The organism is Micromonospora sp. U21 (assembly GCF_018070045.1).
In the GTDB taxonomy this organism is placed as follows: domain Bacteria; phylum Actinomycetota; class Actinomycetes; order Mycobacteriales; family Micromonosporaceae; genus Micromonospora.
In genome coordinates this window covers 112,585-225,377 of sequence record NZ_JAGPYK010000008.1, presented here as the reverse complement: position 1 = coordinate 225,377, position 112,793 = coordinate 112,585, and the positions used below count along the sequence as shown (strand labels likewise).

The following is a 112,793-nucleotide window of genomic DNA, read 5'->3' as shown; positions in this document are numbered from 1 at the left end:
GTGGTCATCAGCCGCAGCACCTCGGCCTCCCGCTCGGTGAGCCGGGCGGCGGTCAGCCGATCACCGCCCGTCGGCCCGTACGCGCCAGCCAGCCGGCGGATCGCGGCCGGGAAGAGCAGCGACTCACCCGCCGCGACCACCCGGACCGCCTCGACCACCTCGGCCGGCCGGGCCCGTTTGAGCAGGAAGCCGGCGGCGCCGGCGCGCAGCGCCTCATAGACGTACTCGTCAGTGGCGAAGGTGGTGACGACGAGCACCCGGGGCGGGTCGGCGGAGGTGGCCAGCAGGTGTCGGGTGGCCTGGATGCCGTCGATGCCGGGCATCCGCACGTCCATCAGCACCACGTCCGGCCGGTGCCGGGCGACCAGCGGCGGCACCTCGGCGCCGTCGGCGGCCTCGGCGAGCACCCGCAGGTCGGGTTGGGCGTCGATGATGGCCCGCAGCCCGACCCGGATCAGCTCGTCGTCGTCGACGATCAGCACACCGGTGGTCATCGCGTCCCCTCGTACGGCAGGCGGGCCCGGATCAGCCACAGGCCGCCGTCCGGGCCGACGCTGATCCGGCCGCCGAGCAGCAGCACGCGTTCCCGCATCCCGTCCAGGCCGCGGCCGCCCCGGCCCGGGTCGGCACGGCCGGCGCGGCCCAGCGCGTTGACCAGCTCCAGGTCCAGCGCGTCCGGGTGCAGGTCCAGCCGCAGCGTCACCGGCCCGTGGCCGTACCGTGCCGCATTGGTCAACCCTTCCTGGACGATTCGGTAGCCCTCCCGCGAGACCGCCGGCGGCACCCGCGCCGGGTCGCCGGAGCGGTGCGCGTGCACCGCCAGCCCGGTCGCGCGGGTGTCGGTGACCAGCCGGTCCAGGTCGGCGAGGGTACGCTGCGGCGCCACCGCGGTCCGGCCACCGCCGGTCTCCCGGAGCAGCCCGAGGACGTGGTCCAGCTCGTCCATCGCGGTCCGACCCGACTCCTCGATGGCACCGAGCGCTCGCCGGACGAATTCCGGGTCGGTGTCGAGCACCTCGCGGGCGGCGCCGGCCTGAAGGGTGGCCACCGTCAGCGCGTGGCCGACCGAGTCGTGCAGTTCCCGGGCCAGCCGGTTGCGTTCGGCGAGCCGGGTGGCCTGCGCCTCCAGTGCGGCGATCCGCTCCGCCGGGGTCGGACCGAGCAGCACTGGCGCCATCGACCCGGCGAGCGCGCCGAGCCCGGCGACGGCGTAGCCGAGACCGGCCAGCAGGACCACCCCGGTCAGCGTCAGCCAGCCGGTGTCCCGCCCGTCCAGTGGCCCGAACCGTTCCCGGCTGACCAGGTCGGCGCCGATGCCGAACTGCTGGGCGATGAAGGCCAACGCCATCGGCACGGCCGTGATCAGCGCAACCATCACCAGCGCGCCGATGGTGAGGTGGGTGGCGATCCAGAGCGCGCTGCGCAGCCGGGTGTCCCGGTCGCCGCGGTGCCCCGGCGCGGGGTCGGGCAGGTCGACGCCGAGCAGCGCCCGTACGGCGGCGATCTCCAGTGCCCGGCTGCCGTCGAGCAGCAGCGGCACCACGGCGATCACCAGCGCGATCACCAGCAGGGCGAACACCAGCGAACGGGGGATCTCCGAGCCGGTGAGCAGCTGGGCGAAGGTCACCGCGAGCAGCCCGTACGGCAGCGCCAGGACCCCGCCCAGCAGCAGGAACACGCCACGCCGCCAGGTGCTGCCGGCGACCAGCGGTGCCAGGGCTGCTCGGGGAGTCACCCCGTCATTCTGCTGCCGTCGCCAACCTCTGCGACTCCCCCGTGCCGGGGAGATCGAGCCGCGTTCAGCGGTGGTCGGCCACGTACGACTGTGGGTCCTTGTCCCGGAAGGGCAGGTCACGCCCGTTCTTGTGCTCGCCGTAGAAGGTGAGCCAGCGGTGGCCCAGCTCGGCGCGCAGCTCCGGGCTGGCATGCCGGCGGAAGTCGGGCAGGGCCTCGTCCTCCTCCTCGGCCAGGTGCTCGCTGTTCTCCCGACGGGCCGTGCCGACCGCCGCCCACCAGCGATCCGAGCCGACCGGGTGCAGCTTGGACTCGGCGATGGCGTCCCGGATCTTGTTGTGGTCGCCGATCGCGTCGGCGGTCTCGTCCTCGCCGTCGTCGCCGTGCTTGACCAGGTGCGGGTAGAGGATCGCCTCCTCGGCCTCGGCGTGGATGTCCAGGTGCAGGGCGAGTGCGTCCCAGATCGCCAACAGCTCCTGCTCGCCACGGGCATCGTCGAGGCGGGCGAAGCCGCGCCGGAAGGCGGCGTGGTCGTCCAGAATCATTGCGGTGATGTCGTCCACTGTGCTCACTTTTCCGTCGGGCCGGTGAACCGGGCGCGCAACATTCGGGGCATCGCGGCGAGGCCGGTGACCGGCCGGAACCGTTTGGCGGCCTCGGCCAGTGCGGCGTACTCGTCGTCGGTGAAGTCGATGTCGGCGGCGGCGGCGTTGCGTTCCATCTGCTCCACGCCGGACGCGCCGGGGATGGCCAGTACGTTCGGGTGGCGCAGCACGTAGGCCAGCGCGATCTGGCTGGGGGTGGCGTCGTGCGCGTCGGCGACCTGGCGCAACGTGTCGATCAGGGCGGCACCCCGCTCAAGGTTCTCCGGCAGGAAGTACGGGTTGGCCCGCCGGACGGCGCCGGTCGGCGGGTTCTTCGCGTCGTAGCGGCCGGAGAGGAAGCCCTGGGCGAGTGGGCTGTACGCAATGACCACCCGACCGGCCTCCCGCGCGTACGGCAGCAGGTCCTGCTCGGGCGCGCGGTCCAGCATGCTGTAGCGGACCTGGTTGCTGAGCACCCGCCGGCCGAGCGCCGCCTCGGCGACCTGCCATCGGCGCAGCCCGTAGTTGCTCACCCCAACCTCGCCGACCAGCCCGACGTCCTGCAACGCGCGCATCCCGCGCATGGTGCTGTGGTCGGCGACCAGCGGGTGCGGCTGGTGCACCTGGTAGAGGTCCAGGGAGGTCACGCCGAGCCGGGCCGCCGAGGCGACCGCCCGCTGCTGCACCACCGCGGCCACCGGCAGCACCGGGAAGATCTTGGACGCGATCACCACCTCGGGCCGGTCGTCGCCGAGCGCCGCGCCGAGGATCCGCTCGCTGCGCCCGAAGCCGTAGATCTCCGCGGTGTCGAAGACAGTCACACCCAACTCGAGCGCCCGCCGGACGATCTGCGCCGCCTGACGCTCGAAATCCGGGCCGTAGCCCCACTCCCGGGAGCCGAACTGCCACGTGCCCAACCCGATCCTGGACAGCGGCTTGGGCGTGTCGAGCGCGATGAGACGCATGGTCTCGAAGCTACCCCGTTGTCCGGGTTCACACGCCCGATCCCGCGTACCCCGAGCCGGAGCTACGCTCATGATCGTGACCTACCTCGCCGCGGATGACCGCTACGAAACGATGACCTACCGGCGCAGCGGACGCAGTGGCCTGCGGCTGCCCGCCGTCTCCCTCGGCCTGTGGCACAACTTCGGCCCGGACCGCCCGTTCGAGCGGCAACGCGACATCGTCCGACGCGCCTTCGACCTGGGTGTCACCCACTTCGACCTGGCCAACAACTACGGCCCCCCACCCGGCGCAGCCGAGGAGAACTTCGGCCGGATGCTCGCCACCGACCTGAAGCCATACCGGGACGAGCTGGTCATCTCCAGCAAGGCCGGCTACCTCATGTGGCCCGGCCCGTACGGCGAGTGGGGCTCACGCAAGTACCTGATCTCCTCGCTGGACCAGTCCCTGAGCCGGATGGGGCTGGACTACGTCGACATCTTCTACTCGCACCGGTTCGACCCGGACACCCCGCTGGAGGAGACGATGGGCGCGTTGGACGCCATCGTCCGCTCCGGCAAGGCGCTCTACGTCGGCATCTCCAACTACAACTCCGAGCAGACGGCCCGCGCCGCCGCGATCCTGCGCGAGCTGGGCACGCCGCTGCTGATCAACCAGCCGTCGTACTCGATGCTCAACCGGTGGACGGAGACCGACGGCCTGCTCGACACGCTCGAGCAGGTCGGCGCCGGCTGCATCGCCTACAGCCCGTTGGCCCAGGGCCTGCTGACCGACCGCTACCTGGGTGGCATCCCGGCCGACTCGCGGGTGCGCACCAGCGTCTTCCTCAACGAGAGCGACCTCAGCGACGAGAAGATGGCCACCATCCGGGGGTTGGGCGAGGTCGCCGAGCGACGCGGCCAGTCACTGGCCCAGCTCGCGCTGGCCTGGGCGCTGCGCGACCCGCGGATGACCAGCCTGATCATCGGGGCGAGCAGCGTCGCGCAGCTGGAGACGAACATCGCCGCGCTGGACAATCTCGACTTCAGCGCCGAGGAACTGGCCGAGATCGACCGGCACCTGGGCTGAGCGCCGCCGGGCCGGTGGCGGGCCGGATCACCAGATCCGGCGCCGCCCGGCCCGATGGTTGCGCACCTCGCACTGCCGCCCGACCGGCGCGCCGACGGTGCGGCGCATCCGACCCGCGCCGACCAGCAGCGCGATGACCAGCACGGCGGCGGCACCGGCAAGCACCGGCCACCGGCTGCTGAGGTCGGTCACCGACGCCACCGGCACGCCCGGGTCGGCCGCCGCCGCCACCGCCGGCTCGGTGGCGGCCGGCCGGCCCGCGGCGGTACGCGGCACCGCCGGCGCGCCCTTCGTCGCGACGGCCGGCCGCGGGGTACCCGTCGCCGCGCCGCCCCGCGCGGGGCGGAACACCACGTCGGAGCAGGAGTAGTAGGTGTCCGGAGTGTTGGAGTTCTGCCAGATCGTGTAGATCAGGTGCCGGCCGTCCCGGCTCGCCGGCAGCCGACCCGCCAGCTGGTACGCCCCGGCCCGCACCGGCGGGTCGGTCACCGTCAGGAACGGGCGCGACTCCAGGTCCCCCCAGGTCAGAGGCGCGCGGGGGTCGTAGCCGGGCCGGGTGACGTAGAGCCGGAAGGTGCCCCGGTGCTCGATGGTGGTCCGGTAACGGAAGGTGAACCGGGCGCCGGCGGTCAGCTCGGTGCTCGGCCAGTCGGTCCGGGGCAGATCGAGCCCCCGGTACGCGGAGAGCCCACCGCTGCACAGCTCACCGTCAGGGATCCGCTCCCGGTCCCGACCGTTGATCGCGGCGACCCGGACGTTGTCCCACTCGCGGACCGCCGCGCCCGCCTCGACCGCCGCCCGGCAGGCGCTGGTGGCCGCGTACCGGCCCTCGGGTCCGCAGGCCGCGGCCCGGCTGATCGGGCTGGTCGGCGCGCCGTGCGCGGCGGCGGGCGCGGCGCTGAACGGCACGGTCGCGACGGCGACCAGCATGGCGGCGAGCACTCGGCGCACGCGCATGGTGTGACCTCCCGCGCAGTGGTACGGGCGCGGGACGGCAAAGGTTCGACGCCGGGGCCGCCGGGAATCGCGGCACGGGCCACGGCGTTCCGACAGACGGTACGGATCGAGGCCGATCCCTCAGGCCGAGGAGGCAGACATGAAGGTACGCACCTCGTTGCGCGCGCTCAAGCAGAAGCCCGGTTCGGTGGTGGTCCGCCGGCACGGCCGGGTCATCGTGGTGAACCGCGCGAACCCGCAGTGGAAGAGCCGCCAGGGCTGATCACGGCCTGACCGGACATACAGTCGAAAACGCCCTGACCGGATGCCTCCGGTCAGGGCGTGTCGCGTCTACGGCTCCGTACCTACCAGGGCAGCGGTCCCTCGCGGTCGGAGAAGGTGCCGTTGGGGGCCGTCCGGGCCGGGCCGCAGCCAGCGGCGGCCACCTCGGTGGCAGGTAGTGGGAGGGCCAGCCACCGCCGGGGCAACCGACCTACCGTGGGTGACATGGATGGCGACAACCCGCTCGGCGAGTTCCTCCGGGCCCGGCGGGAACTGGTCCGACCCGAGGACGTCGGCATCGGCGCCGGTGCGGGCCTGCGCCGGGTCCCCGGCCTGCGCCGCCAAGAGGTCGCCCAGCTCGCCGGCATCAGCTCGGACTACTACCTCCGCCTGGAGCAGGGCCGGGACCGCAACCCCTCCCTGCAGGGGCTGGAGGCGCTCGCCCGAACAGATCTACGGTCTTGACATCCTCCACTGCCCTGAAGGGCGGGGATTCCCTCGGTCACCCGAGGGGGTTCCTGTTTCACCGGGCCGTGCCTTCACCGCTTGCGCGGGTCGGGTCTTATCGTCCCTTCACAGGCGTTTTACCTCTCCGCCAGCCCGGCGGCGAGGATGTTGCGGGCGGCGTTGGCGTCCCGGTCGTGCACGGCATCGCAGCCCGGACACGTCCAGGCGCGAACGCCGAGGGTCATGGCGGTGTTGATCCGCCCGCACGCCGAGCAGGTCTTCGTGCTCGGATGCCAGCGGTCGATGGCAATCACGGTCCGCCCGTACCAGGCGGCCTTGTACTCGATCATGCTGCGCAGGTGTGTCCACGCCGCGTCGGAGATGGCGCGGGCCAGACTGTGGTTGCGCAGCATGTTGCGCACGCTGAGGTCTTCGATCACGACCGTTTGGTTCTCACGGACGAGTCGAGTCGACAGCTTGTGCAGGTGATCCCGCCGCCGGTCGGCGATGCGGGCATGGATCCGGGCCACCGCGAGGCGGGCCTTGGCCCGGTTGGCGGAGTCCTTGGCCTTACGCGACAGGTTCCGCTGCGCCTTGGCCAGTTTGCGCCGGTCAGCGCGCTCGTGGCGCGGGTTGGTGATCTTCTCCCCGGTGGACAGGGTGAGCAGACTGGTGATGCCCGCGTCTATCCCCACCGCGGCGCCCACCGGCGGCACGGCTGCGATGGAGGGGTCTTCCACCAGCATGGACACGAACCACCGACCGGCCGGGTCGCGGGACACCGTGACCGTGGACGGCTCGACGCCGTCGGGCAGGGGCCGGGACCACACGATGTCCAGTGGGGTCTCCATCTTGGCCAGGGTGAGCTGCCCGTCGCGCCAGCGAAACGCCGAGCGGGTGTACTCCGCCGACGCCCGAGACTTGCGCTTGGACTTAAACCGCGGGTAGCGCGACCGCTTGCCCCAGAACGCCGCGAACCCGGCTTGCAGGTGCCGCAGCGCCTGCTGCAACGGCACGGAACTGACCTCATTGAGGAACACAAGCTCCTCGGTGCGCTTCCACTCGGTCAGCCACGCCGAGGACTGCACGTAGGTGCTGCGCTGCCGGTCGACCGCCCACGCACGGGTGCGCGCCTCCAACGCGAGGTTGTAGACCTTGCGCACGCACCCGAAGGTGCGGTTGAGCTGGTCGGCCTGCTCGGGGGTCGGATAGAAGCGGTACTTGTACGCCCGCTTCACCGCCTCACCCATGCCTCCCATTCTGCCAGTAGTTCATGTAAGCCCATCTCTGGAGGGAGCGGCGTTTCGCCTGAAGGCAGGGGTATCCACGCCGCGACACCGATGACAACGCCCTGGTGCGGGATCGGTCCCGTGCCAGGGCATTTCGTAAGGTGGGCCGGAGGTACCACCGTGCGAACCAGCCTGCGACTATCGCCGGTGAGCCGCTGTCACTTGGATTGACCAACTCAAAGGCCCGAGGGCGACGATCATTGGACAGCCGTCGTCAGGGAGCAGCGAGCAGTCGGATCTCGCAGCGGACGCCGCTGGCCTTGGCGAGCCGACCATCACCGGTCACGAGCGGACAGGCCATCAACTCCGCCGCCGCGACATACGCCGCGTCGTAGGCCGTGACATTGCCGCGCAACTGCCACATCCGGTCGAGCAGCATCGCGACGCCAACCTCGTCGATGACCAACGAAGGCAAAGTATTGATCGCCTCCTGAGCCCGGGCAAAACCGAGCTTCCCACCGAGGACCTTGCCCCTGATCACCGACATGACCTCGACCAGAAGATGGCCGGGCGCGACCCAGTGCGGATCTCCGGTCAGTTCCCGCCGCGCCGCGTCGCCTACCGGCCCGTCGTCGACCAGGGCATCGGCCAGGACCGACGCATCCACGACTATCACGCGGCACTTCCCCGTGGTCCGTGCTGCTCCCGTTGGTCGGTCAACTCGGTGGCACTCTCCCCCGGCAGGGAGCGAGCACCGTCCGATCGACCGGCGAAGCGATCAAGGGCCGCCGAGTTGCGCAGACGTCGAGCCTGCGTCTCGACCAACTCCAGCAGGTACGCCTGGAGTGACTGCCCGCGCGCCTTGGCCTGGGCCGCAAGGGCGTCTCGTACTTCTTCCGGCACGTCCCGAATCTGGAGAGCAACCATGCATTCATTATGCATGCATCTCTCGCCCGCTGCCCAGGAACGCTCTGTCCCTCGATCAGCGGGTTCGCATGGCGATTGCAGCACAGCGAAAAACCGCAGATCAAAGAGTTGTGGAGCCGAGGGGACTCGAACCCTGACCCCCACACTGCCAGCAGCGGGCGGGGCTTGGTCAACCTCGCCCGGCGCTGCCCAACCAGTCCGCCGAGGTACGGACACCGCCTTGGCTACTCGTTCACGAGCGGCAGCGTTACTCGGCGGACTGCCCGGTTCCGCTCTCGGTGAGAGACGTGCGCGCGGCCTGCAGCAGTTCTTCGGAGATCGGGTTGCCGCGGGTGGCGCGGGCGAGGGCGAGGGCACCGACCATGGTGCAGAGCTGGGCCATGCCGTCGTCGTCGCCGGTGTCCAGCCGGGCGGCGAGGTTCCGTACCCCGTTGATGTAGACGTGGTGGGCGCGGGCGGCCTGGTCGGTCTCGCGTCCCATGTCAGCGGCGAATCCGGAGACCGGGCAGCCGTCCCCGGCGTGATCGCGGTGCCAGAGCGAGAGGTACTGCTCGATCAGTGTCCGGCGGGCGGCCTCGTGCTCCCCGGCGTGCTCCTCGAGCGCCTCCGCCGAGTATGCCGCCGGCTTGTCGAAGGCGTGGGCGGTGGCCTCGTCGATCAGGTTCTCCTTCGAGGCGAACTGCTTGTAGAACCCGCCATGGGTGAGCGCGGCGGCTTTCATCACATCGGCGACGCTGACCGCGGTGCCCTTCTCGCGGAACATCCGGGAAGCGATGGCTACGACGCGCCGCCGGTTCTCCTGTGCTTGCGCCTGTGACACGCGGCTCACGGGATCACTCTCCTCAAATGGATGTCATTTGCAATCTATCCTAGCCTTCGTTTAGATTGTTGACGACATCTAACACCGACAGCAGTGGAGCCCCTATGACATCGCCGACCGCGCCCACCGGGTCCTCGACGCCCGCGGCGTCCACGCCACCTGTGTCGCCCGGACCGTCCGCCCGCCGGAAGGTGCCGGTGCGGGCCTGGCTGCAACCAGCGATCATCGGACTGATCGTGGTATCGGCCTTCGTCGGCCTATATGTGGGCCTCCAGCGCGACCCCGAGCCGCACGGCGTGCCGCTGGCCGTCACCGGGCAGCAGCTCGCCACCGAGGTCCAGCAGACGCTCGGCGACCGAGTCGACGTGCACCAGGCAGCCGACGCCGACACGGCGCGCCACGCGGTCCTCCACCGTGACGCCGTCGCAGCCCTCGGCCCCGACGGTGACGGCGGACTGCGGCTGGACGTGGCCGCAGCCAACGGCCTGTCCACCACCAACGCCGTCAGCGGCCTCGCCGCCACCTATGCGAACCACGCGGGGCAGCACCTGCAGACCCGGACATCGTCCCGCTGGACAAGTTCGACAGTCGTGGACTGTGCGGTTTCTATGTGGCGTTCGGTGTCACCCTCGCCGGGTTCGTCCTCGGCCAGACCACCCTGGGCCTCGGCCACGTGCTGGCCCTGCGCCACCGGTTCCGGCTGATCTGGGGCTTCGCGGCAGCCTGCGGCACCGTCGCGGCCGCCATCGCCGGACCGATCCTGGGAGCCCTACCGGCACCGTTCCTGCCCCTGGCGGGCACGCTCGCGCTGCTGGCAGCCGCGACGGCGTTCACCACCAAGTTGCTCGGCACCTGGCTCGGCCCGATCGGCGTCCCGGTGGCCACGCTGCTGCTACTCACCGTCGGCAACTCGACCAGCGGCGCCGCCATCGGCGCCGACCTGCTGCCCGCTCCGGCCCGCATCGTCTCGGGGCTGCTCCCGCCCGGCGCCGCCATACGGGCCGTCACCGACCTCAACTACTTCGACGGTGCTCACGTCGCCGGCCCGCTGATCACCCTCGCGCTGTGGGCCGTGCTCGGGGCGCTGCTGGTGGGCCTGCTGGCCCGACACGCGGCCAACCGGGCCCGACAGGTCGCCACCGGACGCTGAGGGCCCGCTGCCAGGAACACTCAGGTCAGGCCCCGTGTGACTCCTATGCTCGGGTGCGTGCGTGCCCATTCGGGCAATTCGCCGCGGCCAACGCCTTGCTGACAGCTCCGCTGACGCTCTGCTCACACCTCAACTCAGGTTTCTGAAGGAGATCGACTGATGGTTGCCAGCAACCTTGTTCTCATCCCCGGTGCCGGCGGCGTGGGCCGTACGGTCTTCGAGCAGTTGCGGGCGCAGGATGTGCCGGTGCGTTTCATGGTCCGTCGCGAGGACGAGCGTTCCGCCGAGGTGCGGGCGCCCGGCGCGGACGTCGTCATCGGGGACCTGACCCGGCCCGAGACGGTAGCGGCCGCACTGCAGGGCGTGGCACGGATGCTCTTCGCGATGACCGTGTCGCCGGACCACCTGTTGGCGGCGACCGTGGTGGCCTCCGTTGCCAAGGAGTACGGGAAGCTGGAGGCCCTGGTCGACCTGTCGCAGATGACGGTGTCGCAGATGACCGCTACCAGCAGCGGGGAGTCGCACCAGCAGCGGCTGCACTGGCTGGCGGAGCAGGTACTGAACTGGTCCGGCCTGCCCGTGGTGCACATCCGGCCGACGGCGTTCCTGGACACTCCGCTGTTCACCACGATGGCGGCGCGGTCGATCAAGGAGAACGGCACGATCGCGCTGCCGTTCGGCACCGGACGCACCTCGCCGGTCGCCGTGGACGACGTCGCCCGGGTCGTCGCCACCGTGCTCTGCGACCCGGCTCCGCACATCGGTCAGGTCTACGAGTTGACCGGCCACGCTCGGTCGACATGACGGAGCTGGCCGCGGCCTTCTCTCGGGCCCTGGATCGTCCGGTGTCCTATGTTGACCTACCGCTCGACCGGTGGCAGGCCCAGCTCCCGAAGCTGGGGATGCCGCCGCACATTGCACAGCACGTCGCCACCATGGCCCAGCTCCACCGGGACAACCGTTACGACCGCACGGCCGACGGCGTCGAGCGCGTGACGGGCGTCCACGCCCAGTCGATCGAGGCGTTCGTGGCCGCCCGCAGGGACTTCTACCTGGGCTGAGCTGGCCCCGGCCAAGGCCCCCGGGGCGACTGCTGTCGCGGGGCCGGGCTGGGCCCCTCTTGGCCGTACTGGAGGGGTATGGCGGCGGTGACATGCCAGCCCAGGGCGTGGCCGGCCCGAGTGCTCATGCGACTCCTGGGCCACTCGGAGACCGGCGTCACCATGAACATCTGCGGTCACGTCCTGCCCACGGAGCTCGTCCACCCCGTCGACGCCATGAAGAACGTGTTGTGGGACGACGGGCAACAGCTGTGGCTACTTCTGATGTCCGAAACGACGAAGGGCGTCCGTCATGTCTGACGAACGCCCTTGTCGCGAAGGGTGGAGCCGAGGGGACTCGAACCCCTGACCCCCACACTGCCAGTGTGGTGCGCTACCAGCTGCGCCACGGCCCCTTGCTGTGTCCCGGTCGCCCGGGCACTGGGAAACTATACACATCCCGGCCGGCATGGTCATCTCGCGGGGTCCCCGCCGAGCCACCCCCGGGGCTCCCACCGGACCGGGTCAGTTCAGCGCCACGTCCGGCGGGAAATGGGCGACGGCGGCCATCATCCCGCCCTGCCGGCGCAGCACCATCGGCCACAGGTCGTCCGGCCGGTCGACGAAGGCGTCACCGGGCAGCGCGTCCAGCAGGAACCAGGAACCGTCGGCGATCTCCTGCTCCAGCTGGCCGCTCCCCCAGCCGGAGTAGCCGGCGAAGACCCGGATGCCGCCGATGCTCTCCCGCAGCCGCTCCGGGTCGACCGAGAGGTCGATCGTGCCGACCGCCCCGGAGACCTGATGGAAGCCCTTGACCCGGCGCAGCGGCTGGCGCATCCGCGCCAGGCAGATGGCCGAGTCGGGCTGCACCGGGCCGCCCTCGAAGAGCACCGCCGGGTGGCGGGCCAGGTCGTTCCAGTCGCCGAGCACCTCGGCGACCGGCACCTCGGTGGCCCGGTTCAGCACCACACCGAGCGCGCCGCCCGGCTCGTGGGCGACCAGCAGCACCACCGTACGGTCGAAGTTCGGGTCCTTGAGGGCCGGAGTCGCGACCAGCAGCCGCCCGGTCATCGACTCCATCGCCCGTCCGCCGATCGCCTGGCCCTCTCCCTGCATCCCACACACCCGTCAACCGTGAACCCGCGCCGGGGATCCGTCACCCACCGGATCCGCACGGTGCACCGGGGTCATCCGTGCTGTCAACGCCATGCCTGGCACCATAGCCTGCGGCCCGGGTGCTGGCTAAGGTCTGACCGGCGGGTGATCGGACAGTTGAGACGGAGGGTCGATTGGCACCGACAGCGGACCTCGCGGTGATCGGCGGATCGGGCCTGTACGCCCTTCTCGACGGCACCGCCCACGAGTTGGACACCCCGTACGGCCCACCGTCGGACGCGGTGACCATCGCCGAGGTCGCCGGGCGGCGGGTCGCATTCCTGCCCCGGCACGGCCGGGACCACCGGTACCCGCCGCACCTGATCCCCTACCGGGCCAACCTCTGGGCGCTGCGCTCCCTCGGCGTACGCCAAGTGCTCGCCCCGTGCGCGGTCGGTGGGCTCCGCCCGGAGTTGGGCCCGGGCACGTTCGTGGTGCCGGACCAGCTGATCGACCGGACCAGCGGCCGGGCGCAGACCTACTACGACCGGGGCGCGGTGCACGTGCCGTTCGCCGATCCGTACTGCCCGCGTGGCCGGCGGGCGCTGCTCACCGCGGCCGCCGCCCGGGACGTCACCGCCGTGGACGGCGGGACGGTGGTGGTGGTCGAGGGCCCCCGGTTCTCCACCCGGGCCGAGTCGCACTGGTTCGCCTCGATCGGCGGCACGGTGGTCAACATGACCGGCCACCCGGAGGCGGTGCTCGCCCGGGAGCTCGCCCTCTGCTACTCGTCGATCGCGTTGATCACCGACCTGGACGCCGGGGTGCGGGCCGGCGAGTCGGTGACCCAGGACGAGGTGTTCCGGGTCTTCGCGGCGAACACCGATCGGCTGCGGGACGTGCTGCTGGACGCGCTGGCCGGGCTGCCCGCCACGCAGGACTGCGCGTGCGGCCGCGCGCTGGACGGCATCTCTCTGCCCTTCGCGTTGCCCTGAGCCGGCACGGGCGTGGCCCGCCATGGTGCGCCCGGTCACGACGCCCGGGAAACGCCCGAAAGGTCCGTCACATCCCGATAGATTCGGTTGATCGGGAGGGCGGCGCGGTCGTCCCTGCGCGCGAGACGGAGGCAGGTGGCGATGGCAACGGTCCGGGACGCGACGTACGACGTGCTCCGTGCCCTCGGCATGACCACCATCTTCGGCAACCCCGGCTCCACCGAGGAGCCGTTCCTGGGGGACTTCCCGGCCGACTTCCACTACGTCCACGCGCTGCACGAGGCGACGGCGGTCGCGATGGCCGACGGCTACGCCCAGGCCACCGGCGCACCCGCCCACGTCAACCTGCACACCGCCCCGGGCACCGGCAACGGCATGGGCAACATGGTCACCGCCTGGCACAACAAGACCCCGCTGATCGTCACCGCCGGCCAGCAGACCCGCGAGATGCTGCTGCTCGAACCCAGGCTGACCAGCCGCCGGGCCGCCGAACTGCCGCAGCCGTACGTGAAGTGGGGCTACGAGCCGGTCCGGGCGCAGGACATCCCGGCGGCGCTGCTGCGCGCGTACGCGACCGCGGTGCAACCTCCGGCCGGGCCGGTGTTCCTCTCCCTGCCGATGGACGACTGGGACCAGCCGGCTGACTCCCCGCCCGCGCCGCGCACGGTGGCCACCCGGTTCGCGCCGGACCCGGAGCGGCTGGGCGAGTTCGCCCGAGTCCTGGCCGGCAGCCGCGACCCCGTCCTGGTGTTCGGGCCCGGGGTGGACCGGTCCGGGAGTTGGTCGACCGCGGTCGCGCTGGCCGAGCGGCTGGCCGCGCCGGTCTGGTCGGCCCCCGCGCCGGAGCGGGCCGTGTTCCCGGAGAACCACACGCAGTTTCGCGGGGTGCTGCCGTTCGCCATCGGGCCGCTGGCCGAGGCGCTGCGTGGACACGACACCGTGCTGGTGGTCGGCGCTCCGGTGTTCCGCTACTACCCGTACGTGCCGGGCGCTCATCTGCCCGACGGCACCCGGCTGCTGCACGTCACGGACGACCCGGACGAGGCCGCCCGGGCCCCCGTCGGGGACAGCCTGCTCGGCGATCCCGGGCTGACCCTGGCCGCGCTGCTCGACCTGGTGCCGCCGGCCGACCGGCCGCCACCCGGGCCCCGGACCGCCCTGGCCCCGCCGGAGGTCACCGCGCCGCTGAGCGCCGACGCCCTGTTCGCCGCGTTGGCCGCACACTGGCCGGCGGACGGGGTGCTGGTCCAGGAGTCACCGTCCAACCTGTCCGCACTGCGCCGCCGGCTGCGGATCACCCGCCCGGCGTCGTACTTCACGATGGCCAGCGGCGGTCTCGGCTACGGCCTGCCGGCCGCGGTCGGGGTGGCGCTCGCCGAGCGGGACACCGGGCGTGGCCGGCCGGTGGTGGCGGTGGTCGGCGACGGCTCGTTCCACTACTCGGTGCAGGCGCTGTGGACCGCCGCGCGGCTGTCCCTGCCGGTGGTGGTGGTCGTTCCGGTCAACCAGCAGTACGCGATCCTCAAGGCGTTCGCCGAGCTGAAGAAGACGCCCGGGGTGCCCGGACTGGACCTGCCGGGTCTGGACATCACCGCGATCGCGGCCGGCTACGGCTGCGCCACCGAGGTGGTCGAGACACCCGACCAGCTCGGCTCGGCGCTCGCCGCGGGACTGCGCGCGGACCGTCCCACCGTGCTGCCGGTGCCGATCAGCACCGACGTGCCCAGCATCCTCTGACCGCCACTCCTTACGCCTCACCCGGTCAGCGCGGGGCGATCGACAGCGGGGCGCCGGTGGAGACGTCCAGCACCGGCCGGGCGCCCAGCGGCGCGGCCAGGGTGACGGTGACCGGCTCCAGCTTGAGCAGATCGGGGCAGACGCCGGTGGACCGGGTGACGCCGCCGCCGACCACCACCACGTCCGGCCGTTCCTGCACGAGCGGAGTGATCCCGGTGTCGCAGGCGCCGACACCGAGCCGGACGGTCAGCCGCGTGCCGTCGACGGCCGTCAGGTCCTGAGCGGACACGAGTCCGTCCGGCAGTGGCCGCGCGGGCGTGGTGGGCTCGGAAACCGGGGTGACCACCGTGGGCGCGACGGCGAGCCGCGCCACCGGAGTGGCCAGTTCCTCGATGGTGAACAGCCAGGCCGGGACCTGGGCCTCGCCTCGGCTGGTGCGGACCGGCACGGTGCCGAGCGTGACGCCGGTGACGGTCAGCGGAAGGCAGGCGGTCTCCGGGGCGCTGCTGACCCAGCCGTCCGGTCCGGGTTCGACGCTGGGGCCGGGGGTCGGCAGCCCGGGCCGCTTCGGCCGTCCGGGGCAGGGCAGCGGGTCACCCTGGTCGAGCTGCCGGTACGCCTCCGCCGCGCTGACCAACGGCACGGTCAGCGTGCCGTCCGGAAACCGGATCTCCCCGCCGACCCGGGTGGGCGGGATGGGCACCTGCTCCCGGTACCAGCCGGCCCGGAAGGCCGCCTCGGTGTCGGGGGTGAAGCGCGGGTCGCCGGTCAGCACGGTCGGCCCCTGCAACGGGACGTACCCGGTGCGCCACTCGGGGCCGGGACGCCACGCCTCGGCGACCTCGGTGGCCCGCTGGTCGAACGCCTCCCACCGGTGCGCAGGGGCGGTGGGTCCATCGGCCGGGCCGCCGCCCGCCGGGGCGCAGCCGGCCGCGAGCACCACCAGGGGCAGGCCGAGGAGCAGAAGCGATCGACGCATACGGGTTCGACGTGTCCGCCGACGCCCCGGTTCCCGCTCGCCGGCGGGCCCGCGCTCAGGTCTCTCCACCCAGATCCGTCTGGTACGCCTGCCAGAGCAGGTCCGCGCCGCGCCGCCGATGCCGTGCCAGCGTCCGCAGCAGGTACGCGGCCCGGTGGCGCAGCTCGTCGGGGCTGGCGTCGGACTGCTCGGCGACCCGCTGCACGGCCAGGAGCGCGGCGCCGATCGCGGCGTGCTCGCGGGTCAGCAGCCGGACCCCGTGGTGGAGCCGGGGCGCATGGGTGAGCAGTTCCCGGTAGAGCCCGGCGGGACCCTCGGTGACCTGGACGTGCTCGCTGAAGCCCTGCCCGACCGGGCGCAGCCGCAGCAGCACGCGTTCGCGCCAGCGCGGCTCGGTCGGCGCCGCGGCGATGGCCCGGGCGAGCGCGTGCAGGTCACCCGCGAGCCCAGCCGGGCGCGGGTCACCGGGCAGCCCGGTGCGTTGCCGCTCGATGGGGAGGCTGGCCGGATGCGGTGGCCCGGCGGACGGCCGGGCGACGACTGACGGCTGCTGAACCGGACCGGTGACCATGGGCACCTCCCGCGCTTGCGCTGCTACCGCATACCGCGATGGTGAACCCGCCCGTCCGCCCCTGTCCAGGGGCCCTGGCAGCCTCTTCTGCCCCACCTGTCGCACAGGTCCCGCCGGCCCCACCCGTACGCGGCTCAGCCGTCCAGCGGGTGCTCCGCGAGGCGACGCAGCGCGCCCGCGACGGCATGCGCGTCGCCGTCACGGCCGCCGCCGGTGGGACGCCCGGTGGTGATCGCGTCGGCCAACGCCCGCAGCTCGGACGGGGGCAGGGTGGGCAGCCCCATGCCGCGCAGCGGGATGGTGACCCGCCGCCCGCTGTCGTGGTCGGTGGCGACGATCGCCGGCGCCCGATGCCCCCGCGCCCGTGGGTCGTCGTCCCCCGCCTCGCGATACGGCACGACGGCGTCGATCCGGGCGGTGGCGAGGTCGACGGTCCGGCTGCCGAACGCACCGCGCACCCGCGCCCGACTGCCGTGCAGCCAGGCGGCCGTCCGCAGCACCCGCAGCACCAGATAGACGCCGAGCAGGGCGAACGGCAGCCCGCACAGCCCGACGAGCCGGCCGGACCCGGACTGGTCCCAGCCGCCACCGCCGCCGGAGTCCCGCAGGGCGGGTGGCAGCATCCCGGGCGGCAGGTCGCGAGCCTCCTCGTAGGAGGCGAACCCGTCGCCCGGGCCGGTCAGCTGGCGCAGCAGCCCGTCGGCGATCAGGGGCAGCACCACGAACGCGGCACCGACGGCCGCGACGAACACGCCGGCCAGCACCGAGACGGTGCGCTCGCCGGGTGACGCGCCGACCGACAGCCGTAGTTCCTCGATCCGCACAGTCGGCAGCGTAGGCGAGCCGGGCTGTCGGCAGCGTCCTGGCACCTGCCGGGGTGCGCACACCGGAGCCGTGGGACCCCGGATACGACGATGCGCCCCGGCCGGTGGGCCGGGGCGCATCGTTTGGTGGAGGTGCCGGGAATCGAACCCGGGTCCTTCGCCGGTTTGTCAGGGCTTCTCCGAGCGCAGCTCGCTGTGCCTCTACTCGGCCCCACCGCTCACGCGAGCAAGTTGGTGTGACGGGCCCAGTCGCTGATTGATCTCGCCGCACGGACCCCGCGACCGGGTCCGATTGGCCAGCCTCCTAGCTGATGCCGGCTACTGGGACGAAGGCGTTCCCAGGCCGACAGACTTAGCTACTCGCCTCAGGCGGCGAGAGCGAAGTCAGCGCGATTGTTCTTGGCGCTTATAAGTTTCCGACGACCGATTCTCGAGACGACGTCGGCTTCCTCGGCTCGCTTCCCCTGTCGCTGCGTACGAAGTCGAAACCAGTCACCCCCTCGACGGGCCGCCGATGTTGGCGACACTGACAAGACTAACGCCTGCCGCAACGGGTTTCATCCCGAGCCCCGGGCCGGCGTGCCGACCCGGACAAACGGGACGAACTAGTCGTCCATTCCCTTGCCGCGCCGGCCGCTGACCCGGGCGATCTCCCGGTCCGCGTCCCGCTTGGCGAGGTCCTGGCGCTTGTCGTACGACTTCTTGCCCTTGGCCAGGGCGATCTCCACCTTGGCCCAGCCGTCGGAGAAGTAGACCTGCAGCGGGACCATGGTCAGGCCCCCCTCGCGGGTCTTGCCGATCAGCCGGTCGATCTCCCCACGGTTGAGCAACAGCTTGCGGGTACGCCGGGGCTCGTGGTTGGTCCAGGTGCCCTGGGTGTACTCCGGGATGTGCATCGCGTGCAGGTACAACTCGCCGTTGCGCTCCTGGGCGAACGCGTCCACCAGCGACGCCCGCCCGGCCCGCAGCGACTTGACCTCGGTGCCGGTCAGCGCCATGCCCGCCTCGTACGTGTCGAGGATCGAGTAGTCGTGGCGCGCCTTCTTGTTGGAGGCGACCACCTTGCGCCCCTTTTCCCGTGGCATCGGCGCCACCCCCTCTCCTGATCATCCGCTGCCGGGGTCACCCCGGCCGGACAACCGATCATGCTACCTGAATGACAAGGACCCTCCCGCGCCGTTTATTTCCGGCGCGGGAGGGTCCCCGGGAGACGACGGGACGACCCGTACGGTCGCTACACCCGCAGGTAGAAGCGGAGGGTGGTCCAGGCGGTGGCGGCGCTGATCAGGCCACCGACGCCGGCCATCAGCGGGAAGACGAACAGGAGGTCGCCCCAACTGACCGGCGACAGCAGGCCCTCCAACGCCTTGAGCGACCCGTCGAAGAGCAGATACTTCGCCGCTATCAGGGCGACCAGTGCGAGCAACGAGCCGATCAGGCCGGCCACCACGGCCTCCAGCACGAACGGCGCCTGGATGAACCAGTTGGATGCGCCGACGAGCTTCATGACCGCCACCTCACGCCGCTTGCTGTACGCGGCCACCTGAATGGTGTTGGCGACCAGGAGCAGAGCGGCGACCGCCATCACGATGGCGGCGGCCAGCGCGATGTTCTGGATCGCGGTGAGGATGTTGAAGACCTTGTCCAGTAGTCGACTCTGGTCGATGATCTCGTCGACGCCTTCGGTGTCCTTGTACTGGTCGTAGATGATCTTGTACTGCTCCGGGTTGTTCAGCTTGATCCGGAACGACGGCGGAAGGCTGTCCTCCTTGACGGCGCTGATCAGGTCAGGCGCGTCCTGGAACATCTCCTGGAACCGCTTGTACGCCTCGGCCTTGTCGACGTAGATGACCTCGCTGACCAGCGGGTCGGCATTGAGCTTCGCGTTCATCTGCTCGCGCTGCTCTTCGGTCACGTCGGTCTTGAGGAAGATCGAGACTTGGATGTTCTTGTAGTAGAGGTCCTTCATGTCGTCGACCTGGCGGTACATGAGACCGCTGGCGCCGAGCATGGTCAGCGAGACCGCCATCGTGATGATCATCGCGATGGTCATGGTCACGTTGCGCCACAGTCCGACCAGTACCTCGGACAGGACGTATTTCACGCGCATCGGGGGTTCCTCCGGGTCTCCGGCATGAGGTGTTCGTCGTCAGGCTGCGCAGGGGTGGAGCGCCGGCTCACCCGTAAACGCCGCGGGCCTGGTCACGGACGATGCGACCGCTCTCAATCTCTACGACGCGGCGGCGCATCTGGTTCACGATGTTGGAGTCGTGGGTGACCATCACGACGGTCGTGCCGGTGCGGTTGATCCGGTCCAGCAGACGCATGATCTCGATCGAGGTGTCCGGGTCCAGGTTTCCCGTGGGCTCGTCCGCCAGGAGGATCAGCGGACGGTTCACGAACGCCCGGGCGACGGCGACCCGCTGCTGCTCACCACCGGAGAGCTCGTGCGGGTAGCGGTGCTCCTTGCCGCCGAGCCCGACCAGCTCCAGCACCTCCGGCACGACCCGACGGGCAACCGCCTTGGTCTTGCCGATCACCTCGAGGGCGAACGCCACGTTCTCGTACGCGGTGCGGTTCGGCAGCAGCCGGAAGTCCTGGAAGACGCAGCCGATCGAGCGCCGGAAGTGGGGTCGCTTCCAGGAGCGCATCGAGGTGACGTCCTTGCCGTTGACGACGACGCGCCCCTTGTTGGGGGCGACCTCGTGCAGCAGCATTTTGATGATCGTGGACTTGCCGGAGCCGGATGGACCGATGAAGAAGACGAACTCGCCCTTCTCGATCGAGACGGACACGTTGTCGAGCGAAGGCCGGGACGCCTTCGGGTACGTCTTCGTCACTTGCTCAAGCTGAATCACGGGTGGTGAGTCTACGCGGTGTGACGACAGAGCCAAGCCCCACGCCCCGCACAGGGGGTGCGCGTCCTGGAATTAGGGCTCTACCAGGAGATCGACGACGCGCTCCGCCTGCGTGTGATCACGCACCGTCGCCGGCGAGCTGACGCTGCTTGCGCCAGCGGATACCCGCTTCGATGAAGCCGTCCAACTCGCCGTCGAAGACCGCGCTCGGATTGCCGGTCTCCTGCTCGGTTCGGAGATCCTTCACCATCTGATACGGGTGCAGGACGTAGGAGCGCATCTGGTCGCCCCACGAGCCGGCGGCGTTCTCCTTGAGCCCCTCCAGCTTGGCCTGCTCCTCCTGGCGCTTGCGCTCCAGCAGCCGAGCCTGGAGCACCCGCAGCGCGGAGGCCTTGTTCTGGAGCTGGGACTTCTCGTTCTGGCAGGTCACCACGATGCCGGTCGGAATGTGGGTGAGCCGGACCGCCGAGTCGGTGGTGTTGACGCTCTGCCCGCCCGGGCCGGAGGAGCGGTAGACGTCGACCCGCACCTCGTTCTCCGGGATGTCGATGTGGTCGGTCTGCTCGGTGACCGGCAGGACCTCCACGCCCGCGAAGCTGGTCTGCCGGCGGCCCTGGTTGTCGAACGGGCTGATCCGCACCAGCCGGTGGGTCCCCGACTCGACGCTCAGCGTGCCGTACGCGTAGGGCACCTTGACCGCGAAGGTGGCCGACTTCAGGCCCGCCTCCTCGGCGTACGAGGTCTCGTAGACCTCGGTCGGGTAGCCGTGCCGCTCCGCCCAGCGCAGGTACATCCGCAGCAGCATCTCGGCGAAGTCCGCCGCGTCCACGCCGCCCGCGCCGGCCCGGATGGCGATCAGCGCCTCCCGGGAGTCGTACTCGCCGGAGAGCAGGGTGCGGACCTCCATCTCCTGGATGGCCTTGGTCAGCCCGGTGATCTCCGATTCGACCTCGATCAGCACGCCCGGGTCGGACTCGGCCTCGGCCAGCTCCAGCAGCACCTTGGCGTCGTCGAGCTGCGACCGCAGGCTGCCCAGCTTGCTGATCTCGCCGTTGACGTACGACAGCTGCGAGGTCACCTGCTGAGCCTTGGCCTGGTCGTCCCAGAGGTCGGGGGCGGAAGCCTCCTCCTCCAGCCGGGCCTTGTCCTCGTGCAGACGGTCAAGGTTGAGGACGGCCTCGATGTTTCGCAGGGTGGCGTCGAGTTCCTTGAGCTGTTCGGCGTAATCGGCAGCGGTCACGACAGATAAGCGTACTGCGCGGGCGAGGAGTGAGCTTGCGAGCCCCGCAGTCCCGCGCGAAAGTGACACTGCGCCTCGGCGGGTCGGGCAGCTCGTTCCCTATGCGCGAACCTGCCGACGATCACCCGACGGGGGCGGATTTCAGCCACGACAGGGCCGCGCGGTGGTAGGCGACGGCGAACTCCAGCGCGCTGGCGTCGTACGTCTCCCCGTCCCGTTTGGCGTTCTTGACCTGCTCCCGCACCTGGGCCAGGGCCTCGGTGTGGTATTCGTTGGCTGAGGCGTACAGGCCCTTGAGCTGGCTGGCGGAGTGCAACTCGCCAAAGGCCATCCGGAGCGCTATCGGGTTGCGGATGGTGTCCCGCCCCGGGTTCTCCGTCAGCCAACGGGAAAATGTCCGTTTTCCACTTGCGGTGAGCGAGTACGGCTGGCTCATCCGCGGCCCCGGCTTGCCGAGCCGCACCAAACCCCGCTCGGCCAGCACCGGCAACTCGCGGTAGACCTGGCTGCGGGTCATCGACCAGTACGGCGCCAGCCGGCGCTCAGCGGCGGCCATCAACTGACCGCCTGTCATGGGACCCTCATGGAGCAGCCCGAGCAGGGCCGCCGCCGTGGGGTTGACTCCGGAATCCGCCATGCCCACTACGCTGCCACTTTGCGCTCGCGGCGTCCAGGATTTGACGGTTTGCCACCCGACAGGACTTCCTATGTGCACTGTCGGCGACAGACTGTCCGTTGAGGACTATCGATGGGTTGGGCGGACCGGTCGCGGCGACCCGGTCAGAGCCGGCTGCGCAGCTCCCACAATTCCGGATAGAAGCGCGTCTCCACCCGGGACCGCAGGTAGGCCCCGCCGGCCGACCCGCCGGTGCCCGGTTTGGTGCCGATCTGCCGCTCGGCCATCAGCACGTGCCGAGCCCGCCACAGGGAAAAAGCCTGATCGTGGGCGACCAGGGCCTCCGCGAGGTCCCAGAGCGGCCCGAACCGCTCCCGGTCCGCGGCGATCCCGGCGTACGCCGCGAAGCGCGCCTCGGCGTCGCCGACCGGGAACCCGGCCCGGGCGAGCACGGCCAGGAAACCGTCCCAGAGGCTCGGCTCGGCCAGTCGCCCTTCCAGCCGGTCCCGTTCGGCCGGCGGCAACCGGCGGAACCGGTGCAGGAAGTCCGGGTCCTTGAGCCCGGAGAGGAACTCGATCTCGCGGAACTGCACCGACTGGAACCCGCTGGCCGGGGCGAGCTTGGTACGGAAGGCCAGGAAGTCCTGCGGCGTCATCGTGTCGATCACGTCGACCTGGCCGACCAGCACCCGCTCCACCACGTGGCAGCGTTCCAGCCGCACCCGAGGGAGGTAGGTCTCGCCGGCCAGCATCCGGTCCCGGGCGTCGGACAGCTCGGTGAGCAGCAGCTTGAACCACAGCTCGTACACCTGGTGGATGGTGATGAGGAGCAGTTCGTCGTGGGAGGCCGGGTCGGACTCCGGCACCTGCGCGGCGAGCAGGTCGGCCAACCGCAGGTAGTCGCTGTAGGTGAGCAGGCCGCCCTGTTCCCCGAAGCGGGGGTCGGGCGCGGGGGTGGGGTGCGTCACCCCGGCCAGGCTACCGCCGGCGGCTGCGCCTCGCGCGCCGCCGGCGGTCGTCGCCTTCCTAGCCCATGTGGGGGTACGTGTGGTCGGTCGGCGGCACGAAGGTCTCCTTGATCGTCCGCGGCGACACCCAGCGGACCAGGTTGAGCCAGGAACCCGCCTTGTCGTTGGTGCCGCTGGCCCGGGCGCCACCGAAGGGCTGCTGCCCGACCACCGCGCCGGTGGGCTTGTCGTTGATGTAGAAGTTGCCGGCCGCGTACCGCATCCGCTCACCGACCGCGTCGATCACCCGACGGTCGGTGGCGAACACCGACCCGGTCAGCGCGTACGGGGCGATCGACTCGGCCTGCGCGACCACCTCGTCGAAGCGTGCGTCGTCGAAGACGTGCACGCCCAGGATCGGCCCGAAGTACTCGGTGGTGAACGTCTCGTGGGCGGCGTCGCTGCACTCGAAGAGCGTCGGCCGGACGAAGTACCCGACCGAGTCGTCGGCGGTGCCGCCGGCCAGCACCCGGCAGGTGTCGTCGCCGGCGATCAGCTCCAGCGCGGCGGTGTGCCGGGAGAACGCCTTGTCGTCGATCACCGCGCCGCCGAAGTTGCTGAAGTCGGCCACGTCGCCGTACGTGAGCGAGTCGGTGGTGGCGGCCAGCCGGTCCCGCAGGCCGCCCTCCCAGAGCGAGCGCGGCACGTACGCCCGAGACGCCGCCGAGCACTTCTGGCCCTGGTACTCGTAGGCGCCGCGGATCAGCGCGGTGTGCAGGGCGTCCACGTCGGCGCTGGTGTGCGCAACCACGAAGTCCTTGCCGCCGGTCTCGCCGACCAGCCGGGGGTAGCCCCGGTAGCGGGCGATGTTGTCGCCGACGGTCCGCCACAGCTGCTGGAAGACCTTCGTCGAACCGGTGAAGTGGATGCCGGCCAGGTCCGGGTCGGCGAGCACGACGTCGGAGACCTCCTCGCCCCGGCCGGTGACCATGTTGATCACGCCGGGCGGCAGGCCGGCGGCCTCGAACAGCCGCATGGTGAAGTGCGCGGCGAACTGCTGGGTCGGGCCCGGCTTCCAGATCACCGTGTTGCCGAGCAGCGCCGGCGCCGAGGGCAGGTTGCCGGCGATGGCGGTGAAGTTGAACGGGGTGACCGCGTAGACGAAGCCCTCCAGCGGGCGGTGGTCGAAGCGGTTCCAGACCCCGGCCGAGGAACTGGGCTGCTCCTCGAGCAGGCGCCGGGCGAAGTGCACGTTGAACCGGAGGAAGTCGATGAACTCGCAGGCCGCGTCGATCTCCGCCTGGATCGCGGTCTTCGACTGACCGAGCATGGTCGCGGCGTTGAGCGTGTCCCGCCAGGGGCCGGCGAGCAGCTCGGCGGCGCGCAGGAAGATCGCGGCGCGCTCCTCGAACGGCAGCGCCCGCCACATCGGGGCGGCGTCCTTGGCGGCCTTGATCGCGGCGCGGGCGTCGTCGTGGGTGGCGTGCGCGGTCACACCGAGCACGTGCGCGTGCTTGTGCGGCTGCACCACGTTGATCGGGTCACCGGCGGCCATCCGCTGCTCGCCGCCGATGGTCATCGGCAGGTCGATGCGCTCGGCGGTGAGCTCGGTCAGCCGCCGCTGGAGCCGGTCCCGGTCCGGGCTGCCCGGCTCGTAGTTGCGAACCGGCTCGTTGCGCGGCTCGGGTACGGAGAACACGGCATCCATCAACGCTCCTGGCGATCTCGACTGCGGTGGCGAAACCGGACCCGCGGGCACCGACCGGACGGCCGGTCACCGGACGCGGCGCGGGATTGCCGAGCAGCGGCGGGACCTCCCGCGATTCTTCCATGCGGGGGTGCTCGCCTCACCTCCACCACCGCCTCCCGCCAAGGACCGCCCCACTCATCCTCTCCTTACCGGCGGGGCGCGGGCGGGCGACCCGGGCCGGACGGCGGGACCCGTCCGGCGTGAGCTGCTCCTGGCGGTACCGGTCACGGCCGTCCCGTGACGGCGGAAGGTCCACCGGACCCGCGTACCCTGAATGGTCGGTGACCTGCCGCCTCGAAGGGGAGACGATGACCAAGCAGCCCGGCCGCGTCCCAGCCGCGGAGTCGGACGAGCCGGCGGTCGACCCGGCCAGCCCCAGCGGCCGGCCCGTGCCGGCGCCCGCACCCGGCGCGGGCGTGCTCGCGCTGCTGGCGCTCGGTTGGCTGGCCGCCATGCTCTGGTCGACCCGGGAGGCGATCGCCTCGTCGGCGGCCGGGGTCACCGCCATCAGCCTCTCCGCGTTCGCCCTGCCCGGCGTGATCTCAGCCGCGCTGGTGGCCGGGGCCGCCGTGGCCCTGGCCTGCGGCAACCTGTTGTCCCGCCGGTACGGCGACTGGTCCACCCTGCGCTTCTTCGGGGCGATCGGGGCGGGGATGCTGGTCGGCCTGGCGGCCGCGCTCGCAATCAACCTCACCTACTTCGACACCTCGACCACCAACGTGATCGCCGGCACCACCGCCGCTGCGGCGATCATCGGTGGCGCGGTCGCCGGGGCGCGGACGGCACCGGCGGTCGGCGCGGTGACGGCCGCCGCGCTGGGCACGCTGGTCTTCGTGGTCGCGTTCAGCCGCGCCCGGGACCCGCTCTTCGACCTCTTCGGCGCGGGCGACAGCCAGGAGTCGCTGGTCAACGCGGCGAAGTGGGTGTCGCGCACCGAGTCGCTCGTCGCCGGCCTGCTGGCCGGGCTGCTCGCTTTCGGCTACCTGAGCTGGGCACGGCGGCGGGCCGTCCGGCGGGATCCCGACACCCCGGCGCTGCGCTGGCCGGCGTACCTGCTCGCCGGGGCCGGGCCGGGGCTGCTCCTGCTGCTCGCCGAGGTGATCATCCGAATCGGTGGCCGGTCGCTGCTGGACCTGGCCGGCGCGCTGAGCGAGGCGGACGCGGTGGCGCAGACCTCGCTGGGCACCTCGCGGGTGGACAACGGCATCTGGTTGCTCTTCGTGGGGGCGCTGACCGCGCTCATCGCGTTCGGCCGCACGCTCGGCCCGGCCCGTTCCGACGACGACGAACCCGTCGCGGCCGACGACTCCCCCGCCCTGGACGCGGACCAACCGGACCCGGCCGACGCGGATCCGGCCGAGGCGGACCGGGCCCGCTGACACCGCCCGGCGTCCCGTTCAGCCGGTGGCGCGCAGCAGCAGGTCCAGCTCGCTCACGTCGTACCACTCCAACTCGTGGTCCTCGGCGCCGTCGACGGTGAACTGGGCGTCCGGGTCACCGGCGGCGGCCTCGGCCACCACGTCGGCCGCCGCGGCGACCTCCTCGACCGCGTCCGTGCCGTCCACGTGGATCGCCGCGACGGCACCCACCGGCACCGCCTCGGCCAACGTCACCGTGCTGGAACCCAGCTCACCGTCGCCCCGGCCGAGCGCGGCGCGCGGCAGGTCGGCCGAGACGACGACCCGGCGGCGGGGCGCGGCCGGGTCGGCCCGGAGCAGGAGCAGCGCGTCCTGGGCGGCCCGGGTGAACGCGACGTACTCCAACTCCTCCTCATCGCCCTCGGCGTACCACTCGCGCAGCGCCGGGGTCACCGCGTGCGCCTGGTCGGCGGTCAGCCCCTGCTCACGCAGGCGGGCCAGCATGGGTACGGTCGCCGGCACGTACACCCGGACAAGCTCGTCGGTCACCGGTCGTCTCCCCGCTCAGTTCACCACCGGCGGCCGCCGGCACGGGCGCAGATCATGCCGCACGCCGTGACCGTCATACACCTCGCCTCCGGCCGGTGGAAGTTCCCCGCCGGTGTGTCCCGCCGCACCTGGTTCGCGGCCGGGCAGTGGAGTTGCTGGGCCATTCGAGCTGTCGATGGCAAACTGAGGCAAACGTCATCAACCCCGGGAGTTTCTGTGGAGCCGAGGTTCCTGCTGCTCTCCGACGTCGCCGCCGAGCTGAACGTGTCGGACTCGCAGGTCTACCACATGGTGCGCAGCGGGGAGTTGCCGGCGATCAAGATCGGTGGCCGCGGCCAGTGGCGGGTCGAGCGCGCCCGGCTGGAGGAGTACATCGCGCACAAGTACGCCGAAACCGCCGACTGGGTCCGTGGCAACCCACTCGTCGACCGCGACGCCGAGTAGCGTCCGCCAGCCCTGCGCCATTGACCGTGGCCGTTCCATCACTCAGAATTGAGCGTGTCGAAGGCAAACGTAAGCAAACGCAAGATCAAAGGGGGTAGCGATGAGTGAGTCGCGATCCGGTCCGTCCCGGCCACCCGTGCGGCTGCGCCCCGTCCCGCCGATCGACCCGCCGTACGTCGACGAGGCCGACGGGGCGTACTGGCCGGCGCCGACCCACGGCCAGCTCGCCCTCGACCTGTTCGCCTCGACGCGGCCGGATCCGGTCCGGCCGCCGGACCGCCGCGCCGCCCTCCGCCGGGTGCCCACCCGGCCGGCCACCCACCCGGGCGCGCCGCTACCGCCGTCGACCGCCCCGGAGGCGACCCGGGCCGCGCACCGCTTCGTGGGCACCTGCCTGGAGGTGGTCAACGGCTACCGGTCGCCAGCGCAGGTGCGGCCACTGCTCGACCCGGCCCGGGCCACCGAGCTGCTGACCGAGCTGGCCCGCGCGTCCGGCCGGGCCGGGTCGCCCCGCCGCCGCGCCGCACGGCCGGTGGTCCGGCTGCTCCGGCTGCGGGTCTGCGAGCCCCGCGAGGCCGCGGTGGAGGCGGCCGCAGTGGTCACCGGCGCGGGCGGCCGGAGCTGGGCGATGGCGGTCCGCCTGGAGCACCGACGAGGCCGCTGGCTCTGCGCCGCGCTGCACATCCTCTGAGCGGGGCCACGTCCACCCGAGACTCCCCCGCCGCCGGTCGGGGGTTGATCGACTCCACATCGCCGCCCACCTGCCCTGCCGGTCTTCGCCGGCGCTTCCGGCGACGGGCTGGAGACGCCGACAGGCCCCGGCCAGATCGGCCGGGGCCTGTCGCGCACTGCTGTCGGTCAGTTGCCGCCGTTGGGGGCACCGTGGCAGCGCTTGTACTTGCGGCCCGAGCCGCACGGGCACGGCGCGTTGCGGGACGGGCCGTTGCTGGCCTCCGCCTGGTTCGGCGCGGGCCGTCGGGCGGCCGCCGACGGGACCGCCGGGCCACGCAGCCCGGAGGCCGGCCGCTGCGGAGCCGACGGAGCGGTGCGTCCCGGCGCCGCCGGGGCACCCGGGGCCGGTCGACCCACACCGAGCGCCGGAGCCTGCTGCTCGGCCTGCTCGACGGCCACCGCACCGGGGCTCGACTCGCCGTCGATGGTGGGGGCGGAGTATTGCAGGCCCTGACGCTGCGGCGCGCGGTTGAGACCCTTCGCCCGGATCTCCACCGGCTTGTCGAGCAGCGTGACCTCCTCCGACTCCGCGGCCGGCTCCGGCTCGGTTACCTGGACGTCCACGTTGTAGAGGAAGCCGACCGTCTCCTCCTTGATGCCGTCCATCATGGTGGCGAACATGTCGAAGCCCTCGCGCTGGTACTCCACCACCGGGTCGCGCTGGGCGTACGCCCGGAGGTTGATGCCCTCCTGGAGGTAGTCCATCTCGTAGAGGTGCTCGCGCCACTTGCGGTCGATCACCTGGAGCAGCACCATCCGCTCGAGCTGGCGCACCCCCTCGGTGCCGAGCTGCTCCTCGCGCCGGTCGTACGCGGCGTGCGCGTCCTCCTTGAGCCGGGCGACCAGGAAGTCGGCGTCCATGCCGGCCCGGGAACCGCCGGCCTCCTCCTCCAGCTCCTCGATCGTCACGCCGACCGGGTAGAGCTGCTTGAGGTTGGACCAGAGCTGCTCAAGGTCCCAGTCCTCGCCGTAGCCCTCGGAGGTGGCACCCCGCACGTACGCCTCGACGGTTTCGTCGATCATGTTGCGGACCTGGTCGGAGAGGTCTTCACCGTTGAGCACCCGGAGCCGCTCGGCGTAGACGACCTGGCGCTGCTTGTTGAGCACCTCGTCGTACTTGAGCACGTTCTTGCGGATCTCGGCGTTCTGGCCCTCGATCTGGGCCTGGGCGCTCTTGATCTGCCGGGTGACCATCTTCGACTCGATGGGCACGTCCTCCGGGATGTTGAAGCGCTCCATCACCGCCTCGACCGCCCCGGCCCGGAAGCGCCGCATCAGCTCGTCCTGGAGGGACAGGTAGAAACGGGACTCGCCCGGGTCACCCTGCCGGCCGGCGCGACCGCGCAGCTGGTTGTCGATCCGCCGGGACTCGTGCCGCTCGGTGCCCAGCACGTAGAGGCCACCGGCGGCGGAGACCTCGTCCGCCTCGGCGTCGCAGGCCTGCTTCCAGGTGGGAAGGACCTCCTCCATCGCCTTGGCGTACTCCTCCTCGTTCTCCAGCGGGTCGAGGCCGCGCTGGCGCAGCTCGTTCGCGGCGAGGAACTCGGCGTTGCCGCCGAGCAGGATGTCGGTGCCGCGGCCGGCCATGTTGGTCGCCACGGTGACCGCGCCCTTACGCCCGGCCTGGGCGACGATCTCGGCCTCCCGCGCGTGGAACTTGGCGTTCAGCACGTTGTGCGGGATGCCACGGCGGCGCAGCAGCTGGGAGAGGATCTCGGAGTTTTCCACCGAGACGGTGCCCACCAGCACCGGCTGACCCATCTGGTGCCGCTCGGCGATGTCCTCGATGACGGCGTTGAACTTGGCCTTCTCCGTCTTGTAGATGACGTCCGGCCGGTCCTCGCGAACCATCGGGCGGTGGGTCGGGATGGTCACGACGCCGACCTTGTAGACCTTGTTGAACTCGCTCGCCTCGGTCTGCGCCGTACCGGTCATTCCGGACAGCTTCTCGTAGAGGCGGAAGTAGTTCTGGAGGGTGATGGTGGCCAGGGTCTGGTTCTCCTGCTTGATCTCCACCCCCTCCTTGGCTTCGATCGCCTGGTGCATGCCCTCGTTGTAGCGACGGCCGTGCAGGATGCGACCGGTGAACTCGTCGACGATCAGGACCTCACCGTCGCTGACGATGTAGTCCTTGTCGCGCTTGTAGAGCTCCTTGGCCTTGATGGCGTTGTTGAGGTAACCGACCAACGGGGTGTTCACCGACTCGTACAGGTTGTCGATGCCGAGCCGGTCCTCGACCTTGGCGACACCTCGCTCGGTCACCGCGATGGTGCGCTTGGAGTGGTCGACCTCGTAGTCGCCCTCGCCGTCGGTGCCGGGCTGGAGCCGGGCCACCACGCCGGCGAACTCGCCGTACCAGCGGGCGGAGTGCTCGGCCGGGCCGGAGATGATCAGCGGGGTGCGGGCCTCGTCGATCAGGATGGAGTCGACCTCGTCAACCACGGCGAAGTTGTGCCCGCGCTGCACCAGCTCGTCCTTCGACCAGGCCATGTTGTCGCGCAGGTAGTCGAAGCCGAACTCGTTGTTGGTGCCGTAGGTGATGTCGCACTCGTAGGCGGCCTTGTGCTCGCTGGCCGGCCGGTTGGGCAGCACCACGCCGACGGTCAGCCCGAGGAACTCGTGCACCCGGCCCATCCACGCCGCGTCACGCTGGGCGAGGTAGTCGTTGACCGTGATCACGTGGACGCCCTTGCCGGAGAGCGCGTTGAGGTAGACGGCCATGACCGAGGTCAGCGTCTTACCCTCACCGGTCTTCATCTCGGCGATGTTGCCGAAGTGCAGCGCCGCGCCGCCCATCACCTGGACGTCGTACGGGCGCTGGCCGAGCACCCGGGCGGCCGCCTCGCGGGCCACCGCGAACGCCTCCGGCAGCAGGTCATCGAGGGTCTCACCCTCGTCGAGCCGCTCCCGGAACTGTTCGGTCATGCCGGCCAGTTCCTCGTCGGTGAGGTTGACGTAGTCGTCCTCGATCGAGCTGACGGCGGCGGCGATGGCCTTGAGCCGGCGCACCATGCGGCCCTCGCCCGCGTTAAGGACCTTTTCCAGAATCGACACGGATCAACGCTCCCCTAGACAGTCTCGAACCATCGTAGGCGCTCCATCGGCGCGATGGTCACTGGTGGCGGCGGTCCACCCCGCCGAACCCGACATAACTCGCGCACCGGGTGCGTACCGCAGGTTATCCGGTTACGCCGTCGGCGAACGTTCCGGCACGATGCACGGGTGGAGCCTGTGGAGATCATCGAGGACGGCCTGCTGTTGCGGCCCTGGCGGGACGCCGACGCCGACGCGGTGCACCGCGCGTGCCAGGACCCGGACATCCAGCGCTGGACCACCGTACCGCGCCCATACCTGCCGGAACACGCCCACGGGTTTGTCACCGAACTGAGCGGCCGGGCCTGGGCGGAGGGCACCGGCGCGCCATTCGCGGTCTGCGACCCGGTCACCGGCGAGCTCCTCGGCTCGTGCGGGCTGATCTCCATCAGCGGCGCCGGCACCGGCGAGATCGGCTACTGGACGGCCCCGTGGGCGCGTGGCCGCGGGGTGACCGTCCGGGCCGCCCGGGCGGTGGCCCGCTGGTCCTTCGACACGCTCGGGCTGCGCCGGCTGGTCTGGCAGGCCGAGGTGGGCAACCACGCCTCCCGGCTGGTCGCGCTCCGCGCCGGGTTCCGGATCGACGGCCGGCTGCGGCTGGCCGACCCGGCACCCAACGGCAGCGCGGACGGCTGGATCGGGTCGCTGCTGCCCGGCGAGGTGACCGCCCCCGGGGCCACCGGGCCAGCCGGGCCGGGCACCCTGGCCGCCCGGCGGGCCGCCGTCTTCGGCCGCCCGCAACCCACCCTGTTCGCCACCGCCGGGGCCGGCGAGCTGCGGCTACGGCCGATGGAGGAGCAGGACCTGGACGACGTGGTGGAGACCTGCCACGACCCGGAGACCATTCGCTGGACCACCGTGCCGGACCCGTACGAGCGCGCCGACGCGCAGTGGTACCGGGGCTTCAGCCGGGAGGTCTGGGCCCGGGGAGACGCGGCCTGCTACGTGATCGCCGACCCGGACGACCGGTACGCCGGCTCCGTCGACCTGCGGCTCTCCCCCGCCGACCCGCTGCTGGCCGACGTGGGCTTCATGACCGCCCCGGCGGCCCGCGGCCGGGGTTACATGCCGGCCGCGCTGGCCGCGCTGAGCGCGTGGGGCTTCACCACGCTGGGCCTGGCCCGGATCGAGTGGAAGGCGAACGTGGGCAACACGGCCTCCCGGCGGGTGGCGGAGAAGGCGGGCTTCGCGTTCGAGGGGACCGCCCGGGGCGGGGTGCAGCACCGGGGTGAGCGGGTGGACACCTGGGTGGCCGCACTGCTCCCAGAGGACCTCACGTGACCATGCGGCACGTCGTCGAGGCACACGGGGTACGCCTGCGCCCGTTCCGCGCCGACGACGCCGCCGACGTGGTCGCCGCCTGCGCGGACCCGGTCAGCCAGCGGTTCCTGCCGAACCTGCCGGCGCCGTACACCGAAACCGACGCCCACTGGTGGATCGACTCGGGTGCCCCGGCGACCTGGACCGGGGGCGGCGCGGCGTACGCGGTCGCGGACCCGGCCACCGACCGGCTGCTCGGCGGGGTCGGGCTGAGCAACCCGGTGCCCGACCGGGGTCAGGCCGAGATCGGCTACTGGGTGCGGCCGGAGGCGCGCGGGCGAGGGGTGGCCACCGCCGCCACCCGCGCGCTGAGCGAGCACGCGTTCGCCACCGGGACGGTCCGGCTGGAGCTGCTCACCGACCCGGAGAACGGGCCCAGCCAACGGGTCGCGCTGGCCGCCGGCTTCCGCTACGAGGGGGTACGCCGATCGGCCGGCCCGAGCCGGGGCGGCGGGCGGCACGACCTGCTGGCCTGGGTACGCCTCGCCGGCGACCCGCCCGGCCCGACCGCCCGGCTGCTGCCGGACCTGCCCGGCGGGGTGCTCACCGATCAGGTGGTGGCGCTGCGCCGGCTCGCGCCGGACGACGCCGAGCTGATGTACCAGTTGCACAGCCGGCCCGAGGTGGTGGCCAACCAGGCGCCGCCGGTGCCGCCGGAACGGGCCGCGATCGAGCGGCGCTGCCGGCTCGCGGAGAGCGGGTGGCTGACCGGCGACATCGCCCGACTGTTGATCACCGACCTGGCCACCGGCGAGGCGGCAGGCAGCTGCGGGTTGTCGTACACGGATGTGGCCAGCGGCGAGGCGTCGCTGGGCTACGCGTTGCTGCCCGACTGGCGGGGCCGGGGGTACGCCACCCGGGCCGTCCGGCTGCTCGCCGGCTGGGCGTTCGGGCCGGCCGGTGTCGCCCGGCTGACCGCCGGAACCGTGCCCGAGAACACCGCCTCCCACCGCGTGCTGGAGCGGGTCGGCTTCCACCGGGAGGCCCTGCAACGTGGCCGGCTGCCCGGGCTGGCCGGCACCCGCCTCGACGACCTGACCTTCGCCCTGCTACCCGCCGACCTCCGCTGACAGATCATGGAGCCGTGGTGGGCGGTCGGCGCCGGTTCGCGGCGTCCGCACCCACCACAGCTCCATGATCAAGCCGGCTCAGGACCGGTCTCAGGTGGCGAGGGAGATGATGCCGTAGTCGTAGGCGTGACGGCGGTAGACGACGCTGGGACGGCCGGACTCCTTGTCCTGGAACAGGTAGAAGTCGTGGCCGACCAGTTCCATTTCGAACAGCGCGTCGTCGATCGTCATCGGTTCCGCCGGGTGGACCTTTTCCCGGGCGATGTGCCACGGCTGCTCGTCGTACTCGTCCTCCGCCCGCTCCGCGACGGCGGTGCCGGCGCGGGCGCCGTCACCCGGCGCGCTCAGCGGGGCGGCCACCAGGTCCGCGACCGGTAGGCCGGCGGTGGCGGCGGCGACGGAGATCGGCGCGTGCCGGCCCCGGTGTACGCGGCGACGGTCGGCGGCGCGGCGCAGCCGGGTGTCGAGTTTCGCGATGGCCGCGTCGAGCGCGCTGTAGAAGTCATTCGTGCACGCCTCGGCCCGGATCACCGGGCCCCGGGAAACGCAGGTGATCTCCACCCGCTGGCAGTGGTCGGCCTGGCGCGGATTGCGCTCGTGGAACAGCTCGACATCGACACGAATGAGTTTGTGGTCGTAGCGTTCGATCTTTGCGAGTTTCTCGGCTACGTGCACCCGGTAATGGTCCGGCACTTCGACGTTACGGCCCTTGACCACGATGTCCACGTGACCTCCCTTGTTCGGACGGTCTTCGATCCGGTTACCCGGTCGCGCGCCGTGGGGAGCCCCGCTGGCGTCGACCGGTCAGTGCGGCTACGCCTCCTCTCACCGCCGGGGGCGGGTGGGATGAACCTCCTACCCCCGACAGCGAAACGCTAACTCCTGTTCGCCCGGCAGTCACCCCAAGTTGCCGAGACCGCCCGGGATTTTTCGCAGCTCATACACCAACGGGTGAAACGGAAACACGAACGGTTACGAACGGCGTCTCTTCTCGGTCGCCGCGAGCACCGCGGCGACTCCCGGTGCGTGCCCGGTCGCGGCCAGCACGCGGGCCGATGCGGCCAGCGTGACCCCGGTGGTGACGATGTCGTCCAGCAACACCACGACGGGCGCCACGCGCGAGGTGCCGCCCCCGCCCCGGGCACCGGAGCGGGGCCGGAAGGCCGCCTCGGCCGCCGCCGCCCGGCCGGCGCTGTCCAGCGTCACCGAGTCGGGCCGGGGCAGCGCCCGCAGCGGCCGGTGCACCCGCACCGGCCAGCCGGCCCGGCTCAGTCGCGCCGCGCAGTGCCGGGCCAGCCGGTCCAGGTGGTCGCCGTAGCGGGCCCGGGCCGCCGCCGCGGTGTCCGGCACCGGCACCAACGCCAGCGGACGGGCCCCGCCGACCGCCGCCGCGACCACCTCGGCGAGCAGCGCGCCGAGCGGACGGGCCAACCCGTGCCGGCCGTGCTCCTTGTACGCCAGCAGGGTCTCGCGCAGCGGGCCGGCGTACGGGCCGAGGGCGACGCAGGGCGGCAGGCCCGGCGGGACGGGGGTCGGACGGACCGACCGAGGACGCAGCGCGCTCAGCGCCGCCACGCAGGCCGGGCAGATCCCGTGCCGCAGACCGGGCCGACGCTCCCGACAGCCCGCGCAGTCGGTGGGCAGGACCAGGTCGCCGAGGTCGGCCCAGAGCCCGCGCACGATGTCAGTAGAGGAAGAACGGGGCCGACGGATTGCTCGGGCGGACCCTGGTCGGCGGTGGGGTGATGTCCCGCACCTGTTCGACCTCGATCCGTTCGAACGGGCTGTTGCGGTAGGCCACCCCGTTCGCCTCGTACATGTAAGCCCCGCTGGGCAGCGGCACGGTGCGGTTGGTCGGGTACGCCGTCAGGTGGGTGACCCTGGCACCCACGTCGGTCTTCAGCGGCGTCTCCAGGGCACCGTCCACGCTGATCTCGTAGATCGCCGGCTGGCCGGCCGACCCAGCCACCACCAGGCGGTTCTCCCCACTCCAGTCCACGGCGCTGAGGCCCGTCAGCGAGGTGACCAGCGCCCGGGGCGGGCCGATGGAGACCCCGCCGCCGTCCAGGTTGACGGCCGCGACGTAGAGCCGGCCGCCGGCGATCAACGCGACCCGCTGGCCGTCCAGCGACGCGGCCACCGCGGTGACCTCGGCGGTGGGCAGGTTGAGCGGCACCTGGTGCATCCCGGCGGCCTCGTCGAAGCGGTAGAGCCGGCCTTCGGCCACCACCAGGCCCCGGCCCGGCCGCGAGTCGACCGTGCGCAGCCAGACCGGACGGCTGATCGAGGCATAGTCCGACCCGCTCCGGCTGAGCCCGGAGACCGGATCGGGGCCGGTGCCCACCGCAAGTCGCTGCCGGCTCCTGCCGCCGGTCACCACCATCGCGGCGAGAATCTTGTCATCGGCCCTGGCGAGGCCGGCGGACACGATGGTGCGGTTGACCTCGGCAACCAGCGGCACCACGCCGCTGGGCTCGCCGGCGAAGTCGAGCGGACGGATGGCGCCCTCGTACACGCCGAACCGCTGCGGGCCCGCATCGACCGGGTAGAGCGGGTCGGACCGTCGAAGCTCCTCCAGATCCTGCACGGGCTGCGAGTTGTTGCGGACCTTCAGCTCCAGCTCGCCCTGCCGGTCGCCCAACGACCAGGCGAGCTGGGTGATCAGCCGGTCGATCTGGGTCTGGTCGTCACCGGACATGTCCAGGTTGACCTCCCACCGGCCGTTCGCGCCGGTGGCGTTGTTGATCAGCTCGGTGCGGTCGGGCAGCCCGACGACGCCGGGGCGCAGCCAGTCGGACGGGCCACCGACCAGCCACTTCACCACCTCGTTGACCCGGCGTTCGTCCGGTACCGCTGCCGACAGATAGCGCTGATCGGGCACCAGGCGGCTGCCGTCGGAACTCCAGAAGTAGATCGACTCGCCCTGGTAGTACCGCTGGAGGGCGTTGTCGCTGAGCAGCAGCACGTTCGGCGGGTCGAGGACGTACAGGCCGGCGCGCTCGTCGTCACCGCCGAAGGCCGCGCTGCGCACCCGGAACTCGTATCCCGTCTCGGTCGCCACCGGCGGGGCCAGGGTGCCGTTGGCCCGCAGCAGGCCGAGCTGTTGCACCTTGATCTTCACGGTGGTGGTCGAGTCGCTGTTGCCGGTGAAGACCGCCTCCCGCAGCCGCACCACGTTCAGCGCGACCTCGCTGCCCTTCTTCTCCTGCAGTTTGGTCTGGTGCTCCGGAGCGACGAACAGCTTGACCCGCTCGTAGGCCCGCTCCGGCTCACCAGCGGCGGCGTCCAGGAAGTTGCGCACGAATGCGTCGATGTCGCTGCCGCTGGCCGTACGCGTCGGCGGCTCACTGCTACGGCCGCCGACCGAACCGGCCTCCGTCGCGGCCCCGCCCTTGCCGTCCACCCGCACGTCGGACGACGCCGGGATGCCGCACCCCCCGCCCAGCAGCAGCGCCGCGCCGAGTGCCCCGACCAGGACCTGCCGCCTCACGATCGCACCTCCGCACGCTGTCCGTCCTCGGCCGACGCCGGGCCGATCGCCACCGTGCCGCCGGTGCCGGGCCCGATGGCCAGGGGGCCGCCGTCCCGGGGGCCACCGAAGGGCAGCGCGGCGTCGGCGGGCACCAGCCGCAACGGCGAGGTGGTCAGCCGGTCACCCGCGCGGGCCGGCAGGGTGAGCCGGAACTGCGCGCCCTGCCCGGGCGCACCCCACGCCTCCAGCCACCCGCCGTGCAGCCGGGCGTCCTCGAGACTGATGGACAGGCCCAGACCGGTGCCACCGGTCTGCCGGGCCCGGGACGGGTCCGCCCGCCAGAATCGGTTGAACACCAACTTCTCCTCGCCCACCTTGAGCCCCACGCCACGATCCCGGACGGTGATCGCCACAGCGGTGTCGTCGATGCCGAGAGTGATCAGCACCGGCCGCGCCTCACCGTGTTCGACGGCGTTGCCCACCAGGTTGCGCAGCACCCGCTCGACCCGGCGCGGGTCGACCTCGGCGATCACCGGCGTGCCCGGCAGGTCCAGTTCGATCGGGACGCCCACCCGCTCGGCCAGGCCGGCGAGCCGGTCGACCACCCGGTGCACCACCGGCACCAGGTCGGTCGGCTCGGCGTCCAGCATGGCGAAGCCCGCGTCGAACCGGCTGATCTCCAACAGGTCGGTGAGCAACTCCTCGAACCGGTCCAGCTCGGCCTGGAGCAGCTCGGCGCTGCGGGCCACCGCCGGGTCGAACTCGTCGCGCTCGGCGAAGATCAGGTCGGCGGCCATCCGAACCGTGGTCAACGGGGTACGCAGCTCGTGCGAGACGTCGGACGTGAACCGGCGCTGCAACCGGGACATCTCCTCCAGACGGAGGATCTGCCGTTGCAGGTTGGTCGCCATCTGGTTGAACGACGCGGCGAGCAGAGCGAGGTCGTCCTCGCCGTTGACCACCATCCGCTGGTCGAGCAGGCCGGCGGAGAGCCGCTGGGCCGTCCGCGCGGCGACCCGGACCGGATTGACCACCAGCCGGGTGACCAGGGCCGCGAGCAGCCCGAGCAGGATCACCAGAGCGACCCCGGTGGCCACCACGGTGGCTCGGGCGTCGGCGGCGGTGCCGTCCTGCCGGGTCAAGGGCACGAGGTAGTAGAGCTCGATCTGGCCGAACCGGGTGGGCACCGGCGAGCCGTAGACCAGATATTTGGTGGATTTTCCGGTCAGTTGGCCGGTGCGGATCTGGCTGGCCACCTTGCCGCTGGCGACCGCGGCCCGCAGCTCCGGGCTGATCAACGGCTGGACGTTCGCCGCGGGTGCGGTGCGGGTCTGGATGACGTTCGGATAGCCGTCGGCGGTGATCGCCACCACCACACCACTGATCTGCTCGGGGTCGCCGCCGGCCAGGTAGTTGACCGTGCCCTCGATGGTCTCCTGGAGCTGCGCCTCCTGCGGCTGGCCGTACAGGGAGACCTGCTTGGCCGCGTAGCCGGCGCCGCTGTTCACGCGCTGCCGGACGTCGGTGCGGGCGCTGTCGAGCAGGATCGTGGTGATCTTGTCGGCGATCAGGTACGCGAAACCGCCGACCAGCAGGCTGGAGGCGACCAGCGTGATGGTCACCACCCGCACCTGGAGCGAGCGGCGCCAGGTCTGGTGCAACCGGGCCACCATCCGGGCGCCCCGCCCGCTCAGCGCACGCCAGAGCTCCCAGCCGGCGCTGGGCCGGCGGGCAGCCGTCGTCTGAGGGTGCGGGGGCGGGGAGGTTGACACAGTGTGACCAGGTTATCCGGTCCCCGCCTTGTAGCCCACGCCCCGCACGGTGAGGATGATTTCCGGCCGCTCCGGGTCCGGCTCGATCTTGGCGCGCAGCCGCTGCACGTGCACGTTGACCAGCCGGGTGTCGGCTGCGTGCCGGTAGCCCCAGACCTGCTCGAGCAGCACCTCGCGGGTGAAGACCTGACGCGGCTTGCGGGCCAGCGCGACCAGCAGATCGAACTCCAACGGAGTCAGCTTCACCTCCTCGCCGTTGCGGCTGACCGTGTGCGCGGGCACGTCGATGGTGATCTGGTTGCCGGGAGGCCCGATGGTGAGCATCTCCGGTGCCACGTCCTCGCCCCGGCGCAGCCGGGCCCGCATCCGGGCGACCAGCTCCTTGGGCTTGAACGGCTTGACCACGTAGTCGTCGGCGCCGGACTCCAGGCCGAGCACCACGTCGACGGTGTCGCTCTTGGCGGTCAGCATCACGATCGGCACGCCGGACTCGGCTCGGATCGACCGAGCCACATCGATGCCGCTCATCCCGGGCAGCATAAGGTCGAGCAGGACGATATCGGGACGACTGTCGCGGAACGCCGCCAACGCCCGCTCGCCGTCGGCCACGAACGAGGGCAGGAAGCCCTCGCTACGCAGCACGATGCCGAGCATCTCGGCGAGCGCGGGGTCGTCGTCGACCACCAGTACCCGGGCTCTCATGGGATTAATATTGCATCCCCGTTCAGTTCGGTGGGACCGGCGTCAGCCGGTAACGGATAGCGCCGCCGGCAAGCGTGTCACCGCGACCCGCGGCGGCGGCGCCACGTGGTGCGAGGCCAGGCACGGATGGATCCCGGCCCGGACCACCCATGATCCCCCTTCGGTGCCGCCCGGCGCCACCGCCGCTTCGGCCGGTCGGCCTGTCGCGATCCGGACGGCCGTCAGCCGAAGAGCGCCCGCCCCCGGTGGTCGCCGCCGTCGCGCACGCCGGGCGGGCAGGCGAACAGGCCGCTGGAGACGTGCCGAAGGTATTCGTTCATCACGTCGTGCCGGGCCAACCGGGTCTGGATCGGCACGAACTGCCGGCGCGGATCCCGCTGGTAGGCGATGAAGAACAGGCCCGCGTCGAGCCGGCCGAGGCCGTCCGAGCCGTCAACGAAGTTGTAGCCGCGGCGCAGCAGGAGCGCGCCGTTGTTCCGGCTGGGGTGGGCCAGCGTGACGTGGGCGTGCTCGGCGATCAACGGCTGACCGTCGTCACCGCGCGCGGCGAAATCCGGCTCGTCGAACTCGTCGGTGCGGCCCAGCGGCGCGCCGCTGCCTTTCGTCCGACCGACGATCTCCTCCTGCTCGGCCAGCGAGGTCCGGTCCCACGTCTCCACGAGCATCCGGATCTTGCGGGTGACCAGGTACGAGCCGCCGGTCATCCAGTCCGGCCCGTCGCCCGGCTGCACCACAGCTGGTCGCGCAGCAGGTCGGTCTCCTCGGCCTTCAGGTTGGCCGTGCCGTCCTTGAACCCGAACAGGTTGCGCGCCGTGGCCTGGTCGCGGGAGGTCGACGAGGTACAGCCGAAGCCGAGCTGCGACCAGCGGATACTCACCACACCCATGCCGAGCCGGGCCAGGTTGCGGATCGCGTGCACCGCCACCTGGGGATCGTTCGAGCACGCCTGCACGCAGAGGTCGCCGCCGGAGAGCTACGGCTGCAACGCGTCGCCGGGGAACTTCGGCAGCTCGGCCAGCGGGGCCGGGCGCCGGTCGGCGACACCGAACCGGTCCCGGCCGTCGGCGTCGCGGAACAGCGTCGGCCCGAAGCCGATGGTCAGGGTGAGCTGCGATGGGGGCAGGCCGAGCGCCTCGCCGGTGTCGTCCGGCGGGGCCTCCGGCATCCCACCCACCGCACCGAGCACCCCGGCGTCACGCCCGGCGGTCATCCGCGCGGCGGCAGCCGTCCACTCCTGGAGCAGCTCGACCAGCCGGGCGCGATCCTTGGTGATCACGTCGAAGGCGACGAAGTGCAGCCGGTCCTGGGCCGGGGTGACGATGCCGGCCTGGTGCTCGCCGTGGAACGGCACCGCACCCGCCGGGTGGTCGCTGGCCCGCGGCCGGGTCATGGGAGTCGCTGATCGGCACGCCCGCGCCGGCCGCCACCCCGGCGACTGAACATCGGGGCTCCGAGATCATTAGGGACGCCTCAGCTAACTCGGGGCAGCCATCCCCCTTCCTCCAGTTCAGAGGCCTCGTCAAGTCGCTCATGGCCTGCTCAACGGCCCTCCGCCGGCCGACGATCAGCCGCCCGCGATCGCGCTGTGAAAGGATCCCCGCTGTGAAGGGACTCCTGCCGTGGCTGACGGTGCTGGCCGTGGTGCTGCTGCTCAGCGCGCTGCGCCTGCGGCCACTGGCCACCGTCGTGTCGCTCGGCTGGCTGGCCTGGTGCATCTGGACCTGGTTCCGCCCCACCCGCCGCTGACCCCCGCACCCCCCGCACCCCCGCACCCCCTCCGCGTCGATCTAGGGCATATCGTCGTTGCAGGAGATCAACTCACAACGATATGCCCTAGATCGACGCGTGCGGGGCCGCGGCGCACGGGCCCGAGCGTGGCTGCGGGTGCGGAGACGACGAACCGGGCCGGCTGCGAACAGCCGACCCGGTGCGGAAGCGTCGATCAGTAGCGGTAGTGGTCCGGCTTGAACGGCCCCTCGGTGGAGATGCCCAGGTACGACGCCTGCTCCTTGGTGAGCGTGCTCAGCTTGGCGCCGAGCGCGCCCAGGTGCAGCCGGGCCACCTTCTCGTCCAGGTGCTTGGGCAGCACGTAGACGCCGATCGGGTACTCCTCGGTCTTGGTGTACAGCTCGATCTGGGCGATCGTCTGGTTGGCGAACGAGTTCGACATCACGAAGCTCGGGTGCCCGGTGGCGTTGCCCAGGTTCAGCAGGCGACCCTCGGAGAGCACGATGATGGCGTGCCCGTCGGCGAAGCGCCACAGGTCGACCTGCGGCTTGATGTTGACCCGCTCGACATCGGAGCGCTTGGCCAGGCCGGCCATGTCGATCTCGTTGTCGAAGTGGCCGATGTTGCCGACGATGGCCTGGTGCTTCATCCGGGCCATGTGCTCGTTGGTGATGACGTTGAAGCAGCCGGTGGCGGTGATGAAGATGTCCGCCTGCTCGACCACGTCGTCCAGGGTGGCCACCTGGTAGCCGTCCATCGCCGCCTGGAGCGCGCAGATGGGGTCGACCTCGGTCACCACGACCCGGGCGCCCTGGCCGCGCAGCGACTCGGCGCACCCCTTGCCCACGTCGCCGTAGCCCATCACGACGGCCATCTTGCCGCCGATCAGCACGTCGGTGGCCCGGTTGATGCCGTCGATCAGCGAGTGCCGGCAGCCGTACTTGTTGTCGAACTTGCTCTTGGTCACCGAGTCGTTGACGTTGATCGCCGGGAAGAGCAGCGTGCCGGCGCGGTGCATCTCGTAGAGCCGGTGCACGCCGGTGGTGGTCTCCTCGGTGACGCCCTTGATGCCGGAGGCGATCCGGGTCCAGTGCTGGCCGTCCTCGGCGATCGAGCGGTGCAGCAGCTCGAGGATGACCGCGTACTCCTCCGAGTCCGCGGACTCGACCGGCGGAACGGCCCCGGCCTTCTCGAACTCGGCGCCCTTGTGGACCAGCAGGGTGGCGTCACCGCCGTCGTCGAGGATCATGTTCGGGCCCTGCCCGTCCGGCCAGGCGAGCACCTGCTCGGTGCACCACCAGTATTCCGGGAGGGTCTCGCCCTTCCAGGCGTAGACCGGGACGCCGGCGGGGGCGTCGGGGGTGCCGTCCGGGCCGACGACGATCGCGGCGGCGGCGTGGTCCTGCGTGGAGAAGATGTTGCAGGACGCCCAGCGCACCTGCGCGCCGAGGGCGACCAGCGTCTCGATCAGGACGGCGGTCTGGATGGTCATGTGCAGCGAGCCGGTGATCCGCGCCCCGGCGAGCGGCTGTGCCTCGGCGAACTCCCGGCGGATCGACATCAGGCCGGGCATCTCGTGCTCGGCGAGCTGGATCTCCTTACGCCCGAACTCGGCGAGCGACAGATCCGCCACCTTGAAGTCGCCCTCGGCGAGCGTGCTCGGCCGGGCCTCGGACGGCGTACCGCTGGCGGACGCCGGGAGGGTGCTGGTCATGAAAGCTCCTGTCGAACGATGTCTGCGCCGACCCTCCACCTTACGCGCGCCGGTGACGGGCGCCCGGGGGACGGTCGGTGGACAGCGCACGGGGCGGTCGGTGATGGACAGAAACTCCGTCCACTCCCGCCGCCCCGTGCATCCCCCCGGTTTGGTTCCCCGCACGTTGTCGGACCGTCGTCGCGATAACGCTGCGTACTCATAGAGTCACACTCGGCATGGGCAGCGTCAAGCTATTCCGGGAAAGTCGGACTTGCGGCGTGGCGTCGAGCGCGTCAGCCCACTCCTGCGGTGGCCACGTACGCCTCACCGTCACCACTGATCCGCAGCGGCTCGCCGGCCGCGGTGCCGATCGCCGCCTGGCCGGACGCGAGCGTCAGCGCGCCGGCCCCGTCGTCCACGGTGACCGAGCCCGCGCCGCAGAGCACCACCCGGGGACCGGGGAGCGGCAGCGTGACCGAGGGCACGGCCGTCCCGACCCGCACCCGGTGCAGCGCGAAGTCGTCCACCGGCACCGACCAGCAGTCCACCCCCGGCCCGACCGACTCAGCGGCACGTACCGGATCCTCGAGCACCTCGAAGCGCAGCACCCGCAGCAGCTCATCGACGTCGATCCGCTTCGGGGTCAGCCCGCCGCGCAACACGTTGTCGCTGGCCGCCATGATCTCCACTCCGCAGCCGCTCAGGTAGGCGTGCAGGTTGCCGGCGGGCATCCAGATCGCTTCCCCCGGCGCCAGGCCCACGTGGTGCAGGAGCAGCGCGACCAGCACGCCCGGGTCCCCCGGGTAGGCCACGGCCAGCCGGCGGGCCAGGTCCGCGTCCGGACCGTCGGCCGACGCCGCCAGCACGGAGCCCAGCAACTCGTCGCGCTCCGCGACCGGCCAGGCGAGCAGCGTCTGCACAGCCGTGCGCAGCCCCACCGGCCCCGTCCGCAACGCGGCGACCACCGGCGCCAACGCCGGTACGCCGAACGCGGCGAGCGCCTCGGCCGACACCGTCGGGTCCCGGAACCCGCACAGCGCCTCGAACGGGGTGAGCGCCACCAGCAGCTCCGGCTTGTGGTGCGGGTCGGAGTAGTTGCGTTCCCCCGGCGGGCGCCCCGCGTCCGCCGCGTAGCCCACCCGGGCCTGTTCGGCGTCCGGGTGGGCCTGCAGGCTCAGCGGAGCGTCGGCAGCGAGCACCTTGAGCAGGAACGGCAGCCGCGTGCCGAAGCGCTCGGACACCCGCTGGCCGAGCCACTGCCCCGGCTCGTCGCGTACCAGGTCGCAGAGGCTGACCCGGAGACCGGCCCGATCCACGCTCGCCGGGGCGCCCGGGTGGGCGCCCAGCCACAGCTCCGCCTCCGGGCCGGCACTGGGCACCGGCCGCCCCTGCAGCAGGGCGATCGCGGAGCGGGACCCCCAGGCGTAGTCCCGGATCGGGCCGTACAGCAGCTCCACCCGTCAGCCCCCGGGCCGCCCGGTCGCCTCGCCCGACGCGTCCTGGGGACGCGGTACGGCGGTGTCGGCCGCGGCACCGGTGCCGGCCTCGGCGGCGGCGGCGCTGTAGACGTCCGGCTCCAGGTAGATCACCCGGGCGATCGGCACGCCGGCACGGATCCGCGCCTCCACGGCGTTGATGCCCCGGGCCAGATCCTGGGCGCTCTCGCAGGCCCGCACCCCGACCTTCGCGGCCACCAGCAGCTCCTCGGGCCCCAGGTAGAGCGTCTTCATGTGGATGATCCGCTCCACTTCGGGGCCGTCGGTGATCGCCCGCTCGATGGCGTCCAGGTCGTGCTGCTCGGCGCCCTCACCGAGCAGCAGGCTCTTGGTCTCGATGGCCAGCACGACGGCGATGGTCACCAGCAGGATGCCGATCATCGCGGTGCCGGCGGCGTCCCACTCGCCGTTGCCGGTGATCAGCGTCATGGTGACGCCGAACAACGCGAAGACCAGACCGACCAGCGCCCCCAGGTCCTCCAGCAGCACCACCGGCAGCTCCGGCGCCTTGGCCCGGCGGACGAAGTGCACCCAGGACTGGTTGCCCCGGACGAGGTTGGACTCCTTGATGGCGGTCCGGAAGGAGAAGGTCTCCATGATGATCGCCGACACCAGCACGACCACCGGCACCCAGTGCCATTCGGTGATCGCGTGCGGATCCGAGAATTTGTGATAGGCCTCGTACAGGGCGAACAGGCCACCGACGCTGAACAGCACGATGGACACGATGAACGCGTAGATGTAGCGCTCCCGGCCGTACCCGAACGGGTGCTGCGGGGTCGCCTCCCGCTTGGCGCGCTTGCCGCCGAGCAGCAACAGGCCCTGGTTGCCGGAGTCGGCGACCGAGTGGATCGCCTCGGCCAGCATCGACGACGAGCCGGTCAGGATGAACGCGATGAACTTGGTGACGGCGATGCCGACGTTGGCCAGTAGAGCCGCGACGATCGCCTTCGTACCGCCGTTGGCGCTCACGCCACCGCTCCGCTTCGCCGCGCGGCACCGCCCGGCTCGACGGTGATCCGCCGCCCACTGCGCTCGTTCACTGGTTCGACAGCTCCTTCATCTCGGTGATGGCCGGTACCGCCATCGGGTCCAGCCCGTGGGCCAGGGCAAGGTAGATCGAAGCGAAGTCCGGTACGGCGATCAGCGAGGCCAGCCGCTCCAGCGCGGATCCACCCTCGGCGGTCACCACGTCGCAGCGGACACCGCGGCGCTCGGCGAGGGTCTGCACCGCGTCCGCGCGGCGCTCCTCGACCGCCAGCGGCTCATCCGTGTCGTCCTCGGCATTGAGCCCGCCGTCGCGCAGCAGCACCAGCCGCAGCCGGGTCCCCTCGCCGTCGTCCTCCGCGCGATCGGCGAAGATGTCCCGCTCCCCCTCGGCCAGGCCACCGAAGACGCCGTCCAGCAGCCCGACCCGGCCCCGGCCGGCCTCGCCGAGCGCCCCGGTGACCACCGGGTAGCGGGCGTTCGCCGACAGGGTGTCACCGAACCGGCGGGCCGCCACGGTGGCCAGCGGGGACGAGCCCCAGACGATCGGTACCGAGCCGGCCAGGCCCAGGGCCAGTGACTTCGCCGGGTTGACGAAGGACTCCGCGGTGGACCGGCAGCGGTCGGCGTCCGCGTCGAGCCGGGCCGCGGTCTCCGCCAGGTCCGCCTCGTTGACCTTCACCAGCCCGAGGGAACGGGCGGCGAGCAGAACGGGCACGGTGAGCGCCCAGAGGCTGGCCCGGGCCGGGGCGCGCCGGGGCACCGGGATGAACGGCGCCCGGGCCCGCTCGGCGACCGACTGTAACTGCGAGTCGGGGGCACCGACCGCGACCAGCCGGGCGCCACGCCGGTGCGCCGCCTCGGCGGCGCCGAGCGCCTCCGGGCTACGACCGGACGCGCTGACCGCGATGACCACGTCGGCAGCGCCAACCCAACCGGGTACGCCGGCGCTGCGGTGCGCGATGACCGGGACCGGGCAGCGCGGCCCGGCGACCGTGGCCAGCACGTCCCCGGTACGCCCGGCGGTGCCGATGCCGGCGATCACCACGGCACGGGGCCGCCCGTCGTCGGCGAGCACCGCCAGGTTCGCCTCGGCGGCCAGCGCGGCCGACTCGCGGACCTGCGCGCCGGCCGAGGCGGTGTGCCGGAGCATGCCGCCCGGGTCGTGCTCGGCCAGCGCCTCCGGGCTGTCGAGCAGGCCTTCGTCGGCGTCGCGACGTCCGCTGACCCCGGCCGTACCGTCGATCATGACGGCTGTCCGGGGCCGCCGCGCGCCTCGTCGAGCAGCAGCACCGGCACGTCGTCGCGGACCTCGAAGATCCGGCCGCACTCCGTGCAGGTCAGCGTCTGCGCCTCGGCGTCGTAGGTGAGCGGGGCGTGATGCGTGTCCGGACAGGCGAGAATCTCGAGCAACTGCGGATCCAGGGCCATGGCACGGCTCCTTCCACGTGTGCGGCTTCACCGGCGGCGGTGCCGACCGGCGCAGGCGATCTTATCGGCGAACCCGGCCCAGCACCTCGTCCCGGAGCGAGACCATCCGCTCACGGGTGGGCGCCTCGACGTTGAGCCGCAGCAGCGGCTCCGTGTTGGAGGCTCGCAGGTTGAACCAGGCGCCGTCGAGAAAACGCAGGGTGAGCCCGTCCATCTCGTCGACCGCCGCCTCGGGGTACGCGGCCCGCACCTCGGCCACCGCCGCCGCCTGGTCGACGACCGTCGAGTTGATTTCACCGGAGGCGATGTAGCGCTCGTACTCGCCGGCCAGCACGGACAGCGGCAGCGACTGCTCGCCGAGCGCGGCCAACGTGTGCATCGCGGCGAGCATCCCGGTGTCGGCGAACCAGAAGTCCCGGAAGTAGTAGTGCGCGGAGTGTTCGCCGCCGAAGACGGCGTTGGTGCGGGCCATCTCCGCCTTGATGAAGGAGTGCCCGACCCGGGCGACCACCGGCTCCCCACCGTGCTCCCGGATGATCTCCGGCACCGCGCTGGACGTGATCAGGCCGTGGATCACGGTGGAACCCGGGTGCTTGGCCAGCTCGCGTGCGGCGACCAGGGCGGTGATCGCCGACGGCGAGACCGGCTCACCGCGCTCGTCCACCACGAAGCAGCGGTCCGCGTCGCCGTCGAAGGCCAGCCCGATCTCGGCGCCGTGCTCGACGACGGCCCGCTGGAGGTCGACCAGGTTCGCCGGGTCCAGTGGGTTGGCCTCGTGGTTGGGGAAGGTGCCGTCCAGCTCGAAGTAGAGCGGCACGATCTGCAGCGGCAGGGCCGACAGGGCGGCGTCGCCGAGCACGGTGGGGACGGTGAAGCCGCCCATCCCGTTACCGGCGTCGACCACCACCTTCAGTGGCCGGATGCCGGAGAGGTCGACCAGCTTGCGCAGGTAGGCGGCGTAGTCGGGCAGCAGGTCGCGCCGCTCGGCCGGCCGGACCGGGTCGCCGGCCGGCCGGGCCTCGCCCGAGTCCAGCAGGGCCTGGGCCCGCTCACGGATCTCCGCCAGACCGCTGGCCTGACCGATCGGCCGGGCACCGGAGCGGCACATCTTGATGCCGTTGTACTGCGCGGGGTTGTGGCTGGCGGTGAACATCGCGCCGGGCAGATCGAGCGAGCCGGACGCGAAGTAGAGCAGGTCGGTGGAGGCCAGCCCGATCTCGATCACCGAGCGTCCCTCGGCGCGGACGCCGGCGGCGAAGGCCGCGGCCAGCCCGGGCGAGCTGGCCCGCATGTCGTACCCGATGACGACCGCGTCGCCCGGCTCGTCGGTGCTGTTGAGCAGCTGGGTGAATGCGGCTCCGAGCGCTTCGGCGACCCGTTCGTCCCACTGGTCCGGCACCGTCCCTCGGACGTCGTACGCCTTCACGATCTGGGACAGATCAGACACAGGTACCGCTCCTTGGCCGCAGGTTTCACCGGACCTGAGCGTATCGGAGGGTCAGGGTCGAGCCCCGCTCAGCCGGGGAGCCGAGGCATGAACACGGTGTGGTCGCCGCCAGCGGCGGCGGGCGGGTCGTCGGGCCCCGACCGGCCACCCGGAGTGCCCGGCATGGCCTGCGTCGCGTCGGGCGGCGACGCGGGCCCGTCCGGCCGGGCGCCGTAGACGCCACCGGTTGCGGGCCGGGGAGCCGGCACCGCGCCGTAGCCACCGGGCGGCTGCTGCTGCCCGTACACCGGGCCGGGGGCACCGGGCGCGGCCGGCGACCCACCCCCGGAGCGGTAGGTGGTGCCGCCGGAGTTTCCCGGTAGCGGCCCGGACAGCTCGTCGGCCGGCTTCCGGTCCTGACGCGAGCGGCGGAACAGCAGCACGATGAGCAGCAGCCCGACCGCCACCATCGCGATGCCGAAGAACATCACCGGTGAGCCGCCGGACGATTCGGCCGCGGTCGCCGTGGTGTCGGGCGCGCCGGACACGCCACCCAGCGCGGCCTCGTTCACCGCGTCGGCGGGCGGGGCGGCCCCGGTGGTCACGCTCGGGGTGGGCGACGGCTTCTTCGACGGCGTCGGGGTGGGCGACGCGGAGGCCCGGCTGGTCACCTTCGACGAGTCGGAACCCCGACCCAACTCCTGGCCGGTCGCGTTGAGCGCCACGCCGGTCACCGCGAGCCGCCCAGCCGGCGCGCCGGCGGCGAACGCCACCCGGTACCGCACGGTGATGCCCTTGCCCTTGCACAGGGTCGGCTTCGCCGGCGAGGTCTGCCCGGTCACCGCGCTGCCGCCACCACCGGACACGGGCACCGGGAACCAGCGCCCGCCCGCGTTGACATGCACCGTCACCTGATCCGGCTGGAGACCCGAGAGACGCAGACCCAGGGCGGTACGCAGCAGGACGCACCCGTCGGAGCGCTTGCGCACCGCGACGTTCACCCCCTGCGGGGAGCCGCCGGCGGCGAAGCTGCTGGCCGCACCCACCCGGACCGAGTCGTCGTCGGCGAGCGCGGGCGACGCACCGAGCATCACCAGGCCGCCCACCAGGCCGCCCACCAGACCGCAGACCGTCGCGAGACGCGCCGCGCGCCGACGTACCGTCATGATCACCTCACCGTTCCTCCCCGGGTGGGGTCCGCGGGTCAGGCTACTACCGGGCCGCCCCCACCACCGGTCATAGAGCGGCCCGCATGTGTGCGGCGTTACGGTTTCCGACCCCGACCCGCCGACCTACTGCGGGTGCCTCCTGGCGTCGGCCTCCGGCTGGTCAGGCCGCACCGGCGAGGGCATCCCGGCAGAGCCGGTCGGCGGTCCGGGTGGTCTCCGGCAACCGGTGGCGCGGGGTCAGCGCGAGCACCTGAGCGGTCGCGTTCGCGAGGCTCATCCGGTGCCCGACGCTGACGAAGACGGGCTTCACCCCGGCCTGCGTCCGCAGCACCCGGCCGACGACGTCGCCCCCGTCCCGCAGTGGCGACCAGGCACCCCGCTCGACAGGCGGCGCAGCCCACTCGCCGACCAGCGGCGTCTTCCCGACCCCGATCGCTGGCAGCCCGGTGACCACCCCAAGATGACAGGCGAGCCCGAACCGGCGCGGATGGGCCAGCCCGTGCCCGTCGCAGACCAGCAGGGCCGGGAGGGTGGTCAGCCGGTCCAGCGCGGCGAGCAACGCGGGCAGCTCACGGAAGGCGAACAGCCCCGGGACGTAGCCGAACGCGGGCCGGCCCACGCTGACCGCGGAATCCACCACGGCCAGCGTCCGGGCGTCCAGCACCGTCACGGCCGCCGCGAGGAGGTCGCCGCTCTTCGCGTACGCGACGTCCAGGCCAGCCACCGTGGCGGGCGCGGCCGGCCCGGGCCCAACCAGGTCGACCAGCGGCCGCAACTCCTCCTGTACGGCCACCGCGGCCTCTTGCGCGGCCTCTTGCGATGATCCACTCGACATCGGCGACATCGAGCTGTCCCACCGCCCTCGATGCCGCGATATCCACGATCCGGAGTCGATCACCGCTGGCGCGAGCCGCCGGCGTCATCCCCAGTGGCGTTGCCTTGCGGCACGCCCCCAGTCGGGCCGCTCTCGGTGGCGCTGGCGTCGCCGCCCGGGTCACCGCCGCTGTGGCCCTCGGCAGGTTTCCTTGTCGCACCGAAGGCGATCGCGAAGGCGATGCCGATGGCGACTCCGAAGGCGACCCCGCCCTTCGAACCGAACGAGGGGATGCCGATCGCCAGACCGAGCAGGATGCCCACCGGCCAGGCCCAGGCATTGGACCTGCTCTTCTCCGTCCCCGGTTCTGCTGCCATCCCCCGATGCTATTCGGCCGCTCCCAGACGGCGCGCCGCGCGCACCAGCCGGCCCGCCGCCACACCCACGTCGAGCCGGGCTCCGCTACCGCTCACTGACCGACCCGGCCGTCGATCCGCTCGCGAAACAGGTCGGCGTGCCCGTTGTGCCGCGCGTACTCCTCGATCATGTGCACCAGCAGCTCACGCAGCACGATGGTGTCGCCCTTGCGTTGCCGCCCCTGCACCCCGAGGTCCGACGCCTCGACGAACCGCTCGGCGAACTCCACCTCCGCCCGCCAGGCACGCCACGCCTCCGCGACCATCTCCGGATCAGCCACCGCACCGTCGAAATCGCCGTCGGGATCGTCGTCCGAGCAGTAGAGCCTGGGTGCGTCCTGGCCGGCCATCGTTCGCCGGAACCAGCCGCGCTCCACCTCGGCCAGGTGCCGGATCAGACCGAGCAGCGACATCGTCGACGGCGGTACCGGCCGCCGGGCCATCTGGTCGACGTCCAGGCCGTCGCACTTGAGCTGAAAGGTCAGGCGCTGGTCGCGCAGGTACTCGACGAGGATGGTCCGCTCGTCGAGGAAGTTGCGGTGGGAACGGGGATCGTCGTCCGGGTGAACGAACAGGTCCGCCCAACCGAAGGTCCTGGTGGGCTCACCGTCGGAGGTCGTCGCGCCGGAGTCGGCGAGGGAGTCAGCCATACGACGACCCTCGTCGATCCCCGACCGGGTCCGCAACCTGGATCAGGCTCGCTGGCGGGGTTGAGCAAGGTGCCGCCTACCAGGAATCTGCCGTTATGCATCACCGAGCGTCGGATGGTGACCGTGGACTGCCCCCGCCGGCCGCCGTGAATATGGCACGGATGGCTTCCTCGTCAGGCAAGCTGCCGCCACTCGTGACGATCTCAGCCACGCCCTCGGCCGCTGAACGATCGACGGTTTCATAGCGATCGAAGTTTCGGTGGCCGTTTACGAAGCGCGCAACCAGATCCGGATCGTAGGCCCAGACTCTGCTGCGGTGGTCCCAGAGGATTGCCTGGCCCAGGCCGACATCCATGACGAACAGCCCGGCCGGGGCCAGCCTCTCGTCGAGTCGGTAGAGCACGTACTAGGAGAGCTCGCAGGCCACCTAACTCGCCGCCAGCTCGGGGTCCGCGCCCGGGTCACCGGCAGCGCGAAGCTGCTCCTCGAACATCACGAATGTCCGCTGTCGGATTCCTCGGATGAGAGCCTGTTCTCTAGGCGTCAGGTGACGCCCTTCGGCGTCTGCCAGGTCTTCGATGGAGCGCACCGTCTCGTAGAGGGCGAAGATCGGTCCCTCACCGCTGAGATAATGCGCCCGGAATGCTTCCACCTCCTGCACGAAATCTTCGGTCGTACGGCGGAACACCTCTCCTCCGACATCGAACACTATCTCTCCGAACAAGTCGTTCCTCTCCTGCCAGGCACCCGTGCCGATATATACCCGCCAGACCCTGGCACCACCGTCAGGTGTCTCCACGATCTTCACCGGCGATTGGTAATACATGTAGTAGGAGGGGAGCACCAGGCCCGGCATTTCGGTCATCACGCGTCTCCCTCGTACGTCGACTGCAATGCCTGCCAGAACAACAGTTGCTGGCGACGCAGGATCCCATCGGCGATCGATTCCTCACGCCTCGTCAAGGCTCGGCCCTCCGCTCGGGCAATGGCCTCCACGTCACGGCGCACCTCATACAGCGCATGCTCCCAGGTCGCTATCACGTCGAGCGCGGCCAGGTGCAGCCGGAGCTCGGCGAGATGGCCGTTCCGCATTCGCACCACGAGTTGCACGTCGCGGTAGCCACTGTCCTCGGGCGACACGAACCTGTCTTCACAGCTCACAACCAGGACATTGGGGTGATCGCGAATCCGGCTGAGAGCGGCGTAGAGATCATCCAGGCAGCGGAATTCGACCTTCGCGGCGGCAAGGTCGAGCAACCTGGACGCATCGCCCTGATACTTGTTCACCTTGTCCTCGGCCCGGCGTCGATCCTTGGGTTGAGAACGCCAGCCGGGCTCGCCGACACGACGACCATCGACTTCGGCCAGGGAGACCGCCAGTTGGTTCAGCTCGGTCTGCGCCACGACTGCCGCGGAGTAGAGATCATCTAGGTAGCGCGCCCGGTAGGCATCGTCAGCGCAGCGGTGGTTGTCGAATCCTGCCTGCGCCACCGGGCCCCGGCGCACCTGGATGCTGGTGCTGATCCTCAATTGCTCGCCGGTGAGCGGAGTCGGCTCTGGCTTGGGGACCCCCCTGTCGGCCGTAGCTTCCAGTCCCACTGACTCCTGCTGAGCGACATCGTCGAGCACCTCACCGAGGGCGTCAATCGCCTGCTGATGACTCGCCAGGTGATGCACGGTCAGCGGGCGAGCCGTCAGCGAGTTCGCGAGTTCCGGCGTGGTCAGGATCATCCGCGCCAGATCGGGTTGTTGTACCAACTGCCGGACCAGGATCTCGGCCAACTTGGGCGCGGTCGCCGGCGGCTCCCGTCCAGCGCTGTCCAGCATGTCGCGGACGCGGACATCGGCGAACAGCCGCGTCAGATCCCGGGCCGACGCCTCGTCCAACTCTGGCACCAGCCGTCGCAGTGTCGACGGGTCCACGGCCGTCGCGAACTGAGCGGGACTCACCCCGCCCACGAAAACCTCGTCCAGGCTGCCAGCCACCGACACAGCCCCAGCCGGGCCGCCGCTTGCCTTCGGCTCCCCGTGAGCAAGGCCCGACGGCTCGGCGTCATGCGATGGCGACGGCGCCTCCGCCGAACCCGGACCGTCCAGCAGCAGGTGCATCCGGTTGATGTACGGGTCGCCGTGGCCGCCGTCGTCGCGCGCCGGCGGGTGGTCCGGCAGGTCGGGACGCTCGCTGAACCGGCCCCGGGGCAGCCCGCCGAGCGGCATCGGCCGGCCGTCGCCGCTCAGCACCAGCGCGTCGATGCCGACCACGTCGGGGTACAACGGCCGGTCCCGGATGAGGCCGGTCTGCGGGTCGACGTAGAGCACCGTGCCGTTCTGGTTGAGCGCCACCCAGGCGTGCGAGCCACCGTGCGCCCACTCGGTGACCAGGAACGCGTAGCTGCCGTGGCCTCCCAGCAGCAGTTGGTCGTGCAGGTTGGCGTAGCCCCGCTCGGCGGTCCGCCTTGCCTGGGTCGAATTCGGCCGTTGACCGCCGGGCGGGGCGAGGAGCTGCTGGAAGCGTCCACCGGTCACGTCCTCGACCCGGCCCGGGCCGCCCGCCTCGCCCCGGATCGGGCGCCGGGTGTCACCGTCCAGGTAGCCGTCGAAGGTGCGCGGCGCCGACACCCGCGGTCGCCCGTGCATCCACGTCTCGAACAACGACAGCGTGCAGTCGAGGCAGTTGATGCCCCGGGTGGCGTCGGCCCGGGGACCGCCGTCGTTCAGGAGCCGGAACCAGCCGCCCCGGCGTGGGTCGGCGGTGCGGGTGACGGTGCCGTCCGGCTCGCGGGGCATCCGCCGTTCGACGTCGACCTGGTGCAGGGCCAGCGGCGGACGGAGCCCGCCGGGCCGCCCGTACGGCCGGGAGTCGTCGATCGGCGGTGGTACGCCGTCGCCGGTGAGCACCGACCGGTCGACGGTCTCCACCGCACCGAGGGCGAGTGCGCCCACGTCCTCGTTGGCCTGCCGGAAGTGGGCGTCGCCGATGTCCACGACCCGTGGCGCCGTGGCGCCGGCCAGCACCGCGTCGGCAAGGTCGTGGCATTCGGAGTACGCGCGCATCTCGTCGTACGAGGTCCGCTGCCAGCCGTCGGCCCAGCGCGGGTGACCGGCTTGGCGCAACTGCCGGGCGTAGCTGGCGTACTCGGCGGCCCGGCGGTCGTGCTCCGCTGCCCGGGCGCGCAACCGATCGGCCTCGGACTGCCGGCGGTTGTTCTCGAACGAGGTCCGCTGGAACTCGTAGTAGCCCTGGTAGCGCCGCCGCTCGACGGCGTCCGCCTCGGCGGCCCACCGGGCCGCGTACCAGTCGCGGTCTTCCAGGGTGGGCAGCGACGGATCGTCGACCGCCGCGACGTCGGTGGGGATCGGCGCCCGGCCGCGAGCCGGATGCGGGGGTACGCGGACCGGCGGGGGCGCGTCCCGCGTCGGAAAGGCGGATCGACCCACCAGCGAACGGGTAGCCGTTGCGCCCCAGGCGCCGGCCACCGGCGCGCCCGGCGTGCTGACGACGCTGGGTGGCGGGCCGACCGCCGGGCCGGTCGACGTGACCGGCGGCGGTGGACCGGTCACGGTCGGCGCGACCGCACCCGGTGTGGTGGCGTGCGGGCTGGCCGGGTTGCCGGGCACGACACCGGCGGCCGGCCCGCTGGTCGGGTCGAGGGTGCCCGGCACGGGAGCGGCGACCGAGGAGAGCATGGGATCGGCGGCCACGGCGGAGAGCGTCGGATCTGCCGCGACCGGAGGCGGTGCACCCGGTCGGTCGACCGGCTGCGGCACAGGAAGGTCGCCGGGCTCGTCCGACGAGGGCCCGGTCTCGGGTGGGAGCAGCGAACGGCCCGATCCGGCCTCGACCTCGGACAGCCCGACGACGCCCAGCGGCGACGACCCGTTCGTGGATTGCGGCAGGTCGACCGCGCCCGGGTACGTCGGATCCTCAGCGCGGGCCGGCGGCACGGGATCGGGCACCACCACCGGCGTCGGCGTGTGGTCGGGCGCCACCGGCACCGGCGATGCGACCACGTCCACCCCGGCGACCGACGCCGACGCCTGCGCCGGGACCACCGAAGACGGAACCAGACCAGTCGAAGCCACCGCAGGAGAGGCCGCAGCGGAGGAAGCCGCCTCAGGAGGGACCGCCGCAGCAGCGGCCACCGGAGCGACCGCTGTGAGGGAGGGTCCGGCGAGTGGGGCGCCGGCGAGGGCGGCGGTCTGCGCGTCGAGCCGGGCGTGCAACGCGCGGTCGGCCTGCCCGGTCGCCGAACCGGTGGCACCGGACGCGGCGGCCCGCACCGCGTCCTCCACCGAGGTCAGACCCTGGCCGGTGGCGAGGCTGGCGGCGCTCTCGGCGAGCACCTCGCCGGTCATCTCCCGCCCCAGGTGCTCACCGACCCGCGCCGCGCGCCCGGTCGCGTGCCGGCCCAGGCCGGCCAGCGGCGCGACCGCCCCGCCGGCGAGTCCGCCGACCGCCGACGCGCCGAGATCGGTCAGGTCAACGCCGTGCGCGCGCCCGGTCGAGGTCTGGTACGCCTGGGTGGCGAGGCTGATCCCGGCCTCCTCCCCCGCCTCCTCCAACCCCCCACGGGCGGCTCGCGTGGCGAGCCCGCGTACACCGCCCCGCGTGACCTCCTTGGCCGCCCGCTCGCCGGCCTCCTTGAGCCCGTGCTTGAGGGACTTGCTGGCCAGTTGGCCCATCAGCCGCTTGACGATCTGCTGGATCAGCAGCCGGGTCGCGGTGATCGCCGCGCCCGCCGCCGGGGATGCGGCACCGGCGGTGAGCAGCGCCGTCACCGCGACCGCGAGCAGCTCGACGACGAGGATGCCCAGCTCGATCCAGACTTCCAGCTTGGCGCCCTCGATGTCGCAGCCACACTCCTCGACCAGCCGGCCCAGGTCGGCGGTGACCGCGAGCAGCACCGGCAGCGGTGCGTCGTCGCCCTCGGCGATCGCCCGCCAGGTCGCCTCGAACGCGGCGTCGACCATTCCGACGCCGCCGTATCCGCTGCGTACCTCGGCGGCTGCCGCGGCGGCGTCGGTGTGCGGGCCGGCGAGCACGGCGGCGACGTCGTACCACCGGTCGGCGACGTCCCAGACGGCTCGCTCGTTCCCCTCCGGCCACTGCACGCCGACCGCCCAGTCGAGGGCCTCGTAGATCCAGCCGGGCACGTCCCAAGGTGCGTAGTCCAGTGGGTGCGGAATCGGGCTGGGCAGCACGCTCATCCGGATCGCCCCGCCGTCAGCGCTGGTCGGCGGCCCGGTCGAGCCGGGCGGCGCTGGTCCCGTCGGTCTGCACGCTCGCGTCGACGGTGCGGACCACGTCGGTGCCCAGCTCGGTGAGTCGGTGCCCGGCACCCGTCCAGGCCCGCAGGACGATCTGCTCGATGCCGCGGTAGCTCCGCTCGAACGCGGCGCCGATGTCGTCGCGGCCCCAGGGCCGGGCGCCGCTGGCGGCTTCGATCTCGCCGCCCTCCGCCGCGCGGCGGGCCGTCACCGCCTCGCCGGCGAGGGCCAGATCGGCACCGCCCCGACGGGCCCGGCCCGGATCGAGCCAGAGCTGCTCATCGGTCATGCCGGCTCCTCGCCCCGCCCGAGCACGGCATCGGCACGGCCGAGCAGCGCGCCGTAGTCCCCGGTACGCAGGAACTCCGCCGACCCTGAGCCGGTCGGCATGCTGCCGGCCACCAGCTCGTGGGTGGCTTCGGTGGCGGCGGCGGTGGCTGCGCGGACCGTCTCGGTGATCTTCCGGCTCAGCGCCTCGGCGTCGCGGTCCTGGTAGACGGCCGGGTCCAGCTCGACCGCGACCAGTTGGCCCCGGGCGCCGACGGTCGCGCTCACCTGCCCGTCGGCTGACCGCCGGGTCACCCGCAGCTCGGCGAGTCGCGTCCGCAGAGTGTCCAAGTTGGACCTGAGCTGCTGGTACTGGCCGTACACGTCGTCGAATCGGGCCCGTAGCTCGCGATTGGCGTCCCGGTCCACGCGTTCGCTCACCGCCGCTCCTCCCGTCACCGTCGGTAGGGCGCACCATACCGGCTGCCACCGATCCGCGTAGTCCGGTAGTTTCGGTACGTGATCGACCGTCAACAGGCCGAGCAGCTCGCGGCCGCCTGGGCGCACCGGGATTCGCTGCGGCTCGGCTACGAGTGCACGCCGACGGTCGACGAGTTCGACCTCGGCTACGTCATCCTGTCCACTGTGGCCACGCAGGAGCGGGCGCTCCCCGGCGACCTGCCGACCACGGTGGTCGACAAGGCGACCGGCGAGGTGACCACCTGGCCGCGGGTGCCGACCCAGGTGGTGGCGGAGATGTACCGGCGCAGCCGGCCCGACCGACCCGCCGCTCCCCGCACGGTCGAGCCGGAGAGCCGGCTACTGCGGGAGATCCACCGGCTGCCGACCCCGGACACCGTCGCGCACCTGACCGTGGGGGGCCGGATCTGGACGGCCCAGGGCGCGAAGGGCGACGGGCGACTGCGTCACCATCCGCTGGTCCGCGCATACCTCGACGAGCTGCCGGCCGGCGCGCTGGTGCGCGGCGGCGACCGGCACGCCGAGCTGATCGTCGTCTCCGACGTGCTGCACGAGTACGACCACCGGCGGGCCGCCGAGGGCATCGCCCCGATGGGCCCGGGCGAGGCGGCGACGCTGCTGGAGGACGCCCGGTTCGAGACCTTCCGGGTCCGTGAGCCGGGTGACCCGGCTGGCGGTCCGGCCGAACGCCCCTGCGATTCGTGCATCAACTTCCTGGTGCACGTCAACGTGTTGCCGATCTCGCAGCGGGCCTTCTCGGAGCCCTGGCACCCGGAGGCCGCACCCGACCCCGACCCGGGCCGCTTTCCACCGGAGGTGGCCAACCCGCTGGTGGCGGCCGGCTGGCGGCCGCACATCGGGGATCAACTCATGGCCGCCGCGGCGGTGCGGGACGTCACCGCCGTGTCGGGGCAGGCCCATCAGCACGCGGCCTTCCCCGCCGCCGTGGAGGCGCTGACGGCGTTCCCCAGCCTGGTCGGCGCGCGGCGTGGCCCGGGCGAGCGGGTGTGGATCTCGCGCTTCGACATCCGTCCGCACACCATTTCGCACACCGCCGACACACTCGCCGGCTTCGGGGCGGTGCTCGGCGTACGGCTCTTCCCGATCGGCACCGAGCAGCAGGACAGCATCCTGGCGGTGGACGAGCGTGGCCGGGTCTTCGCACTGGACCAGGCCGGCGAGTGGTTCCTCGGCGACACCATCGACGCCGCGCTGACCACCCTGTTGCTCGGCCGTGCCCCCGCCCGGGTCCGCGACGACGGCTCCTGGCGGGTTGGCTAGAGCGCGAGTCCGGTCAGCACCATGACCCGCGGCTCGGTGTAGTCGTCCATCGCGCTGCGCAACCCCTCGCGGCCAACGCCGCTGCCCTTGACCCCGCCGTACGGCATCTGGTCCGCCCGGTACGACGGCACGTCACCGACGATCACCCCGCCCACCTCCAGCGACCGCGCGGCGGAGAAGGCCACGTCCAGGCGCCGGGTGAACACGCCCGCCTGCAACCCGTACGCCGAATCGTTGACCGCGGTGAACGCGGCCTGGTCGTCGGCGACCGGGGCGACCACGAGCACCGGGCCGAACACCTCCTCGGCGACGACCTTGGCGCCCGCCGGCACGCCGGTGAGGACGGTCGGCGGGTACGTCGCGCCGTCGCGCTCGCCGCCCACCTCGACGGTGGCGCCGGCCGCCACCGCCTCGGCCACCCACGTCTCGACCCGGCGGGCCGCCTCCTCGGACACCATCGGGCCCACGTCCGTCAGCTCGGAGGCGGGGTCGCCGGTACGCAGCGCCCGCACCGCCGCCACCAGCCGGGGCAGGAAGTCGGCGAAGAGGGTGTGGTGCACGTACATCCGTTGGACGGCGATGCACGACTGGCCGGCCTGGTAGTTGGCGAAGGTGGCGATCCGCTTCGCGGCGAAGGTCAGGTCCTCGTCGGCCGTCCAGTCCGCGCAGATCACCGCGGCCGCGTTGCCGCCCAGTTCCAGCGTCACGTGCTTGTCGGGCGCCTGCCGACGGATGGCCGCGCCGACCGGCCCGGACCCGGTGAACGACACGACCGGCAGTCGGGGGTCGGTGACCAGCTCGGCGGCGCGGGAGTTCGGCAGTGGCAGGACCGAGAACATGCCGGCCGGCAGCTCGGTCTCGGCCAGCAGCTCGCCGAGCAGCAGCGCGGACAGCGGCGTCGCCGGGGCCGGCTTGACGATGATCGGCGCGCCGACCGCGATGGCCGGGGCCACCTTGTGCGCGACCAGGTTGAGCGGGAAGTTGAACGGCGCGATGCCCAGCACGGGCCCCTTCGGCACTCGCCGGACCAGGGCGATCCGTCCGCTGGCGGCCGGGTCGGTGTCGAGGCGTTGCAGTTCCCCGGAGAAGCGCCGGGCCTCCTCTGCCGCCCACCGGAAGGTGGACACGGCTCGCCCGACCTCGGCCCGGGCCCACTTCACCGGCTTGCCGTTCTCGGCGGTGATCAGCGCCGCGACCTCCTCGGCACGTTCGGCGAGCCGCCGGGAGACGTGGTCCAGGGCCGCCGCTCGGGCGTGCGCGGGCAGGGCCGCGGCCTGCGCGGCCACTCCGGTCGCCGCCGCGACGGCGGCCTCGACCTGGTCGGCCGTGGCGAGGGTGGTACGCCCCACCGGGCGACCGTCGTACGGGTGGTGGACGGTCAGCTCGCCCTCGCCGTGAGCGGGGCGGGAGGCGACGAAGAAGGCTGCGGGCTCCACGCCGAGCAGCGTAGACGAGAGACCAGCCGACGGAAACAGTCGCCGCGACCCTTGTCTGCCGCGAATTCAGTAGCCAAGATGGCAGACAGATTGCGATAACCGCCGCAGACCGCACCCCCGGCCCCCTCGGAGAGATCCAGCCATGAGTGACCAGCAGCAGCTGCGCAACTTCGTCAACGGCTCCTACGTCGAACCGGCCGACGGCGGCTACGCCGACCTGATCGACCCCTGCACCGGTGAGGTGTTCGCCCAGGCCCCGGTGTCCGGCGCGGCGGACGTGGACGCGGCGATGACCGCTGCCGCGACCGCCTTCGAGAGCTGGCGGGAGGTCACCCCGGCCGAGCGGCAGCGGGCCATGCTCAAGCTCGCCGACGCCGTGGAGGCCCGGGCGGCGGAACTGGTCGACGCCGAGGTCCGCAACACCGGCAAGCCGCGCCAGCTCACCGCCGAGGAGGAGCTGCCGCCGGCGGTGGACCAGTTCCGCTTCTTCGCCGGCGCCGCCCGACTGCTGGAGGGGCGGTCCGCCGGGGAGTACATGGCCGGCCACACCTCGTACGTGCGACGCGAGCCGATCGGCGTCTGCGCCCAGGTCACCCCGTGGAACTACCCCCTGATGATGGCGGTCTGGAAGATCGCCCCGGCACTCGCCGCCGGCAACACGGTGGTGCTCAAGCCGTCGGACACCACGCCGGTGTCGACGCTGCTGCTCGCCGAGATCGCCGCGGAGTTCTTCCCGCCGGGCGTGCTCAACGTGGTCTGCGGCGACCGGGACACCGGTCGTACCCTCGTCTCGCACCCGACCCCGCAGCTGGTGTCGATCACCGGCTCGACCCGCGCGGGCATGGAGGTCGCCGCTGCGGCGGCCCCCGACCTGAAGCGGACCCACCTGGAGCTGGGCGGCAAGGCCCCGGTGGTGCTCTTCGACGACGCGGACGTGGCGGCGGCTGCCGAGGCCATCGCGCTGGGCGGCTACTTCAACGCTGGGCAGGACTGCACGGCGGCCACGCGGGTGCTCGCCGGGCCGGGCATCCACGACGACTTCGTGGCAGCGCTCGCCGGGCAGGCCCGCACCACCAGGACCGGCGCACCGGACGACGCCGACGTGCTCTACGGCCCGCTGAACAACGCCAACCAGCTCGCCCGGGTCAGCGGCTTCGTCGACCGGCTGCCGGACCACGCGGCGATCCAGACCGGCGGCTCACGGCAGGGCGAACGCGGCTACTTCTACGCGCCGACCGTGGTCTCCGGGCTCCGCCAGGCCGACGAGATCATCCAGGACGAGGTGTTCGGGCCGGTCATCACCGTGCAGCGGTTCTCCGACGAGGACGAGGCGGTGCGCTGGGCCAATGGCGTCGACTACGGCCTCTCGGCGTCGGTCTGGACGAAGGACCACGGCCGGGCGATGCGGATGACCCGGCGGCTGGACTTCGGCTGCGTCTGGGTGAATACGCACATCCCGTTCGTCTCCGAGATGCCACACGGCGGCTTCAAGCACTCCGGGCACGGCAAGGACCTCTCGGTCTACAGCCTGGAGGACTACACCCGGATCAAGCACGTCATGCACAACATCGAAGGTTGATACCTGTGACCACATCCGAAGAGCTGCACAAGCGGCGCGGGGCGGCGGTCGCCCGGGGCGTCGGCAGCGTCATTCCGTCCTACGTGGACAACGCCGGCGGAGGGACCCTCACCGACGTCGACGGCCGGGAGTGGATCGACTTCGCGGCCGGCATCGCGGTGACCAGCGTCGGCAACTCCGCGCCGAAGGTGGTCGAGGCGGTACGGGCGCAGGTCGAGCGGTTCACCCACACCTGCTTCATGGTCGCGCCGTACGAGTCGTACGTGGCGGTGTGCGAGCAGCTCAACGCGCTGACGCCGGGCGGGTTCGAGAAGCGCTCGGCCCTGTTCAACTCCGGCGCCGAAGCGGTGGAGAACGCCGTGAAGATCGCCCGGCACGCCACCGGTCGTCCGGCGGTCGTGGTCTTCGACCACGCGTACCACGGCCGAACCAACCTGACCATGGCGTTGACCGCGAAGAACATGCCGTACAAGCACCGGTTCGGGCCGTTCGCCGGTGAGATCTACCGGGTGCCGATGTCGTACCCGCTGCGCGACGGCGGGCTGTCCGGCGCGGACGCGGCGGCGCGGGCGATCGAGATGATCGAGAAGCAGGTCGGCGCGGAGAACGTCGCCGCGCTGCTGATCGAGCCGATCCAGGGCGAGGGCGGCTTCGTGGTGCCCGCGCCGGGTTTCCTGCCGGCACTGCGCGACTGGGCGACGACGGCCGGGGTGGTCTTCGTCGCCGACGAGATCCAGACCGGCTTCTGCCGCACCGGCGACTGGTTCGCCTGCCAGCACGAGGGCGTCGAGCCCGACCTGGTCACCCTGGCCAAGGGCATCGCCGGCGGCCTACCACTGGCGGCGGTGACCGGCCGGGCCGAGCTGATGGACGCGGTGCACGTCGGCGGGCTCGGCGGCACGTACGGCGGCAACCCGCTCGCCTGCGCCGCCGCGCTGGCCACCATCGAGACCATGCACGATCTGGACCTGGCCGGCGCGGCCCGCCGGATCGAGGCCGTGCTGGCTCCCCGGCTGCGGGCCATCGCCGAGCGGGACCCCCGGATCGCCGAGGTACGCGGTCGGGGCGCGATGCTCGCCGTCGAGCTGGTGCAGCCGGGCACGCTCATCCCCGACCCGTCGGCCACGGCGGCAGTCTCGGCCGCCTGTCACTCCGCCGGCCTGCTCACCCTGACCTGCGGCACGTACGGCAACGTGCTGCGCTTCCTACCCCCGCTGGTGATCTCCGACGCCCATCTCACCCGCGGCGCCGACATCCTCGACGCCGCCTTCCGCTGACCGAAGGAAGGGCACCTTGTTAACGCCTGGTGCATAAGAAGGGGCCCTTCCTAACGGCAGGGTCAGCGGAGCACCTCGACGGTGTTGCGGCGGACCACGTTCTTGCCCGGCTCGCGGATCTGGTCCATCGCCGCGGTGTTGAGCAGCACGCAACTGCCCGACGGGCCGGTCACCGTCACCGTGGTCGCCCGATTGTTGTCCAGGTTGGTCACCCGCAGCCGCGTACCCACCGGGAACTGCCCGCTGGCCGCCGCCGGCACTCCGCCCTCGGCGAAGAACGTGATCGCGCCCGAGCAGGCCGAGCGGGGCGCCGGGCCCGGCGCGCCGGGAGACGCGGCACCGGGGCGGACCGTGCCGGCTGCCGGCGGCGCGGCGGGCGGCGCGGCCTCGCCGTCGAGACGTTCCACCACGTTGCGGCGGACCACGTTCTTCCCCGGCTCCCGGACCAGCTCCATCGCGGCGGCGTTGAGCAGCACACAACTGCCCGACGGGCCGGTCACCGTCACCGTGGCCGCCCGGTTGTTGTCCAGGTTGGTCACCCGCAGCCGCGTACCCACCGGGAACCGGTCGCTGGTCGCCGCCGGCGCGCCGCCCTCCGCCGAGAAGGTGACCGAGCCCGAGCAGACGGACCGACCCGCCGGTGCGGTTCCGGCGAACCCGAAACCGGTCCCCACCGCCACGCCCGCCGCGGCGAGCACCGCCACGGTCGCCGCCAGCACGTGCCTGCGCTGCACCCTCATCGCCGTCACTCCCGTCCTCGGTGGGTACTTCACCGCCTGGTACGGATGGGAGTGCCCTACCGTTCACCCCACACGGACACCGATCCGCGTGGCGGCCGGATCGACCGGCCCGTACCGGGTGCGCGGCGCCCCGGTGACCAGCGCCCAGTAGCGGTCCCCGTACGACCAGTGCCACCACTCGGTCGGGTAGTTCACCAGCCCGGCGCCGCCGAGCGCGTCCACCATGATCTGCCGGTGCCGCCGGGCGGCCGCGTCGATGGTGGGGGCGTCGGTGAAGCAGGCGTCCGCGCTGTCCTCCGGCGTGGCGTCGAGGGCCGTGCCCAGATCCAGCTCCACGCCGTCGTCGGTGCACAGGGTCAGATCCACCGCCCCGCCAGTGCTGTGCGGGGCCACCTCGACCGGCGAGACGAACTTGGCGGTTTCCCGGTGCAGCCGCTCCGGGGACCAGCCCGGGTGCCGTATGCGCAGCTCATCCCGGTAGCCGGTGAAGATGGCCAGCTGGGCCTGGTACGGCCGGTACCCCTCGATAACCAGCAGGCGCACCCCGGCAGGCAGCGCACGCTGCGCGGCCAGCAGCCGGTCCGCGACGCCGGCGCGCAGCCGGGCGTACGCGCCGGACGGGTCGGCCGCGCGCCCGTCCAGTCGCAGCTCCGGCAGCTCGCGCAGGTCCACCAGGGGGTCGCCGTCGTCGGCGCTGGGCACCGCGGCCACCCGAGGATCGGAGAGCAGGATCATCGGGCGCTCCGCCTGGCGGTCACGGGTCGGGCCGCGTGCCGGGTACGAGCCAGCTCGACCAGCCGGTCCACCACCTCGCGGTAGCCGACACCGACAGCCGCCCACACCTTCGGGTACATGGAGTGCGCGGTGAAGCCGGGCATCGTGTTCAGCTCGTTGACGTACAGCTCACCGGTCGTCTCGTCGTACAGGAAGTCGACCCGGGCCAGGCCCCAGCCGCCGATCGCGGCGAACGCGCGCAGCGACAGCTCGCGAACCCGCTCGGTCACCTCGTCCGGCAGCACAGCCGGGACGATCATGGGGTCGGCGTCGCCGAAGTACTTCTGCTGGTAGTCGAACCAGCCGCCGGCGACGCGCACCTCGCCCACGGCCGACGCCTCCGGGCGCCAGCCGCCGAGCACCGCGCACTCCAACTCGCGGCCGGTGACCCCCTGTTCGACCATGACGAGCTGGTCGTGCCGGAGCGCCTCCTCGATGGCGGCGGCCAGGTCGTCGCCCTCCGCGACCCGGGAGATCCCGATCGAGGAGCCCATGCTGGCGGGCTTGACGAACAGCGGCCGGCGCAGGCCGAGCACCAGCTTCTCCGGGTCGTCGGTCGCGCGGTAGGTGTGCGCGTCGAACGCGACGTGCGGGGTGATCGGGATGCCGTCGGCACGCAGCACCCGCTTCATCGCCACCTTGTTCATGCCCACGGCGGAGGCCAGGATGCCGCACCCGACGTACGGCACGTCCAACGACTCCAGCAGCCCCTGCACCACCCCGTCCTCACCGAACGGGCCGTGCAGCACGGGGAAGACCACGTCCAGTTCGGCGTGCACCGCGCCGGGGGCGTTCACCGCGGACACCTGAACGGTGCCCGGGCGCGGGCCGGAGCGCAGCTCGACCGCCGGCCCGGTCACCGCCAGCCGGTCGTCGATGGCCCGCTCCGCGGCGGGCCGGTCGCGCAACTCGGCCAGCACCGCGTCAGGCACCAGCCGGAACGCGCCGGTGCGGGTGACACCGATGGCGACCGTGCGGTACCCGCCCCCGGCCAGCGCCCGGGCCACGCCGAGTGCGGAGGCACAGGAGACCTCGTGCTCCGCCGACGGGCCGCCGAACAGGATTCCGATCCGAGTTGGCGCGCTCATGCCGCCGCTCCTTCCACAGTCGTCAGCTCGGCGAGCCGCTGGACCGTCAACCGGGCCACCAGCGCCGCTTCCACGTTTCCGCCGGTCAGCACCACGCCGACCGTTCGTTGCCGCCGCACACCGGACTCGGTGGCGCACCGGAGCGCACCGGCCAGACCGGCCGCCCCGGACGGCTCGACCAGCAGCTTCAGCTCCATCAGGAGCAGCCGGAAGGCCGCCGCGATCTCCTCGTCGTCGACCCGGACGACCCCGCGCAGGGCGGTCCGCAGGATGGCGAACGGCAGTTCACCCACGCAGGACGGCCGCAGCCCGTCGGCGATCGTGGGTGCCGGGGTGACCGGAACCCGCTCGCCGGCCGCGAGGCTGCGGGCCAACGAGTCGCAGCCCACCGGCTCCACGCCGTACACCTCGATGCCGGTGCCGGCGGCGGCCAGGCAGGCGCCCGCCACCCCGCCGCCGCCACCGACCGGGACCACCAGCGCGTCCAGGGGCGTTCCGAGACGCTCCGCCTCCTCAATCAGCTCCAGGCTGGCGCTGCCCTGCCCGGCGATCACGTCCGGGTGGTCGTACGCGTCGATGACGGGGTGACCGGTCTCGTCGCTGAGCGTCCGGGCCGCCGCGACCCGCTCCTCGACGCTGCTGCCGGCGAACATCACCCGCGCCCCCGCTGCCCGGGCCCGATCGACCTTGGTCGACGCCGCGTCGACCGGCAGCACCACGGTGGCCGTGAGCCCGTGCCGCCGGGCCGCCAACGCCACGGCCACCGCGTGGTTGCCGGTGCTCTGCGCGATCACCCCGGCGTGCCCGGCCGTGGCGAGGCGGCCGACCGCCCGCAGCGCGCCGCGCATCTTGTACGAGCCGCCGTCCTGGAGGTTCTCCGCCTTGAGCAGGACCCGGGCCCCGGCCAGCCCGTCGATCACCGGGGACCGCAGCACGGGCGTACGGACCACCCGGCCGGAGAGCCAGGAGGCGGCCTCCTCGACGTCGGCGCGGCGCAGACCGGCCGGGGCAGCGGTGCGAGACATGGTTCTCCTTCTGTCGCGCTGCGGCCGGGACCGGGTCCACGGCTGGCAGAGGGTTGTTTTCGGGCACGCCGAAGGCAGGGATGCCGCGACACGCGGAACCCGGGACGGCGTGGGAGTGCTAGGGCGGGGTGGGTAGCTGGACGTCCACCCGCAGGCCGCCGTCCTCGGCGGGTCGGGCCGCGATGATGCCGTCGTGCGCCTGGGTGATCGAGCGGGCGATGGCCAGGCCGAGACCGGCGCCGCCGCCGTGCGAGGTGCGATCCCGGGCGAGGCGGCGGAACGGCTCGAAGAGGCCGGCCACCGCCTCGGACGGCACGGGCTGCCCGGTGTTGACCACGGACAGGGCGGGCGTGCCGCCGACCGTGACGGTCAGCGCGCCGCCGCGCCGGTTGTACTTGATTCCGTTCTCCACCAGGTTCGTGACGAGGCGTTCCAGCAGCACCCGCTCGCCGATGACGACCCGGGGCGTGAAGTGCGTGTCGATGGTCACGGCGGCGTCCCGCGCGCGGTCCCGGTACCCGGTGAGCACCGCGCCGGCGATCTCGTCGAGCCGCTGCGGGGTACGCGAGCGCAGGCCCTGGTCGCTCTCGCTGAGCGCGAGCAGGCCCTCGATCAGCCGCTCGTTGCGCTCGTTGGTCTCCAGCAGCTGGCCGGTCAACAGCTCCAGTTGCTCGGCGGTGAGCGACCGGGCCATCCCGACCTCGATCAGCGTCCGCTGCACCGCCAGCGGAGTGCGCAGCTCGTGCGAGGCGTTCGCGGCGAACCGCCGCTGCCCCTCGTACCCGGCGGAGACGCGCTCCATCATCTCGTCGATCGCGCGGGACAGTCGGGCCAGCTCGTCGCGACCCCGGGGCCGGATCCGGTGGCCGAGGTTCTGCGGGCCGAGGTGCCCGATCGGCTCGGCCAGGTCGCGGACCGGGCGCAGGCACCACACCGCGCCGAACCAGAGCGCCACCAGGGTGGTCAGGACCACGACCAGCACGGCCAGCACCGGCAGCACGAACGCGACCTGGCGTACCGGCGCGCAGACCTCCATCAGGCCGGGCACGGGCAGGTCGCAGAGCCCCCGGCCGCGGGACCAGATCAGCCCGGTCAGCCACCCGCCGACCGCCGGCAGGAGCGGCCCGGCCAGCAGCGCCAGCAGACCCACCAGCAGCACCCGGCGACGGGGGGTCCAGCTCACGCCGCGCCGCCGAGCCGGTAGCCGGCCTTGGGCACGGTGTGGATGACCGCCGGGTCGCCGAGCTTCTTGCGCAGGGTCATCACGGTGACCCGTACGGCGTTGGTGAACGGGTCGGCGAACTCGTCCCAGGCCTGCTCCAGCAGCTCCTCGGCGCTGACCACCTGCCCGGCGGCGCGCAGCAGCACGCGCAGCACGGCGAACTCCTTCGGGCTCAGCGCCAGCGGGCGGCCGTCCCGGGTGGCCACGTGCCGGGCCACGTCCAGCACCACACCGTCCTGGATCAGCACCGGCGGGAGCGCCGGAGTGGACCGCCGGCCGAGGGCCTGCACCCGGGCGACCAGCTCGGCGAAGGCGAACGGCTTGGTCAGGTAGTCGTCCGCGCCGAGGTCCAGACCGGCCACCCGGTCCCGGATGCCGGCCGCCGCGGTGAGCAGCAGCACCCGGGTGCCCACCTGCGAACCGGCGATGCTGCGGCACACCTCGTCGCCGGTGTGCCCGGGCATGTCCCGGTCCAGGACCGCCACGTCGTACCGGTTCACGCCGATCCGCTCCAGCGCACCGTCGCCGTCGTAGCAGACGTCGACGGCCATCGCGAGGCGTCGCAGCCCTTCGGCCACCGTGTCCGCCAGCAACCGCTCGTCGTCCGCCACCAGCACCCGCACGTTTCCGCTCCCCGTGGTTCCGCTCGTCCGGCATACCGTGGCAGGCCGAGGTTAAGGGTTCTGTAAAGAACTCTGCGCCATCCGTCCCAGGGGCACCGGGCGGTTGGCGATCAGGGGTGAGCTGCGTCACGATGGGGGCCGAGGAGGTCGCCCGATGGCTGACCCGTGGCTCGCCCTGGAGTTCGGCGTCGATCCGGCGGAGCGGATCGCGCAGGTCGGCGCCGCCCACGAGGCGTTCCTCGCCGCCGGCGCCGCGCCGCACCGGGTGCGGGAGGTGGTACGCCGCTCGTGGGAACGCTCGGCGCGGCTCGACCCGGAGGCCACTCCGCCCGTCGACCTGACCGACGACGCGCTGGCGGGCTACCGGGCCGCTCACCCGCTGGCCCGGGTGCTGCCGCTGTTCCGGGACCTGCTGGGCGGCATCGCACAGGACGGCGCACACCTGATGGCGGTCTGCGACGCGTACGGGCGGCTGCTCTGGGTGGAGGGCCACCCGGGGGTGCGCCGGCACGCCGAACGGATGAACTTCGTGCCCGGCGCCCTGTGGGACGAGAGGCACGCCGGCACCAACGCCCCCGGCACCGCGCTGGCCGTCGACCACAGCGTGCAGATCTTCGCCACCGAGCACTTCAGCCGGCCGGTGCAGCGCTGGACCTGCGCCGCAGCGCCGATCCACGACCCGGCCACCGGGCGGCTGCTCGGCGCCGTCGACATCACCGGCGGCGACCACCTGGCCAACCCGCACAGCCTGGCGCTGGTCCGGGCCACCGCCCGGGCCGCCGAGGCGCAGCTCGCCACCGACCGACCGGTGGAGCCCGGCGTCGCCACGGTGACCGCGCTCGGCCGGGACGAGGCGGAGCTGCGGGTCGACGGCCGGCGGATCCGGCTCGGCCGCCGGCACAGCGAGCTGCTGGTGCTGCTGCTGCATCATCCCGAGGGGCGCACCGGCGAACAGCTCGGCCTCGACCTGTACGGGGACGACCGGCTGCACCCGGTCACCCTGCGCGCGGAGCTGTCCCGGCTGCGCCGGGTGCTCGGCCCCGAACTGCTCGACTCCCGCCCGTACCGGCTGCGCGGCACCGTCCGCGCCGACTTCACCATCGTCGCCGACCGGTTGGACCAGGGCGATCCGGCGGGCGCGCTCGACGCGTACTCCGGGTCGTTGCTGCCCGGCTCGGACGCGCCGGGAGTGACGCGACTGAGCCGCCTCATCGACGGGCAGCTCCGCGCGGCCGTGCTGGCCACCGCGGACCCGGCGCTGCTCGCGGCCTGGACCGCGACGCCCGCCGGGGCCGACGACCTGACCGCGTGGCAGGCCCTGGCGCGGGCGTTGCCGACGGGCGCGCCACGCCGGCCGCTCGCGCTCGCCCGCATCGACCAGCTCGCCGGGGAGTACGACCTGACGCGCGCAACGTGGCTGCAACGTTCCTGAAACTAACGTCGCCGTCGGCACACCCGCACAACGACGGCGGAGGTAACCATGACGGGCTACGACGCGCCCACCCACTGGCAGTCCCGTTACGACCACTTCATCGGCGGCGAGTACGTCAAGCCGCACGGTGGCGGCTACTTCGAGAACCCGACCCCGGTCACCGGGCAGACCTTCACCGAGGTGGCCCGAGGCACCGCCCCGGACGTCGAGAGGGCCCTGGACGCCGCGCACGGCGCCGCCGACGCCTGGGGGCGCACCTCGGTGGCCGAGCGGGCGCTGATCCTCAATCGCATCGCCGACCGGATGCAGGAGAACCTGGAGTCGCTGGCCATCGCCGAGACGTGGGAGAACGGCAAGCCGATCCGCGAGACGCTGGCCGCCGACATCCCGCTCGCCATCGACCACTTCCGGTACTTCGCCGGGGCGATCCGGGCCCAGGAAGGCTCGCTCGGCGAGCTCGACGACGACACCGTCGCGTACCACTTCCACGAGCCGCTCGGCGTTGTCGGGCAGATCATCCCGTGGAACTTCCCGATCCTGATGGCCACCTGGAAGCTGGCGCCCGCGCTGGCCGCCGGCAACGCCGTGGTGCTCAAGCCGGCCGAGCAGACCCCGGCGTCCATCCACTACTGGCTGTCGCTGGTGGCGGACCTGCTGCCGCCGGGCGTGCTCAACATCGTCAACGGTTTCGGCGTGGAAGCCGGCAAGCCCCTGGCGTCCTCGGCGCGGGTGGCGAAGGTGGCGTTCACCGGTGAGACCACCACCGGGCGGCTGATCATGCAGTACGCCAGTGAGAACATCAAGCCGGTCACGCTGGAGCTCGGCGGCAAGAGCCCGAACATCTTCTTCGACGACGTCAGCGCGTCCCGCGACGACTTCTTCGACAAGGCGCTCGAGGGCTTCACCATGTTCGCTCTCAACCAGGGCGAGGTCTGCACCTGCCCGTCGCGGGCGCTGATCCAGCAGGGCCACTACAGCGACTTCCTCGCCGCGGCGGTCGCGCGCACGGAGGCGATCGTCGCCGGGCATCCCCTCGACACCGACACGATGATCGGGGCGCAGGCCTCCAACGACCAGTTGGAGAAGATCCTGTCCTACCTGGACATCGGCCGGCAGGAGGGCGCCCGGGTGCTCACCGGCGGGTCCCGCGCGGACCTGGGCGGCGAGCTGTCCGGCGGGTACTACGTCGAGCCGACGATCTTCGAGGGCGACAACTCGATGCGGGTCTTCCAGGAGGAGATCTTCGGACCGGTGGTCTCGGTGACCTCCTTCGCCGACCTCGACGACGCCGTCAAGACCGCGAACGACACGCTGTACGGGCTGGGCGCGGGTGTCTGGACCCGGGACATGAACACCGCCTACCGGGCCGGGCGGGCCATTCAGGCGGGCCGGGTGTGGACCAACTGCTACCACGCGTACCCGGCGCACGCCGCCTTCGGCGGGTACAAGCAGTCCGGCATCGGCCGGGAGAACCACAAGATGATGCTGGAGCACTACCAGCAGACCAAGAACCTGCTGGTCAGCTACTCGACCCAGAAGCTCGGCTTCTTCTGATGTCCGTCGTCTCCGTCACCCCCGCCGCGGCCGACCTGATCCGGTCGCTGCGGGGGCGGCACGGGCCGCTGATGTTCCACCAGTCCGGCGGCTGCTGCGACGGCAGTGCCCCGATGTGCTACCCGGCGGGCGAGTTCCGCACCGGCTCCTCCGACGTCCTGCTCGCCTCGCTCGTCGTGGACGGGGTGCCGGAGCCGGTCGAGTTCTGGATGTCGACCGCCCAGTGGGAGCTGTGGAAGCACACGAGGCTCACCGTCGACGTGGTCCCGGGCCGAGGCAGTGGCTTCTCCCTGGAGGCCCCCGACGGCCTCCGCTTCCTCATCCGCTCCCACCTCGCCGCCTAGGTCACCCCGCACCGGTGGAGTGGGCGGCGGCGGAGGCATGCCGCGCTGGTGAGCGTTATACCTCTGAGGCATCAATATGACTCAGGGGTATAACGCTCAAACCCAGTCCTCTCCCGCGCGGGATAACGCCGCATGGCGTTGGGCGCGCCGCAGGATCAGTCGCAGGCGGTGCCGTCGCCGTCGCGGTCCAGGTCGTAGATGTCGTCGCCGATGACCTTGACGGGGCCGCTGACACCTCGCCGCTGATCGAGAGGCGCATGTCCTGCCACGATCAGACCACAGAAGACGACCGGTCTGACCGCTTACGCGGTCCGTTGTCCTCTATCCGCTGGTCAGCGGGCGTCCAGGAGGGGCTGGCGAGGGTTCCAGGGTGGGCCTCCGGCCGCGTCGCGGCGACGGCGGGCGATCGCCGAGAGCGCCTCCAGGACCACGCGGTTGCCGAGGTACGCGGTGATGTCGGCATGGTCGTACGGCGGGGCGACCTCGACCACGTCCACCCCGACCACGGGCAGCTCGTAGCAGACCCGGCGGACCGCGTCGAGCAGTTGCCGCGAGGTCAGACCGCCCGGTTCCGGCGTGCCCGTGCCGGGTGCCATCCCGGGATCCACCACGTCCACGTCGACGGAGAGGAACACCCCCTCGCACTCGTCGACCGCGATCGCGAACGCCTCGGTGAGGCACGGGTCGAGCCCACGGGCGACCAGCTCGGTCATCTCGTACGACCGCATCCGCTGCCCCGCCATCCAGGACAGGATGTCCGGGCCCGGCCAGTAGCCGCGCAGCCCGATCTGGAGGAACCGGTCGCCGCGTACCGCGCCGGACTCGATGAGCCGGCGCATCGGTTGGCCGTGCCCGTGCAGCGAGCCGAACTCGATCTCTCCGGTGTCGGCGTGCGCGTCGAAGTGCACGAGCGAGACGCGCCCGTGCCCGTGCTGCCGGGCCACGCCGGTGGCGTCGGGCAGCGCGATGGAGTGGTCCCCACCGAGCACCACCGGGATGGCGCCGGAGGACGACACGGCATAGACGGCGGCTTCCAGTGCGCCCAGCGAACGTTCGATGTCGCCGGAGAACATCTCCACGTCGCCGGCGTCGTACACCCGCAGGTCGCGCAGCGCGTCGACGCGCAGCGCGAGCGACGGGCGGGAGCCGTCGTGGGCCAGGTAGCACGCCTGGCGGATCGCCGACGGCCCGAACCGGGTGCCGGGCCGGTGCGAGGTGCCGCCGTCGAAGGGTGCCCCGACGATCACCACGTCGGCGTCGGCGTACGACCCTGGGTCGTCGAGCGTGCACCGGTCCACCCCGAGGAAGGTGATGTCCGGCCCGTACATGGCTCCGTAGCGGCTCATCGCTCCTCCATCCCCCACGGCGACCCGTAGCCGGCCAGCAGGTCGAGGAACGGCAGCGGGGGCAGCGCCTCCGGGCCGAGCACCCCGACGCCGAACCAGGCGCCGCTGGCTAGCAGCTCCAGCGCGACCACCGGGTTGACCGCCGTCTGCCAGACCACCGCCTGGTGGCCGTACTCCCGCATGGACCACTCGTTGTCGACCACGTGGTACAGGTAGACCTCCCTGGGCCGCCCGTCCGGGCCCAGGCCGCGCACCCAGGTGCCGGCGCAGGTCTTGCCGCGCATCCGCTCGCCGAGGGTGGCCGGGTCGGGCAGGCAGGCGGCCACCACGTCCCGCGGCGACACCCGGACGCCGCGCACGCTGACCGGCGCGGTCGAGTCTAGGCCGAGCTTGTGCAGCGTCCTGAGCACCTCGATGAACTCGTCGCCGAGGCCGTACTTGAAGGTGACCCGGCGGGCCTTGACCCAGCGCGGGATGAGCAGCACCTCCTCGTGCTCGACGTTGACGCACTCGACCGGCCCGATCCCCTCCGGGAAGTGGAAGACCTCCGGCTCGGAGAACGGCTCGGTGGTGTACCAGCCCCGGTCCTGCTCCCAGACCACCGGCGGGTTGAGGCACTCCTCGATCGTCGTCCAGATGGAGAACGAGGGCGCGAAATCGTATCCGTCGACGGTGAGGTTCGCGCCGTCCCGGACGCCGATCTCGTCGATCTCGCTGAACAGCTCGTCGGCGGCGTACCGGGCGAAGACGTCGGACAGGCCGGGTTCGACACCGACGCCGCACAGCGCCAGCCGACCGGCCGCGGACCAGGCGTCGGCCAGTGCGAACTGCGCGTCGCCGAGCATCACCCCGGTCTCGGCGTACGGGCGGGACGGGTGCGGCTGGGACAGCGACATTGCCATGTCCAGGTAGTCCGCGCCGGCCGCGAACGCCCCGTCGAAGATCGGCATGACGAAGCGCGGGTCGACGGCGTTGAGCACGTGGGTGATCCGGTGTTCCCGGCAGAGGGCGGCGACCGCGTCGGCCGAGGACGCGTCCACCTGGGCGGCGACGAAGCGGTCACCGTGCCCGGCGACCGCGCGCTCGGCGCGGCCCGGGTCGTGGTCGGCAACCACCATGGTCTCGAAGAAGGACCGTCGGGCGGCGATGGCTACGGCGGCGGAGCCGACGCCACCGGCGCCGACGAGCAGGACGCGCATCAGGAATCAAACCCCAAACCGAGACGATCGAGAGTACGGAGCCAGAGGTCGCGCCGGCCGTCGCGCGCGTCGGCGCGGGCCAGTGACCAGCGGGTGAGATTGATGCCGACCGAGCGGACGGGTTCCGGCGGGAACGGCAGTGGCCTGGTGCGGACCAGGTCGAGCCGGGTCAGCGGGGTGTCCCCGCCGGCCAGCAGGTCCAGCAGCACCCGGGCCCCGAAGCGGGTCGCGCCGACGCCGAGACCGGTGTAGCCGGCCGCGTACGCCAACCGACCGCCGTACGCGGTGCCGAAGAACGGGCAGAACCGGGTGCAGGTGTCGATGACGCCACCCCAGCGGTGGCTGAAGCGCACGTCGGCGAGCTGCGGGAAGGTGGTGAAGAAATGCTGGGCGAGGATGGTGAAGGTGGTCTGGCGCTGCTCCAGCTCCGGCGCGACCCGGTTGCCGTAGTGGTACACCGCGTCGTAGCCGCCGAAGAGGATCCGCCCGTCGGAGGTGATCCGGTAGTAGTGGAACTGGTTGCCGGTGTCGGCCAGCCCCTGCCGGTTGCGCCAGCCGATCGCGTCCCGTTGAGCCGGGGTGAGTGGCTCGGTCATCAGCACATGGTCGTAGACCGGCACCAGGTACGCGCGCAGCCGGCGCAGCAGCGGCGGGAAGGCGTTGGTGGCCAGCACCACCCGCCGTGCCCGCACCGACCCGGGCGCGCCGTCCGACCCGCCGGCCGTCCGCGCCAGCAGTGCGGGGCCGTCGGCGCGCAGCCCGGTGACCCGGGTGTGCTCGTGCACCCGCACGCCGAGGTCGAGGCAGGCGCGGCGCAGGCCCCACGCCAGCTTCGCCGGGTCCAGCATGGCCACCCGGCCGGCGTCGAACATCCCGCCCAGGTACGTCGGCGAGTTAACCTCGGCGCGCACCTCGTCGCGGTCCAGCAGCCGCACCTGGTGTCCGTACCGGCGGGCCAGTTCGGCGTCGGCGGCGAGCCCGGCCAACTGGTACGGCTCGACGGCGACCGCGAGTTCGCCGGTGCGCTCGAAGTCGCAGTCGATGCCGAACTCGGCGACGGTGGCGGCGATGGCGTCCAGGTTCTCCCGGCCGAGGCGTTCCAGCTCGCCGACCTCGTCGGGAAACCGCTCGACGCCGTTGGCCAGGCCGTGGGTGAGCGAGGCGGCGCAGAACCCGCCGTTGCGCCCGGACGCGGCCCAGCCGCAGGTGCCCGCGTCGACCAGCAGCACGTCCCGGTCGGGATCGGCCTGCTTGGCCAGCAGGGCGGCCCAGAGCCCGCTGTACCCGCCGCCGATCACCAGCAGGTCGGCGCGCTGCGGGCCGGCGAGCGGCGGCAGCGGGTCGGGGCGGTCCGGGCGGTCGAGCCAGTACGGCACGGGGGCCGCGTCGGCGAGCGCCCGGCCGGTGTGCGGGACGGTCATGACGGCCGGCGCGCCTGACGGCCCTGCGCCGGGCCGGCCAGCAGATTGGCGCGGCGGGACCGCCGCCCCCGCAGCGAGCTGAGCCCGACGAGCAGCAGCGCGATCGCGAACATCGCGGTGCCGATCACGTTGACCTGCGGCGGGATGCCCCGCTGGGCAGCGCCCCAGACGTACATCGGGAACGTGACGGTGGCGCCTGCGTTGAAGTTCGTGATGATGAAGTCGTCGAAGCTGAGCGAGAAGGCCAGCAGCGCGGCGGCCACGATGCCGGGCAGCACCAGCGGCAGGGTGATCCGCCGGAAGGTCTGCCACTCACTGGCGTAGAGGTCCATGGCGGCCTCCTCCAGCCGCCGGTCCATCCCGGCCAGCCGCGCCTTGACGGTCACCACCACGAACGAGACGCAGAACATCACGTGCGCGATGACGATCGTCCAGAAGCCCAGCGGCACCCCGGCGGAGACGAAGAGGGCCAGCAGCGAGGTGCCCATCACCAGCTCCGGGGTGGCCATCGGCAGGAAGATCAGCACGTTGATACCGGAACGACCGCGGAAGCGGTGCCGGACCAGCGCGAACGCCATCAGGGTGCCGAGCACGGTGGCCACCACGGTGGCGATGAAGCCGATCTGCACGCTGCGGACGACCGCGTCGCACATGTCCGACGTGGCGCACGGCTGACGCCAGTTGTCCAGGGTGAACTCGTTGAAGTCGTACGACAGCCGGCTGGACGGACGGTTGAACGACAGCCCGGCCACGACCAGGATCGGCAGCGCCAGGTAACCGAGCACCAGCAGCGCCACGATCATCACCCAGCGGTCGGCCAGCCAACGGGAAAGCCTCATTCAGAGCACCTCCTCCGTGCCGGCCCTGCGCAGGTAGCCGAAGACCACCGCGAGGATCGCCGCCATCAGCAGGAACGACAGCGCGGCGCCCTGCGGGTAGTCCAGCCGGACCAGGAACGCCGAGTCGATGACATTGCCGATCATGTATTCGTTCGGGGTGCCGAGCAGCTCGGCGTTGATGTAGTCGCCACTGGCCGGGATGAAGAACAGCAGCGTGCCGGCGACCAGGCCCGGCATGGACAGCGGCAGGGTCACCCGGCGGAACGCCTGCACCGGGCTGGCGTACAGGTCGCTGGCCGCCTCCAGCAGCCGGTGGTCCAGCCGCTCCAGGCTCGCGTACAGCGGCAGCACCAGGAACGGCAGGAAGTTGTACGTCAGGCCGAGCACCACCGCGAACGGGGTGGCCAGCAACCGGCCGTCCGGGGCGAGCAGGTGCACGTCGCGCAGCAGGCCGACCAGCGCGCCGTTGTCCGACAGGATGGTCTTCCAGGCCAGCGTGCGCACCAGGAAGCTGGTGAACATCGGCGCGATCACGCAGACCAGCAGCAGGTTCTTCCAGCGGCCGGCCTTCTGCGCGATGGCGTAGGCCAGTGGGTAGCCCAGCAGCAGCGCCAGCACCAGGGCGATCCCGGCGTAGCCGAAGGAACGCAGGAACTGCGGCCAGTACGCCTGCAACACGTCCGGGTAGTTGCCGAACGCCCAGGTCAGCGCGTACCCGGTGGAGAGCGAGCCGCTGGGGTCGTAGAGGCTGGCGGCGGCGAGCTGCACCAGCGGCACGCCGAAGAACACCAGCAGCCAGGCCGCCCCGGGCAGCAGCAACAGGTACGGCAGCAGGCGGTGTCGCCCGGACCGGGCAGCCGGCGGGGTGGGCGGCGGCTGCCCCGATCCCGTCGGCACCTGGGCCAGCACGGTCACGACGACGCACCCACCGGCTCGTCGACCACCGGCGCGGTCCGGTCGCTGTCGGCGGCGTCCCGGGACAGCAGGAACGCGTGCCGTGCATCCCAGTACGCCACGGCCTCGCTGCCGACCGGCACCTGGGTCGCCGCCCCGCTGTTGGCCGTGAAGACCGACAGCTCGGTGCCCCAGCCGGTACGCAGCAGGTACTGCGTGCTGACCCCGACGTAGGAGGCGTCGGTGACGACCCCGGTCACGTGCTGGTGGCCGGCGGGCACCTGGTCGGCGGAGCCGACCAGGTGCAGCTTCTCCGGGCGTACCCCCAGGTGGACCAGGCCACGGTCGGACCGGGCCCGGCCGGCGGGCACCGAGAAGCGCGCGCCGTGCGCCGTCACCGCCACCTCGCCGCCGGCGGTGCCGGCGGCCTCGCCGGCGAGCAGGTTGGACTGGCCGAGGAAGTTCGCCACGAACGCGGTGGCGGGGAACTCGTAGATGTCGGCCGGGGCGCCGAGTTGCTCGATCCGGCCGGCGTTCATCACCGCCACGGTGTCGGCCATGGTCATGGCCTCCTCCTGGTCGTGCGTGACGTGCACGAACGTGATGCCCACCTCGGTCTGGATCCGCTTCAGTTCGATCTGCATCTGCCGGCGCAGCTTCAGGTCGAGCGCGCCCAGCGGCTCGTCGAGCAGCAGCACCTGCGGCCGGTTGATCAACGCGCGGGCCAACGCGACCCGCTGCTGCTGGCCGCCGGAGAGCTGGGCCGGACGGCGGCTGCCATAGTCGTCGAGCTGCACCAGCGACAGCATCCGCATGACCTCGTCGTCCACCGAGCGGATGCCGCGCCGACGCAGTCCGAACGCCACGTTCTCGAAGATGTTCAGGTGCGGAAAGAGCGCGTAGCTCTGGAACACGGTGTTGACCGGCCGCTTGTACGGCCGCAGCCGCGCGATGTCGCGGTCGCCGAGCAGCACCTGACCGCCGGTCGGCTCCTCCAGGCCGGCGATCATCCGCAGCGTGGTGGTCTTGCCGCAGCCGGACGCGCCGAGCAGGGCGAAGAACGAGCCCTGCGGAACGGTCAGGCTGAGGTCGTCGACCGCGGTGAAGATGCCGAACCGCTTGGTGAGGTTGGCCAGGCGCAGGTCGCCGGCCGGTGTCTCGCGCGTCATCCCCTCACGCCCCGATGACCTGCTGGAACTTGCCCTCGTACTCCTTCTCCTGCTTCTCGTCCAGGGCCATGAACACCTTGGACTTCGACAGCAGCGCCTCGTCCGGGAAGATCAGCGGGTTGGCGGCCAGCTCGGGGTCGATCTTCTCCATCTCGGCCTGGGCGCCCTTGACCGGGCAGATGTAGTTGACGTACGCGGCGAGCGTCGCGGCGACGGCCGGCTCGTAGTAGTAGTTGATCAGCGCCTCGGCGTTGCCCTTGTGGGTGGCCTTGTTGGGGACCATCATGTTGTCGCTGAACAGCATCACGCCCGAGTCGGGCGCGACGAACTGCACCTTGGCGTTCTCGCTGGAGAGCTGGATCACGTCTCCGGACCAGCCGATGCACGCGGCGATGTCACCCTTGGCCAGGTCGGGTGCGTAGTCGTTGCCGGTGAACTTGCGGATCTGCCCGGAATCGACGGCCTTCTTGAGCTTGTTGAGCGCGTCATCGAACTGGGCAGTGGTGAAGTTGGCCGGGTCGTGCCCGTTGGAGCCGAGCAGCAGGCCCATCGTGTCGCGCATCTCGCTGAGCGCGGTCACCTTGCCCTTGAGGTCGGGACGGGTGAGCAGTTCGTCGACGGTGCGCAGCTCCTTGGTGACGTCGCCGTTGTACGCCAGACCGGCGAGACCGGACTGCCACGGGATGGAGATCCGGTTCTCGCTGTCGAAGGAGCGGTTGAGCAACGACGGGAGCAGGTTGGCCTGGACGTTCGGGATCTTCGCCGGATCGAGCTTCTGGATCCAGCCGAGCCGGATCATCCGGGCTGCCATCCAGTCGGTCAGCACGATGAGGTCCCGGTCGGTGCTCTGGCAGGCCGCGAGCTGGTTCTGCACCTTGCCGAAGAACTCGTTGTTGTCGTTGATGTCCTCGGTGTACGTGACCTGGATGCCGGTCTTGGCGATGAACCCGTCCAGGCTGGGCCGCTTGGACTCGTCGTTCTCGTCCACGTCCATGTACTGCGGCCAGTTGGAGAAGGCAAGCTTCTTCTCGGTGCCGGAAAGGTCTTCGCTGACGCAGCCGGCCTCGGTCTGCTGCGCGCCCTTGGTGCCGCAGCCGGCGAGGCTGCCGGACGCGGCGAGGAGTGCGGCCGAACCGAGAGTGCCGGTGAGCAGTCCACGCCGGGTGAGGGGCCGGAGGGGAGTACGCATGACGACTCCTAAGGGGTCATCGTCGGCGGGCGGGACGGGGGTGGCGCGCCGGCGGGAGGGTCAGGTGCCATGGACGACTGATCCTGACATGAGGTGACCTTCCTTACAAGGGATTCCGTTGCGGGAATAGCGATGCACGACGAAATACGCCAGACTGCGCGAGGACGCACGCGCGACATCACGATTCGGGGACATGGGGAGCGGACGATGACGAACCGGCAGCACGAGAACGGCAACGGCGGTCGACGCGTCGCTGTCCGTGAAGGTGCCAATCACGCTCTGCTGGATGACGTGGCCAAGCGGATCATCGAACAGCTCCAGGAGGACGGCCGGCGGCCGTACGCCACCATCGGCAAGGCGGTCGGGCTCTCCGAGGCGGCGGTTCGCCAACGGGTGCAGCGGCTGCTCGACGCCGGCGTGATGCAGATCGTCGCGGTGACCGATCCGCTCCAGCTCGGCTTCCCCCGCCAGGCGATGATCGGCCTGCGCACCGACGGCGATCTGGAGGCGGTGGCCGACCGGCTGGCCGAGCTGGTGGAGGTCGACTACGTGGTGATCACCGCCGGGTCGTTCGACCTGCTCACCGAGGTGGTCTGCCGCAACGACGACCACCTGCTGGAGATCCTGCAGCGACTGCGCACGGTGCCCGGGGTGCTCTCCACCGAGGCGTTCGTCTACCTGAAGCTGCGCAAGCAGACCTACACCTGGGGCACGGCCTGACGCTCAAGGCCCGTCCGGCGCCCCCTCCCCGGTTGATCCACTCGCCGTCACCGATATCGCGGTATCGACCAGGATCTGGCGGCGGGCCATGGGGGCGAAGGCCGAGCCAAACTCCCGGTCATGCTCCGCGCCACGAGGGATGCGCCACCACCGGCGGGCACTTTGGAGCTGATGACGCAAACGACTCGGCCGGCAGCCGGGCCCGGCGACGTCGCAGCCGCTTCGCCGTGACGTCGCAGCCGGCCCGGCCGTGACCTCGCAGCCGCCCCGGCCGTGACCTCGCAGCCGCCCCGGCCGTGATGTCGCAGCCGCCTGGCCGTGATGTCGCAAACGATTCAGCTCCATAGGCAGCAACCACACCTCCGCCTCCCGCGCGGACCGCCAGTCGGCGGCTACGGCAGTGCGGAATCCGTTGCATCTTCGATTCTCGTGCGCTAAATCCGTCGCACACGACCCGCAATGCCACTGATACCACTTGCCTCGGCGGCAGAGACTGTGCGATAACCGTGGGCAGAGCGGCCGGCCTCACCCCTTTGACCGGCCCGACGACCGATGGGGCTGACATGGCCAACGCCACCGACCACCTCTGGATGCACTTCACCCGGATGGCGAGCTACTCCGCCGGCGAGGTGCCGACCATCGTGCGCGGCGAGGGCGCGTACGTGTGGGACGCGCAGGGCCGCCGCTACCTGGACGGGCTCGCCGGGCTCTTCGTCGTCAACGCCGGTCACGGCCGCACCGAACTGGCCGAGGCGGCCGCCAAGCAGGCCGGCGAGCTGGCCTACTTCCCGCTCTGGTCGTACGCCCACCCCAAGGCCGTCGAACTGGCCGAGAAGATCGCCTCGCTCACCCCCGGTGACCTGAACCGGGTCTTCTTCACCACCGGCGGCTCCGAGGCCGTCGAGGCGGCGTGGAAGCTGGCCCGGGCCTACTTCAAGCGCACCGGCCAGCCCAACAAGTACAAGGTGGTCAGCCGCTACATCGCCTACCACGGCACCTCGATGGGCGCGTTGTCGATCACCGGGCTGCCCGGCATCAAGAGCGACTTCGAGCCGCTGGTCCCCGGCGCGATCAAGGTGCCGAACACCAACTTCTACCGGGCGCCCGAGCACGGCGACGACCCCGAGGCGTTCGGCCGCTGGGCCGCCGACGAGATCGGCCGGGCGATCGAACGGGAGGGGCCGGACACCGTCGCCGCGGTCTTCCTGGAGCCGGTGCAGAACTCCGGCGGCTGCTTCCCACCCCCACCCGGCTACTTCGAGCGGGTCCGGGAGATCTGCGACGCGTACGACGTGCTGCTCGTCTCCGACGAGGTGATCTGCTCGTGGGGGCGGCTCGGCGAATACTTCGGCGCCGTGCGCTACGGCTACCAGCCGGACATCATCACCACCGCCAAGGGCATCACCTCCGGGTACGCCCCGCTCGGCGCGATGATCGCGAGCGACCAGCTGATGGAGCCGTTCCTCACCGAGACCGGCATGTTCGCCCACGGGGTGACCTTCGGTGGCCACCCGGTCTCCTGCGCCGTTGCCCTGGCCAACCTGGAGGTCTTCGCGCGCGAGGACCTGGTCGGGCACGTACGGGCCAACGAGGACGCGTTCCGGTCCACTCTGGAGAAGCTCAACGACCTGCCGATCGTCGGCGACGTCCGCGGCGACGGCTACTTCTACGGCATCGAGCTGGTCAAGGACAAGACGACCCGGGAGACCTTCGACGAGGCCGAGTCGGAGCGGTTGCTGCGTGGATTCCTCTCCACGGCCCTGTTCCAGGCCGGGCTCTACTGCCGGGCGGACGACCGGGGCGACCCCGTCGTGCAGCTCGCCCCGCCGCTGATCGCCGAGCAGCAGCACTTCGACGAGATCGAGCAGATTCTGCGCACGGTGCTCACCGAGGCATGGGCACGACTCTGAGCGGCGACTCCGGCGGGCACTACCGGAAGCTGTCGCACTGGCTGTCCACCCTGGACGACCCGTTGACCCCGCGACCGGCGCTGCCCGGCGACGCCGACGCCGACGTGGCGATCGTGGGCTCCAGCAACCTCGCCGGCCGCACCCTGGCGGACCTGATCCGCGGCGAGCGCACCGAGCTGACCACCTCATGATCAACGCGAGGGTGCGTCCCGGAGGAGGGGCATGGGAGGGGGTTCGGGTTCAGTGGTTGGGGGGGATTACGCGGAGGTGGCCTCGGCGGCCGGTCGCGTGGTGGGGGTGGTCGGAGTGCTGGTCGGGCTCGGGTGGGCGGGGAGCCGGGCGAGCGGCCTCGCGGACCGCCTCGGCGAGCGCGACCAGGTCGTCCGTGGTCGGCGGCGGCGGCTCGAACTCGCCCTCGTGCCGGACCACGTCCCAGCCCCGCGGCGCGGTCAGGCTGCGGGCGTGCGGCTCACACAGGTCGTACGTGTGCGGCTCGGCGAACGCCGCCAGCGGACCCACCACCGCCGTCGACTCGTTGTAGACATAGGTCAATGTGGCGACCGCTTGCCGGGGGCAGCCGTTACGGGAGCAGCGCCGTGGTGACCTCACGGCGGCAGGGTATCCCCATTACCGGGTCCGGCGCATCGCTTCGCGTTGCGACACGCCCGTCGTGGTGATCACAATCCACCCGTCCGCCGCACGGCGCGCCACAGGAGCGGCGCTGCCGCTGACCAGCCCGACGCGGGGGCTACCCTTTGCCTCATGACGAGCCCGGAACACCGCCGCCCCGGTTCCGGCCGGCGCGCCCATCGCGACCGGCACGGGCGCGGGCTGCGTGGGCGGTTGGTACCGGCGACCGTGCCGCTGGCGCGGACCAAGGCGGAGGTCTTCGACGACCTGGTCCTGGACACCGTCGAGACGCTGGAGCGGCGGTTCGCCAAGGAGCTGGCCGGCGTCGAGTTCGCGGTCGAGGACGTCCCGCCGGACCTGAACGTCTACGACTCCGATGTGCTGGAGGACGGCGAGGTCCCGCTGGCCCGGCTCCTGCCGGGCCGTCCGGGCCGACAGGAGGTGCCACCGCGGATCGTGCTGTACCGGCGGCCCCTGGAGTTCCGGGCGATGGACCGCGAGGACCTCGCCGACCTGGTGCATGACGTGATCATCGAACAGGTGGCGAACCTGCTCGGGGTCGACCCCGACGAACTGGCCTGAGCCCTCCCCGCGCGGGCGAGCCGGGCGGCCCCCACCGCCCCGACTCCGCACCGCTCAGGCGGCCCGCCGCTTCAACTTGCGCCGCTCCCGCTCCGAGAGCCCACCCCAGATGCCGAACCGCTCGTCGTGACCGAGAGCGTATTCGAGGCATTCGGTCTTGACCTCGCAGCGCGAGCAGATTCGCTTCGCCTCACGGGTCGAGCCGCCCTTCTCGGGAAAAAACGCCTCGGGGTCGGTCTGCGAGCACAGCGCCCGCTCCTGCCACTCCGGCGCGTTTCCGAGCAGGTCGGCCACCTCAAGCTGGCCGTCCATCAAATGCCTCCTTGTCGCGCACCGGCGTCATCGCCGCTGCAACCCCCCACGCGAAAGGCGTGCTTGTCCGTCCGGTCCCTTTTGTTGCGTTCCGTGCGAACAACCCCATTCAAATTACACGCGTGTAATGCGTGCGCCGTCAAGCCAAACTTGATAATGGAGTCGCCCTCCCGACACCCCCGGCCGGCCACTCGGGCCGTCCAGCCTCGCAACCTGCCCTATCGATTCAGACCCCGGCCGAGTAACGCCCTCTCCGGCGAGTTGCCCGACTTTTCTGCCGTGGCGCTCCCTCGGCAGGCCACCCCCGCGACGACGCCTGGAGCACCGAACGACCCCTTTCCACAAAGCTGATCTTGGTGGGAGACAGGTTAACGCGGCGCGGGCCAGTCCGCCCGTCGAGCTGCGGGCACCGCACGCGCCCCGTCCACAATATGGACGGGGCGCGACAGAAAAAGAGGCATGCTGTGGTCAGCCGGCGGCCCCGAACCCGCTGCTCGGCCACATGAACTCGGCTATCGCTCCACCGTGGACAGAAACCGTCCCGACGGGCGTACTCTCGTCCCACCAGACGGTATAGATCCCGGCCGGGAGGTCCGGGTAGACCGCACTGTGGAACGAGCCGTCCCGCACCCGGCGCTCCCGCACCGCCGAGTGGGTCCGCCGATCCTCCTCCCGGCTGATCTCGATTTCCCGGCCGTGCAGATTCCGGCCGGTGTGGACGATCAGGGCGCCGGTCTCGCCGCCCAGATCGAGAACGACGCTCCCGGTCTCCGACGGCCCGTACGCGTGCTCGTGCATCCGCCGCTCCCCCGCGCCGGTCAGGACGCAGCCGGCGGGTTGTTGAACCCGTCGTACGGCGTACCCAGGTAGGGGAAGTTCCCGAGGAACGGCGCGGTCACGTCGGCGGCGCTCAACCCCGGGGTGACCGCGGCGGCCGCCGCGTCCGGGCGGAACGTCTTGTCCACCAGCGGTACGGTCACCCCGGCGATCGCCCGCAGCGCGATGCTGACCACGTCGTCGCCGACGCGCCGGCCGTTCGGGAAGCCGGCCAGGTCACCGCCGAGCACGCCGAACCGGTCCGGGCGCCGGCTGGGCGGGATGGCGGTGTTCAGCCGCAGCATGTCGGCCTGCACATCGCCGGTGGCGTTGGTGAAGCCGTCGATCAGCCCGGCTGGCACGCCGGTGAGCAGGATCGCCACCAGATCCGCCCGGGGCTTCTTCGCCTTGGTGAGCTTGTCCAGGTTGGGGAAGACGTCCGGGTAGAGCGCCGGCAGCAACGCGGCCAGCTCCGGCTGTTCGACGAACCGTGCGAACCGCTTGTCCTCCGACGGCGGCAGGGAGTTCCACAGGTCCTTCTTGGCCATCGGCACGATGACCTCGTTGAACAGCGGGTTGCCCAGCCGGGAGACCTGGGTGAACGGGCCGGTGGAGGTGTCCGCGGCGACCCGGTCACCGAGCACCCGGACCTGCCGGCGCGACGCCGACGTCCACACGCCGATCACCGACGCCCGGTCGGCCGCGCCGTACCGGTTGGCACGCCGGCGCACCCGGCTCAGCGGCACCTGCACGGCGATGCTGTGCACGTTCATCCGGTCGGTGGCGTTGACCGGCTCCCCCTCGGCCTTGAAGATCTTCTTGCCGGCCACGTGCAGCTGCTGGAACGGCCGGAGCGTACCGAGGTCGAAGACCGCCCCCAGGTCGACGAAGAAGCCGTCCGCCCGCTGCCCGGCGAAGACCCGCTCGCCGGTGGAGAGCGAGTAGGTGGCCTGCCGGACCAGCTCCGCGTACTTCGGGGTGGACAGCGGGCCGACGTTGCACGGCGGGCAGGGCAGTTTGTGCGCCAACCGGTGCTCCCGACCGTCGGCCACCCGCGTCAGGCTGTAGAACTGCCGCCGGTTCCAGTTCCTGCTGTCCAGCGAATCGATCGGGCCCGTGTTGTAGAGAAAACTGTTCGGATTGGTGATCTCGGTCGTGAATTCGAACCGGTAGGTGACATCCGGACGGCCGTCGCCGTCGTTGTCGATATGGAGCTCGTACCGCACGTCGTCGCCGAACTCGAAGAAGTTCGGGCCCCCGGAGGGGAGCTGCAACGACACGTAGTTGGCGATCAGCGTGACCGAGTCGGGCTTGTCGGGGCTGACGAACGCGTACAGGTCGGAGCTGTCGGCGACCGGATCCTTGGCTATTTCCGGGGCCTCGCGGTGGGAAGACATGGCGGACCAACCTCACTGGGCGGGGACAGGACGGCGAGCGGAACGTCGGGTCAGCGCCGGGCGGCGCGCCGCAGCCGATCCGCCAGGCCGCGGTCGCGTACCTCGATCCGCGAGTCACCGACGAAGACGTCCATCGTTCCGGAGGCGGCGTCACGCAGGTGCACGAGGATCGGCTCGTCGGCCCGGCCCGCCGCGCCCGGAGCGTTCTGCGCGGCCGACAGGCCCGGCACGGTGAGCGCGGCGGCGCCGAGGGTGGCGCTGGCCGCGGCGGTCAACGTCTGCCGGCGGGTCAGTCGCGGCCAGGGCCGCTTCCGCTGATCACTGGTCATGGGCAACCTTTCCGGCGGTGGCGCGAACGCGCCCGCGGAGACGGACGGGTCCGTTGCCGCCTACCGACGCCGCCGGGCCCGTGGGGGACACCGGCGGCGGTCCTCGCCGCGACCGCCGCCGGCACCGCGTGGTACGGCCGACGGCGGGAAAAGGTTCGAACTCAGGGCCGGACGTGACCGTACGCGGTCGTGCGCTTGCGGACCGGTCGACCGGCCGCCGTGGCGATCGCCCACAACTGCTCCTCGGTCCGCGCCGAGCCGTTGCCGGAGCCGGCCATCCGGGAGATGGTCTCCTCCATCAGCGTGCCGCCCAGGTCGTTGCAGCCGCCCTGGAGCATCTCCACCGTGCCCTCGTCGCCCAGCTTCACCCACGAGCACTGGATGTTGTCGATCCGGCCGTGCAACAGCAGCCGGGACATCGCGTGCACCACCCGGTTCTCGCGCCAGGTCGGCCCGGGTCGGGCTATGCCGGCCAGGTAGATCGGGGCGTTGGTGTGCACGAACGGCAGCGCGACGAACTCGGTGAAACCGCCGGTGCGGTCCTGCACACCCGCCAGCACCCGGAAGTGCGCCAGCCACTGCCCGGGATGGTCGACGTGGCCGTACATCATGGTGGAGCTGGACCGCATGCCCAGCTCGTGGGCGGTGCTGACCACGTCGACCCAGGCGGCGGCCGGGAGTTTGCCCTTGGTCAACACCCAGCGCACGTCGTCGTCGAGGATCTCCGCGGCGGTGCCCGGGATGGTGTCCAGCCCGGCCTCGCGCAGCTGGGTCAGCCACTCGCGCACCGGCACGCCCGCCTTCGCCGCGGCGGTGACGATCTCCATCGGGGAGAACGCGTGCACGTGCATCCCCGGCACCCGGGCCTTGATCGCACGCACGATGTCGGCGTACCCGGTGACGGGCATCTTCGGGTCGATGCCGCCCTGAAGGCAGACCTCGCTGGCCCCGGCCGCCCACGCCTCCTCCGCCCGGTCGGCGACCTGATCGACCGAGAGACGGTACGCGTCGGCGTCCCGCTCGCGCTGCGCGAAGGCGCAGAACCGGCAGCCGACGTAGCAGACGTTGCTGAAGTTGATGTTGCGGTTGACCACGTAGGTGACGTCGTCGCCGACCGCGTCCCGACGCACCTCGTCGGCGAGCCGGCACAACTCGTCGAGCGCCGGCCCGTCCGCGCCGAACAGCGCCAGGGCGGCATCGGTGTGCCCCGGCTCCAGCAGCGCGGCCGGGTCGTCGGCGGCGAGCCGCAGCCCGACCCGCAGGTCGTGATCGCCGGCGACCGCGGTCGGCCCGGCGGTCACCTTCGTGGCCACCTCCGCCCAGTCGCCGTAGACGCTGTCGAAGTCGCCACGCCGGTCCTCGGTACGGCCGGTGGTGTCGATGGTCGTGTGCAGGTCGGTACGCCCGCCGAACACCTCCTCCGGCTCCTGCCAGGGGCGGCCCTGCGGCCGGGCCGACTCGACCGCCAGCCCGGAGGCCGGGTCGGCCAGCGCGCCCACGTGCGGCGACAGCCGCGGGTCGAGCCACGGGTCACCCGCGCGCACGTACTCGGGGTAGATGGTCAGCCGCTCGCGCAGCGTGAACCCGGCCAGCTCGGTGTGCCGGGCCAGCTCCTCGATCTGCGGCCAGGGGCGTTCCGGGTTGACGTGGTCCGGGGTGAGCGGGGAGACACCGCCCCAGTCGTCGATGCCGGCCCGCAGCAGCAGGTCGTACTCGCCGGCGATGAGGTTCGGCGGGGCCTGGATGCGGGCCTTCGGCCCGAGCAGCAGCCGGGCCACCGCCACCGTCGCGGCCAGGTCGTGCAGCTCCGCGTCGGGCATCCCCCGCATCGCGGTGTCCGGCTTGGCGCGGAAGTTCTGCACGATCACCTCCTGGAGGTGCCCGTACTCCCGGTGCGCGCGACGGATCGCGAAGAGCGCGTCCACCCGCTCGGCCGGGGTTTCCCCGATGCCGATCAGGATGCCGGTGGTGAACGGCACCCCGACCCGGCCCGCGTCGTCGAGCACCCGCAGCCGGACCGCCGGCTCCTTGTCCGGCGAACCGAAGTGCGGGCCGCCCGGCTCGGACCAGAGCCGTGTCGCGGTGGTCTCCAGCATCATGCCCATGCTCGGCGCGACCGGCTTGAGCCGTTGCAGCTCCGACCAGGACAGCACCCCGGGGTTGAGGTGGGGCAGCAGCCCGGTCTCCTCCAGCACCGCCACCGCGCAGGCACGCAGGTAATCCAGAGTGGAGTCGTAACCCCGCTCGTCCAGCCAGCTCCGGGCGGCCGGCCAACGCTCCTCCGGCCGGTCGCCGAGGGTGAACAGGGCCTCCTTGCAGCCCTGCGCGGCACCCGCCCGGGCGATGGCCAGCACCTCGTCGCGGTCCAGGAACGGCGCCGGCAGCCGGTGCGGCACCGTGGCGAACGTGCAGTAGTGGCAGCGGTCCCGACAGAGCCGGGTCAGCGGGATGAAGACCTTCTTCGAGTACGTGACCACGCCGGGCCGGCCGGCCTCGCGCAGCCCGGCGTCGCGGATCCCACCCGCCACCCGGAGCAGTTCGTCGAGCGCGTCACCGCGGGCGGAAAGCAACGCCGCCGCCTCGTCGACGTCCAGCGCCCGCCCGGTCGCGGCCCGACCCAGGGCCCGCCGCACGCTCGCCTCGCTCGGGCCGGAGTGGGTGCGATCAACCATCCGCTCAGCCTATGCGCTGCGCCCACCCACCCCACCAATCCCCACCCGGTCCCCCCGGCTGTCCCCGTCGGCTCTCCCGTCGCTTTCCCCCGTCGATCATGAAGTTGTTGCCACGACACGCCGGGTGGTTTCTAGGCTTCAGTGCAACTGATCTTGGTTGTGGTGGAGGTGCTGGTGGCGAGACCTGGTGTGGTGACGTTCGGGCATCGGCAGGTGTTGGAGCACTTGTGGGGGTCGGGTCGGACGATCACGCAGATCGCGGGGCTTCTCGGGGTGTCGGTGGGCACGGTGTCGCGGGAGGTGGCCCGGTATCACAGTGCGCGGCATGGGACGAAGAACCCGCTCGGGCGGTCGTTGCCGTCGGGGCGGGCTCGGGCCCCGTATCGGTGGGGGTATCAAGCGCAGTGGGCGCAGCGGCGTGCTGACGCGGCGCGTCGGCGGTCGAAGCCGTCGAAGTTGGGGGTGGGTACGCGGCTGCGGCAGGTGGTGGCGGGGAAACTGGCGCGTAGGTGGTCTCCGAAGCAGATCGCCGCGTGGCTGCGGGCCACGTTCGCTGACCGGCCGGAGTTGCAGGTGTCGCACGAGACGATCTACCAGGCGATCTATGTGCAGTCGCGGGGGAACCTGCGGGCCGAGTTGACCCGGCAGGTGGCGCTGCGCTCAGGGCGTACCCAGCGGCGCTCGCAGTCGCGTGCCGCGGGCGCCGCCCGTAGCCGGCGGCCCTGGATCGGGGACCTGCACATCAGCGCCCGCCCCGCCGAGGCCACCGACCGGGCGGTGCCCGGACACTGGGAAGGTGACCTGGTCATCGGCAAGGCCGGCGCCTCAGCGATCGTGACTCTGGTGGAACGCGCCACCCGCTACGTGATGCTCGGCGCGCTACCCAACGGCCGTGACAGCGAAGCCGTCATCGGTGTCCTCACCGCCCTGGCCGCCCGAATGCCCGAGCACCTACGCCGCTCACTGACCTGGGACCAAGGCGTCGAGATGGCTACGCATCCAACCTTCACCGTCGCCACCGGCTGCCCGATCTACTTCTGCGACCCACACAGCCCCTGGCAACGCGGCACCAACGAGAACACCAACGGGCTCCTACGCCAGTACTTCCCCAAGAGCAGCTACGACTTCCGCACCATCGACCAGCACGGCCTGGACGACGTCGCCCACGAACTCAACACCCGCCCCCGTGAGACGTTGGGCTGGGCCACCCCCACCCAACGCCTCGCGGAACTCATCGCGCCTTAACGATTGCACTCAACCCTTGACCCCAAGCCGTGGCGACGGACAACAACTTCATGATCAACGGGGCGGCGGGCGGGATGGGCGCGAGGACCCGGATGGGGGGGGTGGGTCAGCGGGGTGGCTGGGGGTTGTCGCCGGGGTTGATGTGCTGGGTGCGGTCGGTGTCCGTGTCGCCGGGGCGGGGGATCGCCTGGGTGGGGTCGGCGGACTGGCGCGGAATCGCCTGGGTCGGGTCCGCCGACGGCGGCTGGCCGAACGGCGGGGCGGACTGCGGGGCTGGCGCGAACGGCGGGGCGGACTGCGGCGCCGGGTTGACCGGCGGCGGCGACTGCGGCGCGGACCCGAACTGCGGCGCGGACCCGAACGGCGGCGCCGACTGCGGCGCTGACCCGAACGGCGGCGAGGGCTGGCCGTAGTGGCCCGGGTGCTGCGCCGGCGGGTATCCGCCCGGCTGGCCCGGGGCGGGCCAACCGCCGCCCGGCTGGCCACCGGGCTGCCCCGGGGCCGGCCAGCCGCCCTGCTGCTGCGGCCAGCCCGGCTGCGGCTGGCCGTAGACGCCCGGCTGGGGCTTCGGCCGCGGCACGTAGTACAGCTTCCGCCAGACCGCGTAGACCACCCAGGCGGCGGCCGCGAAGATCATCAGCCAGGCGAACCGGGTGAGCACGCCGAGCAGCGCGTCGAGCACCTCGGCCTCGGCCAGCCGGCCCACCGTCCAGATCAGCATGGTCAGCGTGCCGAGCAGCGCGCTGACCGCGTACTCGCCGAGAGCCATCTGTGTGATCAGCTTCGCCTTCGGCAACACCGGTGAGACGTGGGTGGCCAGCAGCACGGCCAGCAGTGGCAGTCCCACCGCCTCCAACCCGATGAACGTGAAGAAGGCACTGCCCGCACGGTCGGTGAAGGAGCTGTAGTCGTTCGGGGTGAGCAGCCGGAGCAGGCCCACGAAGAGGAACACCGCGTTGGCGCCGAGCAGCGCGAGCGCACCCAGTTCGCGTAGTGGCTTGGTCAGGTGGCGGGCCTGGGTCGCGTCGGTGGACGCGGGCTCGGCGGGGCTGGTCACGAGCTCCCCCTCGGGGCATGGACGGACAGGGCGCACGTGAGCCTAGTCTCCCGGGCCACCGGCGGACCGGAGGCGTCACGTGCGCGAGGATGGTCGACATGCGCATCGTGGTTCTGGCCGGCGGCATCGGTGGCGCCCGGTTCCTGCTCGGCGTCCGGGCGTACGCCCGAGAGGTCGGCGCCGAGGTGACCGCCGTGGTCAACGTCGGCGACGACCTGTGGCTGCACGGGTTGAAGATCTGTCCCGACCTGGACAGCGTCATGTACACCCTCGGCGGCGGCGCCGACCCCGAGCGGGGCTGGGGCCGGATCGGGGAGAGCTGGACGGTCAAGGAGGAGCTGGCCGCGTACGGGGCGGAGCCGACCTGGTTCGGCCTCGGCGACAAGGACATCGCCACCCACCTGGTGCGCAGCACCATGCTCAACGCCGGCTACCCCCTGCACGCGGTCACCGAGGCGCTGGCGACCCGCTGGGAGCCGGGCGTACGCCTGCTGCCGGCGACCGACGACCGGCTCGAGACGCACGCTGTCATCGAGGATGACCAGGGCCAGCGGGCGATCCACTTTCAGGAGTGGTGGGTGCGCCACCGGGCGGACATCCCCACCCACCGCTTCGTCTTCGTGGGCGCCGAGACGGCGAAGCCGGCGCCCGGGGTGCTGGAGGCGATCGGCACGGCCGACCTGGTGCTGATCGCGCCGAGCAACCCGGTGGTGAGCGTGGCGCCGGTGCTGGCCGTGCCGGGGCTGCGGGAGGCGGTCGCGGCGGGCCCGGCCCCGGTGGTGGGCGTCTCGCCGATCATCGGCGGCGCGCCGGTCCGCGGGATGGCCGACCGCTGCCTCGCGGTGCTCGGCGTCGAGTGCAGCGCGGCCGGGGTGGGCCGGCTCTACGGCGGCCGGGCGGCCGGCGGGCTGCTGGACGGCTGGCTGGTGGCCGAGGAGGACGCGGACACGCTGGTGCCGGAGGTGACGGTCCGCGCGGTGCCGTTGCGGATGACCGACGAGGCGGCGACGGCGGCGATTGTCCGCGCCGCGGTGGAGTTGACGTGAGGCTGGAGATCCTGCCGGTGCTGGGCATCGGCCACGTGACCGAGGGCGACGACCTGGCGGCACTGATCGCCACGGCCGCGCCCTGGCTGCGCGACAGCGACGTGCTGGTCGTCACCAGCAAGATCGTCTCCAAGGCGGAGGGGCGGGTGGTCGACGTCCCGGCGGACGGGCCCGAGCGGCTCGCCGCGCGCGACGAGGTGCTGGCCGGGGAGACCGCCCGGGTGGTGGCCAGCCGGGGGCCGACCCGGATCGTGCAGACGCACCACGGCTTCGTGATGGCGTCCGCCGGCATCGACGCGTCGAACGTGGACAAGACCCGGCTGGTGCTGCTGCCGGCGGATCCGGACGCCTCCGCCCGGGCGCTGCGCGCCGCGCTGCGGGAGCGCTACGACCTGGACGTCGCCGTGATCATCAGCGACACCATGGGCCGGCCCTGGCGCAACGGGCTGACCGATGTGGCGCTCGGGGTGGCCGGGATGCCGGCCATCCGCGACCACCGTGGCGAGGTGGACCCGTACGGCAACGAGCTCCAGCTGACCCAGATGGCCGTGGTGGACGAACTGGCGGGCGCCGGCGAGCTGATCAAGGGCAAGTGCGACCAGGTCCCGGTGGCGGTGGTGCGGGGCTACCTCTCCGCCACCCGCGCGGACGACTCCGGTGGAGCGCAGGCACTGGTGCGCGATGCCGCGCAGGACCTCTTCTCGCTCGGGACCGCCGAGGCTCGGGCGGCCGGGCTGGCCGCCGCCGCCACCCTGACCGACGCTCCCGGCTCCACGCCGGCCGACCCGGCCGCCGCGCGACGCGCGATCGACGCGGTCGCCGGGCTGGTCGCTCCCGGCACGGTCTTCACCCTGGTCGACGAGGCGGACGTACGCTCCGGCCTGATCGCCAAGGTGCCCGGCTGGCCGGACGGCGCCACCGCCCTGGTGCTCGGCTCGCCACCGGCCCCGGTGGACCCGATGGTCCTGGTCCGCTTCGGCGCCGACCTGCACCGGCTGCGCGTCGCCCTGGCCGCGGAGGGCGTCGGGTCGAGCCTGCTGCCCCCGCCCGCCGGCAGCCCGGCCAGCGCCACGCTCGCCCTGTGACGGACAGCCGGCCGGGTCAGGCGTCCAGCATGGCCCGGCCGAGCGGGGTCAACGTGTGCAGCACGGTGTTGCGGTCCCGGTGGCTGACCAGCAGGCCGGCGTTGCGCAACACGGTCGCGTGCTGACTGGCCGCCGCCGGTGAGATGTTGAGCCGGCGGGCAACCTCGCCGGTGGTGCAGCCGTCGTCGCTGGCCTGCAGCACCGCCGCCCTGGTCCGACCCAGCAGCGCGGCGAGCGAGTCGCGGCCGGCCGGGCCGGCCCCGTCGGCCGCCGCCAGCCCGCCCAGCCGGTCCACCGGGTAGACGAGCACCGGCGGCAGCGCCGGGTCGAGCAGGGCGACCGGGGTCGCGGCGCAGAAGAACGACGGCACGAGCAGCAGACCGCGGCCGTCCAGGTGCAGCTCCCGGCTGTGTGGATAGTCGCGGACCTCGAGCACTCCGTTCTCCCAGCGCATCGCCGGCCGGAGGCTGGTGAGCAGGCCCTCCATGCCGCCGTCGAGCAGGGCCCGGGCCCGACGGGACCGGTCCGCCGCCACCGCGGACTGGATGCGGCTCCAGTACGGGCTGATCGCCAGCGACCGGTACTGCTCCATCGACTCGACAAGGTGGCGCAGCGCCACCGCCTCGCCCCGGGCCAGCGCGCCGGCCGAGGACGGCAACGGGTTCTCGGTGGCCAGCACGCTCAGGTCGCGGTGCAGCCGCTCGGTCGGGGTGCTGCGGACCGCGTCCAGCCCGGCCTCGAAGCCGTCGAGGCTGGCATACGGGGTGAGGAAGTCGGGGAAGTAGCCGCGCGGCGGGCTCAGCGCGAAGAGCAGTCGGAGCTGGTCGGAGGCGGCGTCCTGGCGCAGCCCTCGGGACACTGCGCGCCGCCAATTGTCCGTCAGCGCGTCACGGCCGCGGCCCTGCAACAGGTGCAGGCTGAGGACCAACTCCCAGACCGGGTCCGCCGCCGGCGCCACCCGGGTCCGGAGGATGTCCTCGCCAGAAAAGTGGATCTTCAGCATGCAGCGCTCCTGAGCCGCCGGGCAGGGGGATACCGCGTGGCTGTTCGACTCTACCTGGCCGGCACTTATCTCCATCTTTAAGCCTGAACTGAAAAACCTCGACGCCTCCCGGGCCGGTTCGGCATGCTTCCAGTGCCCGAGCACGGCAACCACGCGCCACGTACGCGCACGGCGCCGGGCACCGGGACCGGGGGAGGACCGGTGATCGGGCGGCACCACGAGGGTCTGCGGCCCTTGCTCCGCAGAGGTGCCGTCCGGTCGCCCCATCGTCGCAGCACATGTTTCCCGGCTCAGCCGACCCAGAGCGCGACCCGGTGATCCTCGTCGGTGACGTAGAACGACCGCCCATCCAGCTCGGCCAGCCCCTCGACGTGGTGCAACGGCGCTAGGTCCGCCACCAGCTCCCCGGCGAGCAGGTGCCGGTCCGGGGCCGCGACGCGCGAGTCGCCGGCGGGCAACCGGAAGCGGACGTGCCGGGAGGCCACGTCACCCCCACCCGGATGGTCGTCGAGCAGCACCGAGCCCTTGCCCAGCGCGTCGATCGAGCCGATCACGGCGGCGTACCCGCCATCGGAGGTCGGGGCGATCGCCCGAAACCCGGTCAGCGCGCCCGGCGGCGTCACCCCGGTCACCGCGTACGTCCCCACCGCCCGGGGCCAGGCCGGCTCCGCCGCGAACATGCCCGGCACACCGGCCACCTCGACCAGGATCGGCTCCCCGGCCATGGTGACCGGGAAGCGCAGCCCCAGCAGCACCGTGCCGGCCGGAGTGAAGGCCGCCGCCTCCACGTTCAGCGGCAGGTCGTCCGGGGCCAGCCGGCTCACCCAGCTCTTCTCGCGGGCGGTCCCCCGCGCCAGGGTCTCCACGATGAACCGGGCCCGCACCCGCTCCCCCGGCGGCAACGGGGTCAGCGGCGCCGCGACCAGCGCGTCGTTCACCGCCCGGTGCAACCGGAACCGGTTGCGCACCACATGCACCGGCACCGGTCCGGACGCCGCGTCGTCCTCCCTGAACCGGGCCACGAAGGCGCGCCGGGGCCGCAACGGACCGGCCTTGGAGCCGAAGTGGGAGCCGAGGACGTACACCCAGCCGTCGTGGTGGGCGAGCGCCTCACCATCCTCGGTCCGGCCGTTCTCCACGCCGGCGTCCGCCGCGACGTGCCGAGCCGTCCACTCGCCGTCGTCCAACTCCAGCAGCAGGGCCAGACAGCGCTCCACCGGCCCCTCGTCCAACACGGTCCAGAAACCCCGCCGGGCGCCGTGCGCACGCAGCAACGCCGCCGACCGCACCGGCAGCAGATCACTGGCCTCGTTGCCGGCCACCACGAACTCGAGGACTCGCAGGGTCATCGCGCCAGCGTACGGAGCGGGCGCTCGTAGAGTGGCGGCGTGCCCGACACCGCGCTCACCGGACCCGCCGCCCACCCGACCGACCCCGAGACGTACGCGGCGCTGCACGCCGACGCCTCCGCGCTGCTCGCCGGCTGGCGGCCCACCAGCCCGGCCGCTGCCGCCGCCCGGGACCGGACCCGCACGCTGCTCGACGCCGGGCCCGTCACGATGAGTCGGCCGCACCGCCCCGGGCACATCACCGCCAGCGCGCTGGTGCTGGACGCCACCGGCTCTCGGGTGCTGCTCTGCCTGCACGGCAAGTTCGGGCGCTGGGTGCAGCTCGGCGGGCACTGTGAGCCGACCGACCGGACCCTGGCCGGCGCCGCGCTGCGCGAGGCCACCGAGGAGTCCGGGATCGCCGGCCTGCGCATCGACCCGGTGCCGATCGACGTGGACATCCACCCGGTGAGCTGTCAGGGCGGCTCCCTGCACCACGACGTCCGGTTCGCCGTCCTCGCCCCGCCCGGCGCGGTGGAGCAGGTCAGCGACGAGGCCGAGGCACTGGGGTGGTTCCCGCCGGACCGACTCCCCGAGCCACTGGCCGGCGGGACCGTGCAACTGGTCGCGCCGGCCCTCGCGGCCCTCAGACGTAGCCCTCTTCGCCTCGCTCCTTGAGCTCGTCTACCAGGGCCTTGACGTCCTGGGCCCGGTCGCGCGGGCAGACCAGCACAGCGTCCGGGGTGTCCACCACGATCAGGTCGCGCACCCCGAGGGCGGCCACCAACCGGCCGGACTGCGGCACCACCACCAGATTGGAGCTGTCCCGCAGCAGCACACCCGGCTTGGCGTCGGTGCCGAGCACGACGTTGCCCGACGCGTCGGCCGGCAGCACCTCGCCGAGGGTGTGGAAGTCGCCGACATCGTTCCAGCCGAAGTCGCCTGGCACGGTGGCCACCCGCCCCGTGGTCGCCGCGCCCTCCATCACCGCGTAGTCGACGGAGATCTTCGGCAGGGTCGGCCAGACCGTACCGAACACGTCGTCCTGCTCCGGCGTGCCCCAGGCGGCGGCGATCGCGGTGACCCCGGCGTGCAGGGCCGGCTGCTGGCGGAGCAGTTCGGCGAGGAACACGTCCACCCGCCAGACGAACATGCTCGCGTTCCACAGGTGCCGGCCCGAACGGACGTACGCCTCGGCGACCTCGGCGGCCGGCTTCTCCTTGAACTCGGCCACCGGACGCCATGGAGTGTCCTCGGTCGGATCGCCGGTCTCCAGGTAGCCGTAGCCGGTCTCCGGCCGGGTCGGGGTGATCCCGACCGTCATCAGCATGCCCTGCTCCGCGCCGTGGACCGCCTCGCGGACCGTCCGCACCCAGCTCTCCGGGTCGCCGATCAGGTGGTCGGCCGCGAAGCTGCCCATCACCGCGTCCGGATCGCGCAGCGCGATCACCGCGGCGGCCAGCGCGATCGCCGCGCAGGAGTCCCGGGGCGAGGGCTCGACCAGGATGTTCTCCTCGGGCAACCCGGTCAGCTGCCGGGCCACCGCCGCGACGTGCGCGGCTCCGGTGACCACGAGGATGCGGTCCGGTGTGGTCAGCGGCGCGAGCCGCGCCACGGTCGCCTGGAGGAGCGACGCGTTGGAGCCGGTCAGCGGATGGAGGAACTTGGGGTGACCGGCTCGGGACAACGGCCACAACCTCGTGCCGCTGCCACCTGCCGGGATGACCGCATAGAGCATCCGCACATCATGCCCGACGGACCCCGGCCGGGTGGACGGCTCGCCATCCGGAGCCCGGACGGTCACGAGCGGGCGCGACTCCATGCGGCGATGTGCACCTCGGCGCTGGACTCCCAGGTGAACTCCTTGGCCCGGTCGAAACCGGCCTTCGCCAGCGACAACCGGCGCTGCTCGTCATCCAGCAGGGCGGCCAGGTCGATGCCGATCTGCTCTGGATCCTCCGAGGTGTAGGCGACGGCGTCGCCACCCACCTCGGGCAGCGAGAGCCGGGGCGTGGTCAGCACCGGGGCGGCGCAGGCCATCGCCTCCAGGATCGGTAGCCCGAACCCCTCGCCGTAGGAGGGGTAGGCCGCGACCAGTGCGCCGCCGAGAAACCCGGGCAGGTCGCCGTAGCGCAGGTAGCCGGGGCGCAGCAGCCGCAGATGGGACGGGACCTCGGCCACCGCCCGGTCGATGTCGTCGTCGTGCCCCTGCCCGCCGGCAATCACCAGGGCCGGCGGGTCGACCCGGTCGGCCACCGCCTGGGCCCAACCGCGGATCAGGTTGGGCACGTTCTTGCGCGGCTCCTTGGCGCCGAGGAAGGCGACGTAGCTGCTGTTGCCCAACCCCAGCCGGGCACGCACCCGGGCCTTCTCCTCCTCGCTCGGCGCGTGGAAGGCGGCGTGGTCCACCCCGTGGTAGGCCACGTCGATCCGGGTCGGGTCGGCGTCGAGCAGCCGGATCAGCTCGTCCCGGGTGGCCTTGCTGGGCACGATCACCCGGTCCGCCCGGCGCAACGACGTCTTGATGGCGCTGCGGAAGAAGGTCCGGCGGGACTTGTCGTAGTGCTCCGGCTCGGTGAAGAACGTCGCGTCGTGCACGGTGACCGTAACCGGACACCCGGCCCGCAGCGGGCAGGTGTAGAAGGGCGAGTGCAGGACGTGCGCGCCCACCTGCTGCGCGAGCAGCGGCAGGCCGGTCTGCTCCCAGGCGAGCCGCGCCGGGCGGTGCGCCACGGCGGCCGGGGCGGGGACGATCTCCGCGCCGGGCAGCATCCGGGTGTACCGCTCGAGGTCGGTGCGGAGGCTGACCACCGCCAGCTCCACCCCCGACCCACACACCTTGCCGAGGGCACCGAGCAGACCATCGACGTATCGACCGACACCACCACGGTCGGCGGGGACACTCGTGGCGTCGATGAGCACGCGGGGCGGGCGACCGGCGGTCACGGGGCGACTCCTTGTACTGGCGGGTCTGTGGGGAACAACACTCCGGGGCCAAGCCTACGCCGGAGCACGGGGCCGACGCTGACTGCGACCCGACGGTACGCCGACTTGTCATCGTCTTCGAGTACGGCCCTCAGGGGCGTATCGTTCGCGCCGATGGCCGACAACATTGCCCGGGTGTTCGCCGACGCGATCGCGACCGACCCGACCCGACCGTTGCTGACCTGGTACGACGACGCCAGCGGCGACCGCACCGAACTCTCCGGCGCCACACTGGCGAACTGGGTGGCGAAGACCGCCAACCTCCTCGTCGACGAGGTCGCCCTCGCACCGGGCGATCCGGCCGGCGTGCTCCTGCCGCCGCACTGGCAGACCGCGGCGGTGCTGCTGGGTTGCTGGTCGGCCAAGCTGAGCGTGATCGACACGCCGGGCGACGTGGACGTGCTCTTCGCCGCCGCCGACCGCCTCGACGAGGCGCAGTCCTGGTCCGCCGGTGAACGGTACGCCCTGGGGCTGTCGCCGCTCGCCGCCCCGCTGCGGCAGGTGCCACCCGGGTTCGCCGACTACGTGGTCGAGGTACGCCGGCACGGCGACCACTTCCGCCCGCAGCCCGGCCCCGGCTCCGCCGACGCGCACCTGCTGGCCCAAGCCGAGGCCCGTGCCGCCGCGTTGGGCATCGAGCCCGGTGCCCGGATCCTGATCGACGCCGCCCGCTACCCCGACCCGGTCGACTGGCTGCTGGCCCCCCTGACCCGGGCCGCCACCGTGGTCCTCTGCGCCAACCTGGCCCCCGCCGACCTGCCCGCCCGCCTGAACGCGGAACAGGTGACCCACCCGCTCCCGTAACCCCGCCCCGGTCCCTCCCCGCGACCCCGTCCCCCGGTCGCGTCGATCATGGAGTCGTGGTGGGCAACTGATGCGGGAGGGCCCTTTTTGTCAGGCACCACAACTCCATGATCGGCGCGGGGCAGGGCGCGGGGCAGGGGCAGGGCGCGGGGCAGGGGCAGGGCGCGGGGCAGGGGCAGGGCGCGGGGCAGGGGCTGGGCGCGGGGCGGGGGCTGGTCGCCACGCCTGGGTTACGTGAACGAGTGAGCCGTCACACAGGGGCTGTCAGGCGGGCGTGTTGTCGGTGGCTCGGCGCTGGGCGAACGCGGCGAAGGCCGTCAGGGACTCGGGATTGGCCAGAGCGCCCTTCGCGGCCGCCGAGTCGACCGGGGTGCCGGTGAGAATCTTCTTGACCGGGACCTCCAGCTTCTTCGCCGACAGTGTGCGGGGCACCGCGCGCACCTGGTGGATCTCGTCGGGCACGTGCCGGGGGGACAGCGCCGTACGCAGCTCGCGGCAGATCTTCGCGCGCATCGGGTCGTCCAGCTTCAGACCCTCGGCGAGCACCACGAAGAGCAGCAGCTCGCCCGCGCCGCCCTCGTCGTCCTCCAGGTGCACGACGACTGAGTCGACCACCTCGTCCAGCCCCTCGACCACCGAGTAGAACTCGGCGGTGCCGAGTCGCACCCCGCCGCGATTGAGAGTGGCGTCCGAGCGTCCGGTGATCACGCAGCCGCCCCGGTCGTTGATGGTGATCCAGTCGCCGTGCCGCCAGACGCCCGGGTAGATGTCGAAGTAGGCCTCCCGGTAGCGGGTGCCGTCCGGGTCGTTCCAGAAGCCCACCGGCATGCTCGGCATGGGCTCGGTGATCACCAGCTCACCCAGCTCGCCGATCACCGGGGTGCCGTCGGCGGAGCGAGCCTCCACCTTGGCGCCCAACGCCCGGCAGGTGATCTCGCCAGCGTGCACCGGCAGCAGCGGCACCCCGCCGACGAAACCGGTGCACACGTCGGTGCCGCCGGACAGGGACTGGAGTTGGAGGCCGTCGCCGACGGTCTCGTACACCCAGGTGAAGCCCTCGGCGGGCAGTGGCGCGCCGGTGGAGCCGACGCCGCGCAGCGCGGACAGGTCGGCGACCTCCCGCGGCACCAGCCCACCCTTGCGGCAGGCCAGCAGGAACGGCGCCGAGGTGCCGAAGTACGTGGTGCCGGTCTCCGCCGCCAACCGCCACAGCCCACCCAGGTCGGGGTGGCCCGGGTTGCCGTCGAAGAGCACGATGGTCGCGCCCACCGCCGGGCCGGAGACCAGGAAGTTCCACATCATCCACCCGGTGGTGGTGAACCAGAAGAACCGGTCGGCCGGGCCCAGGTCGTGGTGCAGGGCGAGCATCTTCAGGTGCTCCAGCAGAATGCCGCCGTGGCCGTGCACGATCGGCTTGGGCAGCCCGGTGGTGCCCGAGGAGTAGAGCACGTACAGCGGGTGGTCGAACGGCACCGGAGTGAACGCCAGCGGCTCGTCGGTGGGCGCGGCCAGCTCGGCCCAGCCCAGCGCGCCCACCGGAGGGTCGCCCACCGGGTCCAGGTAGCCGATGCTGACGGTGTGCCGCACCGACGGCAGGGCGGCCCGGATGGCGGCGACCTCGGCGCGGCGGTCCACCGGCTTGTCGCCGTACCGGTAGCCGTCCACCGCGACCAGCACGGTCGGCTCGATCTGCTGCCAGCGGTCGGTGACACTACGGGTGCCGAACTCGGGCGCGCAGGAGGAGAAGATCGCTCCCAGGCTGGCGGTGGCCAGCAGCAGGACGTACGTCTCGGGAATGTTCGGGGCGTACGCCGCCACCCGGTCACCGGCGGTGACGCCGAACCGGCGCAGCCCGGCCGCCACCCGGCGAACCTGCTCGCGCAGCTCCCCCGCGGTCAGCGTGACCGGCGCCCGGGTCTGGCCGTGCGCGATCACGACCGGGTCGTCGTCGGCCCTCCCCGGCATCCGCAGCACGTTCTCGGCGTAGTTCAGCGTGGCCCCGGGGAACCAGCGGGCCCCGGGCATCCCCCGCTCGGCCAGGGTGGCGGTCGGCGCGGTGTGCGCGACCACCTCGAAGTGATCCCAGATGGAGCGCCAGAACCCGTCCAGGTCGGTGACCGACCAGCGCCACAGCGCGTCGTAGTCAGCGAAGTCCAGCCCGCGGTGCTCCCGCAGCCAGCGCAGGTAGCCACCGATCCGGGACCGCTCGCGTACGTCCGCCGGCGGCGTCCACAGCACGTCACCCACTGCTCCACCCTCCCCTGGCCCGGCACGACACTGTGAATGGGCCGTGGCGCCATCTTGCCCTACCTCGAAGCGCCATTCTGCGCACCGGGTACGGCCACCGACGCGTGCCCACCCCACACTCCACCCCACCCACCCATGTGGGAAGGAACAAGGAAGGGCACCTTCTTAACGCCTGGAGTGGTACAGGGGCCCCTTATTAACAACTGGCGTTAATAAGGGGCCCTTCCGTACACACCTCAGCCGGCGCGGTGCGCCTGGATGGCGCGGCGGCGGGCGAGGCGGTGCGCCCGGCGGATCTCGGCCTCCCGGTACCGGCGCTCGTCCTCCGGCGTCTCCGGGAGCACCGGGCGGACCGTCCGCGGCGCCCCGCCCACGTCCACCCCGACGAAGACCAGGTACGCGGTGGCCACCCGGACCGGCGCGTCCTCGGCCGAGTCCCACCGTTCGGCGACCACCCGCACGCCCACCTCCATCGAGGTCTGCCCGGTCCAGTTCACCTGGGCGTGCGCGTGCACCAGGTCGCCGACCCGGACCGCCTCGGAGAAGACGATCTCGTCGATCGCCGCGGTCACCGCGGTCCCGCCGCTGTGCCGGGCGGCTGCGGCACCCGCCACATCATCGACGAACTTCATCAGAACTCCGCCGTGCACAGTGCCGTAGAGGTTCACGTCGACGGCGGTCATGATCTTGCTGAGGGTGACGCGGGAGTACGACGTCGGCTTGCCGGTCGGAGCGGCGGAGGGGTGCTCGGTCATGCCGGAAACGGTACGGTGCGCGGATGCGACATCTCTGGAGCTTCCTCGCCGGGCTGGTGGTGGTACCCGTCACGTGGGTGCTGGTCACACTCGGGCAGGACGGGTCGAGCCGGACGGTCGACCGCTGGGTGGAGATCGGCACGTTCAACACCGCCAACCTGATCGAGCCGGCCGTGTACCTCGGTGTCGGCGGTGTCCTGCTGGGCCTGCTCGGCACACTGCGCGTCTCGCCGCTGGGCCCGCTGGTGGCCGGGCTGCTGCTGGTCACCCCGTACGTCGGGATGTTCGTGGCGCCGTTCGAGGTGCGGGACGCGATTCCGCACGGGTGGAAGGTGCTCGGCGATCCGCTGCCGCTGCGGCTTCCGGTGGAGAACGGCACCCTCTTCCTGATCGGCCTGCTGCTGCTGATGGCGGCGTTCAGCAGGCAACGTTGGCAGCAGTGGCCGCGACCGGTGACCGAGCCGGCGACGGCACCGGCGACGGCGGGTGGTCCCCGGAGCGACGACTTCACCCTGACCGACTGGCCGCCCCCCGAGCCAGCCGAGAGCGATGCCACCCCGCCCACCCTGGGTTACCCGGCCGATCCGACTCCGACCGACCCACTGCCCCGCCGGGTGGGTGGGGAGTCGCCGTGGTCCGCGCCGCCGCGCGGCCAGTCGCGCCCCGAGGACACCACCGAAATCCGTTGACCGTGGGGCGGGCCGGGCGACCGGCCCGCCCCCAAACCTGTGCGGTGGACGGGCGCCGGCCGTACTAGTGCAGTGCGACGGCCAGGTCCGGGTCGACGGTGCCGAGATCGGCGCGGGGAACGACGAGGAGCATGACCAGCGTCGCGGCGGCCATGCCGCCCGCGATCACGATCGCCATCGGTACGCTCCCGGTGCCGAACAGGCCGACCAGGGGCGCCGACAGCGCGCCGATGCCGAACTGCACGGCGCCGAGCAGCGCGGCGGCTGTTCCGGCGGCCTCGCTGTGCCGGGTCATCGCCAGCGCCGGCGCGTTCGGCAGGGCCAGGCCGGCCGCCGCCAGGACGAGCCACAGCGACGCGAGCAGCGTGCCGAGACCACCGAGGCCGGTCGCGGCGAACATGACCAGCAGCAGCCCGGCCGCGGTCCCGGCGATCAGGGCGCTGATCAGGATCTGCTGCGGGGTGTAGCGGCGCAGCAGACGGACGTTGAACTGGGTGGCCCCGATCAGGCCGACCGCGCCCGCCCCGAAGGCCAGCCCGAACTGCTGCTCGTCGAGGCCGTACTGCTCCTGGAGCACGAAGGACGACCCGGCGACGTACGCGAACAGTGCGGCCATGGCCAGCCCGGCGACCAGCACCAGACCGACGAACGCCCGGTCGTTGAGCAGTCGCCGGTAGTCCCGCAGGGTCGCCCCCACCCCGCCGCGCCGACGGCGCACCACGGGAAGGGTCTCCGGCAGCCGCAACGCGGCGACGACGATCAGCAGCGCGCCCAGCACGGCCAGCGCCGCGAAGACGCCCCGCCAATCGGTCCAGCGCAGCAGGCCGCTGCCGAGGGTCGGCGCGAGGATCGGGGCCAGGCCCATGACCAGCATCAACCGGGAGAAGATCCGCGCGAAGGACGCGCCGCTGAACAGGTCGCGTACGACGGCGGTGGCGACCACGGTGGCGGCCGCCACCCCGAGCCCCTGGAGCACCCGGAGCACGCCGAGCACGGCGATGCTGGGCGCGAACACGCACAGCACGGATGCCGCGACGTGCAGGGCCAGCCCGGCCAGCAGGGGCACCCGCCGCCCGACCACGTCGGAGAGCGGCCCGACCAGCAGCTGGCCCAGCGCGAGGCCGAGCAGCGTGCCCGTCAGCGTCAACTGCACCGCGGTCTCGGTGGTCTGCAGGCCGGTCGTGATGGCGGGCAGCGCCGGCAGGTACATGTCGATGGTCAGCGGCCCGATCGCGATCATCGCGCCCAGCACGAGGACGAGTCGCGCCCGCTGACGGTTGGTCATCAGATCGCCGGGCAGCACCTCCCGCTCGGAGGCCGTGTCCGGGGCGGTCTTCTCCACCAACTGCTTCATCATCTCGATCTCTCTGCGTGTGGTCAGACGTCGTTGGGCGTGCCCGACGTTGGGCAGCGAGGGACGAGGCGAGCGGTGGTGGCGGGCGATCGGCTTCGTGATTCTGTCTTTCCCCAACGTCGCAGACCCGTGTGACATGGCGACTGTGTGGGGCCTCACGTGCACACGCCGACCGCCCCACCGCCGGGCGGCGGTGGGGCGGTCGGGCTCGATCAGGTCGTGGCCTAGACGGCGCCGCTGAGCAGTTGCCGCGCCATGACGATCCGCTGCACCTGGTTGGTGCCCTCGTAGATCTGGGTGATCTTGGCGTCCCGCATCATCCGCTCGACGGGGTAGTCGCGGGTGTAGCCGTAGCCACCGAGCAGCTGCACCGCGTCGGTGGTGATCTCCATGGCGGCGTCCGAGGCGAAACACTTGGCCGCCGCGCCGAAGTAGGTCAGGTCCGCGTCGCCGCGCTCGGACTTACCGGCCGCGGCGTAGGTGAGCTGCCGTGCCGCCTCCAGCTTCATGCCCATGTCGGCGAGCATGAACTGGACGCCCTGGAACTCGGCGACCGCCTTGCCGAACTGCCGGCGCTCGGCCACGTACCCCTTGGCGTAGTCGAGCGCGCCCTGCGCGATCCCGATGGCCTGGGCGGCGATGGTGACCCGGGTGTGGTCGAGGGTCCGCATCGCGGTGGCGAAGCCGGTGCCCTCCGCGCCGATGATCCGGTCCGTCGGGATCCGCACGTTGTCCAGGTAGACCTCGCGGGTGGGCGAGCCCTTGATGCCGAGCTTCTTCTCCGGGGCGCCGAAGCTCACCCCGGCATCGGACTTCTCGACCACGAAGGCCGAGATTCCCCGGGACCGCGCGGTCGGGTCGGTGACCGCGAAGACGGTGTAGAACTCGGAGACGCCGGCGTTGGTGATCCAGCGCTTCACTCCGTTGAGCACCCAGTGATCCCCGTCACGTACCGCACGGGTGGTCATCGAGGCCGCGTCGCTGCCCGCCTCCGGCTCGGAGAGGCAGTACGAGAACATCGCGTCGCCAGCCGCCACCGGCGTCAGGTATCGCCGCTTGAGCTCCTCGGAGCCGGACAGCAGCAGCGGCAGCGTGCCGAGCTTGTTGACCGCCGGGATCAGCGAGGACGATGCGCAGGCCCGCGCCACCTCCTCGATCACGATGGCGGTGGCCAGCGCATCGGCGCCCGCGCCGCCGTACTCCTCGGGGATGTGCGGGGCGTGGAAGTCGGCCGCCCGCAGCGCGTCGTAGGACGCCTTCGGGAACTCACCGGTCTCGTCGGCCTCGGCGGCGTGCGGAGCCACCTTCGCCGTGCAGACCTCGCGGACCGCCTCCCGGATCGCCTCGTGCTCCTCCGGCAACCGGTAGACGTCGAACGACTCCCCTGCGGCCACGTTGGCCCTCCCCTTCACCGCTATCATGCGCAGTCTGTAGCTTCCCCTGACCGCCGACCGCGCAGACTGAAGGATAACGACTGCAGTTCAGGGGGATGTTACCGGCGCGTAGGCACAGGCTCGAGGGAGCACCCACGCCGCTGAGCGATGATGGAAGACAGACAATGAGCCACCCCTCCGGTGCCCGGCCAGGCGCCGCAGCAGAATGCGACGCGACGAAGCGCCGCCAGTGCGAGCGGAGAAGACAGGCGTGACGATCCCCTATCCCACCATCCAGCCGACCCCCGCCATCGCCACGGTGACGCCGCCCTCGGGCGCACCCCGTCCGCGGGTGACCTTCCTGGGGACCGGATACCTCGGTGCGACGTACGCCATCTGCTACGCCGAGCTGGGGTACGAGGTGCTCGGGTTCGACGTGGACGCTGACAAGATCGCGATGCTCAACGCCGGTCAGGTGCCGATCCACGAGCCCGGCCTGGACGAGCTGCTCAAGCGCAACCTGGCCGCCGGCCGGCTGCGGTTCAGCACCGACATCGCGGAGACCGCCGAGTTCGGCGATGTCCACTTCATCTGCGTCGGCACCCCGCAGCGGGCCGACGGGATGGGCGCCGACCTGTCGTACGTCGAGGCGTCGGTGACCAGCCTGGCGCAGCACCTGACCCGCAAGTCGCTGATCGTCGGCAAGTCCACCGTGCCGGTGGGCACCGCCGACTGGGTGGAGCAGCTGGTCGGCAAGCACACTCCCAACGACCTGGGCGTCGAGGTGGCGTGGAGCCCCGAGTTCCTCCAGGAGGGCTTCGCCGTCGACGACGTGCTGCGCCCGAACCGGATCGTGGTCGGCGTGAAGAGCGAGTGGGCCAACGGCATGCTCTACGCCGCACACAAGGGCGTCTTCGACCTGGCCGCCACCGAGGACCGCGAGGTGCCCCTCGTGGTCACCGACTTCGCGACCGCCGAGCTGGTCAAGGTCGCCGCGAACGCCTTCCTGGCCACCAAGATCTCCTTCATCAACGCGATGGCCGAGGTCTGCGAGGCCTCCGGCGGCGACGTCACCCAACTGGCCCGGGCGATCGGCTACGACCCGCGGATCGGCAACCGGTTCCTCCAGGCCGGCCTCGGCTTCGGCGGCGCCTGCCTGCCCAAGGACATTCGGGCCTTCCAGGCACGGGCACAGGAGCTGGGTGCCGGCGAGGCGCTGCGCTTCCTGCACGAGGTCGACCTGATCAACCTGCGTCGCCGCACCCGGGTGCTCCACCTCGCCGCGGAGCTGCTCGGCCGCCGCTCCGGGCCCGCCGGCCCGGACTTCTCCGGCACCCGGATCGCCGTGCTGGGCGCCACCTTCAAGCCCAACACCGACGACGTCCGCGACGCCCCGGCGCTCGCCGTCGCCGCGCTGCTGCAGAAGGCCGGCGCCGACGTGCACGTGTACGACCCGCAGGGCACGGAGAACGCTCGCCGCGCGGTACCCGAGCTGACCTACGAGACCGGCATCAACGAGGCCGTCACCGACGCGGACCTGGTCTGCGTCCTCACCGAGTGGGCCGACTTCCGCAACGCCGACCCGGTCGCCCTCGGCGAGCTGGTCGCCGGCCGCAAGGTGGTCGACGGTCGCAACTGCCTCGACTCCGCACTGTGGACCCAGGCCGGCTGGGAGTACCGGGGCATGGGCCGCCCCTGACGGATCCGACCCCACCGGCCGGTCGCGGAGCACCCTTCCGTGGCCGGCCGGTGTCGTTGTTTGCCCCGGACCCGCCGACAAGTGTCGAAATCCACGCCAGCTTTGGGCATGCTGCGACAGTGGGAGTCCACAGTGCGGGCGGAGGGGTGTCGTGGCGACCTTTCAGTGCTCCTCGTGCGGCCGGGAGATCAAGCCGGCCGTCCGCTGCCCCCACTGCGGTGCCGATCAGGCCCAGTGGGTCGAGCACCTGGCCGACATCGAGCGCTCAATCGCGGAGATGAAGGCGCGCGACGCCGCCATCGCCCGCGAGCAGCGGCAGATCGCCGCCAAGATGCAGGCCGCCCTCTTCCAGCGGGACATCCTCGCGCACGCCGGTGAGGAACGGCTCAAGCAGGCCACCCGGCCGCGCCGGGTGCTGCGCCGCCGTCCCGGTCGCCGGCCGCCGACCGCCGCCACCGGCGCCCCGCCCCGGGTGCCCCGCCAGGGCACCCCGCCCACCGCGGAGGACCCGCCACCGCTCCCACCCCAGGCGTCCTGGCTCGACGCGGACGACCCCGAGCACCCCCCGGAGGCGTCCTCCCGAGAGGTGCAGAACATCCCGCTCGGGCTGGGCGCGCTGCTGCTCGGGGTGGCCGCGGTGGTCTTCGCGGCGGTGGCGACCAGCTCGATGGACGCGCTGGCCCGGCTCGGCATCCTGGTCCTCGCCACGGTCCTGATGCTGCTCGCCCCGCCGGCGCTGGCTCGACGTGGGCTCACCTCGACCGCCGAGACGATCTCCGCGGTCGGCCTGCTGCTGGTGCCGCTGGCCGGAAACGCCCTCTGGGCGGTGGACCGGATCGGCAACGGCGGCGCCTCCGGCGCGGTCTTCGCCGGGGTGATCTTCGCGGTCACCGCCGCCGTCGCGTTCGGGTACGCCGGCTGGACGGGCCTGCGCACACCCCGTTTCGCCACCGTGCTCGCCGCGCAGCCGGTGCTGCCGTTGCTGGCGTACGACCGGATCACCGGGCCGGGCGGCTGGGCCCTGGTGCTCACCCTGGTCGCCCTCCTCGACCTCTGGCTGACCCGCACCGGGGTCACGGTGGAGCGACCCGTCCGGCAGGACCTGCCGGCCCCGGGCACGCCGTCGGCGCCCCGGCAACGCAGTGCCGAGAGCCGGCCCGAGGGCGACCCGGAGGAGGCCGCCGAGCTGATCGATGCCGACGCGGGGGCCGCCGAAACCCTGCCGACCCGCCCGGTGCCCGGCCTGCGCGAGCTGATCTGGCTGCTCCACGCGGTGGCCGTCGCCGTCGCCCTGGCGTACGCGGTCACCGCCCTGCTCCGGGCGGAGACCGTGCCGGCGGCGACCGGCGCCGGGATGGTGCTGTTGCTGGCCGCCACGGTCGGTCTGGGCGGCGCGCTGGTGCTGCGCCGCCCGCCGCTGCCCGACGTCGCGGCCGGCATCCTCACCCTGGCCGTGATCGGGACGCTCGGCCGGATCGCCTCGGTGGCGCTGCCCGGACGGGCTCTGCTGCTGATCGCGGCGGTCATCACGGTGACCGGGCTGGCGGTGCGCGCGGTTCCCCAGGCCGCCCAACGCGGCCCGCAGGTCGCCTCGGCGGTGGCGCTCACCGTCAGCGGGATGGTGGTCGCCGGGGGCGCGCTGCGCGCCGGCGTGGCCCCGGTCCGGTCGGCGCTGCCCGCCTGGGGCGCCGACCTCGACCGGTACCCGGCCGAGCTGGCCGCCGCGGTCGGCCCGACCACCTGGCAGCTCGCTGCCGCCGCGTTCCTGCTCACCATCGCCGCGGTGCTGGCCCTGCCCGCGGAGATCCGTCGTGAGTTCGCCGTCGCCGGGGCGGCGCTGACCGCCCTGGCCGTGCCGGCCTCGTTCGGTCTCGGCTGGGCGACGGCACCCTGGCCGATGGTGCTCACCGCCGTCGGCATCGGGGTGATCGGCCTCTCCGCGCGGACCAGCCGGGCCGCGCTGGCGCATGGCGTCGGGGCCGCCGTGGTGGGCCTGTTCGGTGCGGGCGCCAGCCTGACCGGGCCGGCGCTCACCGCCGCGGTCCTGCTCACCCTCTTCGCGGCCGGCGCTCTGGTCGCGCTGGCACCCCGCGTCCGGATCGCCTCGGCCGCCGCCGACACGGTGACCGCCTGGGCCGCCGGGGGCGCCGCCTTCGCGCTGCCCGGGGCGGTCGCCGCGTTCGTGGCCGCCACCGTGCCCACCGACCCGACCCCCACCCCGGCCAGCCTGCGCGAGGTGACGGTTCCGGTGCTGGCCGCGAGCTTCCTCGCGGTCTGCGTGACCCTCGGCTACGCCGCCGTGGTGCAGGTGTCCCAGCGGCGCATCCCGGCGCCGCTGTCCGTCGGCACCGGGCTGGGCGCGCTGGTGGTCACCGCCGCCGCCTTCGGCGCGCCCGGGGCGACCGTCGCCGACGCCTGGGTCGGCGCCCTGCTGCTGGTCGCCGCCGTACTGCTCTTCCTGGCACCGTCGATCGACGCCGGCCGCCGCTCCGACCTCACCCTGGACGGCTCGGACCTGGCCGCCGCTGCGGTCACCACCGCCCTGATCGCGACACTGGTCCGGATCGCCGCTGTGCTGACCCCGGGCGGTCAGTTGGCGGTGGCCGCCGGCCTGGTGCTGGTGGTCGCTGTCGGGGCCCGCGCCATGCCCGAGGAGTGGCGGCGCGGGCCGATTCTCGGCGTCACCGTCGGCGGCCTGCTGATCGGCGTACTCGCCGGCTGGACGGCGCTGCGCGGTGGGCTGGGTGTGCTGGCGACCCCCGGCCCGATCTGGGACGGTGACCTGAGCGGTTGGCCGGCCGCGCCGACCGGTGGCGCCACCTGGCAGGCCCCGGTCGCGCTGGCCCTGCTGGCCATCGCCGCCGGCATCCTGCTACCCCCTCCGTGGCGGTGGGACGTGTCCGGCGCGGCCGTGGTGCTCGCCACGATCGGCGCGCCGGCGGCGTTCGACCTGCCCTGGTGGTCACCGGTCCTGGTCGGCGGAATGGTCGCCACCGTCTACGGAATGGCCGCGGTCGCCACCGAGGAGGCCCGCGCCGGGTTGTCCCGGGCCACCGTGGCCGGAGTGGTCGCGCTGCACGCGGCCGGCGCCGGCCTGGTCCGGCCGTGGACCACCGCGTTGGCGCTGGGCTTCATCGCGTTGATCGGCGTGGTGGTGGCCGCGCTTGCCCGCGTACTGGCCGGCCCACAGGTGACCGACATCGAGACCGAGGGGATGCCACCGCACCTGGTGCAGATCGGCGGTGCGGCGGCCGGTGCCGCGCTGCTGGCTCTGCCCGGCTCGGTGGCGGCACTGGCCGCCGAGTTCGAACACTCGGCACAGGTGGTGCTGACCGCCGCGCTGGCCGCGTCCAGCCTGGGCCTGGCCGCCGTGGCCGCGGTCCGCCGGCACGTCCCGCAGTACCTGCCCTGGGTCAGTGTGGCCGTGGTCGGCGGGGCCACCATCAGCGCGCTCGCCGCCATCCCCACCGGCCTCGCCTCGGGCGTCTACGCGGCCGCCGCGGCGCTACTCGGCGTACTGGCCGAGCTGATCCGCGCGGCCACCGTGCCGCCGACCGGCTCGGCCCAGCCGGTCCGGCGCTGGGCGGTGCTGCTCGACGGCGCACTGCGGCGGTTGCCGGACGACCCGGAGCGTCGGCGGTGGCGGGTCAGCCCGTCCGCCGGCGCGCTGGCCGCAGCAGCCCTGCCGACCGCCCTGGCGCTCGCCTCGATCGCACCCGCCCTGGTCACCGCCCTGGTCGAGCCGCACCGCACGCTGACCCGGATCTGGGAGGGTCCGCCACCACAACTGCTCGCCCCGCCGCCGGACGTGGCCGACCCGACCCACGTGCTGACCGCGCTGCTGCTCACCGCGACCGCGGCGCTGGCCGCCACCGGGTTCAGCGGCGGACGGCGGTCCCGGGCCGTGCCGGTGGTGCTGCCCGGTGCCGCCGTCACGCTGCTGATCGCGCCCATCGCGCTGGGCAACGGTTGGCCCGCGAGCGCCCTCGCCGCGCTCTCGGTCTTCACCATCGCGATGCTCGGCCTCGCATTGACCCCGCCTCCGCCGCTGGTCGAGCCGGCCCGCTCGCTGCGGCTGGCCCGGGTGCTGGTGTTCGTCATCGGCCTCGCCGCCGGGGGCGCCGGGCTGGCCGGCAGCCTGGCCACCCGGGAGCTGACCCTGTTCACTCTCGGCGGCGCGGTCGGCGTCGGCGTGGTGGCGGCGCTGTACGGCACCACCCAGCGGGCCCGCATTCTCGGCTGGCTCTTCGCCTCGCTGATGGCGCAGCTCTTCGTGCTCACCGCTGGCCTGGTCGCCGGGCTGGCCGCGGTCTGGTCCGCGTTCGGGGTGCTCGCGGTCGGTGCGGTCCTGCAGGTGTTCGCGGCGACCCTGCCCCGGCTGCGCCGCCCCGAGGCGCAGCGCGAGGCCGCGACCGTGGAGTGGAGCGGGTACGCGGCGGCGCTGATCGCGCTCGCCCTCGCCTTCGACTCGCCCCGGCACATCGCCGCCCTGCTGGCCGCCTGGGGCGCGGTCCTCGGGGTGGCGGCGACGCGACCCGGTCGCCGGCCGGTGGAGCGGCGGATCCTGTTCTGGGCGGTGGTGGCGTGCGAGATCAGCGCCTGGTGGATCCTGATGCGGGTCGCCAACGTGGCGCTGCCCGAGGCGTACACCCTGCCGTTCGCCGCGCTGGCCCTGCTGGTCGGTGTGCTGGAGCTGCGCCACCGATCGGACATGAGCAGTTGGGTGGCGTACGGGCCGGCGCTGGTCGCCGCGTTCCTGCCCACCCTGGCGATCGTGCTGGCCACCGAATCCAGCACCCTGCGACAGATGCTGCTGCTGCTCGGCGCGGTGGCGGTGCTGATCTTCGGCTCGTCCAGCCGGCAGCAGGCACCAGTGATCGTCGGCGCGTCGGTCACCGCGATCGCCGCGATCCACGCGCTGTTCAGCCTCGGCCCGTGGCTGGCACTGATCCCGGTGGGCATCCTGTTGCTGATACTCGGCGCCAGCAACGAGCGCCGCCGCCGCGCCCAGGAACGCCTACAGACCGCCCTTCGCGGCATGAGATGAAATTGATCGGAGGGTCCCTGCGGCGTGGGTGGGTGGGCACGGTGAGCGGGCCGGGTACGTGCGCCGGTTGCGCTGGGAGGCGCCGGGCTGCGTGCGCCGCTTGCGGCCGGCACCCAAGATCCGCACAACAACAGGGAAGAAGCT

106 protein-coding genes, 1 tRNA gene, 1 other RNA gene and 2 pseudogenes (1 of these 110 running past the window's edge) are annotated in these 112,793 nt (G+C 72.2%); 33 read left to right on the top strand and 77 right to left on the bottom strand.

The genetic code is table 11. The features are described 5' to 3' along the window. From KBX63_RS13960 to KBX63_RS13945, 4 genes are all read right to left on the bottom strand, one after another. A protein-coding gene (locus KBX63_RS13960; protein ID WP_210911432.1) for a response regulator transcription factor crosses the window boundary here: on the bottom strand, window positions 1-494 show its 5' portion. Its footprint begins 157 nt before the window's first position; 494 of the gene's 651 nt are visible here — the first part of the coding sequence; its start codon is at window positions 492-494; its stop codon lies beyond the left edge, outside the window. After that, window positions 491-1,735, bottom strand: a complete 1,245-nt coding sequence (locus KBX63_RS13955; RefSeq protein WP_210911431.1) for a histidine kinase — start codon at window positions 1,733-1,735, stop codon at window positions 491-493. Before KBX63_RS13955 ends, KBX63_RS13960 begins: the two co-directional genes overlap by 4 nt. A gap of 64 nt (window positions 1,736-1,799) precedes the next feature. Further along, entirely contained in the window at window positions 1,800-2,297 is a 498-nt protein-coding gene (locus KBX63_RS13950; protein ID WP_307871708.1) for a hemerythrin domain-containing protein, read from the bottom strand. Between the two features lie 5 nt (window positions 2,298-2,302). Further along, window positions 2,303-3,283: an aldo/keto reductase gene (locus KBX63_RS13945; RefSeq protein WP_210911429.1), complete on the bottom strand. Its 981-nt coding sequence runs from the start codon at window positions 3,281-3,283 to the stop codon at window positions 2,303-2,305. A 70-nt stretch (window positions 3,284-3,353) separates the two neighbouring features. Here KBX63_RS13945 and mgrA point away from each other — a divergent pair, with 70 nt between their 5' ends. Next, a complete protein-coding gene (gene mgrA, locus KBX63_RS13940) occupies window positions 3,354-4,349 on the top strand; it encodes an L-glyceraldehyde 3-phosphate reductase (RefSeq protein WP_210911428.1) in 996 nt (331 codons plus the stop codon). Window positions 4,350-4,376: 27 nt separating this feature from the next. Here mgrA and KBX63_RS13935 read toward each other — a convergent pair whose 3' ends face one another. Further along, complete coding sequence (locus KBX63_RS13935) at window positions 4,377-5,306, bottom strand: lytic polysaccharide monooxygenase (protein WP_210911427.1); 930 nt, start codon at window positions 5,304-5,306, stop codon at window positions 4,377-4,379. 139 nt (window positions 5,307-5,445) lie between these two features. Here KBX63_RS13935 and KBX63_RS13930 point away from each other — a divergent pair, with 139 nt between their 5' ends. Continuing rightward, entirely contained in the window at window positions 5,446-5,568 is a 123-nt protein-coding gene (locus KBX63_RS13930; protein WP_053657252.1) for a ribosomal protein bL36, read from the top strand. Window positions 5,569-5,792: 224 nt separating this feature from the next. Then, window positions 5,793-6,014, top strand: a pseudogene (locus tag KBX63_RS13925) (helix-turn-helix domain-containing protein); the annotation flags it as partial. A gap of 137 nt (window positions 6,015-6,151) precedes the next feature. On the opposite strand, the gene KBX63_RS13920 reads toward KBX63_RS13925, so the two are convergent. The 6 genes from KBX63_RS13920 to KBX63_RS13895 form a co-directional block, all read right to left on the bottom strand. After that, complete coding sequence (locus KBX63_RS13920; protein ID WP_210911425.1) at window positions 6,152-7,264, bottom strand: RNA-guided endonuclease TnpB family protein; 1,113 nt, start codon at window positions 7,262-7,264, stop codon at window positions 6,152-6,154. Window positions 7,265-7,517: 253 nt separating this feature from the next. Continuing rightward, window positions 7,518-7,919 carry a type II toxin-antitoxin system VapC family toxin gene (locus tag KBX63_RS13915; protein WP_210911424.1) on the bottom strand — a complete coding sequence of 134 codons (402 nt, stop codon included), beginning with the start codon at window positions 7,917-7,919 and terminating at the stop codon, window positions 7,518-7,520. Next, window positions 7,916-8,170 carry a hypothetical protein gene (locus KBX63_RS13910; RefSeq protein ID WP_210911423.1) on the bottom strand — a complete coding sequence of 85 codons (255 nt, stop codon included), beginning with the start codon at window positions 8,168-8,170 and terminating at the stop codon, window positions 7,916-7,918. The genes KBX63_RS13915 and KBX63_RS13910 overlap by 4 nt, the downstream gene beginning before the upstream one ends. Window positions 8,171-8,417: 247 nt before the next feature. Next, window positions 8,418-8,999, bottom strand: a complete 582-nt coding sequence (locus KBX63_RS13905) for a TetR/AcrR family transcriptional regulator (RefSeq protein WP_210911422.1) — start codon at window positions 8,997-8,999, stop codon at window positions 8,418-8,420. Between the two features lie 40 nt (window positions 9,000-9,039). Next, a complete protein-coding gene (locus KBX63_RS13900; RefSeq protein ID WP_210911421.1) occupies window positions 9,040-9,216 on the bottom strand; it encodes a hypothetical protein in 177 nt (58 codons plus the stop codon). Between the two features lie 31 nt (window positions 9,217-9,247). After that, entirely contained in the window at window positions 9,248-9,391 is a 144-nt protein-coding gene (locus KBX63_RS13895; RefSeq protein WP_210911420.1) for a hypothetical protein, read from the bottom strand. 209 nt (window positions 9,392-9,600) lie between these two features. On the opposite strand from KBX63_RS13895, the gene KBX63_RS13890 reads away from it, so the two are divergent. The 4 genes from KBX63_RS13890 to KBX63_RS13875 all read left to right on the top strand — a co-directional run bounded on the left by KBX63_RS13890 (window position 9,601) and on the right by KBX63_RS13875 (window position 11,501). Beyond that, window positions 9,601-10,140 carry a hypothetical protein gene (locus KBX63_RS13890; protein WP_210911419.1) on the top strand — a complete coding sequence of 180 codons (540 nt, stop codon included), beginning with the start codon at window positions 9,601-9,603 and terminating at the stop codon, window positions 10,138-10,140. 159 nt (window positions 10,141-10,299) lie between these two features. Next, a complete protein-coding gene (locus KBX63_RS13885) occupies window positions 10,300-10,944 on the top strand; it encodes an NAD(P)H-binding protein (RefSeq protein WP_210911418.1) in 645 nt (214 codons plus the stop codon). Beyond that, window positions 10,941-11,201, top strand: coding sequence for a hypothetical protein (locus KBX63_RS13880; RefSeq protein WP_210911417.1), 261 nt, complete (start codon window positions 10,941-10,943; stop codon window positions 11,199-11,201). Before KBX63_RS13885 ends, KBX63_RS13880 begins: the two co-directional genes overlap by 4 nt. A 126-nt stretch (window positions 11,202-11,327) precedes the next feature. Further along, entirely contained in the window at window positions 11,328-11,501 is a 174-nt protein-coding gene (locus KBX63_RS13875) for a hypothetical protein (RefSeq protein WP_210911416.1), read from the top strand. A 22-nt stretch (window positions 11,502-11,523) separates the two neighbouring features. On the opposite strand, the gene KBX63_RS13870 is transcribed toward KBX63_RS13875, so the two are convergent. Together KBX63_RS13870 and KBX63_RS13865 are read right to left on the bottom strand one after the other, a co-directional pair. Next, window positions 11,524-11,596 (bottom strand) — tRNA-Ala (locus tag KBX63_RS13870). Window positions 11,597-11,705: 109 nt separating this feature from the next. After that, the gene (locus KBX63_RS13865; RefSeq protein ID WP_210911415.1) at window positions 11,706-12,296 is read right to left on the bottom strand and encodes a YqgE/AlgH family protein; all 591 of its coding nucleotides are present in this window, start codon (window positions 12,294-12,296) and stop codon (window positions 11,706-11,708) included. 173 nt (window positions 12,297-12,469) lie between these two features. Between KBX63_RS13865 and KBX63_RS13860 the strand changes: the two genes are divergently transcribed. Both KBX63_RS13860 and mdlC read left to right on the top strand, forming a co-directional pair. Continuing rightward, on the top strand, window positions 12,470-13,270 hold the full coding sequence (locus KBX63_RS13860; protein WP_210911414.1) for an S-methyl-5'-thioadenosine phosphorylase: 801 nt from the start codon (window positions 12,470-12,472) through the stop codon (window positions 13,268-13,270). A 141-nt stretch (window positions 13,271-13,411) separates the two neighbouring features. After that, window positions 13,412-15,007 carry a benzoylformate decarboxylase gene (mdlC, locus tag KBX63_RS13855; RefSeq protein ID WP_210911413.1) on the top strand — a complete coding sequence of 532 codons (1,596 nt, stop codon included), beginning with the start codon at window positions 13,412-13,414 and terminating at the stop codon, window positions 15,005-15,007. A gap of 25 nt (window positions 15,008-15,032) precedes the next feature. Here mdlC and KBX63_RS13850 read toward each other — a convergent pair whose 3' ends face one another. From KBX63_RS13850 to pruA, 11 genes are all read right to left on the bottom strand, one after another. Continuing rightward, the gene (locus KBX63_RS13850) at window positions 15,033-15,986 is read right to left on the bottom strand and encodes a hypothetical protein (protein WP_210911412.1); all 954 of its coding nucleotides are present in this window, start codon (window positions 15,984-15,986) and stop codon (window positions 15,033-15,035) included. 55 nt (window positions 15,987-16,041) lie between these two features. After that, a complete protein-coding gene (locus tag KBX63_RS13845) occupies window positions 16,042-16,557 on the bottom strand; it encodes a hypothetical protein (protein WP_247662272.1) in 516 nt (171 codons plus the stop codon). Window positions 16,558-16,691: 134 nt separating this feature from the next. After that, window positions 16,692-17,381, bottom strand: coding sequence for a hypothetical protein (locus tag KBX63_RS13840; protein ID WP_210911411.1), 690 nt, complete (start codon window positions 17,379-17,381; stop codon window positions 16,692-16,694). A gap of 124 nt (window positions 17,382-17,505) precedes the next feature. Then, window positions 17,506-17,881: a transfer-messenger RNA gene (gene ssrA, locus KBX63_RS13835) on the bottom strand. Window positions 17,882-17,986: 105 nt separating this feature from the next. Next, window positions 17,987-18,466 carry an SsrA-binding protein SmpB gene (smpB, locus tag KBX63_RS13830; protein WP_074319182.1) on the bottom strand — a complete coding sequence of 160 codons (480 nt, stop codon included), beginning with the start codon at window positions 18,464-18,466 and terminating at the stop codon, window positions 17,987-17,989. 149 nt (window positions 18,467-18,615) lie between these two features. Further along, window positions 18,616-19,491 carry a permease-like cell division protein FtsX gene (ftsX, locus tag KBX63_RS13825; RefSeq protein ID WP_210911410.1) on the bottom strand — a complete coding sequence of 292 codons (876 nt, stop codon included), beginning with the start codon at window positions 19,489-19,491 and terminating at the stop codon, window positions 18,616-18,618. 67 nt (window positions 19,492-19,558) lie between these two features. Next, entirely contained in the window at window positions 19,559-20,239 is a 681-nt protein-coding gene (gene ftsE, locus KBX63_RS13820; RefSeq protein ID WP_030331491.1) for a cell division ATP-binding protein FtsE, read from the bottom strand. 118 nt (window positions 20,240-20,357) lie between these two features. Continuing rightward, window positions 20,358-21,479, bottom strand: coding sequence for a peptide chain release factor 2 (gene prfB / locus KBX63_RS13815; RefSeq protein WP_210911409.1), 1,122 nt, complete (start codon window positions 21,477-21,479; stop codon window positions 20,358-20,360). 121 nt (window positions 21,480-21,600) lie between these two features. Then, window positions 21,601-22,116 carry a PadR family transcriptional regulator gene (locus KBX63_RS13810; RefSeq protein WP_210911408.1) on the bottom strand — a complete coding sequence of 172 codons (516 nt, stop codon included), beginning with the start codon at window positions 22,114-22,116 and terminating at the stop codon, window positions 21,601-21,603. A 143-nt stretch (window positions 22,117-22,259) separates the two neighbouring features. Next, window positions 22,260-23,063: a tryptophan 2,3-dioxygenase gene (locus KBX63_RS13805; RefSeq protein ID WP_210911407.1), complete on the bottom strand. Its 804-nt coding sequence runs from the start codon at window positions 23,061-23,063 to the stop codon at window positions 22,260-22,262. A 58-nt stretch (window positions 23,064-23,121) separates the two neighbouring features. Beyond that, window positions 23,122-24,750: an L-glutamate gamma-semialdehyde dehydrogenase gene (gene pruA, locus KBX63_RS13800; RefSeq protein ID WP_210911406.1), complete on the bottom strand. Its 1,629-nt coding sequence runs from the start codon at window positions 24,748-24,750 to the stop codon at window positions 23,122-23,124. 350 nt (window positions 24,751-25,100) lie between these two features. Between pruA and KBX63_RS13795 the strand changes: the two genes are divergently transcribed. Then, the gene (locus KBX63_RS13795) at window positions 25,101-26,171 is read left to right on the top strand and encodes a hypothetical protein (RefSeq protein WP_247662271.1); all 1,071 of its coding nucleotides are present in this window, start codon (window positions 25,101-25,103) and stop codon (window positions 26,169-26,171) included. 18 nt (window positions 26,172-26,189) lie between these two features. Here KBX63_RS13795 and KBX63_RS13790 read toward each other — a convergent pair whose 3' ends face one another. Continuing rightward, complete coding sequence (locus KBX63_RS13790) at window positions 26,190-26,699, bottom strand: hypothetical protein (protein WP_210911405.1); 510 nt, start codon at window positions 26,697-26,699, stop codon at window positions 26,190-26,192. 216 nt (window positions 26,700-26,915) lie between these two features. Between KBX63_RS13790 and KBX63_RS13785 the strand changes: the two genes are divergently transcribed. Further along, on the top strand, window positions 26,916-27,143 hold the full coding sequence (locus KBX63_RS13785) for an AlpA family transcriptional regulator (RefSeq protein WP_210911404.1): 228 nt from the start codon (window positions 26,916-26,918) through the stop codon (window positions 27,141-27,143). A gap of 100 nt (window positions 27,144-27,243) precedes the next feature. After that, on the top strand, window positions 27,244-27,834 hold the full coding sequence (locus KBX63_RS13780; RefSeq protein WP_210911403.1) for an Rv3235 family protein: 591 nt from the start codon (window positions 27,244-27,246) through the stop codon (window positions 27,832-27,834). Window positions 27,835-28,001: 167 nt separating this feature from the next. Here KBX63_RS13780 and secA read toward each other — a convergent pair whose 3' ends face one another. Continuing rightward, the gene (gene secA, locus KBX63_RS13775; RefSeq protein ID WP_210911402.1) at window positions 28,002-30,929 is read right to left on the bottom strand and encodes a preprotein translocase subunit SecA; all 2,928 of its coding nucleotides are present in this window, start codon (window positions 30,927-30,929) and stop codon (window positions 28,002-28,004) included. A 168-nt stretch (window positions 30,930-31,097) separates the two neighbouring features. On the opposite strand from secA, the gene KBX63_RS13770 reads away from it, so the two are divergent. Together KBX63_RS13770 and KBX63_RS13765 are read left to right on the top strand one after the other, a co-directional pair. Next, window positions 31,098-32,249: a GNAT family N-acetyltransferase gene (locus tag KBX63_RS13770; RefSeq protein WP_210911401.1), complete on the top strand. Its 1,152-nt coding sequence runs from the start codon at window positions 31,098-31,100 to the stop codon at window positions 32,247-32,249. Between the two features lie 2 nt (window positions 32,250-32,251). Then, on the top strand, window positions 32,252-33,358 hold the full coding sequence (locus KBX63_RS13765; protein WP_210911505.1) for a GNAT family N-acetyltransferase: 1,107 nt from the start codon (window positions 32,252-32,254) through the stop codon (window positions 33,356-33,358). A gap of 90 nt (window positions 33,359-33,448) precedes the next feature. Here the strand turns inward: KBX63_RS13765 and hpf are convergent, their stop codons facing one another. The 7 genes and pseudogenes from hpf to KBX63_RS36715 all read right to left on the bottom strand — a co-directional run bounded on the left by hpf (window position 33,449) and on the right by KBX63_RS36715 (window position 40,694). Continuing rightward, entirely contained in the window at window positions 33,449-34,084 is a 636-nt protein-coding gene (gene hpf / locus KBX63_RS13760; protein WP_210911400.1) for a ribosome hibernation-promoting factor, HPF/YfiA family, read from the bottom strand. Window positions 34,085-34,330: 246 nt separating this feature from the next. After that, entirely contained in the window at window positions 34,331-35,038 is a 708-nt protein-coding gene (locus tag KBX63_RS13755) for a ComF family protein (RefSeq protein WP_374102218.1), read from the bottom strand. A 4-nt stretch (window positions 35,039-35,042) separates the two neighbouring features. After that, on the bottom strand, window positions 35,043-36,848 hold the full coding sequence (locus KBX63_RS13750; protein WP_210911399.1) for an LpqB family beta-propeller domain-containing protein: 1,806 nt from the start codon (window positions 36,846-36,848) through the stop codon (window positions 35,043-35,045). Then, window positions 36,845-38,503, bottom strand: a complete 1,659-nt coding sequence (mtrB, locus tag KBX63_RS13745; RefSeq protein WP_247662332.1) for an MtrAB system histidine kinase MtrB — start codon at window positions 38,501-38,503, stop codon at window positions 36,845-36,847. The genes KBX63_RS13750 and mtrB overlap by 4 nt, the downstream gene beginning before the upstream one ends. A 111-nt stretch (window positions 38,504-38,614) precedes the next feature. Beyond that, the gene (gene mtrA / locus KBX63_RS13740; RefSeq protein WP_109818783.1) at window positions 38,615-39,304 is read right to left on the bottom strand and encodes an MtrAB system response regulator MtrA; all 690 of its coding nucleotides are present in this window, start codon (window positions 39,302-39,304) and stop codon (window positions 38,615-38,617) included. A 221-nt stretch (window positions 39,305-39,525) separates the two neighbouring features. Beyond that, window positions 39,526-40,035, bottom strand: coding sequence for a Dyp-type peroxidase (locus KBX63_RS36720; protein WP_374102217.1), 510 nt, complete (start codon window positions 40,033-40,035; stop codon window positions 39,526-39,528). Further along, window positions 40,005-40,694: pseudogene (locus tag KBX63_RS36715) on the bottom strand (Dyp-type peroxidase). Before KBX63_RS36715 ends, KBX63_RS36720 begins: the two are co-directional and overlap by 31 nt. A gap of 212 nt (window positions 40,695-40,906) precedes the next feature. On the opposite strand from KBX63_RS36715, the gene KBX63_RS13730 reads away from it, so the two are divergent. Beyond that, window positions 40,907-41,050 (top strand): hypothetical protein, encoded by a 144-nt coding sequence (locus KBX63_RS13730; protein ID WP_210911397.1) that lies wholly within the window; start codon window positions 40,907-40,909, stop codon window positions 41,048-41,050. 196 nt (window positions 41,051-41,246) lie between these two features. On the opposite strand, the gene ahcY is transcribed toward KBX63_RS13730, so the two are convergent. The 15 genes from ahcY to KBX63_RS13655 form a co-directional block, all read right to left on the bottom strand. After that, window positions 41,247-42,746, bottom strand: coding sequence for an adenosylhomocysteinase (ahcY, locus tag KBX63_RS13725; RefSeq protein WP_210911396.1), 1,500 nt, complete (start codon window positions 42,744-42,746; stop codon window positions 41,247-41,249). A 275-nt stretch (window positions 42,747-43,021) separates the two neighbouring features. Continuing rightward, complete coding sequence (gene manA / locus KBX63_RS13720; protein WP_210911395.1) at window positions 43,022-44,185, bottom strand: mannose-6-phosphate isomerase, class I; 1,164 nt, start codon at window positions 44,183-44,185, stop codon at window positions 43,022-43,024. Between the two features lie 3 nt (window positions 44,186-44,188). Then, window positions 44,189-45,196 carry a cation diffusion facilitator family transporter gene (locus tag KBX63_RS13715; protein WP_210911394.1) on the bottom strand — a complete coding sequence of 336 codons (1,008 nt, stop codon included), beginning with the start codon at window positions 45,194-45,196 and terminating at the stop codon, window positions 44,189-44,191. A 67-nt stretch (window positions 45,197-45,263) separates the two neighbouring features. Continuing rightward, window positions 45,264-46,460, bottom strand: coding sequence for an SIS domain-containing protein (locus tag KBX63_RS13710; protein ID WP_210911393.1), 1,197 nt, complete (start codon window positions 46,458-46,460; stop codon window positions 45,264-45,266). Continuing rightward, window positions 46,457-46,642, bottom strand: a complete 186-nt coding sequence (locus KBX63_RS13705) for a Trm112 family protein (protein WP_030490836.1) — start codon at window positions 46,640-46,642, stop codon at window positions 46,457-46,459. Before KBX63_RS13705 ends, KBX63_RS13710 begins: the two co-directional genes overlap by 4 nt. Window positions 46,643-46,703: 61 nt before the next feature. Further along, on the bottom strand, window positions 46,704-48,089 hold the full coding sequence (locus tag KBX63_RS13700; protein ID WP_210911392.1) for a phosphomannomutase/phosphoglucomutase: 1,386 nt from the start codon (window positions 48,087-48,089) through the stop codon (window positions 46,704-46,706). A 68-nt stretch (window positions 48,090-48,157) separates the two neighbouring features. Beyond that, window positions 48,158-49,234, bottom strand: a complete 1,077-nt coding sequence (locus KBX63_RS13695; RefSeq protein ID WP_210911391.1) for a hypothetical protein — start codon at window positions 49,232-49,234, stop codon at window positions 48,158-48,160. Window positions 49,235-49,397: 163 nt separating this feature from the next. Further along, entirely contained in the window at window positions 49,398-50,072 is a 675-nt protein-coding gene (locus KBX63_RS13690; protein ID WP_210911390.1) for an endonuclease V, read from the bottom strand. Window positions 50,073-50,131: 59 nt separating this feature from the next. Continuing rightward, window positions 50,132-50,428, bottom strand: coding sequence for a hypothetical protein (locus tag KBX63_RS13685; protein WP_210911389.1), 297 nt, complete (start codon window positions 50,426-50,428; stop codon window positions 50,132-50,134). Window positions 50,429-50,520: 92 nt separating this feature from the next. Next, the gene (locus tag KBX63_RS13680; protein ID WP_210911388.1) at window positions 50,521-51,117 is read right to left on the bottom strand and encodes a DinB family protein; all 597 of its coding nucleotides are present in this window, start codon (window positions 51,115-51,117) and stop codon (window positions 50,521-50,523) included. Window positions 51,118-51,217: 100 nt separating this feature from the next. Further along, window positions 51,218-51,520 carry a hypothetical protein gene (locus KBX63_RS13675; protein ID WP_210911387.1) on the bottom strand — a complete coding sequence of 101 codons (303 nt, stop codon included), beginning with the start codon at window positions 51,518-51,520 and terminating at the stop codon, window positions 51,218-51,220. A gap of 24 nt (window positions 51,521-51,544) precedes the next feature. After that, window positions 51,545-51,982, bottom strand: a complete 438-nt coding sequence (locus KBX63_RS13670; protein ID WP_210911386.1) for a hypothetical protein — start codon at window positions 51,980-51,982, stop codon at window positions 51,545-51,547. Continuing rightward, window positions 51,982-56,325, bottom strand: coding sequence for a toxin glutamine deamidase domain-containing protein (locus KBX63_RS13665; RefSeq protein WP_210911385.1), 4,344 nt, complete (start codon window positions 56,323-56,325; stop codon window positions 51,982-51,984). The genes KBX63_RS13670 and KBX63_RS13665 overlap by 1 nt, the downstream gene beginning before the upstream one ends. 16 nt (window positions 56,326-56,341) lie before the next feature. Beyond that, window positions 56,342-56,674, bottom strand: a complete 333-nt coding sequence (locus KBX63_RS13660; RefSeq protein WP_210911384.1) for a hypothetical protein — start codon at window positions 56,672-56,674, stop codon at window positions 56,342-56,344. Next, window positions 56,671-57,093, bottom strand: coding sequence for a YbaB/EbfC family nucleoid-associated protein (locus KBX63_RS13655; protein ID WP_210911383.1), 423 nt, complete (start codon window positions 57,091-57,093; stop codon window positions 56,671-56,673). The genes KBX63_RS13660 and KBX63_RS13655 overlap by 4 nt, the downstream gene beginning before the upstream one ends. A 78-nt stretch (window positions 57,094-57,171) precedes the next feature. On the opposite strand from KBX63_RS13655, the gene KBX63_RS13650 reads away from it, so the two are divergent. Next, window positions 57,172-58,413 carry an SUKH-3 domain-containing protein gene (locus tag KBX63_RS13650; RefSeq protein WP_210911382.1) on the top strand — a complete coding sequence of 414 codons (1,242 nt, stop codon included), beginning with the start codon at window positions 57,172-57,174 and terminating at the stop codon, window positions 58,411-58,413. On the opposite strand, the gene KBX63_RS13645 is transcribed toward KBX63_RS13650, so the two are convergent. Further along, complete coding sequence (locus KBX63_RS13645) at window positions 58,410-59,849, bottom strand: aldehyde dehydrogenase family protein (protein ID WP_210911381.1); 1,440 nt, start codon at window positions 59,847-59,849, stop codon at window positions 58,410-58,412. The two genes, KBX63_RS13650 and KBX63_RS13645, sit on opposite strands and share 4 nt — an antisense overlap. Window positions 59,850-59,991: 142 nt before the next feature. Between KBX63_RS13645 and KBX63_RS13640 the strand changes: the two genes are divergently transcribed. Further along, on the top strand, window positions 59,992-61,428 hold the full coding sequence (locus tag KBX63_RS13640) for a gamma-aminobutyraldehyde dehydrogenase (protein WP_210911380.1): 1,437 nt from the start codon (window positions 59,992-59,994) through the stop codon (window positions 61,426-61,428). 5 nt (window positions 61,429-61,433) lie between these two features. Further along, complete coding sequence (gene gabT / locus KBX63_RS13635) at window positions 61,434-62,705, top strand: 4-aminobutyrate--2-oxoglutarate transaminase (protein ID WP_307871707.1); 1,272 nt, start codon at window positions 61,434-61,436, stop codon at window positions 62,703-62,705. Window positions 62,706-62,767: 62 nt separating this feature from the next. Here gabT and KBX63_RS13630 read toward each other — a convergent pair whose 3' ends face one another. From KBX63_RS13630 to KBX63_RS13605, 6 genes are all read right to left on the bottom strand, one after another. Continuing rightward, a complete protein-coding gene (locus KBX63_RS13630) occupies window positions 62,768-63,445 on the bottom strand; it encodes a DUF5979 domain-containing protein (protein ID WP_210911378.1) in 678 nt (225 codons plus the stop codon). A 63-nt stretch (window positions 63,446-63,508) separates the two neighbouring features. Continuing rightward, window positions 63,509-64,180, bottom strand: a complete 672-nt coding sequence (locus tag KBX63_RS13625) for a M15 family metallopeptidase (protein WP_210911377.1) — start codon at window positions 64,178-64,180, stop codon at window positions 63,509-63,511. Next, on the bottom strand, window positions 64,177-65,307 hold the full coding sequence (locus tag KBX63_RS13620) for a D-alanine--D-alanine ligase family protein (protein WP_210911376.1): 1,131 nt from the start codon (window positions 65,305-65,307) through the stop codon (window positions 64,177-64,179). The genes KBX63_RS13625 and KBX63_RS13620 overlap by 4 nt, the downstream gene beginning before the upstream one ends. Further along, window positions 65,304-66,332, bottom strand: a complete 1,029-nt coding sequence (locus tag KBX63_RS13615) for a threonine/serine dehydratase (protein WP_210911375.1) — start codon at window positions 66,330-66,332, stop codon at window positions 65,304-65,306. Before KBX63_RS13615 ends, KBX63_RS13620 begins: the two co-directional genes overlap by 4 nt. Before the next feature lie 118 nt (window positions 66,333-66,450). Next, on the bottom strand, window positions 66,451-67,515 hold the full coding sequence (locus KBX63_RS13610) for a HAMP domain-containing sensor histidine kinase (protein ID WP_210911374.1): 1,065 nt from the start codon (window positions 67,513-67,515) through the stop codon (window positions 66,451-66,453). Then, window positions 67,512-68,177 carry a response regulator transcription factor gene (locus KBX63_RS13605; RefSeq protein ID WP_210911373.1) on the bottom strand — a complete coding sequence of 222 codons (666 nt, stop codon included), beginning with the start codon at window positions 68,175-68,177 and terminating at the stop codon, window positions 67,512-67,514. Before KBX63_RS13605 ends, KBX63_RS13610 begins: the two co-directional genes overlap by 4 nt. 154 nt (window positions 68,178-68,331) lie before the next feature. Here KBX63_RS13605 and KBX63_RS13600 point away from each other — a divergent pair, with 154 nt between their 5' ends. The 3 genes from KBX63_RS13600 to KBX63_RS13590 are packed head-to-tail and all read left to right on the top strand — an operon-like array spanning window position 68,332 to window position 71,507. After that, window positions 68,332-69,609, top strand: a complete 1,278-nt coding sequence (locus tag KBX63_RS13600) for a GAF domain-containing protein (protein ID WP_210911372.1) — start codon at window positions 68,332-68,334, stop codon at window positions 69,607-69,609. Between the two features lie 48 nt (window positions 69,610-69,657). Then, window positions 69,658-71,163, top strand: coding sequence for an aldehyde dehydrogenase (adh, locus tag KBX63_RS13595; protein ID WP_210911371.1), 1,506 nt, complete (start codon window positions 69,658-69,660; stop codon window positions 71,161-71,163). Continuing rightward, complete coding sequence (locus tag KBX63_RS13590; RefSeq protein WP_374102216.1) at window positions 71,163-71,507, top strand: DUF779 domain-containing protein; 345 nt, start codon at window positions 71,163-71,165, stop codon at window positions 71,505-71,507. The genes adh and KBX63_RS13590 overlap by 1 nt, the downstream gene beginning before the upstream one ends. A gap of 332 nt (window positions 71,508-71,839) precedes the next feature. On the opposite strand, the gene speB is transcribed toward KBX63_RS13590, so the two are convergent. Genes speB through KBX63_RS13555 form a run of 7 tightly spaced genes read right to left on the bottom strand, consistent with a single transcriptional unit; the run spans window position 71,840 to window position 79,564 of the window. Continuing rightward, window positions 71,840-72,853 carry an agmatinase gene (gene speB / locus KBX63_RS13585; RefSeq protein WP_210911370.1) on the bottom strand — a complete coding sequence of 338 codons (1,014 nt, stop codon included), beginning with the start codon at window positions 72,851-72,853 and terminating at the stop codon, window positions 71,840-71,842. After that, entirely contained in the window at window positions 72,850-74,052 is a 1,203-nt protein-coding gene (locus tag KBX63_RS13580; RefSeq protein WP_210911369.1) for a saccharopine dehydrogenase family protein, read from the bottom strand. Before KBX63_RS13580 ends, speB begins: the two co-directional genes overlap by 4 nt. After that, entirely contained in the window at window positions 74,052-75,473 is a 1,422-nt protein-coding gene (locus KBX63_RS13575) for an FAD-binding oxidoreductase (RefSeq protein WP_210911368.1), read from the bottom strand. The genes KBX63_RS13580 and KBX63_RS13575 overlap by 1 nt, the downstream gene beginning before the upstream one ends. Continuing rightward, on the bottom strand, window positions 75,470-76,312 hold the full coding sequence (locus KBX63_RS13570) for an ABC transporter permease (RefSeq protein WP_210911367.1): 843 nt from the start codon (window positions 76,310-76,312) through the stop codon (window positions 75,470-75,472). The genes KBX63_RS13575 and KBX63_RS13570 overlap by 4 nt, the downstream gene beginning before the upstream one ends. Continuing rightward, window positions 76,313-77,227, bottom strand: coding sequence for an ABC transporter permease (locus KBX63_RS13565; protein WP_210911366.1), 915 nt, complete (start codon window positions 77,225-77,227; stop codon window positions 76,313-76,315). It lies immediately after the preceding gene. Next, a complete protein-coding gene (locus tag KBX63_RS13560) occupies window positions 77,224-78,375 on the bottom strand; it encodes an ABC transporter ATP-binding protein (RefSeq protein WP_210911365.1) in 1,152 nt (383 codons plus the stop codon). Before KBX63_RS13560 ends, KBX63_RS13565 begins: the two co-directional genes overlap by 4 nt. A gap of 4 nt (window positions 78,376-78,379) precedes the next feature. Beyond that, complete coding sequence (locus tag KBX63_RS13555; protein ID WP_210911364.1) at window positions 78,380-79,564, bottom strand: spermidine/putrescine ABC transporter substrate-binding protein; 1,185 nt, start codon at window positions 79,562-79,564, stop codon at window positions 78,380-78,382. A 207-nt stretch (window positions 79,565-79,771) separates the two neighbouring features. Here KBX63_RS13555 and KBX63_RS13550 point away from each other — a divergent pair, with 207 nt between their 5' ends. From KBX63_RS13550 to KBX63_RS13540, 3 genes are all read left to right on the top strand, one after another. Beyond that, the gene (locus KBX63_RS13550) at window positions 79,772-80,284 is read left to right on the top strand and encodes an Lrp/AsnC family transcriptional regulator (protein WP_210911363.1); all 513 of its coding nucleotides are present in this window, start codon (window positions 79,772-79,774) and stop codon (window positions 80,282-80,284) included. Between the two features lie 563 nt (window positions 80,285-80,847). Continuing rightward, complete coding sequence (locus KBX63_RS13545) at window positions 80,848-82,194, top strand: aspartate aminotransferase family protein (RefSeq protein WP_210911362.1); 1,347 nt, start codon at window positions 80,848-80,850, stop codon at window positions 82,192-82,194. Further along, window positions 82,179-82,385 (top strand): hypothetical protein, encoded by a 207-nt coding sequence (locus tag KBX63_RS13540; protein ID WP_210911511.1) that lies wholly within the window; start codon window positions 82,179-82,181, stop codon window positions 82,383-82,385. The genes KBX63_RS13545 and KBX63_RS13540 overlap by 16 nt, the downstream gene beginning before the upstream one ends. Window positions 82,386-82,434: 49 nt before the next feature. Here the strand turns inward: KBX63_RS13540 and KBX63_RS13535 are convergent, their stop codons facing one another. Continuing rightward, window positions 82,435-82,803 carry a DUF3499 domain-containing protein gene (locus tag KBX63_RS13535; RefSeq protein WP_210911361.1) on the bottom strand — a complete coding sequence of 123 codons (369 nt, stop codon included), beginning with the start codon at window positions 82,801-82,803 and terminating at the stop codon, window positions 82,435-82,437. 153 nt (window positions 82,804-82,956) lie between these two features. Here KBX63_RS13535 and KBX63_RS13530 point away from each other — a divergent pair, with 153 nt between their 5' ends. Next, a complete protein-coding gene (locus tag KBX63_RS13530; RefSeq protein WP_074316962.1) occupies window positions 82,957-83,406 on the top strand; it encodes a metallopeptidase family protein in 450 nt (149 codons plus the stop codon). Between the two features lie 54 nt (window positions 83,407-83,460). On the opposite strand, the gene KBX63_RS13525 is transcribed toward KBX63_RS13530, so the two are convergent. The 5 genes from KBX63_RS13525 to KBX63_RS13505 all read right to left on the bottom strand — a co-directional run bounded on the left by KBX63_RS13525 (window position 83,461) and on the right by KBX63_RS13505 (window position 88,932). After that, window positions 83,461-83,718, bottom strand: coding sequence for a WhiB family transcriptional regulator (locus KBX63_RS13525; RefSeq protein ID WP_007455784.1), 258 nt, complete (start codon window positions 83,716-83,718; stop codon window positions 83,461-83,463). A gap of 468 nt (window positions 83,719-84,186) precedes the next feature. After that, window positions 84,187-84,516, bottom strand: coding sequence for a phospholipase (locus KBX63_RS13520; protein WP_210911360.1), 330 nt, complete (start codon window positions 84,514-84,516; stop codon window positions 84,187-84,189). 20 nt (window positions 84,517-84,536) lie between these two features. Beyond that, window positions 84,537-85,931 carry a DUF4331 domain-containing protein gene (locus tag KBX63_RS13515; protein ID WP_210911359.1) on the bottom strand — a complete coding sequence of 465 codons (1,395 nt, stop codon included), beginning with the start codon at window positions 85,929-85,931 and terminating at the stop codon, window positions 84,537-84,539. Window positions 85,932-85,981: 50 nt separating this feature from the next. After that, window positions 85,982-86,260, bottom strand: a complete 279-nt coding sequence (locus KBX63_RS13510) for a hypothetical protein (protein WP_210911358.1) — start codon at window positions 86,258-86,260, stop codon at window positions 85,982-85,984. Between the two features lie 161 nt (window positions 86,261-86,421). Further along, on the bottom strand, window positions 86,422-88,932 hold the full coding sequence (locus KBX63_RS13505) for a bifunctional FO biosynthesis protein CofGH (protein ID WP_210911357.1): 2,511 nt from the start codon (window positions 88,930-88,932) through the stop codon (window positions 86,422-86,424). A 141-nt stretch (window positions 88,933-89,073) separates the two neighbouring features. Here KBX63_RS13505 and KBX63_RS13500 point away from each other — a divergent pair, with 141 nt between their 5' ends. Continuing rightward, window positions 89,074-90,177, top strand: a complete 1,104-nt coding sequence (locus KBX63_RS13500; RefSeq protein ID WP_307871706.1) for an IS30 family transposase — start codon at window positions 89,074-89,076, stop codon at window positions 90,175-90,177. Between the two features lie 106 nt (window positions 90,178-90,283). On the opposite strand, the gene KBX63_RS13495 is transcribed toward KBX63_RS13500, so the two are convergent. Then, entirely contained in the window at window positions 90,284-91,234 is a 951-nt protein-coding gene (locus KBX63_RS13495; protein WP_210911355.1) for a hypothetical protein, read from the bottom strand. 98 nt (window positions 91,235-91,332) lie between these two features. Between KBX63_RS13495 and cofD the strand changes: the two genes are divergently transcribed. Both cofD and KBX63_RS13485 read left to right on the top strand, forming a co-directional pair. Further along, window positions 91,333-92,280 (top strand): 2-phospho-L-lactate transferase, encoded by a 948-nt coding sequence (gene cofD / locus KBX63_RS13490; RefSeq protein WP_210911354.1) that lies wholly within the window; start codon window positions 91,333-91,335, stop codon window positions 92,278-92,280. Further along, a complete protein-coding gene (locus KBX63_RS13485) occupies window positions 92,277-93,365 on the top strand; it encodes a coenzyme F420-0:L-glutamate ligase (protein ID WP_210911353.1) in 1,089 nt (362 codons plus the stop codon). The genes cofD and KBX63_RS13485 overlap by 4 nt, the downstream gene beginning before the upstream one ends. Before the next feature lie 16 nt (window positions 93,366-93,381). On the opposite strand, the gene KBX63_RS13480 is transcribed toward KBX63_RS13485, so the two are convergent. Together KBX63_RS13480 and KBX63_RS13475 are read right to left on the bottom strand one after the other, a co-directional pair. Next, complete coding sequence (locus KBX63_RS13480) at window positions 93,382-94,368, bottom strand: winged helix-turn-helix domain-containing protein (RefSeq protein WP_210911352.1); 987 nt, start codon at window positions 94,366-94,368, stop codon at window positions 93,382-93,384. Between the two features lie 290 nt (window positions 94,369-94,658). Continuing rightward, window positions 94,659-95,717 (bottom strand): hypothetical protein, encoded by a 1,059-nt coding sequence (locus KBX63_RS13475; protein WP_210911351.1) that lies wholly within the window; start codon window positions 95,715-95,717, stop codon window positions 94,659-94,661. 39 nt (window positions 95,718-95,756) lie between these two features. On the opposite strand from KBX63_RS13475, the gene KBX63_RS13470 reads away from it, so the two are divergent. After that, complete coding sequence (locus tag KBX63_RS13470) at window positions 95,757-96,374, top strand: NUDIX hydrolase (RefSeq protein ID WP_210911350.1); 618 nt, start codon at window positions 95,757-95,759, stop codon at window positions 96,372-96,374. On the opposite strand, the gene KBX63_RS13465 is transcribed toward KBX63_RS13470, so the two are convergent. Further along, complete coding sequence (locus KBX63_RS13465; RefSeq protein WP_210911349.1) at window positions 96,343-97,434, bottom strand: mannose-1-phosphate guanylyltransferase; 1,092 nt, start codon at window positions 97,432-97,434, stop codon at window positions 96,343-96,345. The genes KBX63_RS13470 and KBX63_RS13465 overlap by 32 nt on opposite strands. A gap of 62 nt (window positions 97,435-97,496) precedes the next feature. Then, window positions 97,497-98,642 (bottom strand): glycosyltransferase family 1 protein, encoded by a 1,146-nt coding sequence (locus KBX63_RS13460; protein WP_210911348.1) that lies wholly within the window; start codon window positions 98,640-98,642, stop codon window positions 97,497-97,499. 153 nt (window positions 98,643-98,795) lie between these two features. On the opposite strand from KBX63_RS13460, the gene KBX63_RS13455 reads away from it, so the two are divergent. Further along, window positions 98,796-99,485 carry a TIGR03089 family protein gene (locus tag KBX63_RS13455; protein WP_210911347.1) on the top strand — a complete coding sequence of 230 codons (690 nt, stop codon included), beginning with the start codon at window positions 98,796-98,798 and terminating at the stop codon, window positions 99,483-99,485. 264 nt (window positions 99,486-99,749) lie between these two features. Here KBX63_RS13455 and KBX63_RS13450 read toward each other — a convergent pair whose 3' ends face one another. Together KBX63_RS13450 and KBX63_RS13445 are read right to left on the bottom strand one after the other, a co-directional pair. Further along, complete coding sequence (locus KBX63_RS13450) at window positions 99,750-101,732, bottom strand: acetoacetate--CoA ligase (protein ID WP_210911346.1); 1,983 nt, start codon at window positions 101,730-101,732, stop codon at window positions 99,750-99,752. A 236-nt stretch (window positions 101,733-101,968) separates the two neighbouring features. After that, window positions 101,969-102,487 carry an acyl-CoA thioesterase gene (locus KBX63_RS13445; RefSeq protein ID WP_109819790.1) on the bottom strand — a complete coding sequence of 173 codons (519 nt, stop codon included), beginning with the start codon at window positions 102,485-102,487 and terminating at the stop codon, window positions 101,969-101,971. Between the two features lie 23 nt (window positions 102,488-102,510). On the opposite strand from KBX63_RS13445, the gene KBX63_RS13440 reads away from it, so the two are divergent. Continuing rightward, window positions 102,511-103,176 carry a hypothetical protein gene (locus tag KBX63_RS13440; protein WP_210911345.1) on the top strand — a complete coding sequence of 222 codons (666 nt, stop codon included), beginning with the start codon at window positions 102,511-102,513 and terminating at the stop codon, window positions 103,174-103,176. A gap of 64 nt (window positions 103,177-103,240) precedes the next feature. Here the strand turns inward: KBX63_RS13440 and KBX63_RS13435 are convergent, their stop codons facing one another. Both KBX63_RS13435 and KBX63_RS13430 read right to left on the bottom strand, forming a co-directional pair. Next, window positions 103,241-104,533: a Bcr/CflA family efflux MFS transporter gene (locus tag KBX63_RS13435; RefSeq protein WP_247662270.1), complete on the bottom strand. Its 1,293-nt coding sequence runs from the start codon at window positions 104,531-104,533 to the stop codon at window positions 103,241-103,243. A gap of 221 nt (window positions 104,534-104,754) precedes the next feature. Beyond that, the gene (locus KBX63_RS13430; protein ID WP_307871705.1) at window positions 104,755-105,924 is read right to left on the bottom strand and encodes an acyl-CoA dehydrogenase family protein; all 1,170 of its coding nucleotides are present in this window, start codon (window positions 105,922-105,924) and stop codon (window positions 104,755-104,757) included. A gap of 250 nt (window positions 105,925-106,174) precedes the next feature. On the opposite strand from KBX63_RS13430, the gene KBX63_RS13425 reads away from it, so the two are divergent. Together KBX63_RS13425 and KBX63_RS13420 are read left to right on the top strand one after the other, a co-directional pair. Then, window positions 106,175-107,602: a UDP-glucose/GDP-mannose dehydrogenase family protein gene (locus tag KBX63_RS13425; protein WP_210911343.1), complete on the top strand. Its 1,428-nt coding sequence runs from the start codon at window positions 106,175-106,177 to the stop codon at window positions 107,600-107,602. 151 nt (window positions 107,603-107,753) lie between these two features. Next, window positions 107,754-112,649, top strand: coding sequence for an SCO7613 C-terminal domain-containing membrane protein (locus KBX63_RS13420; RefSeq protein WP_210911342.1), 4,896 nt, complete (start codon window positions 107,754-107,756; stop codon window positions 112,647-112,649). The last annotated feature ends 144 nt before the right edge of the window (window positions 112,650-112,793 follow it).

Coding starts and splice junctions, on each gene's coding strand:
- KBX63_RS13575 (WP_210911368.1), bottom strand. CDS start 75,473: ATGACCGTCCCGCACACCGGCCGGGCGCTCGCCGACGCGGCCCCCGTG.
- KBX63_RS13665 (WP_210911385.1), bottom strand. CDS start 56,325: ATGAGCGTGCTGCCCAGCCCGATTCCGCACCCACTGGACTACGCACCT.
- KBX63_RS13875 (WP_210911416.1), top strand. CDS start 11,328: ATGCGACTCCTGGGCCACTCGGAGACCGGCGTCACCATGAACATCTGC.
- KBX63_RS13845 (WP_247662272.1), bottom strand. CDS start 16,557: ATGGTCACCGGTCCGGTTCAGCAGCCGTCAGTCGTCGCCCGGCCGTCC.
- KBX63_RS13810 (WP_210911408.1), bottom strand. CDS start 22,116: ATGGCGGATTCCGGAGTCAACCCCACGGCGGCGGCCCTGCTCGGGCTG.
- KBX63_RS13930 (WP_053657252.1), top strand. CDS start 5,446: ATGAAGGTACGCACCTCGTTGCGCGCGCTCAAGCAGAAGCCCGGTTCG.
- KBX63_RS13765 (WP_210911505.1), top strand. CDS start 32,252: ATGCGGCACGTCGTCGAGGCACACGGGGTACGCCTGCGCCCGTTCCGC.
- KBX63_RS13780 (WP_210911403.1), top strand. CDS start 27,244: ATGAGTGAGTCGCGATCCGGTCCGTCCCGGCCACCCGTGCGGCTGCGC.
- KBX63_RS13540 (WP_210911511.1), top strand. CDS start 82,179: ATGGGCACGACTCTGAGCGGCGACTCCGGCGGGCACTACCGGAAGCTG.
- KBX63_RS13550 (WP_210911363.1), top strand. CDS start 79,772: ATGACGAACCGGCAGCACGAGAACGGCAACGGCGGTCGACGCGTCGCT.
- pruA (WP_210911406.1), bottom strand. CDS start 24,750: ATGGATGCCGTGTTCTCCGTACCCGAGCCGCGCAACGAGCCGGTTCGC.
- KBX63_RS13910 (WP_210911423.1), bottom strand. CDS start 8,170: ATGGTTGCTCTCCAGATTCGGGACGTGCCGGAAGAAGTACGAGACGCC.
- ftsX (WP_210911410.1), bottom strand. CDS start 19,491: ATGCGCGTGAAATACGTCCTGTCCGAGGTACTGGTCGGACTGTGGCGC.
- KBX63_RS13685 (WP_210911389.1), bottom strand. CDS start 50,428: ATGGCAGCAGAACCGGGGACGGAGAAGAGCAGGTCCAATGCCTGGGCC.
- KBX63_RS13570 (WP_210911367.1), bottom strand. CDS start 76,312: ATGAGGCTTTCCCGTTGGCTGGCCGACCGCTGGGTGATGATCGTGGCG.
- KBX63_RS13580 (WP_210911369.1), bottom strand. CDS start 74,052: ATGCGCGTCCTGCTCGTCGGCGCCGGTGGCGTCGGCTCCGCCGCCGTA.
- KBX63_RS13545 (WP_210911362.1), top strand. CDS start 80,848: ATGGCCAACGCCACCGACCACCTCTGGATGCACTTCACCCGGATGGCG.
- KBX63_RS13795 (WP_247662271.1), top strand. CDS start 25,101: ATGACCAAGCAGCCCGGCCGCGTCCCAGCCGCGGAGTCGGACGAGCCG.
- KBX63_RS13660 (WP_210911384.1), bottom strand. CDS start 56,674: ATGACCGATGAGCAGCTCTGGCTCGATCCGGGCCGGGCCCGTCGGGGC.
- KBX63_RS13670 (WP_210911386.1), bottom strand. CDS start 51,982: ATGACCGAAATGCCGGGCCTGGTGCTCCCCTCCTACTACATGTATTAC.
- adh (WP_210911371.1), top strand. CDS start 69,658: ATGACGGGCTACGACGCGCCCACCCACTGGCAGTCCCGTTACGACCAC.
- KBX63_RS13465 (WP_210911349.1), bottom strand. CDS start 97,434: ATGCTCTATGCGGTCATCCCGGCAGGTGGCAGCGGCACGAGGTTGTGG.
- KBX63_RS13555 (WP_210911364.1), bottom strand. CDS start 79,564: ATGCGTACTCCCCTCCGGCCCCTCACCCGGCGTGGACTGCTCACCGGC.
- KBX63_RS13690 (WP_210911390.1), bottom strand. CDS start 50,072: ATGTCGAGTGGATCATCGCAAGAGGCCGCGCAAGAGGCCGCGGTGGCC.
- KBX63_RS13920 (WP_210911425.1), bottom strand. CDS start 7,264: ATGGGTGAGGCGGTGAAGCGGGCGTACAAGTACCGCTTCTATCCGACC.
- KBX63_RS13865 (WP_210911415.1), bottom strand. CDS start 12,296: ATGCAGGGAGAGGGCCAGGCGATCGGCGGACGGGCGATGGAGTCGATG.
- KBX63_RS13480 (WP_210911352.1), bottom strand. CDS start 94,368: ATGCTGAAGATCCACTTTTCTGGCGAGGACATCCTCCGGACCCGGGTG.
- KBX63_RS13640 (WP_210911380.1), top strand. CDS start 59,992: ATGAGTGACCAGCAGCAGCTGCGCAACTTCGTCAACGGCTCCTACGTC.
- KBX63_RS13625 (WP_210911377.1), bottom strand. CDS start 64,180: ATGATCCTGCTCTCCGATCCTCGGGTGGCCGCGGTGCCCAGCGCCGAC.
- KBX63_RS13510 (WP_210911358.1), bottom strand. CDS start 86,260: ATGACCAGTGATCAGCGGAAGCGGCCCTGGCCGCGACTGACCCGCCGG.
- KBX63_RS13560 (WP_210911365.1), bottom strand. CDS start 78,375: ATGACGCGCGAGACACCGGCCGGCGACCTGCGCCTGGCCAACCTCACC.
- KBX63_RS13505 (WP_210911357.1), bottom strand. CDS start 88,932: ATGGTTGATCGCACCCACTCCGGCCCGAGCGAGGCGAGCGTGCGGCGG.
- KBX63_RS13440 (WP_210911345.1), top strand. CDS start 102,511: ATGCGACATCTCTGGAGCTTCCTCGCCGGGCTGGTGGTGGTACCCGTC.
- KBX63_RS13530 (WP_074316962.1), top strand. CDS start 82,957: ATGACGAGCCCGGAACACCGCCGCCCCGGTTCCGGCCGGCGCGCCCAT.
- mgrA (WP_210911428.1), top strand. CDS start 3,354: ATGATCGTGACCTACCTCGCCGCGGATGACCGCTACGAAACGATGACC.
- KBX63_RS13705 (WP_030490836.1), bottom strand. CDS start 46,642: ATGGCCCTGGATCCGCAGTTGCTCGAGATTCTCGCCTGTCCGGACACG.
- KBX63_RS13600 (WP_210911372.1), top strand. CDS start 68,332: ATGGCTGACCCGTGGCTCGCCCTGGAGTTCGGCGTCGATCCGGCGGAG.
- smpB (WP_074319182.1), bottom strand. CDS start 18,466: ATGCCACGGGAAAAGGGGCGCAAGGTGGTCGCCTCCAACAAGAAGGCG.
- KBX63_RS13475 (WP_210911351.1), bottom strand. CDS start 95,717: ATGACCCTGCGAGTCCTCGAGTTCGTGGTGGCCGGCAACGAGGCCAGT.
- KBX63_RS13515 (WP_210911359.1), bottom strand. CDS start 85,931: ATGTCTTCCCACCGCGAGGCCCCGGAAATAGCCAAGGATCCGGTCGCC.
- KBX63_RS13520 (WP_210911360.1), bottom strand. CDS start 84,516: ATGCACGAGCACGCGTACGGGCCGTCGGAGACCGGGAGCGTCGTTCTC.
- KBX63_RS13435 (WP_247662270.1), bottom strand. CDS start 104,533: ATGATGAAGCAGTTGGTGGAGAAGACCGCCCCGGACACGGCCTCCGAG.
- KBX63_RS13935 (WP_210911427.1), bottom strand. CDS start 5,306: ATGCGCGTGCGCCGAGTGCTCGCCGCCATGCTGGTCGCCGTCGCGACC.
- cofD (WP_210911354.1), top strand. CDS start 91,333: ATGCGCATCGTGGTTCTGGCCGGCGGCATCGGTGGCGCCCGGTTCCTG.
- mtrB (WP_247662332.1), bottom strand. CDS start 38,503: ATGGTGGCCCGGTTGCACCAGACCTGGCGCCGCTCGCTCCAGGTGCGG.
- speB (WP_210911370.1), bottom strand. CDS start 72,853: ATGAGCCGCTACGGAGCCATGTACGGGCCGGACATCACCTTCCTCGGG.
- KBX63_RS13695 (WP_210911391.1), bottom strand. CDS start 49,234: ATGACGGTACGTCGGCGCGCGGCGCGTCTCGCGACGGTCTGCGGTCTG.
- KBX63_RS13590 (WP_374102216.1), top strand. CDS start 71,163: ATGTCCGTCGTCTCCGTCACCCCCGCCGCGGCCGACCTGATCCGGTCG.
- KBX63_RS13900 (WP_210911421.1), bottom strand. CDS start 9,216: ATGATCGCTGGTTGCAGCCAGGCCCGCACCGGCACCTTCCGGCGGGCG.
- KBX63_RS13680 (WP_210911388.1), bottom strand. CDS start 51,117: ATGGCTGACTCCCTCGCCGACTCCGGCGCGACGACCTCCGACGGTGAG.
- KBX63_RS13710 (WP_210911393.1), bottom strand. CDS start 46,460: ATGATCGACGGTACGGCCGGGGTCAGCGGACGTCGCGACGCCGACGAA.
- ahcY (WP_210911396.1), bottom strand. CDS start 42,746: ATGACCAGCACCCTCCCGGCGTCCGCCAGCGGTACGCCGTCCGAGGCC.
- mdlC (WP_210911413.1), top strand. CDS start 13,412: ATGGCAACGGTCCGGGACGCGACGTACGACGTGCTCCGTGCCCTCGGC.
- KBX63_RS13615 (WP_210911375.1), bottom strand. CDS start 66,332: ATGTCTCGCACCGCTGCCCCGGCCGGTCTGCGCCGCGCCGACGTCGAG.
- KBX63_RS13880 (WP_210911417.1), top strand. CDS start 10,941: ATGACGGAGCTGGCCGCGGCCTTCTCTCGGGCCCTGGATCGTCCGGTG.
- mtrA (WP_109818783.1), bottom strand. CDS start 39,304: ATGAGAGCCCGGGTACTGGTGGTCGACGACGACCCCGCGCTCGCCGAG.
- KBX63_RS13455 (WP_210911347.1), top strand. CDS start 98,796: ATGGCCGACAACATTGCCCGGGTGTTCGCCGACGCGATCGCGACCGAC.
- KBX63_RS13525 (WP_007455784.1), bottom strand. CDS start 83,718: ATGGACGGCCAGCTTGAGGTGGCCGACCTGCTCGGAAACGCGCCGGAG.
- KBX63_RS13885 (WP_210911418.1), top strand. CDS start 10,300: ATGGTTGCCAGCAACCTTGTTCTCATCCCCGGTGCCGGCGGCGTGGGC.
- KBX63_RS13630 (WP_210911378.1), bottom strand. CDS start 63,445: ATGAGGGTGCAGCGCAGGCACGTGCTGGCGGCGACCGTGGCGGTGCTC.
- KBX63_RS13445 (WP_109819790.1), bottom strand. CDS start 102,487: ATGACCGAGCACCCCTCCGCCGCTCCGACCGGCAAGCCGACGTCGTAC.
- KBX63_RS13945 (WP_210911429.1), bottom strand. CDS start 3,283: ATGCGTCTCATCGCGCTCGACACGCCCAAGCCGCTGTCCAGGATCGGG.
- KBX63_RS13850 (WP_210911412.1), bottom strand. CDS start 15,986: ATGCGTCGATCGCTTCTGCTCCTCGGCCTGCCCCTGGTGGTGCTCGCG.
- KBX63_RS13620 (WP_210911376.1), bottom strand. CDS start 65,307: ATGAGCGCGCCAACTCGGATCGGAATCCTGTTCGGCGGCCCGTCGGCG.